This is a genomic window from Streptomyces sp. NPDC004629 (genome assembly GCF_042873595.1).
Classification (GTDB): Bacteria; Actinomycetota; Actinomycetes; order Streptomycetales; family Streptomycetaceae; genus Streptomyces.
On record NZ_JBIALO010000008.1, the window covers coordinates 228,004 to 343,346 of the forward strand.

At 71.3% G+C, this 115,343-nt stretch carries 93 protein-coding genes and 4 pseudogenes (2 of these 97 only partly in view); 44 read left to right on the forward strand and 53 right to left on the reverse strand.

Annotation, left to right across the window (positions count from 1 at the left end):
- Positions 1–443, reverse strand: partial view of an IclR family transcriptional regulator gene (locus ACFYTE_RS14765; protein WP_388709495.1) — the 5' portion only. The gene continues 295 nt to the left of window position 1, outside the view; 443 of the gene's 738 nt are visible here — the first part of the coding sequence; the start codon lies at positions 441–443; the stop codon falls past the left edge of the window.
- Positions 444–721: 278 nt separating this feature from the next.
- Here ACFYTE_RS14765 and ACFYTE_RS14770 point away from each other — a divergent pair, with 278 nt between their 5' ends.
- From ACFYTE_RS14770 to ACFYTE_RS14785, 4 genes are all read left to right on the forward strand, one after another.
- On the forward strand, positions 722–2,095 hold the full coding sequence (locus tag ACFYTE_RS14770) for an MFS transporter (protein ID WP_388709497.1): 1,374 nt from the start codon (positions 722–724) through the stop codon (positions 2,093–2,095).
- Between the two features lie 531 nt (positions 2,096–2,626).
- Positions 2,627–3,067, forward strand: a complete 441-nt coding sequence (locus ACFYTE_RS14775) for an Lrp/AsnC family transcriptional regulator (RefSeq protein ID WP_388709499.1) — start codon at positions 2,627–2,629, stop codon at positions 3,065–3,067.
- Between the two features lie 66 nt (positions 3,068–3,133).
- Positions 3,134–6,088, forward strand: coding sequence for an aminotransferase (locus tag ACFYTE_RS14780; RefSeq protein WP_388709501.1), 2,955 nt, complete (start codon positions 3,134–3,136; stop codon positions 6,086–6,088).
- Between the two features lie 256 nt (positions 6,089–6,344).
- Complete coding sequence (locus ACFYTE_RS14785) at positions 6,345–7,988, forward strand: amidohydrolase (RefSeq protein WP_388709677.1); 1,644 nt, start codon at positions 6,345–6,347, stop codon at positions 7,986–7,988.
- Positions 7,989–8,018: 30 nt separating this feature from the next.
- On the opposite strand, the pseudogene ACFYTE_RS14790 reads toward ACFYTE_RS14785, so the two are convergent.
- The 3 genes and pseudogenes from ACFYTE_RS14790 to ACFYTE_RS14800 form a co-directional block, all read right to left on the reverse strand.
- Positions 8,019–8,171, reverse strand: a pseudogene (locus ACFYTE_RS14790) (ATP-binding cassette domain-containing protein); the annotation flags it as partial.
- Between the two features lie 2 nt (positions 8,172–8,173).
- Positions 8,174–9,172, reverse strand: coding sequence for a LuxR C-terminal-related transcriptional regulator (locus ACFYTE_RS14795; RefSeq protein WP_388709502.1), 999 nt, complete (start codon positions 9,170–9,172; stop codon positions 8,174–8,176).
- Positions 9,173–9,326: 154 nt separating this feature from the next.
- Complete coding sequence (locus tag ACFYTE_RS14800) at positions 9,327–13,178, reverse strand: S8 family peptidase (RefSeq protein WP_388709504.1); 3,852 nt, start codon at positions 13,176–13,178, stop codon at positions 9,327–9,329.
- A 352-nt stretch (positions 13,179–13,530) separates the two neighbouring features.
- Here ACFYTE_RS14800 and ACFYTE_RS14805 point away from each other — a divergent pair, with 352 nt between their 5' ends.
- Positions 13,531–14,052 (forward strand): hypothetical protein, encoded by a 522-nt coding sequence (locus ACFYTE_RS14805; protein ID WP_388709506.1) that lies wholly within the window; start codon positions 13,531–13,533, stop codon positions 14,050–14,052.
- Here the strand turns inward: ACFYTE_RS14805 and ACFYTE_RS14810 are convergent.
- Complete coding sequence (locus ACFYTE_RS14810) at positions 14,003–14,476, reverse strand: Lrp/AsnC family transcriptional regulator (RefSeq protein ID WP_388709508.1); 474 nt, start codon at positions 14,474–14,476, stop codon at positions 14,003–14,005. The genes ACFYTE_RS14805 and ACFYTE_RS14810 overlap by 50 nt on opposite strands.
- 78 nt (positions 14,477–14,554) lie before the next feature.
- On the opposite strand from ACFYTE_RS14810, the gene ACFYTE_RS14815 reads away from it, so the two are divergent.
- From ACFYTE_RS14815 to ACFYTE_RS14825, 3 genes are all read left to right on the forward strand, one after another.
- Positions 14,555–15,613: a Glu/Leu/Phe/Val dehydrogenase dimerization domain-containing protein gene (locus ACFYTE_RS14815; protein ID WP_388709509.1), complete on the forward strand. Its 1,059-nt coding sequence runs from the start codon at positions 14,555–14,557 to the stop codon at positions 15,611–15,613.
- A gap of 343 nt (positions 15,614–15,956) precedes the next feature.
- Entirely contained in the window at positions 15,957–16,799 is an 843-nt protein-coding gene (locus ACFYTE_RS14820) for a phosphotransferase (protein ID WP_388709511.1), read from the forward strand.
- Positions 16,800–16,999: 200 nt separating this feature from the next.
- Positions 17,000–17,434 carry a VOC family protein gene (locus ACFYTE_RS14825; RefSeq protein WP_388709513.1) on the forward strand — a complete coding sequence of 145 codons (435 nt, stop codon included), beginning with the start codon at positions 17,000–17,002 and terminating at the stop codon, positions 17,432–17,434.
- Positions 17,435–17,523: 89 nt separating this feature from the next.
- Here ACFYTE_RS14825 and ACFYTE_RS14830 read toward each other — a convergent pair whose 3' ends face one another.
- Positions 17,524–17,964 (reverse strand): winged helix-turn-helix transcriptional regulator, encoded by a 441-nt coding sequence (locus ACFYTE_RS14830; RefSeq protein WP_388709514.1) that lies wholly within the window; start codon positions 17,962–17,964, stop codon positions 17,524–17,526.
- 134 nt (positions 17,965–18,098) lie between these two features.
- Between ACFYTE_RS14830 and ACFYTE_RS14835 the strand changes: the two genes are divergently transcribed.
- Positions 18,099–18,971: an aldo/keto reductase family oxidoreductase gene (locus ACFYTE_RS14835; RefSeq protein WP_388709516.1), complete on the forward strand. Its 873-nt coding sequence runs from the start codon at positions 18,099–18,101 to the stop codon at positions 18,969–18,971.
- A 169-nt stretch (positions 18,972–19,140) separates the two neighbouring features.
- On the opposite strand, the pseudogene ACFYTE_RS14840 reads toward ACFYTE_RS14835, so the two are convergent.
- Both ACFYTE_RS14840 and ACFYTE_RS14845 read right to left on the reverse strand, forming a co-directional pair.
- Positions 19,141–19,529: pseudogene (locus tag ACFYTE_RS14840) on the reverse strand (hypothetical protein).
- Entirely contained in the window at positions 19,454–19,792 is a 339-nt protein-coding gene (locus ACFYTE_RS14845; RefSeq protein WP_388709518.1) for a helix-turn-helix domain-containing protein, read from the reverse strand. Before ACFYTE_RS14845 ends, ACFYTE_RS14840 begins: the two are co-directional and overlap by 76 nt.
- 36 nt (positions 19,793–19,828) lie before the next feature.
- Between ACFYTE_RS14845 and ACFYTE_RS14850 the strand changes: the two are divergent.
- A pseudogene (locus ACFYTE_RS14850) lies at positions 19,829–20,260 on the forward strand (aldo/keto reductase); the annotation flags it as partial.
- A gap of 300 nt (positions 20,261–20,560) precedes the next feature.
- Here ACFYTE_RS14850 and ACFYTE_RS14855 read toward each other — a convergent pair.
- The gene (locus ACFYTE_RS14855) at positions 20,561–21,412 is read right to left on the reverse strand and encodes a helix-turn-helix transcriptional regulator (RefSeq protein ID WP_388709520.1); all 852 of its coding nucleotides are present in this window, start codon (positions 21,410–21,412) and stop codon (positions 20,561–20,563) included.
- 86 nt (positions 21,413–21,498) lie between these two features.
- Here ACFYTE_RS14855 and ACFYTE_RS14860 point away from each other — a divergent pair, with 86 nt between their 5' ends.
- Together ACFYTE_RS14860 and ACFYTE_RS14865 are read left to right on the forward strand one after the other, a co-directional pair.
- Complete coding sequence (locus tag ACFYTE_RS14860; RefSeq protein ID WP_388709522.1) at positions 21,499–22,281, forward strand: SDR family NAD(P)-dependent oxidoreductase; 783 nt, start codon at positions 21,499–21,501, stop codon at positions 22,279–22,281.
- A 250-nt stretch (positions 22,282–22,531) separates the two neighbouring features.
- Positions 22,532–23,542, forward strand: coding sequence for a questin oxidase family protein (locus tag ACFYTE_RS14865; RefSeq protein ID WP_388709524.1), 1,011 nt, complete (start codon positions 22,532–22,534; stop codon positions 23,540–23,542).
- A 46-nt stretch (positions 23,543–23,588) separates the two neighbouring features.
- On the opposite strand, the gene ACFYTE_RS14870 is transcribed toward ACFYTE_RS14865, so the two are convergent.
- On the reverse strand, positions 23,589–24,440 hold the full coding sequence (locus ACFYTE_RS14870) for an NmrA/HSCARG family protein (protein ID WP_388709526.1): 852 nt from the start codon (positions 24,438–24,440) through the stop codon (positions 23,589–23,591).
- A 206-nt stretch (positions 24,441–24,646) separates the two neighbouring features.
- On the opposite strand from ACFYTE_RS14870, the gene ACFYTE_RS14875 reads away from it, so the two are divergent.
- Together ACFYTE_RS14875 and ACFYTE_RS14880 are read left to right on the forward strand one after the other, a co-directional pair.
- Positions 24,647–25,744, forward strand: a complete 1,098-nt coding sequence (locus tag ACFYTE_RS14875; RefSeq protein WP_388709528.1) for an LLM class flavin-dependent oxidoreductase — start codon at positions 24,647–24,649, stop codon at positions 25,742–25,744.
- The gene (locus ACFYTE_RS14880) at positions 25,741–26,355 is read left to right on the forward strand and encodes an FMN reductase (protein WP_388709529.1); all 615 of its coding nucleotides are present in this window, start codon (positions 25,741–25,743) and stop codon (positions 26,353–26,355) included. The genes ACFYTE_RS14875 and ACFYTE_RS14880 overlap by 4 nt, the downstream gene beginning before the upstream one ends.
- 269 nt (positions 26,356–26,624) lie before the next feature.
- On the opposite strand, the gene ACFYTE_RS14885 is transcribed toward ACFYTE_RS14880, so the two are convergent.
- On the reverse strand, positions 26,625–27,068 hold the full coding sequence (locus ACFYTE_RS14885) for an SsgA family sporulation/cell division regulator (RefSeq protein ID WP_388709530.1): 444 nt from the start codon (positions 27,066–27,068) through the stop codon (positions 26,625–26,627).
- Positions 27,069–27,269: 201 nt separating this feature from the next.
- Here ACFYTE_RS14885 and ACFYTE_RS14890 point away from each other — a divergent pair, with 201 nt between their 5' ends.
- The 3 genes from ACFYTE_RS14890 (at position 27,270) to ACFYTE_RS14900 (ending at position 30,841) form a co-directional block, all read left to right on the forward strand.
- Positions 27,270–28,259, forward strand: coding sequence for a pirin family protein (locus ACFYTE_RS14890; RefSeq protein WP_388709531.1), 990 nt, complete (start codon positions 27,270–27,272; stop codon positions 28,257–28,259).
- Positions 28,260–29,103: 844 nt separating this feature from the next.
- Positions 29,104–30,075 (forward strand): alpha/beta hydrolase, encoded by a 972-nt coding sequence (locus tag ACFYTE_RS14895; protein WP_388709532.1) that lies wholly within the window; start codon positions 29,104–29,106, stop codon positions 30,073–30,075.
- 43 nt (positions 30,076–30,118) lie between these two features.
- A complete protein-coding gene (locus ACFYTE_RS14900; protein ID WP_388709533.1) occupies positions 30,119–30,841 on the forward strand; it encodes an alpha/beta fold hydrolase in 723 nt (240 codons plus the stop codon).
- A 188-nt stretch (positions 30,842–31,029) separates the two neighbouring features.
- On the opposite strand, the gene ACFYTE_RS14905 is transcribed toward ACFYTE_RS14900, so the two are convergent.
- The 6 genes from ACFYTE_RS14905 to ACFYTE_RS14930 all read right to left on the reverse strand — a co-directional run bounded on the left by ACFYTE_RS14905 (position 31,030) and on the right by ACFYTE_RS14930 (position 34,863).
- Positions 31,030–31,575 carry a TetR/AcrR family transcriptional regulator gene (locus ACFYTE_RS14905; RefSeq protein WP_388709534.1) on the reverse strand — a complete coding sequence of 182 codons (546 nt, stop codon included), beginning with the start codon at positions 31,573–31,575 and terminating at the stop codon, positions 31,030–31,032.
- A 13-nt stretch (positions 31,576–31,588) separates the two neighbouring features.
- The gene (locus tag ACFYTE_RS14910; RefSeq protein ID WP_388709535.1) at positions 31,589–32,170 is read right to left on the reverse strand and encodes a sugar O-acetyltransferase; all 582 of its coding nucleotides are present in this window, start codon (positions 32,168–32,170) and stop codon (positions 31,589–31,591) included.
- Between the two features lie 75 nt (positions 32,171–32,245).
- Complete coding sequence (locus tag ACFYTE_RS14915; protein WP_388709537.1) at positions 32,246–32,971, reverse strand: MBL fold metallo-hydrolase; 726 nt, start codon at positions 32,969–32,971, stop codon at positions 32,246–32,248.
- The gene (locus ACFYTE_RS14920; RefSeq protein WP_388709539.1) at positions 32,910–33,371 is read right to left on the reverse strand and encodes a hypothetical protein; all 462 of its coding nucleotides are present in this window, start codon (positions 33,369–33,371) and stop codon (positions 32,910–32,912) included. Before ACFYTE_RS14920 ends, ACFYTE_RS14915 begins: the two co-directional genes overlap by 62 nt.
- The gene (locus ACFYTE_RS14925; RefSeq protein ID WP_388709541.1) at positions 33,317–34,102 is read right to left on the reverse strand and encodes an MmgE/PrpD family protein; all 786 of its coding nucleotides are present in this window, start codon (positions 34,100–34,102) and stop codon (positions 33,317–33,319) included. Before ACFYTE_RS14925 ends, ACFYTE_RS14920 begins: the two co-directional genes overlap by 55 nt.
- On the reverse strand, positions 34,099–34,863 hold the full coding sequence (locus ACFYTE_RS14930; RefSeq protein WP_388709542.1) for an aldolase/citrate lyase family protein: 765 nt from the start codon (positions 34,861–34,863) through the stop codon (positions 34,099–34,101). The genes ACFYTE_RS14925 and ACFYTE_RS14930 overlap by 4 nt, the downstream gene beginning before the upstream one ends.
- A 241-nt stretch (positions 34,864–35,104) precedes the next feature.
- On the opposite strand from ACFYTE_RS14930, the gene ACFYTE_RS14935 reads away from it, so the two are divergent.
- Both ACFYTE_RS14935 and ACFYTE_RS14940 read left to right on the forward strand, forming a co-directional pair.
- Entirely contained in the window at positions 35,105–35,551 is a 447-nt protein-coding gene (locus tag ACFYTE_RS14935) for an SPW repeat protein (RefSeq protein ID WP_388709544.1), read from the forward strand.
- Between the two features lie 183 nt (positions 35,552–35,734).
- The gene (locus ACFYTE_RS14940) at positions 35,735–37,816 is read left to right on the forward strand and encodes an aconitate hydratase (RefSeq protein WP_388709546.1); all 2,082 of its coding nucleotides are present in this window, start codon (positions 35,735–35,737) and stop codon (positions 37,814–37,816) included.
- 89 nt (positions 37,817–37,905) lie between these two features.
- On the opposite strand, the gene ACFYTE_RS14945 is transcribed toward ACFYTE_RS14940, so the two are convergent.
- A complete protein-coding gene (locus ACFYTE_RS14945; protein ID WP_388709548.1) occupies positions 37,906–38,526 on the reverse strand; it encodes a TetR/AcrR family transcriptional regulator in 621 nt (206 codons plus the stop codon).
- Between the two features lie 111 nt (positions 38,527–38,637).
- Between ACFYTE_RS14945 and ACFYTE_RS14950 the strand changes: the two genes are divergently transcribed.
- From ACFYTE_RS14950 to ACFYTE_RS14975, 6 genes are all read left to right on the forward strand, one after another.
- The gene (locus tag ACFYTE_RS14950; RefSeq protein WP_388709550.1) at positions 38,638–39,438 is read left to right on the forward strand and encodes a siderophore-interacting protein; all 801 of its coding nucleotides are present in this window, start codon (positions 38,638–38,640) and stop codon (positions 39,436–39,438) included.
- An 11-nt stretch (positions 39,439–39,449) separates the two neighbouring features.
- Positions 39,450–40,640 (forward strand): pyridoxamine 5'-phosphate oxidase family protein, encoded by a 1,191-nt coding sequence (locus ACFYTE_RS14955; protein WP_388709552.1) that lies wholly within the window; start codon positions 39,450–39,452, stop codon positions 40,638–40,640.
- A gap of 118 nt (positions 40,641–40,758) precedes the next feature.
- Complete coding sequence (gene rpmF, locus ACFYTE_RS14960) at positions 40,759–40,929, forward strand: 50S ribosomal protein L32 (protein ID WP_388709554.1); 171 nt, start codon at positions 40,759–40,761, stop codon at positions 40,927–40,929.
- Positions 40,930–40,940: 11 nt separating this feature from the next.
- Positions 40,941–42,113, forward strand: a complete 1,173-nt coding sequence (locus tag ACFYTE_RS14965) for a GTP-binding protein (protein WP_388709556.1) — start codon at positions 40,941–40,943, stop codon at positions 42,111–42,113.
- Positions 42,114–42,296: 183 nt separating this feature from the next.
- Positions 42,297–42,521, forward strand: a complete 225-nt coding sequence (locus ACFYTE_RS14970; protein WP_388709558.1) for a hypothetical protein — start codon at positions 42,297–42,299, stop codon at positions 42,519–42,521.
- Positions 42,522–42,879: 358 nt separating this feature from the next.
- On the forward strand, positions 42,880–43,341 hold the full coding sequence (locus tag ACFYTE_RS14975; protein WP_388709559.1) for a hypothetical protein: 462 nt from the start codon (positions 42,880–42,882) through the stop codon (positions 43,339–43,341).
- On the opposite strand, the gene ACFYTE_RS14980 is transcribed toward ACFYTE_RS14975, so the two are convergent.
- The 3 genes from ACFYTE_RS14980 to ACFYTE_RS14990 form a co-directional block, all read right to left on the reverse strand.
- A complete protein-coding gene (locus tag ACFYTE_RS14980; protein ID WP_388709561.1) occupies positions 43,260–44,153 on the reverse strand; it encodes a nickel/cobalt transporter in 894 nt (297 codons plus the stop codon). The two genes, ACFYTE_RS14975 and ACFYTE_RS14980, sit on opposite strands and share 82 nt — an antisense overlap.
- Positions 44,150–44,962 carry a hypothetical protein gene (locus ACFYTE_RS14985; RefSeq protein ID WP_388709563.1) on the reverse strand — a complete coding sequence of 271 codons (813 nt, stop codon included), beginning with the start codon at positions 44,960–44,962 and terminating at the stop codon, positions 44,150–44,152. The genes ACFYTE_RS14980 and ACFYTE_RS14985 overlap by 4 nt, the downstream gene beginning before the upstream one ends.
- Before the next feature lie 243 nt (positions 44,963–45,205).
- Positions 45,206–46,657: an MFS transporter gene (locus ACFYTE_RS14990; RefSeq protein WP_388709679.1), complete on the reverse strand. Its 1,452-nt coding sequence runs from the start codon at positions 46,655–46,657 to the stop codon at positions 45,206–45,208.
- A 190-nt stretch (positions 46,658–46,847) separates the two neighbouring features.
- Between ACFYTE_RS14990 and ACFYTE_RS14995 the strand changes: the two genes are divergently transcribed.
- The 7 genes from ACFYTE_RS14995 to ACFYTE_RS15025 all read left to right on the forward strand — a co-directional run bounded on the left by ACFYTE_RS14995 (position 46,848) and on the right by ACFYTE_RS15025 (position 52,731).
- Positions 46,848–47,288 carry a MarR family winged helix-turn-helix transcriptional regulator gene (locus ACFYTE_RS14995; protein ID WP_388709681.1) on the forward strand — a complete coding sequence of 147 codons (441 nt, stop codon included), beginning with the start codon at positions 46,848–46,850 and terminating at the stop codon, positions 47,286–47,288.
- Positions 47,289–47,561: 273 nt separating this feature from the next.
- Positions 47,562–48,899, forward strand: a complete 1,338-nt coding sequence (locus ACFYTE_RS15000; RefSeq protein ID WP_388709565.1) for a tol-pal system YbgF family protein — start codon at positions 47,562–47,564, stop codon at positions 48,897–48,899.
- A gap of 216 nt (positions 48,900–49,115) precedes the next feature.
- Positions 49,116–50,642 (forward strand): YHS domain-containing protein, encoded by a 1,527-nt coding sequence (locus ACFYTE_RS15005; RefSeq protein WP_388709567.1) that lies wholly within the window; start codon positions 49,116–49,118, stop codon positions 50,640–50,642.
- A 93-nt stretch (positions 50,643–50,735) separates the two neighbouring features.
- Positions 50,736–50,972, forward strand: a complete 237-nt coding sequence (locus ACFYTE_RS15010; RefSeq protein WP_388709568.1) for a toluene-4-monooxygenase system B family protein — start codon at positions 50,736–50,738, stop codon at positions 50,970–50,972.
- Positions 50,969–51,319 (forward strand): Rieske 2Fe-2S domain-containing protein, encoded by a 351-nt coding sequence (locus ACFYTE_RS15015; RefSeq protein ID WP_388709570.1) that lies wholly within the window; start codon positions 50,969–50,971, stop codon positions 51,317–51,319. Before ACFYTE_RS15010 ends, ACFYTE_RS15015 begins: the two co-directional genes overlap by 4 nt.
- Before the next feature lie 10 nt (positions 51,320–51,329).
- Complete coding sequence (locus ACFYTE_RS15020; RefSeq protein WP_388709572.1) at positions 51,330–51,713, forward strand: MmoB/DmpM family protein; 384 nt, start codon at positions 51,330–51,332, stop codon at positions 51,711–51,713.
- Between the two features lie 37 nt (positions 51,714–51,750).
- Positions 51,751–52,731, forward strand: coding sequence for a toluene monooxygenase (locus tag ACFYTE_RS15025; RefSeq protein ID WP_388709574.1), 981 nt, complete (start codon positions 51,751–51,753; stop codon positions 52,729–52,731).
- Between the two features lie 61 nt (positions 52,732–52,792).
- On the opposite strand, the gene ACFYTE_RS15030 is transcribed toward ACFYTE_RS15025, so the two are convergent.
- From ACFYTE_RS15030 to ACFYTE_RS15045, 4 genes are read right to left on the reverse strand one after another with little or no spacing between them, the layout of a single operon-like run.
- A complete protein-coding gene (locus ACFYTE_RS15030; protein ID WP_388709576.1) occupies positions 52,793–54,307 on the reverse strand; it encodes a sensor histidine kinase in 1,515 nt (504 codons plus the stop codon).
- Positions 54,304–55,008, reverse strand: coding sequence for a response regulator transcription factor (locus ACFYTE_RS15035; protein WP_388709578.1), 705 nt, complete (start codon positions 55,006–55,008; stop codon positions 54,304–54,306). The genes ACFYTE_RS15030 and ACFYTE_RS15035 overlap by 4 nt, the downstream gene beginning before the upstream one ends.
- Before the next feature lie 49 nt (positions 55,009–55,057).
- On the reverse strand, positions 55,058–55,933 hold the full coding sequence (locus tag ACFYTE_RS15040) for an ABC transporter permease (protein WP_388709580.1): 876 nt from the start codon (positions 55,931–55,933) through the stop codon (positions 55,058–55,060).
- Complete coding sequence (locus ACFYTE_RS15045) at positions 55,930–56,844, reverse strand: ABC transporter ATP-binding protein (RefSeq protein WP_388709582.1); 915 nt, start codon at positions 56,842–56,844, stop codon at positions 55,930–55,932. Before ACFYTE_RS15045 ends, ACFYTE_RS15040 begins: the two co-directional genes overlap by 4 nt.
- Before the next feature lie 396 nt (positions 56,845–57,240).
- On the opposite strand from ACFYTE_RS15045, the gene ACFYTE_RS15050 reads away from it, so the two are divergent.
- Entirely contained in the window at positions 57,241–57,804 is a 564-nt protein-coding gene (locus ACFYTE_RS15050) for a TetR/AcrR family transcriptional regulator (RefSeq protein ID WP_388709584.1), read from the forward strand.
- 80 nt (positions 57,805–57,884) lie between these two features.
- On the opposite strand, the gene ACFYTE_RS15055 is transcribed toward ACFYTE_RS15050, so the two are convergent.
- The 7 genes from ACFYTE_RS15055 to ACFYTE_RS15085 form a co-directional block, all read right to left on the reverse strand.
- Positions 57,885–58,775: a hydroxymethylglutaryl-CoA lyase gene (locus ACFYTE_RS15055; RefSeq protein WP_388709586.1), complete on the reverse strand. Its 891-nt coding sequence runs from the start codon at positions 58,773–58,775 to the stop codon at positions 57,885–57,887.
- 183 nt (positions 58,776–58,958) lie between these two features.
- Positions 58,959–59,756, reverse strand: a complete 798-nt coding sequence (locus ACFYTE_RS15060) for an enoyl-CoA hydratase/isomerase family protein (protein WP_388709587.1) — start codon at positions 59,754–59,756, stop codon at positions 58,959–58,961.
- 1 nt (position 59,757) lies between these two features.
- Positions 59,758–61,020, reverse strand: a complete 1,263-nt coding sequence (locus ACFYTE_RS15065; RefSeq protein ID WP_388709589.1) for a CaiB/BaiF CoA transferase family protein — start codon at positions 61,018–61,020, stop codon at positions 59,758–59,760.
- A 35-nt stretch (positions 61,021–61,055) separates the two neighbouring features.
- The gene (locus tag ACFYTE_RS15070; protein ID WP_388709591.1) at positions 61,056–63,212 is read right to left on the reverse strand and encodes a hydantoinase B/oxoprolinase family protein; all 2,157 of its coding nucleotides are present in this window, start codon (positions 63,210–63,212) and stop codon (positions 61,056–61,058) included.
- Positions 63,213–63,252: 40 nt separating this feature from the next.
- Positions 63,253–65,313, reverse strand: coding sequence for a hydantoinase/oxoprolinase family protein (locus ACFYTE_RS15075; RefSeq protein WP_388709593.1), 2,061 nt, complete (start codon positions 65,311–65,313; stop codon positions 63,253–63,255).
- Positions 65,314–65,363: 50 nt separating this feature from the next.
- Positions 65,364–66,638 carry a hydroxymethylglutaryl-CoA reductase, degradative gene (locus ACFYTE_RS15080; protein WP_388709595.1) on the reverse strand — a complete coding sequence of 425 codons (1,275 nt, stop codon included), beginning with the start codon at positions 66,636–66,638 and terminating at the stop codon, positions 65,364–65,366.
- A gap of 350 nt (positions 66,639–66,988) precedes the next feature.
- Positions 66,989–67,492, reverse strand: a complete 504-nt coding sequence (locus ACFYTE_RS15085; protein ID WP_388709597.1) for an ATP-binding protein — start codon at positions 67,490–67,492, stop codon at positions 66,989–66,991.
- 223 nt (positions 67,493–67,715) lie between these two features.
- On the opposite strand from ACFYTE_RS15085, the gene ACFYTE_RS15090 reads away from it, so the two are divergent.
- Entirely contained in the window at positions 67,716–69,689 is a 1,974-nt protein-coding gene (locus ACFYTE_RS15090) for a helix-turn-helix domain-containing protein (protein WP_388709599.1), read from the forward strand.
- Between the two features lie 25 nt (positions 69,690–69,714).
- Here ACFYTE_RS15090 and ACFYTE_RS15095 read toward each other — a convergent pair whose 3' ends face one another.
- On the reverse strand, positions 69,715–70,125 hold the full coding sequence (locus ACFYTE_RS15095; RefSeq protein WP_388709601.1) for a cupin domain-containing protein: 411 nt from the start codon (positions 70,123–70,125) through the stop codon (positions 69,715–69,717).
- Positions 70,126–70,149: 24 nt separating this feature from the next.
- On the reverse strand, positions 70,150–71,166 hold the full coding sequence (locus tag ACFYTE_RS15100; RefSeq protein ID WP_388709603.1) for a zinc-dependent alcohol dehydrogenase family protein: 1,017 nt from the start codon (positions 71,164–71,166) through the stop codon (positions 70,150–70,152).
- Positions 71,167–71,432: 266 nt separating this feature from the next.
- On the opposite strand from ACFYTE_RS15100, the gene ACFYTE_RS15105 reads away from it, so the two are divergent.
- A complete protein-coding gene (locus ACFYTE_RS15105) occupies positions 71,433–72,320 on the forward strand; it encodes a helix-turn-helix transcriptional regulator (protein ID WP_388709605.1) in 888 nt (295 codons plus the stop codon).
- 47 nt (positions 72,321–72,367) lie between these two features.
- On the opposite strand, the gene ACFYTE_RS15110 is transcribed toward ACFYTE_RS15105, so the two are convergent.
- From ACFYTE_RS15110 to ACFYTE_RS15130, 5 genes are all read right to left on the reverse strand, one after another.
- On the reverse strand, positions 72,368–72,985 hold the full coding sequence (locus ACFYTE_RS15110; RefSeq protein WP_388709607.1) for a TOPRIM nucleotidyl transferase/hydrolase domain-containing protein: 618 nt from the start codon (positions 72,983–72,985) through the stop codon (positions 72,368–72,370).
- Positions 72,986–73,076: 91 nt separating this feature from the next.
- A complete protein-coding gene (locus ACFYTE_RS15115) occupies positions 73,077–74,297 on the reverse strand; it encodes an MAB_1171c family putative transporter (RefSeq protein WP_388709609.1) in 1,221 nt (406 codons plus the stop codon).
- Entirely contained in the window at positions 74,294–74,809 is a 516-nt protein-coding gene (locus ACFYTE_RS15120) for a ParH-like protein (RefSeq protein WP_388709611.1), read from the reverse strand. The genes ACFYTE_RS15115 and ACFYTE_RS15120 overlap by 4 nt, the downstream gene beginning before the upstream one ends.
- Before the next feature lie 97 nt (positions 74,810–74,906).
- Positions 74,907–75,347 carry an XRE family transcriptional regulator gene (locus tag ACFYTE_RS15125; RefSeq protein WP_388709613.1) on the reverse strand — a complete coding sequence of 147 codons (441 nt, stop codon included), beginning with the start codon at positions 75,345–75,347 and terminating at the stop codon, positions 74,907–74,909.
- Between the two features lie 99 nt (positions 75,348–75,446).
- A complete protein-coding gene (locus tag ACFYTE_RS15130; protein ID WP_388709615.1) occupies positions 75,447–77,270 on the reverse strand; it encodes a protein kinase in 1,824 nt (607 codons plus the stop codon).
- Positions 77,271–77,545: 275 nt separating this feature from the next.
- Here ACFYTE_RS15130 and ACFYTE_RS15135 point away from each other — a divergent pair, with 275 nt between their 5' ends.
- Positions 77,546–78,190 (forward strand): AAA family ATPase, encoded by a 645-nt coding sequence (locus tag ACFYTE_RS15135; protein ID WP_388709617.1) that lies wholly within the window; start codon positions 77,546–77,548, stop codon positions 78,188–78,190.
- A 40-nt stretch (positions 78,191–78,230) separates the two neighbouring features.
- Here ACFYTE_RS15135 and ACFYTE_RS15140 read toward each other — a convergent pair whose 3' ends face one another.
- Positions 78,231–78,821 (reverse strand): DUF6529 family protein, encoded by a 591-nt coding sequence (locus tag ACFYTE_RS15140; RefSeq protein ID WP_388709619.1) that lies wholly within the window; start codon positions 78,819–78,821, stop codon positions 78,231–78,233.
- A 332-nt stretch (positions 78,822–79,153) separates the two neighbouring features.
- Between ACFYTE_RS15140 and ACFYTE_RS15145 the strand changes: the two genes are divergently transcribed.
- Entirely contained in the window at positions 79,154–80,668 is a 1,515-nt protein-coding gene (locus ACFYTE_RS15145) for an amidohydrolase (protein ID WP_388709683.1), read from the forward strand.
- Positions 80,669–80,854: 186 nt separating this feature from the next.
- Positions 80,855–82,708 carry an isochorismatase family protein gene (locus ACFYTE_RS15150; protein ID WP_388709620.1) on the forward strand — a complete coding sequence of 618 codons (1,854 nt, stop codon included), beginning with the start codon at positions 80,855–80,857 and terminating at the stop codon, positions 82,706–82,708.
- 31 nt (positions 82,709–82,739) lie between these two features.
- On the opposite strand, the gene ACFYTE_RS15155 is transcribed toward ACFYTE_RS15150, so the two are convergent.
- The gene (locus tag ACFYTE_RS15155; protein ID WP_388709622.1) at positions 82,740–84,095 is read right to left on the reverse strand and encodes a lysine N(6)-hydroxylase/L-ornithine N(5)-oxygenase family protein; all 1,356 of its coding nucleotides are present in this window, start codon (positions 84,093–84,095) and stop codon (positions 82,740–82,742) included.
- Positions 84,096–84,148: 53 nt separating this feature from the next.
- Here ACFYTE_RS15155 and ACFYTE_RS15160 point away from each other — a divergent pair, with 53 nt between their 5' ends.
- A complete protein-coding gene (locus ACFYTE_RS15160; RefSeq protein ID WP_388709624.1) occupies positions 84,149–85,102 on the forward strand; it encodes a methionyl-tRNA formyltransferase in 954 nt (317 codons plus the stop codon).
- A gap of 140 nt (positions 85,103–85,242) precedes the next feature.
- Positions 85,243–86,259 carry an iron-siderophore ABC transporter substrate-binding protein gene (locus tag ACFYTE_RS15165; RefSeq protein WP_388709626.1) on the forward strand — a complete coding sequence of 339 codons (1,017 nt, stop codon included), beginning with the start codon at positions 85,243–85,245 and terminating at the stop codon, positions 86,257–86,259.
- A 56-nt stretch (positions 86,260–86,315) separates the two neighbouring features.
- Here the strand turns inward: ACFYTE_RS15165 and ACFYTE_RS15170 are convergent, their stop codons facing one another.
- The 9 genes from ACFYTE_RS15170 to ACFYTE_RS15210 are packed head-to-tail and all read right to left on the reverse strand — an operon-like array spanning position 86,316 to position 109,586.
- Positions 86,316–89,807, reverse strand: coding sequence for an amino acid adenylation domain-containing protein (locus ACFYTE_RS15170; RefSeq protein WP_388709628.1), 3,492 nt, complete (start codon positions 89,805–89,807; stop codon positions 86,316–86,318).
- 56 nt (positions 89,808–89,863) lie between these two features.
- A complete protein-coding gene (locus ACFYTE_RS15175) occupies positions 89,864–97,744 on the reverse strand; it encodes an amino acid adenylation domain-containing protein (RefSeq protein WP_388709630.1) in 7,881 nt (2,626 codons plus the stop codon).
- Positions 97,741–102,252: an amino acid adenylation domain-containing protein gene (locus tag ACFYTE_RS15180; RefSeq protein ID WP_388709632.1), complete on the reverse strand. Its 4,512-nt coding sequence runs from the start codon at positions 102,250–102,252 to the stop codon at positions 97,741–97,743. The genes ACFYTE_RS15175 and ACFYTE_RS15180 overlap by 4 nt, the downstream gene beginning before the upstream one ends.
- Positions 102,249–105,419 (reverse strand): amino acid adenylation domain-containing protein, encoded by a 3,171-nt coding sequence (locus tag ACFYTE_RS15185; RefSeq protein ID WP_388709634.1) that lies wholly within the window; start codon positions 105,417–105,419, stop codon positions 102,249–102,251. Before ACFYTE_RS15185 ends, ACFYTE_RS15180 begins: the two co-directional genes overlap by 4 nt.
- The gene (locus tag ACFYTE_RS15190; RefSeq protein WP_388709636.1) at positions 105,419–105,637 is read right to left on the reverse strand and encodes an MbtH family protein; all 219 of its coding nucleotides are present in this window, start codon (positions 105,635–105,637) and stop codon (positions 105,419–105,421) included. The genes ACFYTE_RS15185 and ACFYTE_RS15190 overlap by 1 nt, the downstream gene beginning before the upstream one ends.
- Before the next feature lie 3 nt (positions 105,638–105,640).
- Complete coding sequence (gene panD, locus ACFYTE_RS15195; RefSeq protein WP_388709638.1) at positions 105,641–106,129, reverse strand: aspartate 1-decarboxylase; 489 nt, start codon at positions 106,127–106,129, stop codon at positions 105,641–105,643.
- A gap of 41 nt (positions 106,130–106,170) precedes the next feature.
- Positions 106,171–106,983, reverse strand: a complete 813-nt coding sequence (locus tag ACFYTE_RS15200; protein ID WP_388709640.1) for an alpha/beta fold hydrolase — start codon at positions 106,981–106,983, stop codon at positions 106,171–106,173.
- A gap of 27 nt (positions 106,984–107,010) precedes the next feature.
- Positions 107,011–108,300: an enterobactin transporter EntS gene (gene entS, locus ACFYTE_RS15205; protein ID WP_388709642.1), complete on the reverse strand. Its 1,290-nt coding sequence runs from the start codon at positions 108,298–108,300 to the stop codon at positions 107,011–107,013.
- Between the two features lie 8 nt (positions 108,301–108,308).
- Complete coding sequence (locus ACFYTE_RS15210) at positions 108,309–109,586, reverse strand: salicylate synthase (RefSeq protein WP_388709644.1); 1,278 nt, start codon at positions 109,584–109,586, stop codon at positions 108,309–108,311.
- A 216-nt stretch (positions 109,587–109,802) separates the two neighbouring features.
- Between ACFYTE_RS15210 and ACFYTE_RS15215 the strand changes: the two genes are divergently transcribed.
- The 3 genes from ACFYTE_RS15215 to ACFYTE_RS15225 are packed head-to-tail and all read left to right on the forward strand — an operon-like array spanning position 109,803 to position 113,543.
- Positions 109,803–111,437 carry a (2,3-dihydroxybenzoyl)adenylate synthase gene (locus ACFYTE_RS15215; RefSeq protein ID WP_388709646.1) on the forward strand — a complete coding sequence of 545 codons (1,635 nt, stop codon included), beginning with the start codon at positions 109,803–109,805 and terminating at the stop codon, positions 111,435–111,437.
- Positions 111,427–112,485 (forward strand): FecCD family ABC transporter permease, encoded by a 1,059-nt coding sequence (locus ACFYTE_RS15220; protein ID WP_388709648.1) that lies wholly within the window; start codon positions 111,427–111,429, stop codon positions 112,483–112,485. Before ACFYTE_RS15215 ends, ACFYTE_RS15220 begins: the two co-directional genes overlap by 11 nt.
- Entirely contained in the window at positions 112,482–113,543 is a 1,062-nt protein-coding gene (locus tag ACFYTE_RS15225; RefSeq protein WP_388709650.1) for a FecCD family ABC transporter permease, read from the forward strand. The genes ACFYTE_RS15220 and ACFYTE_RS15225 overlap by 4 nt, the downstream gene beginning before the upstream one ends.
- Positions 113,544–113,615: 72 nt before the next feature.
- Here the strand turns inward: ACFYTE_RS15225 and ACFYTE_RS15230 are convergent, their stop codons facing one another.
- The 3 genes and pseudogenes from ACFYTE_RS15230 to ACFYTE_RS15240 form a co-directional block, all read right to left on the reverse strand.
- Positions 113,616–113,906, reverse strand: coding sequence for a hypothetical protein (locus tag ACFYTE_RS15230; protein WP_388709687.1), 291 nt, complete (start codon positions 113,904–113,906; stop codon positions 113,616–113,618).
- Positions 113,905–114,285, reverse strand: a pseudogene (locus ACFYTE_RS15235) (FAD-binding protein); the annotation flags it as partial. The pseudogene ACFYTE_RS15235 and the gene ACFYTE_RS15230, both read right to left, overlap by 2 nt.
- Positions 114,282–115,184, reverse strand: a complete 903-nt coding sequence (locus ACFYTE_RS15240) for an LLM class flavin-dependent oxidoreductase (RefSeq protein WP_388709652.1) — start codon at positions 115,182–115,184, stop codon at positions 114,282–114,284. The gene ACFYTE_RS15240 and the pseudogene ACFYTE_RS15235, both read right to left, overlap by 4 nt.
- A 92-nt stretch (positions 115,185–115,276) precedes the next feature.
- On the opposite strand from ACFYTE_RS15240, the gene ACFYTE_RS15245 reads away from it, so the two are divergent.
- Positions 115,277–115,343, forward strand: the beginning of a protein-coding gene (locus ACFYTE_RS15245; protein ID WP_388709654.1) for a winged helix-turn-helix transcriptional regulator. 314 nt of this gene lie beyond the right edge of the window; the window shows 67 of its 381 coding nt (coding positions 1–67); it begins with the start codon at positions 115,277–115,279; its stop codon lies beyond the right edge, outside the window.

The following is a 115,343-nucleotide window of genomic DNA, read 5'->3' on the forward strand; positions in this document are numbered from 1 at the left end:
TCGCCCGGGTCGGCCTGCGAGAGCAGCACATGACTGGCCGCACCGGACCACAGCGGCATGGCCTCCCCCACCCGCACCACGTGCCGCAGGCTGCGGGTTCCTTCGTGCCGGGCGATGCACATGCGGGCCTGCTGCTGTCGTACGTAGAGGTGGATCGCCTCGCCGCCGCTGGCCAGGGACAGGTCCTCGATGGCCTGCACCGCCTCCGGCGGCAGCCGCCAGACCGCCTGGGCCTGTCGGGCCCACCGCAGCAGCGTCGGGCCCGGCATGGTGCGGCCGTCTCCGCGTTGCCGGAGCAGTCCGCTCTCCTCCAGCGTCCGCACGAGCCGGACGACGGTTGTCTTCGCCAGTCCCGAGGCCTCGACCAGCTCGCGTACGGTCCGGCTCTCCTGCTCGTCGTCATGGAGACTGAGCAGTTCCACGGCCCGCAACACGCTGCGCACGCTTGCTTCTTCGGCCCCTGCCACGGCTCCTCCAGGCACACGACACCAAGGGCGCACACCGAGTTGGGCGCCGTTCCCTCATCAGACCATCGATCCATGCTGCGGCACAAGCGTGCCACCTGACGGTACGACCCATGGGCACATCGCCGACCCGCCCACCCGGCCCAGAAGTCGTGCGCCGACTATTGCCAGGACATGAACCCCTCCGTAACATCGCCGCACCATTCAGCGGAACACGAGTACCACCTAGCGGTACCCGACGTGGCGAAGGAGCCGCAGTGACGACATCCCCGCACCTCCGCGAGAGCCGACCCCTCGTACAACCCCGGGTCGCCCTGGCGGCGATCTTCGGCACCACTGTCGAGTGGTACGACTTCGCGCTCTACGGCATCGCCGCCAGCCTCGTCTTCAACAAGCTGTACTTCCCCGGCAGCAGCCCACTGGTCGGCACCATCCTCGCCTTCGGCACCTTCGCCATCGGCTTCCTCGCCCGTCCACTGGGCGGCGCCTTCTTCGGCGAGCGCGGAGACACCAGGGGACGCAAGAGTGTCCTTGTCGCCACGCTTCTGCTCATGGGTCTGGCCACCACCGGCATCGGTCTCCTGCCGACCTACGGTCACATCGGGATCGCCGCACCGATCCTGCTGACCGCGCTGCGGTTCGTGCAGGGCTTCGCCGCCGGCGGGGAGAAGACCGGGGCACTGATCATCCTCTTCGAGAACGCCCCGCCCAAGTGGCGCGGCCTGCTCACCTCGCTGCCCGCCATCGGGACCGGTACCGGCACCCTGCTGTCCACCGGTGCCTTCGCCCTCATCACCGGCCTGCTGTCCGAGGACGCCTTTCTCTCCTGGGGCTGGCGCATCCCCTTCCTGCTCAGTGCCGTCCTCACCTTCTTCGGCCTGTGGGTGCGCCGGAACCTGCCCGAGACCGCCGATTTCCAGCACGAAGACGCGCCCCAACCAGCCGCTCCCGCACGCCCGTTGGGCCGCCGGATCGCCGAGAGCCGCTGCGTGACGGCCTGGCGGCGCTACCCGAAGGAGATGCTCGTCGTCATCGGCGCGGGCGCGGCCGAGAACGCCGGCTACTACATCTTCGGCACCTTCTCCGTCACCTACGCCGACGACCGCGGACTCGCCACGGCCGGCCTGCTCAGCGGCATCACCGCGATCGCCGCCGTCAAGCTCGTCACCGTGCCCTTGTTCGGCGCCCTGTCGGACCGCATCGGTCGCCGCCCTGTCTCCATCCTGGGCGCCGCACTGCTGCTCGCCTCGGCCTGGCCGTTCTTCCAGATCATCGACACCGGTCAGACCTGGGCGATCTGGGCCGCGCTCTTCGTCACCCTCGGCATCGGCCAGTCCGCCGTCCTCGGCTCCCAGCCCGCCTTCTTCGCCGAACTCTTCGACACCAGCGTCCGGTTCAGCGCCGTCGGCATCGCCAACAACATCGGCACCGTCCTCACCGGCGGCCTCGCCCCCATGCTGTGCTCGGCGCTCCTGCTCTGGTTCGATCACAGCGTCACGGGCGTCGTCATCTTCATCGCCCTCATGAGCGCCCTGACCATCGTCACGGTCAGCCTGGCCCGGGAGACCCGGCACACCGGGGCGCCCGACACCGCACCGAAGATCTCTGCAGACCTGCAAGGGGCACGCTGACCGCGACGACGCCGGCACACAGGGAGCGCTTACCCAGCAGCGCCCGGGCCTGCTCGGCCCGGGCGCGATCTTGTATCTGTCGGTCGGGGGTCCGCTCGCCGTGCTCAGGCGGCGCCGGTTCGGCGGACGCCGCCGATACAGATCCCCGGCCTGCCTCGACTCTGTGGGGGCGAACGCACGGGTCATCGTCGCCGTCCCCGAGGACTCGTCGTGCAGACGCACGCGCTTGTCCGCACGATCAGGCCCCTCCACGACCGACACCCCGACGCCGGTCCCCGCCGCAACACTCCAGCCGGACGGGCGGCCCCGTCGTCTCCGTGTCGAAGCTCTGGTCGATCAGCGCCGGCTTGGGCACGGTGATGCCGCAGTAGAACGGCACCGCCGCCCACGACGACGAGGTCCTGCTCCTTCTCCGGACCCCCAAATTCGCTCGATTCCGTCGTCATCACACTTGATTCGAGCAAGACGATCCGTCATTGTGCTTGAAACGACTATATGACGTGCTGTTCACGCAGAAGAGGGAGGTCCTTCATGGACGACATCGACCGGGCCATCCTGCGGGAGCTGCAGGTCGACGGTCGCATCCCCTACGCCGAGCTGGGGCCGAAGGTGGGGCTGTCGCCCTCGGCCGCACGGCTCCGGCTGCAGCGATTGATCGACACCAAGGCGGTCCAGGTCGTCGGGGTGACCGACCCGATGACCATGGGCCAGCAGACGGTGGCGCTCCTCGGCCTGCGCGTCGAGGGCGACTCCCGCGCGGTGGCCGATGAACTCTCCCGGCACGAGGAAGTCGTGTACACGGTCCTGACCGCCGGCCGCTACGACCTGTTCGCCGAGGTCGTGCGCAGCAGCCCCAGTGATCTTCTGGACTTCATCAACGACGTCGTACGGACCGTCGAGGGCGTCACATCGGTGGAGACGTTCCCCTACTTCGCGATCCACACCCACCGCTTCCTGTGGGAAGTCGACTAGAGGCATCCACGCATCCGCGCCCGGCCCGCCCACACCACGCTCCACCCACCGTCCGAGGGATCCCGCATGCTGCACGACGAGTACCACACCATCGACTTCTTCGCCCAAGGTGCCCTTCCCGCACCACAGGTGACGCCGGATCAGGCGGCGCGCATGGGCGCCCAGCACCTCGGCGTCGACGTTCGTGCGGAGACGCTGGGCAGCCAGCAGGACGCCAACTTCCTGCTGCGCGACGATGACGGAACAGCCCTGGCCGTTCTGAAGATCGCCCACCCCGCCTTCAGCGCTGCGGAGATCGACGCCCAGGACATCGCCGCCGACCTGATCGCCGCGGCTCACCCGGAACTGCGCATCGCCACCGTGCTGCGCCGCCCCGACGGCTCCCCGCAGCGCACCACGGTGGACACCACGAGCGGACCGGCCATCGCGCGGCTGATGCGATACCTGCCCGGCGGTCCGCTCTCGGGACCCCGGCACCTGTCGCCGAGCGCGGTGGCGGCCATGGGCACGATCGGCGGAAAGATCAGCACCGCCCTGCGTGACTTCCGCCATCCGGGCCTCAAGCGCGTCCTCCAGTGGGATCTGCAGCACGCCGACCGCGTCGTCGCACAGCTCGCGGAACACATCGAGCCCGAGCGGCGCGCCGCCGTGCAGTCCGCGACCGCCGACGCCTGGGCGCAGGTCCACAAGCTCGCCGCCGAGCTGCCGTCGCAGGCCGTGCACCTCGACCTGACCGACGACAATCTGATCCGTTCTCCAGACGGTCACCTGCCCACACCCGACGGAGTCATCGACTTCGGTGACCTGACCACGAGCTGGGCGGTCGGCGAACTCGCCGTGACACTCTCCTCGATGCTCCACCACGACGGTGTCGAACCCCATCACGTGCTGCCCGCCGTCCGGGCCTTCCACGCCGTTCGGCAGCTCGCCGCGGCGGAGGCGGAGGCGTTGTGGCCGCTGGTGGTCCTGCGCGCCGCCGGCCTGGTCGCCAGCGGGCGCCACCAGGCCGCCGTCGACGAGGACAACGCCTACGCCAAGGCTGCACTCGACCGCGAGTGGCGCATGTTCGAGCAGGCCACCCGTCTGCCGCTTGCGGTGATGGCCCACCTCGTCAAGGACGCGACCGGCCTGGCGGACGTGCCTGCCCGCACCGATCCACCGGCGCACTTCGTGCTGCGCGGCCTCGGCGCCGACACCATCGACCTCCTCGACCTGTCCACGGGCGCCGATTCCATGGACCACGGAGCCTGGCTCGAAGCCGGCACCGTGGACCGGCTGTCGGCCTCCGCGCTCGCGGACGGAGCAACCGCGGTGGCCACCCGGTACGCGCAGCCACGACTCGCCGAGGCCCCGGCGCTGTCGGCCCTGTCTGCTGCCACGGTGCCGACCGGCATCGACCTCTGGCTCGGCCGGCCCGCCGTGGCGCAGGCCCCCGGCACGGGGAAGATCCTCACCGCGGCACCGGGCCGTGTGGAGATCGGCTACGGCCCGCAGGTGCTGACGTTGTCCTTTCCCGACACGGTCGACCCGGTGGTCTCCACCGGCTCGACGGTCCAGGCGGGCGGGGACCTCGTCCACCTCCACTCCGGAACCTCACTGCACCTGGCGCTGCGCTACGCCGACGGCCCTTCCGTCCCCGCCTTGGTGCGCCCCGAGCACGCCGCCGGCTGGCTCGCGCTCACCACGGACCCCGCCCCGCTCATCGGTCTCCCGGCCGCCGACCGTGCCGCGGACGGGGACCTGCTCGACCGACGTGACGCCGTGTTCGCGACCGTGCAGGAGCACTACTACGCCGAGCCTCCCCGCATCGAACGTGGCTGGCGCCACCATCTGCTCTCCACCGACGGCCGCTCCTACCTCGACATCGTCAACAACGTCACCCCGCTGGGCCACGCCCACCCCCGCGTCGAGCGGGCGGTCTCCCGGCAGTTGCGGCGGCTCAACACCAACTCGCGTTTCCACTACGCCTCGGTGGTGGAGTTCACCGAACGCCTCGCCGCCCTGCTGCCCGAGCCGCTGGACACGGTGTTCTTGGTCAACTCCGGTTCGGAGGCGGTGGATCTGGGCCTGCGGCTGGCCATCGGCGCCTCCGGACAGCACGACGTCGTCGCCCTCCGCGAGGCGTACCACGGCTGGACCTACGCCTCAGACGCGGTCTCCACCTCGCTCCAGGACAACCCGAACGCCCTGGCCACCCGCCCGAATTGGGTGCACACCGTGGACTCGCCCAATTCCTACCGCGGCCGGCACCGCGGGGCGGACGCGCTGCGCTACGGTCCCGAGGCCGTCGCGGTGATCGACGAGCTGGCCGCGTCCGGCCGCCCGGCAGGAGCCTTCATCGGCGAGACCTTCTATGGCAACGCCGGTGGGATCGCCCTGCCCGACGGCTATCTCGCCGACGTGTACGCGGCGGTCCGCCGGCACGGTGGCCTGGCCGTCGCCGATGAGGTCCAGGTGGGCTACGGCCGTCTGGGACACTGGTTCTGGGGCTTCGAGCAGCAGCAGGTCGTCCCGGACATCGTCTGTGTGGCCAAGGCCATGGGCAACGGCCACCCCCTCGGCGCCGTCATCACGTCCGCATCGATCGCCGACCGGTACCGCGACCAGGGCTACTTCTTCTCCTCCACCGGTGGCAGCCCCGTCTCCAGCGTCGTCGGCCTCACCGTCCTGGACACCCTGCGCGACGAGGACCTGCAAGGCAACGCGGTACGCGTCGGCGGCCGTCTGAAGAGCCGGCTTGAGGAACTGGCCATCCGCTACGGCATCATCGGCGCCGTCCACGGCTCGGGCCTCTACCTCGGCCTCGAACTCGTCCGGGACCGCATCACCCTGGAACCCGCCACGGAAGAGACCGCCGAACTCTGTGACCGCATGCTCGACCTCGGCGTGGTCGTACAGCCGACCGGCGACCACCTCAACATCCTGAAGATCAAACCGCCGTTGTGCATCGACGACACCGCGGTGGACTTCTTCGCCGACATGCTGGACCGCGCCCTCACCCAACTCGGCTATTCCCGCTGACTCCTCCTCGGAGTGCTGTCCGGTACGACGCGATGCTGCGGGCGGTACGTTCGCAGCATCGCGTCGCGCAGCCGGGCGCCGTCTCCATCGCCACCGCGGCCTATCCGCCACGTGCCTCGCCGTAAGAACGCCGGCCGGGGGCGACCGGTCGATGGTCGCCGTCCTCCCCGTGGCCGTACCCCTCCACTGCTGTTCCGCTGCTCCGCCGGCCTCCGGGCCGGACGGCGCGACGTCGAAGAAGAAGGACTTCTTGAGCATGCACGCCGACCTGATCATCACAGGCGCCAGAGTCCGCAGCGAAGCGAGGCGCTCCGCCGAGGCCGTCGCCGTACGGGGCGGACGGATCGCCGCCCTCGGCACCCAGGACGAGATCCGGGCCCTGGCAGGACCGCGCACCGAGCACATCCACGCACCCGGCGGCCTGGTGCTCCCCGGTTTCCAGGACGCACACGTGCACACACCCTTCGGCGGACGGAACCTGCTGCGGATCTGGCTGAACGACCTCGTCGGCCGCCAGGCCTACCTGGACGCGATCGCCGCCTACGCCAAGGCCCACCCCGACGAAGAGTGGATCACCGGCGGCGGCTGGGCCATGGAGTACTTCCCCGGCGGCACCCCCCGCAAGGAGGACCTGGACGCCATCTGCCCGGACCGCCCCGTCTTCCTCTTCAACCGGGACGTGCACGGCGCCTGGGTCAACTCCCGCGCGCTCAAGCTCGCCGGAATCACCAAGGACACCCCGGACCCCGCCGACGGCCGTATCGAACGCGACCCGGTCACCGGCGAGCCCACCGGGACCCTGCACGAGGGCGCGGCCTACGCCGTCAACGACCGGATCGTCCCGCTTCCCGGCCAGGAGGAATGGCAGGCGGCGATCCTGGCCGGCCAGGATCACCTGCACGCCCTCGGCATCACCGGGTGGCAGGACGCCTGGGTCACCCGCGACACCCAGCACGCCTACCAGGCCCTCGCCGCCGACGGCAGGCTCACCGGCCGCGTCGTCGGCGCCCTGTGGTGGGAGCGGCACCGCGGCCTGGAGCAGATCGACGACCTGGTCGCGCGACGCGAGTCCGGACGCGACGTCACCTCACCCCGTGCACATCTCGGTTCGGGCTTCTTCCCGACCTCCGTCAAGATCATGACGGACGGCATCCTGGAGAACCACACCGGCGCGCTGCTGGAACCCTACTGCGACGGCTGCGGCGGCGCCGGCGACAACCTCGGCCTCACCTACGTCGACCAGGAGACGCTGACAGCCGCGTTGGTCCAGTTGGACGCGCTCGGCTTCCAGGTGCACCAGCACGCCATCGGCGACCGCGCCGTCCGTAACGCGCTCGACGCCATCGCCGCGGCTCGGGCCGCCAACGGCCCCGGCGACCGCCGGCACCACATCGCCCATGTGCAAGTGATCCAGCCGAACGACATCAAGCGCTTCGCGGATCTCGACGTCATCGCCAACCTGCAGACCTACTGGGCGCAGAGCGAACCGCAGATGGACGAGTTGACCGTGCCCTTCCTCGGGCCGGAGCGCGCCGGCCTGCAATACCCCTTCGCGGACCTCTGGGCCGAGGGCACCCGCCTGGCCATGGGCAGCGACTGGGCGGTGACCACGGCGAACCCGCTGGAGCAGATCGAGGTCGCCGTCCGCCGCATCGACCCGGACAACCGTGGCAACGCGCCCTTCCTCCCTGATCAGCGCCTCGCGCTCGACACGGCCGTCGACGCGTTCACGGCAGGCTCGGCCTTTGTCAACCACGACGCCGAGGGCGGCGCCCTCCGGGTGGGCGCCCGTGCCGACCTCGTCCTGCTCGACGAGGACATCTTCCAGCCCGGCTGCCATGCCGCCGACGCCAGGGTCCGACTGACCGTCGCCTCGGGCGAGATAGTGCACCGCCTCTGACGACGCGGCCCTGGCCGGCCGCCCCCCATCCGACGACGTCTTGAGGAGCGTGGCGAGGATCCTCACGGTGGTCGTCCTGCCGGCCCCGTTGGAGCCGAGCAGGGCGAAGATGCTGCCCCGCGCCACATCGAAGCCCACACTGCGCAGCACTTCGAGAGGTGCCGGGCACCGGCCCGAGGGCAGGCTCAGAGCCAGTTCCGGCGGGCGGCCTGCCAGGCCAGTTGCATGCGGGTCTCGGCGCCGACGAGGGTCATCATGTGCTGGATGTGCCGTTGGATGGTGCGTCGGCTGAGTTTCATCTGGCTGGCGATGGCCTTGTCGGCGACGCCCGCCACGAGCAGCGACAGCAGCCGGCGGTCGGTTTCGCCCAGGGCGCCCGCGCCGTGGTCGTCGGTGCCGTCGACGGTGCCTGCCGCACCGACACGCAGCGGAACGGCGTCCTCCCAGTAGCGTTCGAAGAGAGCCGTCAGTGCGTCCAGGAGACTGCTGTCGCGCAGCAGTGCCGCCGTCGGTTCGCCGGGGTTGCCGTGTGCGCCGCCGGGGACCAGCGGGCAGATGGCGATGGCCCGGTCGGCTATGGCCAGGCGCAGCGGGAGGTGGGGGACCGAGCGGGCGATCTCACCGGCGCGCACGCCCTCGGCGACGTTGTCGATGGCTCCCTCGTCGTCGAAGAACGCCTGCTCGTACAGGACCCGGTAGCGCACACCGCGGGCGAGGGCGTCGTACTCCGCGCGGTTGCTGCCCGAGGGCATGGCCACGTACTGAGCCTTGCAGAACCAGAGCATCTCGTGGCGCGCGTTGTCCTGCATCCGCCGCAGGTGCTCGCGCAACGCCTCGGCCCCGGTGATCACTTCGATGAGCTGGCCCGCGTCCTGGCGGCGGCGTGCGCTGCGGTAGCTGTCCAGCAGGTCGCCGACCGCGGTGCGGGCCTTGTCGAGGGCGTCGGCGTGCCGCTGGATCCGGGGCAGCAGCGCCACGTCGGGCGGTGTCGCGGCGAAGTGCAGCGGATCGCGGTCGGTGGGGGTGGCGAGCCCCTTGCCGCGCAGGGACACCAGGGTCGACTCCACGGTGTCGGGCGGGAGTCCGGTCTGATCGGCGATCTCCTGGACCGACGCGGTTGCGGTGCCGACCAGAAGGCGGTAGACCGTTTCCTCACGCGCCGTCAAGCCTGCCGCCTCCAGCATCCCGCGCCCTTTCTCGTCTCCGCCCGATCCCGGGTGGAGCGGCCGGATGTCGTTGACGTTCGTACTGTAAGGCCCTTGAGGTGCAAGCGTTGACGGGCGCCGGGGCTCCTTCGCCCCGACGCCCGCCGGTATCAGCCGCTTCGCCGCTGCGTCATCACCGTCCCGCGGACGGGGCGCGGTGCAGGTAGGCACGGTCGATCGTCTGCCGGACGCCGTCGCCGGCGGCGTCGGTGGCGGTGACGCGCAGTGTCACGAACGCGTCCCGGTGCACCGAGTGGGGCCGCTCGACGGTGGCGGTGAAGTCCGTACCGCCACTGTGCCGGCTCGTGCGGGCCGTGGTCCAGGTCCGCCCGTCGTCATACGAGGTTTCCACCTTGAGCGACACCCCGCGCGGGGCGGCCAGGCCGTCCGGCATGCGCACGCGGAGACCCACGGTGTGCGAGCGCCGTGGGCCCACCGCGTTGCGGACGTCCACGGGCACCGCGTAGTCGACCTGGAGCAGGGGCAGCAGGGCGGTGGTCGCCGCGGTGTCCGAGGTGAACGTCCAGGAGGTCGTGGTGCCGGTGCCGAACCGCCAGTCGGGGGAGGTGCGGGCGGTGGTCAGGTCGAGCCGGTAACCGGCCTTGCCCGCGGGCACCTCGAAGTCGCCCCACGCGCCGTTGTCGGACTCCGCGACGCGCCGGCCGTTGCGGTACAGCTCCGCGCGCATCTCGTCGCCCGTGTCGGCCACCGCGGACGCTCCGGTGCCGATTCCGCCCAGCGCGGAGCGCTCCGCGAACGACCAGTGGCCGGCCTCGGAGTCGGTGAACTCCGGGATGTTCAACGACAGGGTGTCGCCGTTGCGCACCGAGGCGGGCCAGCCCGTCACACCGTGCGGGATCGACGGCCGCACCGGGGCCGCGAACCACCGCTCGGCGGCGCGCTGTCCGGGCTTGTAGGTGTGGGCCGCGTCGCGCATCCCGACGCCCAGTTCGATGTCGCGCTCCATGACGGTGTCGTGGTGCACGGTGTGGCTCCACCGAGTGTCACCGGCCGTCACATATTCCGTCCGTTCCCGGCCCGTCGGCACGTCGCGGGTGTACTGGTTCCAGGCCGTGTTCTGGTAGGGCCGCCATCCGAAGCGCTGCTCGCTCGCCCAGGAGGAGGCCCCGGTACGGGTGTAGGTGGCGCGCACCACCGCGCTGTTGCGGTCGGAGACGGTGTGCACCAGGTGTTCGGGGATGCGCTGCTGGGACACCTGCATCACGTCGTACAGATACGGGCTGCGCACCGTGCCGGAGAAGTTCACCGAGGTGGTGCGCTGTGCGGCGCGCTTGAGCAGGTCGGTGCCCTCCGCCGTGCCGGCCCGCATGATGGGCAGGGCCAGGCGGTCGCCTTCCGGGTGCCAGCGCGTCCAGGGGTAGGAGCCCTGCGGCATCACAAGCATCAGCGCCTTGGCCCCCGCGTCCGCGGCGGCCTGTGCCAGCGCCCGGTCGTCGCCGTAGTCGTAGCGGATGACGGCGAGTTTCCCGCGCACGCGGGCGGCCTTGAGGTCGGCGGCGGTGCCTGCGCCGGCGTCCACCGCGGTCAGACGGGCGCCGTTGTCGTCGAAGACCGGGGAGGCCGGCAGGTAGTACGGGGTGAAGGCCGAGGAGGTGCCGGACACCTTCGCCCGCAGCTGGGGCGCCGTCATCTGCCATCGGGAGGCGAACTCGAAGGTGCCGTCGGTGACCTGGGCCGTGGGGCTGACGTAGATCCGCTTGGCGATGTCGAAGTACATCACGCCCTGGAGCAGGCCGCGGCCGTCGATCTTGCGGTACGTCTGGTAACTGAGGATGCCCCGCTGCTCGGCCGGCTTGGGCGTGCGGATCCGCACCTCGGTGACCTTCGAGGCGTCGAGCGTCACCGTGGTGTCCTTGGCGACGGTCACCTGCGGGTTGATCACCTCGCGCAGTTCCTGGCCGTCGGCGGCGTTGTCCAGGGTGCCGTAGTCGACCTGGTACGTGCCCTCCTCGACGACGGCGACGGCGGGCTCGGCGCTGGTGTACGAGACGAAGCCGTCGGCGCCCCAGATGGTCGGCAGCCAGCCCGGCAGCACCTTGCCGTCGCGGTCGCGGACGACCACCGTGAGCCGGTGCAGCGGAGCGTGCACGACCAGGGAGAGCGTGGTGTGGGCGACCACCGTGCCGTCGGCGCGGCTCGCGGTGACGTAGCCGTAGTACGAGCCGCGCTTGGCGTTCTTGGCGTCGGTACTCAGCGGCACATCGGCGGAGGCGCCGGGGGCGAGGTGCACGGTGCCGGCGGCGGGCGTGACGACGCCGGACGGCAGGGCGATGCCGTCGGCGTTCGCCAGGGCGGCGGTCAGCTTGAGGTCGACGGGCCGGTCACCGGTGTTGGTGTAGTGCAGGACCGCCGCGTGCTGCTGCCCACCGGCGCCCGTCTGCAGGGCGGGCAGGGTCACGCTGCCGGTGGCCGTGACCGCTTCCATCGCCGCCGCGACGTCGATCCGGCCGCCACCCTGCTCGGTCACCCCGGTGCCGGTCACGGTGTGCGCCGTGCTGGTCAGGGCGTCCTTCAACTGCCGCCCCGTCCAGTCCGGATGCCGCTGAGCGAGCAACGCCGCCGCACCGGCGACATGCGGCGTCGCCATCGACGTACCGGACGCGGTCGTGTAGTTCGCATCGACCGGATCACCCATCGTCGTGCCCGTGGCTCTCGCAGCCACGACACCCACACCCGGAGCGGTCACATCCGGTTTGACGGCCTTGTCGCCCGGACGAGGGCCGCGGCTGGAGAACGAGGCGAGGGAGTCGTCGCGGTCGACCGCGCCCACGGTCAGCGCGGCATCCGCCGAACCCGGCGAGCCGATCGTCGACGGGCCGCTCTCGCCCGAGTTGCCGGCCGCGACCACGAAGAGGGTGTCGCCCGACGCGGAGAGCGTGTCGACGGCCTGGCTCATCGGATCGGTGCCGTCGGATGCCCCGTCCGAGCCCAGGCTCATGTTGACGACCTTGGCGTGCTCGGCCGCCGCCCACTCCATACCGTCGATGACCTGCGACTCCGAGCCGTAGCCGTCATCACCCAGCACCTTGCCGACCAGCAGCTCCGCTTTCGGCGCCACACCGCGCCGCGTCCCGGCCGACGCGGCGCCCGTTCCCCCCACGATCGACGCCACATGCGTACCGTGTCCGAAGTGATCCTCGGTGTTCGAACTGCCCGAGAAATCCTTGGACTTCGCGATCCGCCCCGCCAGATCCGGATGGCGCGCGTCCGCCCCGGTGTCCAGCACGGCCACCTTCACGCCCTGGCCCTCGAAGCCGCCCTGCCACGCCGTCGGCGCGTTGATCTGCGCCGTACTGCGGTCCAGTACCGGAGAAACCCTGCCGTCAAGCCACACCCGGGGAGTTGCCGCGGCACGGACCGCGCCGGATGCGTCGCCGGGGGTGAGCGCCTTCCAGAAGGCGCCGAGGTCGCCGCCCGCCACGCGCAGCGACCGCGCGTCGATGCTGTCCAGGCGGCGCACGGGAGTGGACGCCGTGTTGAACGCGGCGACTCGGTCCGCGACGGCGGCCGCGGCCTTCTCGCTCTTCTCCGTCGTGCGGACCACGCCGGGACGCGGGTCGGCGGAGACGATCAGCGGCAGCGCCGAGCCGTGCGTCTCGTCGTAGCCCTGGGCCATCAGGGTGGTGACGTTGAACAGGCGCCGGTCCAGCGTCCCGGCGGCGACCAGGTCCGCGGCGTCCGCCGGCAGCACCGTCAGGTCGCCGCCGTCCTCCTGGTACGTGCGGAACACAATACCCTCGCGTCCCGGCCCGGGTTCCACCGACGCGGTGTTCCGGCCGTCGACGCCGGGGGTCACCGTCACACGGTCGCCGGTCACCAGCCGCACGGTCGTGGGACGGGGCCCCGGTACGGCGGCGGATCCCGCCGCGCCCTCTTCGGATGTCTGCGCGGACACGGACTGCACACCCCCAGCGGTCAGGAGCAGTCCTGTCGATATCGCCGCCGTCAGACGGATCCATGCCATCAGCCGAGCACCTTTCGTTCAGCGTGTGGTCACGCGCCATCCGAAAGAATCTGCCGATGCCGGAGCGCATGTCACGACCCTCAGGTGTCACAGCTGCGACATGTCGCAACGGCGCCAGGGCATTGACCCGTTGACGTTTCACCCGGGTTACGGACCCTTTGCCGCGTCATTGAACCGGGAGCTGCACCACGGACGACGCCTCGCCTCGAAGCCGCAGTCGCGGCTCGCACGACCCACCGGGAACAGGCCGCGGCGTGCCCGGGTGCGCCACGGCCTCACTCCCGCACGGCGCCGGCCAGCCGCTCGGCGACCTCCTCCGGTGGCGTCATCTTGGCGATCTCCCCTGAACGGCTTGCGCGCGCTGCCGGTATCCGGTTTCGGCCAGCACCTCCACGACGGCCTCACGCAGTTGACCTGGCTTCAGCTCGCTCAAGTGCCCCGGCCGGATCGGCAGGCGACCGCGTACCGGTACTTCCCCGACCTCCCCTCACTGATCAGGGAGGCTCTGGCCGGCGTTTGGCCACCCCCACGCGTCGCCTTCGCCTGCGAATACCTGCTCCGCGGCATCCTGGCGCGCCAGGGCTCCGTGCGCGCGATGATCGCAGCCACCATCACCCGTCCCGAGATCGCCGCCACCCGGCCCGGCATCCGCTTCGGTCTCATCGACCACGCGCTCATGCCTGCACAGGACACGCTCGGCTCGACGGACCCGGATGCATTCGCCCAAGGGGGTCTGCTCCGGCGTGGGGATGAGGCCCGCACAGTCGAACGGCCACCGGCTGAGCTTTCCGTACCCGTTACCTCGGCCCAGCACAGCATTCCCGTCACACGTGCTCTGCCTCTGTGGGGAGCGGGTCGAGCACCGGGTTGGTGAGGTGCTGGTAGATGATCGAGGTGCGGAAGCTGATGATCTCCCGGCGGTTGGTGAACTGGTCCAGGAGGAAAGCGTGCAGGTGGTCGATGTCCGGGGCCGTGACGTGGACGAGGAAGTCGTCGCTGCCGGCCATCGTGTAGACGGAGATCACCTCGGGTAGCTGCGTCACCGACCGCTCGAAGGCGGCGACGACATCCCGGCGCAGAGGCCGGACCTGGGTGAAGACCATCGCTTGCACAGAGCGGTTGAGTGCCCGCAGGGAGACCTCGGCCCGGTAGCCCTGGATGACGCCGCGCTTGTGCAGCAACCTGGTGCGTTCGAGGCAGGTGGAGGGGGCGATACCGAGCTTCTCGGCGAGGGCCCGGTTGGACTGCCGACCATCGGCCTGCAGATGGTGCACGATCGCCGAATCAAGTTCATCCATGACTACCTCCTGGACCGCGACACCGAATTTGCTTCGGCGTCACGCCAACCGTTCCGTGCGTCAGCCTAGCTTCGGGGCATGAGCCGAGCGCTTGCACATGAAGACGTGATCATTCGATGTGGACGCCGTTCTGGGCTGCCGCTGATCGTGGCGGTCCACTCCCGGGCTCTCGGCCCGGCGGTCGGCGGCTGCCGGTTGCGCCGCTACGACACCTGGCAGCATGCGCTGGCTGACGCGCTGCGCCTTTCGGAGGCGATGACCTACAAGGCCGCGGTGGCCGGTCTGGGCTTCGGCGGTGGCAAGAGCGTGATCGCCCTCGACCATGACACGGTGCTCACCCCGCAGTTGCGTAAGTCGGCGCTGGAGGATCTGGGCGAGCTGATCGCGTCCTTCCAGGGCTCCTACCGCACCGGCCCCGACGTCGGCACCGGCCCCGAGGACATGGTGGTCCTGCGGCGTTTCTCGCCGTACGCGTACTGCGCGCCCGAGGAGCACGGCGGTACCGGAGATTCCGGGGGCCCGACCGCCACCGGAGTCCTGGCGGCCCTGCGCGCCGGTGCGCGGCATGTCTTCGGCGATGCCTCCTGCACCGGGCGGACCGTGGTGATCAGCGGCTTCGGGTCGGTCGGCAGCGGTATCGCCGCCGGCCTGGCCACTGAGGGAGCGCGGGTCGTCGTGTCGGACGTGGAAGCCTCCCGCAAGGAGGCGGCCCTGGCGAGCGGGTACGGATGGGTCGAGCCCGATCGGGCTCTGTCGGCGCCGGCCGACATCCTGGTCCCGGCTGCCGTCGGCGGTGTACTCGATGACGTGACCGTTCCGCAGATCACCGCGCGCCTGGTCGTCGGGCCGGCGAACAACCAGCTCACCGAGGAGCGCGTGGCCGATGTCCTCGCGGAGCGGGGCATCGTCTGGGTGCCCGACTATGTCGCCGGCGCCGGCGGTATCGTCTACACCCTGAGCCGGGAGTCGGCGAACCACAGCCACGAGGCCGCGCAGAAGCGGGTGGAGGGCATCGGCGACACCGTGACCCGCATCCTCGACCTGGCGCTCTCCACCGGCACCACCCCGCTGCGGACGGCCCGGCGGATCGCCGAGCGTCGGCTGGCGTCCTCGGCCTCGCAGGCCCAGGCCGTCTGATGCCCGGGGGCACCACCACATCACCACGGGCCACCGGGCATCAAGAAGCGGCAGGCCGGGTCGGCGCGGCCCTCGCCCTGCCAGCACAAGCACGCCGGCGGCCGAGGCCTCATGCTCCAGGCCGGCCCAAAGACGTTGCCGATGCTTGCCGAGTTGGAGAAGGATCTCTTGCTGAGGCGCAAGAGGGCCCAGGAGGAGCAATGGCTCGGCGCAATCGACGGAACCCACTTGACACTCGCCTTCCTCCGGATCGGGCAGGAAGAGGCCGCAACCAGGAAACCCGTGGCCAGACCGCCCAGTTGCCCCCAGACGTGTATGTGTACCCACCATGAGGGAGGACGATATGGAGCCATGGGAACTCCGCCGTGCAGTTGAGGCAGGACGGGTAACCGCTTCGGAGCTGGGCCTTCAGACCAACGATGCGGTCGTCATCCACAACTCGGACCGCGTCGCGCTGCGCCTGGTACCTTGCGATGTTCTGGCTCGGGTCGCGCCTTTGAGGCACCTGGCTGATTCCGAGTTCGAAGTAGAGGTCGCTCGCCATCTCGCCGGCGTCGACGCTCCCGTGGCAGAGCTGGATCCTCGGGTCGACCCCCGAGTCCATGTGCGTGATGCCTTCGCTGTCTCGCTCTGGACGTACTACGAACCTGTGGGATCAGTGATCGCGCCGGCCGACTACGCAGACGCGTTCATGCGGCACCATGCCGCCCTGCGCCAGATCGATCTGGGCGCACCGCATGTCACCGATCGAGTCGCCGTGGCCCTGAGAGAAGTGAACGACCGGGAGCACTCCCCCGAGCTGCCCGATTCCGACCGGCAGCTCCTCAGCGACACACTCAGCGGTCTGAGCGCCGCGATCAGCATCGACAAAGCCGACGACCAGCTGTTGCATGGCGAGCCGCATCCCGGCAATCTCCTCAACACAAGGAGAGGGCCGCTCTTCGTAGACCTCGCCACGTGCTGCCGTGGGCCGATCGAGTTTGACCTCGCCCATGCGCCCGAAGAAGTGGGAAAGCACTACGCGGGCGCTGACCACGACCTGATTCACCGGTGCCGCGCCCTGAACTGGGCGATGTTCTCGGTATGGCGCTGGCGCCGAGACGACCACATGCCTGACCGGGAGCACTGGAGAATGGCGGGGCTCGACCGGGTTCGTGCTGCACTTGATCGCTGCGGACCGGGCTGAACTCGTCAAGGCAGAGGGGCCGCTGGGCCGGCCCCGATCCGCGGCGCCGGTGACCGGACGTTCGAAGGACCGGTCGCTCTCACCGCGCGCCAGGCAGGTACACCTCGGCGCTGACCTGCGACTTGTCGGCCAGGATGGTTCGGGAAACGCGGCAAGGTCCCGGGGAGATGAGCAACACAGTCCCCTGCTATGGTGCGCCGATGTCATCGATCAAGCAGTTCCAAGTCACTTTCGACTGCGCAGAACCTGAGCGCGTCGCTCGCTTTTGGTGCGAGGTGCTGGGGTACGTCGTACCGCCGCCACCGGAGGGGTTCGCTACGTGGGACGATTTCGATCGCACTCTGCCGCCTGAGCAGCAGGGTGCAGCGTTCGCCTGCGGTGATCCCTCAGGTGTGGGCCCGCGGCTGTACTTCCAGCGCGTCCCCGAAGGCAAGGTCGTCAAGAATCGAGTGCATCTTGACGTGCGAGTCGGCACCGGGCTCGTGGGTGAAGAACGCCTCGCCACGCTCGAAGCCGAGTGCGCACGACTGGTCGAGCTGGGCGCGGTACGCGTACGACTGCTGCTTGCCGATGACCACAACGAGTCGTGCATCCACATGCAGGACGTCGAGGGCAACGAGTTCTGTCTCGACTGAGCATGGTCGTTGCGATTGCCGGTAACCGACCGGCCGGCGTCGATGACGTCCTGGTGGGGCGAGGTTGCAGGTCTGCAGCGCCTGCGGATTCAGTCGGTGCGGGTGTCGTATGTTGCGCGGTGGGTGAGCACTTCGTCCATATGTGTCTCGGCCCAGGTCTTGAGGCCGCGCATCATGTGGTGCAGGGAGAGACCGAGGTCGGTCAACTCGTAGGAGACCGTGACGGGGACGGTAGGGGTGGCGGTGCGGGTGACCAGACCGTCACGTTCAAGGGAACGCAGCGTCTGCGTGAGCATTTTCTGGCTCACGCCGACCAGCAGGCGCGACAGCTCTGAGTAGCGCATCGACCGGGGTTCACCGGCGGAGTCGGCGCCCGGCTGGTGCGAGCCGCCACTGCCCAGTGCGGCCAGGATCAGCGTGACCCATTTGCCGGAGATCCGTTCAAGCAGCTTACGGCTTGGACAGACCGCCAGGAAAGCGTCGTATTCCGCCTTGGCCCGCGCCCGTCTCTGGTCCGCCGTCACGGTCATCGACCGCTCCTCTCCCCCATGGGTGCCTTACGCACTTCTAGGTGCCTACTTCCCGTTGGGAAGTCACCTGCCCATACTGGCGTACGGAGCCGAAAGGCACCACCACCCAGCGCACCCCCATGAAAGACAGAGGCATGAGCACACCCTCCGTTTCCCTTCCCGGCGGCACCTGGACCCTGGGCGATCTGACCGTCACCCGCTTCGGCTACGGCGCCATGCAGCTCGCCGGCCCCGGCGTCATGGGTCCGCCCGCCGATCACGACGCCGCGCTCGCCGTCCTGCGGGAGGCCGCCGGCCTGGGGATCACCCATATCGACACCTCCGGCGCCTACGGGCCACGCGTCACCAATCAGCTGATCCGTGAAGCACTGCACCCCTATACCGATTCGCTGCACATCGTGACCAAGGTCGGTGCGGTCCGCGATCAGCAGGGCGGCTGGCCCCCGGCGCGGCAGCCCGAGGACCTGCGCCGCGCCGTCCAGGAGAACCTTGAGGACCTCGGCCTCGATTCGCTGGACGTGGTCAATCTCCGGCTCGGTGACGCCCAGGGCCCGCAGCCCGGCTCGCTCGCCGAGCCCTTCGAAACCCTCGCCGAACTCCAGCGGCAGGGCCTGATCCGGCATCTCGGTGTGAGCAACGCGACGGCGGAACAGGTCGCCGAGGCGCAGGAGATCACGCCGATCGTGTGCGTGCAGAACATGTACAACCTCGCCTACCGCCAGGACGACGAACTGATCGACGATCTCGCCGGCAAGGGCATCGCCTACGTGCCCTTCTTCCCGCTCGGCGGCTTCACCCCGCTGCAGTCCACGGCGCTCTCTGCCGTGGCCACCCGGCTGGGTGCGACGCCGATGTCGGTCGCCCTGGCCTGGCTGCTGCACCGGTCGCCGAATATCCTGCTCATTCCCGGCACCTCGTCGGTGGCGCACCTGCGCGAGAACGTCGTCGGCGCGGGACTCTCGCTCTCCGACGAGGAACGTGCCGAGTTGGACAGGATCGGCCGCTAGCAGGACGCAGTCGGCGGACGCCACGGCCCGGTTGCGGCGTTGGGTCGTGCACCCCGGCGCACGGGCTCGGCGCCTGGCCGGCCGGCCGGTGTGGATGCCTCACCGAGCCGCCCGCCTTGGAGGGCGCCACCGACGTCCTGGTCACCCACGAGCACTTCGGCCACAGACATCACCGTGTGCTCAACCGGTCCAATGCCGACTGGCTCTCAGCGTCCGCGGCGCGGAAGATCACCAACCGTTGATCCGGGTCCTGAAGCGGCATAAGGACGTCGAAATGCACCGCGATCACACCGACGTCAGAATGTCGCATCACCTTGTGTCCGCGGCCGTTGACCTTGATGTCCCGCTCGGCCCACAGTCGCGCGAATTCCTCGTCATGAGTGAGGAGTTCGGCAATGAGGTGGGTCAACGCCCGATCCTCCGGATCCCCTCCCGCACGACGCGTTCCCGGTCGACGTACAACTCGCGTATCTCTGGATGCATCAGGCACAGCCACATCGCATTGCGCCGCGCCGGCGGGAGGGTGTCGAAATCCAGGTCGGTGACCAGCCGGGCCAGCGGCGGCGCTGCGGTGGTGGCGGGCTCGTCGGCGTTGCGGGGACGCTGTTGGGCCAGGTCGAAGAGGTAGGCGCGTTCGACGGGGCCAGGCGCAGCGCCCTGGCCAGCGCCTCCACCACGTCCGCTGAGGGCCGCAGCCCGCGTCCCTGTTCCAGCCGCAGGATGTAGTCGACACTCACCCCGGCCAGTTGCCAGGAACTTTCTTCCCTTACCCCAGGCTCGCGGTGGTCACAGCCTTGTTCTCGACGACGGATCACAAGCACGGGAGGACACGATGTCGCTCACCCTCGACACCTACCGGCAGCTGGGCCGCTCCGGGCAACACCTACACCGACGGCAGCTCCGAGCGCCTGCTGGGCGAATGCGCCCGCGGCAAGCGCGAAAGCCTGGTGCCGGCAACGAAATACACGACGCTGCGCCGGCCCGGTGACCCCAGTTCCGGGGGCAGTCATCGCAAGAGCCTGTCCGCTTCGGTGGAAGCGAGTCTGCGACAGCTCGATACGGACTACATCGACCTGCTCTACCTGCACGTGTGGGATTTCACGACACCGGTCGAGGAGATCCTGCGCGGCTGGTCGCCGCTGGTCTCGCTGCAGATCGAATACAACTTGATCGAACGTACGGGGGAACGTGACCTGATCCCCATGGCCCGCGAGATGGGGCTGGGTGTGATCCCGTATTCGCCCCTGGCCGGCGGGGTGCTCACCGGCAAGTGCAGCCGCGGAGACCTTCGACGGCATCGCGTGCTGGTCGACAACGCCGGCATCGGACGGCCGCTCCGGAACGATCGGACCCTTCTCCCCCATCGGCGGCCTCCGGTCCTTCCCGACCGTCGACTTCTACAGCGCCACCGAGTTCGCCGTCGAAGGGCTGTGCGAGGCACCGGCGCGGGACTCGCCCGGCTGGGGAAATGTGCTGCTCGTCGAGCCGCACCCGTTCCGCGCCGAGTGAGCGGACCGCTCCGCCGACGAAGCCCTTCCGGAGTGTCGGAGCGTCGGCTGGGTGGCCGGTGCGGGTGCTCGGCTGCGGGGCTATCGGCGGTAATCACCGGCCTCGGCTCCGAGTACGTTCAGCAGTGCCAGTGCTTCGGCGCTCGGGGATCCTTGCGGGGCGCTGTAGAGGACGAGGTGCTGGTCGCGGTCCGTGAGCGTGAGCATGTCGCAGTCGACGGTGATCTCCCCGACGACCGGGTGGCGGAAGGTCTTCGTGAGCATCTGCGCGGCCTGCACGTCGTTCCGCTCCCAGAGCCGGGCGAAATCGGGGCTGGCGTCGCACAGCTCGTCGACGAGGCCGGTCACCGCGGGATCCGTCGGGTAGCGGGCGAGGGTGGCGCGGAGCTCCATGACCACATGGTGCCGGAACTCGGCGGCGTCGGAGATCCCGTACACCGTCGCACCGGCGCGCTCCGGTGCGAGGAATGCCCGGCGGGCGAGATTGCGGTCCTCGGGGGCGAGCCGGGCAAAGTCCTCCATGAGCGCGGCCGCGAGGTCGTTCCACGCGAGCACCTCGAACATGGGGGATATCACGAAGGCGGCCGTCTGCGGCAGCCGCTCGATGAGCGCGACGATGCTCGGGCGTACGTCGCGCCGGTGCAGCCGGGTACGGGTCGGCGCGGTACCCGCGAGGATGTGGAGGTGGTCGGACTCGGCGTCGGTGAGCCGCAGCGCGCCTGCGATCCCGGCGAGGACCTCGCCCGACGGTCGCGGCGCCCTGCCCTGTTCGAGCCGGATGTAGTACTCCGTGGAGATGTGCGCGAGCACCGCGGCCTCCTCGCGGCGCAGACCCGGTGTGCGGCGTCGCGGTCCCGAGGGGAGGCCGACGTCCTGCGGCCGAAGCCGCTCGCGACGGCTACGGAGAAACGCCCCCAGCGCCTGCTTGTCCATGCCCCAAGTCTGCACGCTGCCCGGCGACGGATCCTGGTACCGCCTGTGCCTGTATCCGCCCCGGAGTCCGGCCTGACACTGTCGTCATGACGAACCACAACGACATCGCACCCATCGGCCTGCTCACCGGCAAGGTCGTGTTCATCACCGGCGCCAGCCGCGGCATCGGGGCGGCCGCGGCCCGGCTCTTCGCCTCGGAGGGTGCCGCCGTCGTGCTCGCCGCCCGCAGCACCGACGCCCTCGACCGCATCGTCACCGAGATCCGCGCCGACGGCGGCGTCGCCGACGCCGTCACCCTGGACCTCGCCGACCGCGCGAGCATCCGCGCCGCGGTCGACCGCGTCGAGGAACTGCACGGACGGCTCGACGGCGCCTTCAACAACGGCGCGGCGATCCAGCAACCCGGCCCGCTCGACACCACGAGCGACGACGACATCGACGAACAGTTCGCCGTGAACTTCCGCTCGCACTGGACCGCCATGAACGCCGAGGCCGCACTCATGCGACGCAACGGCAGCGGGGCGATCGTCAACACCTCAAGCATCGGCAGCCGCCGCGCAAACCCCGCCCTGCCCGCATACGGCGCCATGAAGCGCGCACTCAACAGCATCACCGAGACCGCCGCCGCGACCTGGGGCCGTCAGGGCATCCGAGTGAACGGCATCACCCCCGGCGGCACCGCCACGGAGATGATCGACACGTGGGAGGCCGCATCCCCGGGCATCATCGAACGCAACACCGCGGCGACTCCGCTCGGCCGGATGGCCGAGCCCCGCGAGGTGGCCGAGGTGGCCGCGTGGCTGCTCAGCGACCGTGCCTCGATGGTGACCGGCGCGATCGTGCCGGTCGACGGCGGCGCCGGCGCCTGAAAAGGGGACAGCCTCGGGCAAGCCGTATCCCCGAGCCCATGCGGACCGCCGGACCCGGCGCCGCGCACCCCGGAGAACTCCTCTCCGGGAAAACGCCGGCCGGCAAGGGGAGCCACCACTGTCGGAAGGCGCGGGCGGAGAGGGCTCGGCCTCCTTCTGTGGTGTGAGTCGTGCACGTCGGCAGGTCCTAGGTCCGGCTTACGTCTGTGGCCCGTTACGCCGCCGTGGTGTCCTGCCTAGTGTCCATGCCATGGATACGACAGGGACTTTGGACGAGGCACTTGCGCGACTGCACCACTCGGGGCCCGAGCGGCTGGGGCGGCTCACCAATCACGCGCCGATGGCCGTCGAGGCCCTCGCCGCTCACGGGCAGGCACGTTCGGTGCACCGCTGGCTCGATCTGTACGCACGCAAGCTGGAGGAGTTCCCGCCTGGTGTCGAGCCGGTCACGGACGCCAATTGGTTCTCCGCGCTCGGTGATCCGCGGCGCGCGGCGGACTGGATCGGCTACTTCGCGCGCGAGGTCGCCGAGCGTCCCTGGCGCGAGGTGCTGGCTCAGTGGTGGCCCCGTCTTCTGCCCGGCCTGTACGGCGGCTCGACGCACCCGGTGATCCGGGTGGGCCACGCCGTGCGCACACTTTCGTCCGGAGAGGTCACCGAGCCTCGGCTGGCTGAACTTGCGCACGGCCTCGGCTACTGGGCCGCGCGCCACCGATCCGTCGCGGTTGTCGCCCCGCTGCCCGGCGCTGACAGCGCGGCTGCCGCTCTCGACACGGTACCGCCGATCACCGTGCGGGACGGTGGCTTTGCCGCCCGGCTCGACCGGGTCAGGGCCCTGCCGGTGTGGGCGGCCTCGGTGACGGAACCGAGCGACGCGTACCGCCGTCTCACCGAACTGGTGCGGGCGGCCACACACCGGTACGCCACCCACGGCCACGGCGAGGAAACGATGCTGGTCCACGCGGCCACGGCTCCCAACGCCGTCCTACGCGCCCTGCCCGCGCTCCCCCACGCCCTGTGGCTGCCGAGTCTGCGGGCAGCCTGGACGGCCTCCGCGGCGGTGACCGCGATGTACGCACCGGCCACGCCTGTCGCCTACACCTCGCCCGGGACCGTCACCGCCGAGGAGGTTTTTGAACGGGCCCTGGCGCACGGCGACGAACACGTCATCAAGCTGACGGACACAGCCCTTGACGTCGGCGATGAACCGGCCCTGGCGGCGGCTCTGCGATCCATGGAACTGAGCGCCCCATTGGCATGAGCACGTACCCACGGACTCGATCCAAAGACGTGGGTGGGCGGCCCTTTCAGTCGGCGCTGGTCCAGGTGTGCTCGACCCAGTCGGTGAACCGGGTCCAGTGGATCTGCGGGTGGGCGGCACGGAGTGCGGGGATGTCGACGCGGTAGCCGGGGCCGTTCAGGAACGCCCACATGGCGTACATGTCGGGGTTGCCGATGGCCGTCAGCGGTACCTGCTCGTGGCGGACGTCGCGTCCCAGCGCCGCGCCGAGTGCGGCGGCCATCTGCACCGGGGTGGGGGCGTCGCCGGCCAGTTCGATGCGCCGCCCGGTGTACGGGGCGGGGTCGAGGAGCACGTGCGCCGCGAACGCGCCGAGGTCGGGCCGGGCGAGCTGCTGCAACGGCCGGTCGGGCGGCAGCGGCAGATCGAGCACACCGTCCAGGATGCGGCGTGCTCCGCCGAGCGCATTGTCGAAGAAGTACGTGGGTCCCAGGATCGTGTGGGCGATATCGCCGGCGGTCAGTTCCGCCTCGATGCGTGCCTTGCTCTCGAAGTGCGGTACCCCGCTGTCCTGGTCGGCCCCGGCGACCGAGCTGAACACGAGGTGCGGGACACGTTCCTGGGCCGCGGCGGCGAGGATGGCCCGCCCCTGGGCCACCTCCGCCTCGATGCCGGCTTCGAAGGGAGTGGTGAACGCGAAGACACCGGCCACGTTCTTCATGGCCGCGGCGAGCGATCCGCGATCGCTCAGCGAACCCGCCACCACGTCGACACCCTGGCCCGCCAGTTCCCGTGCGGCACTGCGGCCGGGGTCGCGGACCATCGCCCTGACCCGCGCCCCGCGGGCCAGCAGCGCGTCGACCACGGCCCGGCCCTGTCCACCGGTCGCCGCAAGCACCAAGACCGGTTCATCGGCCATCGAAGAACTCCTTTCCCAGCAGCAGGGAGCATCGGCTCGGCAGCCGGCCCCGGCCGACATCATCCGTGCCACACGACGCCGAACCGTGCCGACATGCGGGAACAGGGCGCTGAAGGGCTCATTCCCGTGCACGCACAGTCATGACGAGGGTGCGACCGGCGCCTAGCATTCCCCATCTCACACGTTTGCCGGAAGAAGAGGGATCCATGCAGTTCGGCATCTTCACGGTCGGGGATGTGACGACCGATCCGACCACAGGCCGTACTCCACCGGAGCACGAACGCATCAAGGCGATGGTCGCCATCGCGCTCAAGGCGGAGGAGGTGGGTCTGGACGTCTTCGCCACCGGCGAGCACCACAACCCGCCGTTCGTGCCGTCGTCCCCGACCACGATGCTCGGCTATGTCGCCGCCCGCACCGAGAAGCTGATCCTGTCCACCGCGACGACGCTGATCACCACCAACGACCCGGTGAAGATCGCCGAGGACTTCGCGATGCTCCAGCACCTCGCGGACGGCCGGGTGGATGTGATGCTGGGGCGCGGAAACACCGGACCCGTCTACCCGTGGTTCGGGCAGGACATCCGGCAGGGCATTCCGCTCGCCCGGGAGAACTACGCGCTGTTGCACCGGCTGTGGCGCGAGGACGTGGTGGACTGGGAGGGGAAGTTCCGCACCCCCCTCCAGGGCTTCACCGCGACTCCCCGTCCGCTCGACGGCGTACCGCCGTTCGTCTGGCACGGTTCGATCCGCTCGCCGGAGATCGCCGACCAGGCGGCCTACTTCGGCGACGGCTTCTTCCACAACAACATCTTCTGGCCGGCCGAGCACACGAGGCGGATGGTCCAGCTGTACCGGCGGCGTTACGCCCACTACGGGCACGGCCGCCCCGAAGAGGCCGTCGTCGGTCTCGGCGGTCAGGTCTTCATGCGGAAGAACTCGCAGGACGCCGTACGGGAGTTCCGCCCCTACTTCGACAACGCCCCGGTGTACGGCCATGGCCCGTCCCTGGAGGACTTCACCGAGCAGACACCGCTGACCGTCGGCTCCCCGCAGCAGGTCATCGAGCGGACGCTGTCCTTCCGGGAGACCGTCGGCGACTACCAGCGGCAGCTGTTCCTGATGGACCACGCGGGCCTGCCCCTGAAGACCGTGCTGGAACAGCTCGACCTACTCGGCGAAGAGGTGGTGCCCGTCCTGCGCAAGGAGTTCGCGAACGGGCGTCCCACCGACGTGCCGGACGCGCCGACGCACGCGGCCCGGGTCGCCGCCGCGGCGGCCGCGAAGGAGGACGGCGCCGCATGAAGCTCGTCGCCGTGTCCGCGGGGCTGAGCACCCCGTCCTCCACCCGTCTGCTGGCGGACCGTCTGGCCGAGGCGGCCCACGGCGAGCTAGCCGGCCGGGGCCTGGACCTGGAGATTGAGGTCGTCGAACTGCGCGAACTGGCCGTCGCCGTCGCCAACAACCTCGTGACCGGGTTCCCACCGCCCCCGCTGGCCGCCGCGATCGACTCGGTGACGGGCGCCGCCGGTCTGATCGCGGTCACACCCGTCTTCACCGCCTCCTACAGCGGACTGTTCAAGTCCTTCTTCGACCTGATCGATCCGGAGGCCCTGACCGGCAAGCCGGTGCTGATCGCGGCGACCGGCGGGACGGCCCGCCACTCCCTGGTCCTGGAGCACGCGCTGCGCCCGCTGTTCACCTACCTGCGCGCGGCCGTCGTCCCCACCGCGGTGTACGCGGCGTCCGAGGACTGGGGCTCGGGTGGTGACGCGTACGCGGAGGGACTGCCCGGCCGTATCCGGCGGGCGGGCGGCGAACTGGCCGCCCTGATGGCCGCGCGTCCTGCCGAGCCGGCCCCCGAGGACGACGTCGCCGCGCTCGAACGGCAGCTTTCGGATCTGCGCTTCGACTGAGCCAGGCCCCGACGGGCGCCGCCGGACCGCCGCCGGTCCGGTCCGCGGTCAGGCCCAGGCCACCGACCGCGGTCGGTGGCCGGTCCGACAGGCCGCCCACAGCAGCAGGACCTCGGCCAGGCACGCTGGGCGCGCCGGCGTGCACGGCAGGCGCCGGCCGCCGGTCCGGTTCGTCGGGCCCTCGCGTGGTCCCGTGTGGTGACCTGGTCCGCCGGCGGCGGCACGGCGGGACTGTGGGCGGCGGGCAGGACCGTACGGTCGCGCGCGGGTCACTCGCTGCCGGCCGTGAGCTGTTCCACGACGCGGTCCAGGTCGATGTAGCGGTGCTCGGTGCCCGGTGGGACCAGGGCTTCGGCGCGGTGCAGAAAGGCCGTGACGGCGCGGGAGGCGACCTCAAGGACCGCTGCCCCGTGCCGTGTCCTGAGCAGGATGCGGACCATGTCCGGATGGCAGCGGTGCCGCGGGATCACCACCACGTCCCCGGACCCGGCGGGCCGGCTCAGACCCCGGGCAAGGAGCGACCGGGCGAAGACCCAGTCGACGGGAGGGGAGGAGGGGACGCCCAAGGACAGGCACACGGCGTAAGGGTCCGTCGCGTTGTAGCTCAGCCGGGCGGGCAGCGGTACCGGCGGATCGTCGGCCACGGTGACAAAGACAGTCGTCCTGCATACGATCGGGCCCTCGTCCGCGGCACCGGTGCGATGCTGTCTCATGCCGCCCCCCTGTCTGCGACTTCCTGTTGTGTTCCGTTCGTCCGCCGGCGGACCACGGTGCCGATGACCGTACGGCGGCTGAGCCGGGGAGAATTGCCGACGAGCGCACGGGGTGTTGCCGGTCGGGGAACCGTGCCTGCGGGCCCGGACCCACAGGATGGTTGAATATGGAACAATTACTTGGCTGAGAGGTGGTCCACCATGAGCAATGTCGAGACGAGGCCCGTCGAGGTGCCGTGCGGCGCGGCGGTGGACGGCGCGCGGCCGGACGGGGTGCCCCGAGTCGACGTGCTCACCCCGCGGGACGTGCCCCTCGGCGGCCCACGGGCCATGACCGTACGGCGCACGCTGCCCCAGCGTGCCCGGACCCTGATCGGGGCCTGGTGCTTCGCGGACCACTACGGTCCCGACGACGTCTCCGAAACCGGCGGCATGGATGTCGCCCCGCATCCGCACACCGGACTCCAGACCGTCAGCTGGCTGTTCAGCGGGGAGATCGAGCACCGGGACAGCCTGGGCAGCCACGCCTTCGTACGGCCCGGTGAGCTGAACCTCATGACCGGCGGACACGGCATCGCCCACTCGGAGGTCTCCACCCCGCGCACCACCGTCCTGCACGGCGTCCAGCTGTGGGTGGCGCTGCCCGAGGAGCACCGGCACACCGCACGCGACTTCCGGCACCACGTCCCCGATCCGGTACGCGTCGACGGGGCGGAGATCAGGGTCTTCCTGGGCTCGCTGGCCGGCGTCACCTCACCGGTGCCGACCTTCACTCCCCTGCTCGGCGCCGAGATCGTGCTCGCACCCCACGCGTCCGTCACGCTCGCCCTGGACCCCGGCTTCGAGCACGGTCTCCTGGTCGACCGGGGCGACGTCCGGCTGGCGGACGTCCTCCTGCGCTCCGCCGAACTGGGCTACGTCCCCCCGGGCCCCGGCACGCTGACCCTGACGAACGAGTCTGACGGGCCCGCACGGACGGTCCTGCTCGGCGGGACGCCGTTCGGGGAGGAGATCGTGATGTGGTGGAATTTCATCGGCCGGAGCCACGAGGACATCGTGAAAGCCCGCGAGGACTGGCAGAACTCAGCCGAACGCTTCGGCGCCGTCGAAGGCTATCCCGGGGATCGCCTTCCCGCACCGGCCCTGCCCCATGCGAGCATCAAGCCGCGCGGGAATCCCGCGGCTCGCTGACCCCGGCTGAAAGGCGCCCGCCGTCCCGGCCTTCCGCATTCCGGTCCGACCGACCCGTGGCGCCGCCGACCGTCCTGCGCGGGCAGCGCACCACTTCCGCTCGGCCACGGCATCGACAGCGCGACCCCCTCGAAGCCAACGGCCGCAGGTTCCTCGGGCTGACGCCCGCGGACGTGCCACGATCACGCCCGGAACCGGCAGCGGAGCGGAGAACTTCGTGCGCGACCTGATGCCCCGCCTGCTGGAACGGCAGGTCGCAGGAGCCCCCCACGCCCTCGCCGGCGTCGTCGCCGTCCGGGGCGGTGTCCCGCTGCGCCCCGGGGCGGCCCCGTGCGTCCACGCCGACGGCACGGCTCTCGATAGCCTGACCTGCGGAGGCGAGATCGGCATCTTCGTCCAGGCCGTGGACGACGCCACGGCGTGGACCCTGGCCGGGGCTGCAGGCCGCCCGGTCGTGGTGTGCCGGGTGATGGCCGGACCCGGCGGAGCCGTCGCCGTGTGGAAGGACGGACACCTGGGCAGCACCGTCCGACCCGACCTGGACCTCCTGGTCTCAGGGCACGCGATCCGGCAGCACGGGGCCCGACGGGGTGTCGAAGGTATGGGACGCTCCGGGCCCGGCCCCGGGGGCCGGCAGCTCACGGCCGTCGGCCAGCGGCGCGGCGCCCGCCGGACAGGCCGGGCAACTCTGTGCGCTGTGGGGACATCGGACGGGCGCTCGCGGAAAACTGCCGTGTGCGTGGGGGTTCTACCGTTGGGTGCGGCGGCGCTGGAGTGTCCCGGTACGACGGTTCGTGTCGTTCGCTGGGCGGCCGCCGGGCCCGATGAATCACAGGAGATGTGCATGTCTGATGCCCTCGCGCCGGTCGAGCCGGTGCTGGAACCCGCGGCAGCCGCGTTCGCGGAGGCGACCGCCAACCCGCCCTACCTCTTCGACCTGCCCCCCGCCGAGGGCCGCAAGGCCGTCGACGAGGTGCAGTCCGGCGAGATCGACAAGCCCGCGGTCGACGAGGAGTGGACCACCGTCACCGGCGGCCCGACGGGCTCCGTGCGCGTCCGCATCGTCCGGCCCGCCGGCGCCACCGGCACCCTCCCGGTCATCCTCTACATCCACGGCGCGGGCTGGGTCTTCGGCAACGCCCACACCCACGACCGCCTGGTCCGCGAACTCGCCGTCGGCGCGAGGGCCGCGGTCGTCTTCCCCGAGTACGACCTGTCGCCCGAGGCCCGCTACCCCGTCGCCATCGAGCAGAACTTCACCGTCGCACGGTGGATCGTGGAACAGGGCGCCGGCAAGGGCCTGGACGGCACACGGCTGGCCGTGGCGGGCGACTCGGTCGGCGGCAACATGACGGCCGCACTGACCCTGATGGCCAAGGAACGCGGCGGTATCCCGCTGGTCCAGCAGGTGCTGTTCTACCCGGTCACCGACGCGAACTTCGACACCGGCTCCTACCACCGGTTCGCCACCGGCTACTTCCTGCGCCGCGACGGCATGCAGTGGTTCTGGGACCAGTACACCACCGACGAGACCGAGCGGGCACAGATCACCGCGTCCCCGCTGCGCGCCACCACCGAACAACTGCAGGGCCTGCCCCCGGCCCTGGTCATCACCGGCGAGGCCGACGTCCTGCGCGACGAGGGAGAGGCCTACGCGAACAAGCTCCGCGAAGCGGGCGTACCCGTCACTGCCGTACGCTTCCAGGGCATCATCCACGACTTCGTGATGCTCAACGCCCTGCGCGAAACACACGCCGCCGAAACCGCCATCACCCTCGCCGTCCACACCCTCCACACGGCCCTGCACGCCGGCTGACCTGACAGCCCGCCCTGACCAGTAACAAAGGAGAAAGACACACATGGCCACCAAGCCGGCCCCGACGGTCGTCCTCGTGCACGGAGCCTTTGCCGACGCCGGCAGTTGGTCAGGGGTCATCGCGGAGTTGCAGGACCATGGCGTCGCCGTGGTGGCGCCGCCCAACCCGCTCCGCGGCCTGGCCTCCGACGCCGCGTACATCGCGTCCGTGGCGTCTCAGATCGACGGTCCGGTCGTCCTGGTAGGCCACTCCTACGGTGGTGCGCTCATCACCGTGGCCGGTACCACGGAGAACGTCGTCGGACTCGTCTACGTCGCTGCCTACGCCCTCGAAGAGGGCGAGAGCCTCGGTGAACTCCAGGGCCGCTTCCCGCTCTCGCCGCTCGTGAGCAACCTCAAGGAGGCGACATACCCGGTCGAGGGCGCTGAGCCCGCTGTCGAGGTCACCATCAAGGCCGAGGCGTTCCCGGCCGTCTTCGCCGCGGACGTCCCGGCCGACGTCACCAAGGTGCTCGCGGTGGCGCAACGCCCGCTGGCCGTCGGCGCGTTCGAGGAGACGGCACCGGTGGCCGCATGGAAGACCAAGCCCGCCTGGGCGCTCGTCGCCGGCGCGGACGAGGCGATCAACCCCGAGGTGGAACGCTTCGGTGCCCAGCGGGCCGGGGCGACGACCGTCGAGATCGACGGTGCCTCACACGCGGTCGCCGTATCCCAGCCCAAGGCCGTTGCACAGCTGATCCTCGACGCGGTGCGCGCCACGAGCTAGCTCATCCACTCAGCCGCGCGGACCGCGTCGATCAGTCCGCGCGGCTGACGCGTTCCCTCGTCGTGGACGGCAGACGCTCCCGTCCATGCCGGATTCCGGCGCCGATGCGATCGAGGACCGCAGGATGCGTGTGTGCCCGTGGGGCGCGGTGTCAGGTCCGCGCCCCACGGGCCGCTCGGGGATCGCTGTCAGGCGGTGGTGATGCGCAAGACCGCCCGGCTGGTCAGTGCGCGGCTGTGCGGTGCACCGTTGTCCAGGGCGCGGTGCAGCGCGAGTCCTTCGATGAGCGCGTCGAGTTGACGTGCGGTGTCGGGGTCGAAATGCCGTTCCAGCAACTGTCTGCTGCGGCGCATCCATGCCTGGGTCAGTTCCTGGTACTCCGGCCGCCGGGCGGCCAGGGTGTAGAGCTCCTGGGTCAGGATCAGGTCGCGGCGGGGGCCGTCGGAGAGCGTGTGCACCAGGTCGGTGACGGCCTCACGCGCCTGTTCGGGCCCCTCGGCGCGGCTCAGGTACTCCTCGAAGACGGCCACGATCTGATCGGCGAAGCGCGTGAAGGCTTGGCGCAGCAGGTCGTCCATGCCACTGAAGTGGTACGTCATCGAGCCGAGGGGGACGGCGGCGCGGGCGGCGATCTTACGGTGGGAGACACCGGCCACGCCTGCCTCCGCGATGTGGTCGAGCGTCGCGGCGAGGATGCGCTCGCGGCGCTGCGGGTCAGCGTGTCCGGTGGCCATCTGCGACGTACCCCTAGAGGGTCCGGATCGGGCGGGCGGGATTGCCGACGGCGACGACATCGGCGGGGATGTCCTTGGTGACCACTGCGCCCGCGCCGATGACGCTGTTGTCCCCGATGGTCACGCCGGGACAGACGATCACGCCGCCACCCAGCCACACGTTGTTGCCGATCGCGATGGGCAGCGCGGCCTCCAGCTTGTCGCGCCGGGGCTGCGGTTCCACGGGGTGGGTGGGCGTGAGGAGTTGGACGTTGGGCCCGATCTGACAGTCCTCGCCGATGGTGATCGCCGCGACGTCCAGCGCGGTGAGGTGGTAGTTGACAAAGCTGCGGGCGCCGATGGTGATGTTGCTGCCGTAGTCGACGTAGAGCGGCGGGCGCACCTCGACGTCCTCGCCGACCGAACCCAGCAGTTCCGCCAGGACCGGCCGGGCCTTGCCCGGATCCTCCAGGTGCGCGGCCTGGTAGCGGGCGGCGAGCTGCACGGCGCGCTGTTGCCTGCGCGCGATCTCGGGATCGTCGGCGATGTAGAGGTCACCCGCAAGCATGCGTTCCAGGTTGGTGCGCGGGTCGTCGGCAAAGTAATCGGTCGGCATGCGTACGATCGTACACTTCGGAGTGTACGATCGTACGCCCGGTCCCCCGGGAACCCGCCCCCGTGATCGGATCGCCTACACTGCGCGCTCCTCACCGTTCTTCATCACATGCCCCGCGATCCGGGCGTCGGCGAGCCGGTCGACGAATGCGTGCGGGTCCTGGTCCCGCCAATGCATGGGAATCACCGTGCGGGCCTGAAGGATCTGGGCGGCGCGCACCGCGTCGACCGGTTCCATGACCATCCTGCCGTCGATGGGAAGGAGAGCCACGTCGACGGGCGCGAACAGTGCCATGTCGCCGAACAGCGCGGTGTCGCCCGCATGGTAGATGGTCGTGCCATCGATATCGACGACGAATCCGCAGGGGGCGCCGAGTTCGACCCGCCAGTTCTCTCCGATGCCCAAGGGCGAGTCGTGGACGGCCGGCACGCACTTGATGCTCGCGCCGTCGAGGGTGAGACGTCCGCCCAGATGCAGGGGTTCTATCTTGAGCTTGGCCCCACCGGCGTTTGCCGCGATGACACCCTCGGTCAGAGCCGCCGCGAGGTCGGCGTCGCCGCTCGCGAGTGCCGCCGTGGCCTCGGCCGTACTCTTGATCTTCACCACTTCGACCTTGACCCGGTGCTTGGCGAAGATCCCCTGGTCGAGGCCGGCGGTGACCGCGAGAAACGAACTGCCTGTGATGCTCGACGCGAGCCTCACGGTGGCGCCGTCCTCATCGCTCTTGATGCCCGGGTTTTCAGCGCAGGCCGCGAGGCCCAGCGCGAGCGCGATTCTCGACGGTGGCGTACCAACGGTCATAGGCGGCCGGGCCGTACGGAGGAGCGGCCGACTCGAAGGTCCGCACGACGGACATCAGGCGCCGCACGGGTGCACGGGAGACCCGGTCGTCATTGAACGACTCCACCCCGAGGTGACCGTCGACGAGGGCGGCGGCGACCGTGTACTCCATGCTGAACCTGGCCTGGTCGGCGGTCTCCGGGTGGTGGTGGATCGGTCCGGTCAGTCCGCTCGGCTGCACGGTGACCGCGACATCGACGATGGTGTCGGGGTGGACGCCCGAGGCATGAATCTCGACGGCTGCTTCGCCGGCCGGGTGCACGGCGTAGCAGGCGGGGAATGCCTTGACGTTCAGTCCACGGGTCGTCAGGGTCCAGCGCTCGGCCAGAACCTTCGCGACGGCGCTGAGATCGGAGTCCACCCCGAAGAGCGCGAAGTAGCCGAGGGGCGCTTCGAGTTGGCCGGGATCGGCGTCGACTCCCTGGCGGCGAGCCGCGCCGCGAGGATTCCGTTGCCCGCCGCCATCCCCGCGTGCACGGGTTTGACACTGAAACCGCAGTTCTGGCGGCTTCCGGCGGCCATGGAGGCTGCGACGCCGAGTGCGTTGCGCAGTTCGGCGGTGGTGAGCTGGAGCAGCGTTCCGGCCGCGGCAGCCACCCCGAGTACCCCCACCGTCTCGGTTGCGTGCCAGCCGGCCGTCCAGTGTGCGCGGACCGGAAGGGCGGCCGACACAGCGCACATCACCTGATGACCGATGACATAGGCACGCAAGAGCTGATCGCCGGGAAGGTTCAGTTCTTCGCCGAGGGCGAGTATGGGCGGCACCAGTACCACGCTCGGATGACCGTTGACATCCGAGAGGTGGTCGTCGAAATCCATCGCGTGGCCGGCGGTGGCGTTCGCGATGGCGGCGCTGTGGGCACCGACCTTCTCACCGGTGCTGAGCGTGGTGGCCCCTCCACTGCCGTCGATGAGTCGCAGTGAAGTCTGCAGGGCGGTGACCACCGGTTCGTGAGCTCCCGCCACGGCGACGCCGATCGTGTCGATGAACGCGTTCACGGCTCGGTGTGTCACGGCCTCGTCGAGTGGGCCACGTTGTGCCTCGATGCAGAAGTCGGCGATCTGGCTGGTGACCGGCACATCGTGGTTCATCGGGTCACCTCCGCGGCGCCCTTGAGCACCGACGACAGCGCGTGGGACATGAGCCGTGCCTGGGAGACGAGGAGCACGCCGGCGCCTTGTTCGACGGCGGACAGGGCGTCGGCCCGGGAGCCGGCTGAGAGGCCGAGGGCGGCCTCACCGGCGCCGATCTCGGCTACGGCCGCTTCGATGAGCTGCCGCACTTCGGGGTGCGAAGGGTCACCGGGGTGGCCCGCCGACGCAGCGAGGTCATGGGCCCCGACGACGAGGGCCTTCACCCAGGGATGGGCGGCCAGTTGCTTGACGGCGGCCACCGCCTCGACCGTCTCGACATGGACGATGAGATCAATGCCGTCACGTCGCAGGGAGTCCACGAACGCCGGGTAGCCGCCGGGGTGGTGGCCGAACGAATTGGCTCGGGCCCGTCCGATGCCGCGCTGTCCGTCGGGCGCGAAGCCGGCCCACCCGACAACCTGGTCGACGTCGGCCGCGCTCGTCACCTGGGTCAGTTCAAGGACGGTGAGCCCGGCGTCCAGACACATCAGTACGGGCTCCTGGCGACACTGAGTGCGGCCGACGAGATCGACTCCGCCGACTGCGCAGGCCCGGACCAGGTTCGACAGGTCGGCTGCCGTCGGTGTGGCGTGCTCTATGTCAAGGGCAACCGCGTCACAGCCAAGGGTGCCCAGGAACTCCGCCACGTCCGGCGACGGGAAGTCCAGCGTGACGACGACGGCGGCCCTCCCGCTTGCGCCCACACTGTCCCCACGCATGTGTTTGGCCAACGGCCTGAGATGCATGTCGGGCCTGAGCAGTCGGGACGTCGCGGATCGGCTGGGCATCGGGTCTGCGCGGGGTACTGACGCCCGGCGCCTCTGAACAGGCGCGGGAAAGGTAATCCCCGATAGTGATGAATCTCACACTACATGCGTCACATATGATCGGTTAACCACCCTGAAGGCGGGAAGCCGCTCATACGTACAGAAATCTCCTCATGGAGAGGAGACGGCAGCAATGTCGTATCCACAGCACTCCACGGGCATGACGGGACACCCCGAGATTGCAGAGATGCGGGAGCGACTCGAACGCACGGCCTCCTCGGGCAGGGCGATCGCCCTTGAGGGACTGATCCTCCTGGCCGGTGTGTATGCCGCGATCTCGCCCTGGGTCGTCCACTTCTCGGCGCAGCCCGATATCACTGTGAACAACCTGATCGTCGGCATCACCGTCGCCCTGATCGGTTTCGGCCTGACGCTTGTTCCGGAGCGGATGTTCCGCCTGGTGTGGACCGTCGTGCCCCTCGGCGTCTGGCTTCTCATCTCCCCCTGGGTGGTCACCGCCACCCACGGCGCGCGGGCGGGCATCGTATGGAACAACTGCTGGCTCGGCGCTGTCACCCTTCTGCTGGGGCTGGCCGCCATGGGCCTCACCATCGGCACCACGCGGGGCACCCGTCGTTGAGAACATGAGCGTGTCGTGCTCCGCTCGCAGGTACGACACGCTCTTCCGTGACGGCGGGGTCCCGTACACCGCATCACACGCGAGGTGCGCCTCGGGAGGCCCGACGGTCAGCACTCCGCCACGGAGCGTGGCGTCCGTTTCTCCGGCTTGCCGGGCCCGGGGCGTGCGCGCAGCGTGGGCGTTGTGACGCTCTCCCACAGCACGCTGCCCCACGGCACGCTCTCCCACGGGACGCTGGCGCACCGGCTCATCGCCGATCACCTCGTCGACGGTGTGATGGAGCCGGGCCGGGAGATCGGGCTGCGGATCGACCAGACGCTCACCCAGGACGCGACCGGCACCCTGGTGATGCAGGAGCTGGAGGCCCTCGGCCTTGACCGGGTCCGCACCGAGGTCAGCGTCCAGTACGTCGACCACAATCTGCTCCAGGCGGACGAGCGCAACGCCGAGGACCACGTCTTCCTCCGCTCCGCCTGCCGCCGCTACGGCATCTGGTACTCCAAGCCCGGCAACGGCGTCTCCCACCCCACCCACATGCAACGTTTCGGCATCCCCGGCAAGACGCTCGCCGGGTCCGACTCGCACACCTGCGCGGCCGGCTCACTCGGCATGCTCGCCCTGGGCACCGGCGGTCTGGAGGTCGCGCTCGCCATGGCCGGGCGGCCCCTGCATGTGACCATGCCGGAGATCTGGGGCATCCGCCTGACCGGTCGACTGCCTGCCTGGGTGAGTGCCAAGGACGTGGTACTGGAGCTGCTGCGCCGCCACGGCGTCAAAGGTGCGGTCAACCGGATCCTGGAGTACCACGGTCCGGGCCTTTCGCACCTGACCGCGATGGACCGGCACGTCATCGCCAACATGGGCGCCGAGCTGGGCGCCACCACCTCCGTCTTTCCCGCCGACGACGCGGTGCGCGACTTCCTGCGCGCCGAGGACCGTGAGGCCGACTTCCGCGAGCTGGCCGCCGAGCCGGACGCCGTCTACGACCTGACCGAGGAAGTCCACCTCGCCACGCTCGAACCGCTCATCGCCCGGCCCACCTCGCCCGGCAACGTCGTACCGGTGAGCGAGGTCGCGGGCGAGCCGATCGGGCAGGCCGTCATCGGTTCCTCCGCCAACCCGGGGCTGCGTGACTTCGCCGTCGCCGCGGCCATCGTCGCCGGCCGCCAGACCGACCCGGCCGTCAGCTTCGACGTCAACCCCACATCGCGTGAGATCATCGCCGACCTCACCAAGGCGGGCGCCACCTTCGAGCTGATCGCTGCAGGGGCCCGTATCCACCAGGCCGGCTGCTTGGGATGCATCGGCATGGGGCAGGCCCCGGCACCCGGCCGGAACAGCCTGCGTACCTTCCCGCGCAACTTCCCCGGCCGTTCCGGCACCGAGCAGGACGCGGTGTGGCTGTGCTCCCCGGAGACGGCCGCCGTGTCCGCGCTCACCGGTACGATCACCGACCCGCGCGTGTGGGCGGCGGAGCAGGCAGTGCCGTACCCGGACCTCACGCTGCCCGAGCGCGCGTCGGTCAACCGCGCCATGCTGGAGCCGCCGCTGCCATCCGAGGAAGCCGCCCTGGTCGAGTTGGAACGCGGCCCCAACATCTCCGGGCTGCCCGGCTTCGACCCGTTGCCGGACGAACTGACGGGCCCGGCCCTCCTCAAGTGCGGCGACAACGTCTCCACCGACGAGATCTCCCCGGCCGGAGCGAAAGCGCTGCCGTACCGCTCGAACATCCCGAGGCTCGCCGAGTTCACCTTCACCCGGATCGACCCCGACTATCCCCGGCGCGCCGCCGACCTGGCCGCCGACGGCCGTCCCGGCACACACTTCGTCGTCGCAGGCGACAACTACGGCCAGGGCTCCTCCCGCGAGCACGCCGCCATCACCCCTCGCCACCTCGGGTTGCGCGCCGTCGTCGCCAAGTCCTACGCCCGCATCCACTGGCAGAACCTGACCAACTTCGGCGTCCTGCCACTGGAGTTCGACGAGCCGGGCGACTACGACCGCATCGACACCGGCGACCGGCTGCACCTGGGGAACCTCCGCACGGCCCTGGCCCCCGGTGCCGAGCCCCGCCTGCGACTGCACAACGTCACCAAGGACGAGACCTACCGGGTCCGTCACCGCCTCTCCGACGGCCGCAGGCGCACCGTACTCGCCGGAGGCACCATCGCCTCCCTCGCCCGCGAGGAGCGAGAAGAACCGGGAGGCACCGAGGACCGGATCACGCCGACTGATCCTGACGGCCTCGGCGGCAGCGGTGGCTGACCCCCATGCGGACGCGACCGGGCTCGCCCCTCGCGGCTCCCCTGCCGTGGGGGGCCTTGTTCAAGAGGTGCCGAGGACGGTGCGAGCGGCTACCGATCGCCGCGCAGATATCGGGTGATCATGTCGACGAGTTCGTTCTCGAACGTCTCGACCTGGATGGTTCGCGGGTCGGCCATGAGCTTGTGGGTGTTCATCTCCACGGTGCCGACGATCAGTTCGGCCGCGGTGTCGAGGTCGCCTACGCGGACGTCCGGGTGTCGGGAGAGGAGGTCGCGCACCTGGGCCACGCGCATCCTGCCATGGCGTTCGATCGTCTCGATCAGTTCCTGCGAGACCGGCGCCTCCTCGATCATGATCCGTAGCAGCTGCGGATCGTCGCGGTGGTTGTCGATCGCATCGCGGACCAGTGCCCGCACCGTCGCCTCCAGGCTCCCGGCGGACAGATCAAGCTGGTCGGCCTGCGTCCATGTGCCACGGTCGATGTGCCGCACCAGCAGCTCGGCGAGGATGGCGTCCTTGTTCGGGAAGTACTGGTACAGCGAGCCGATGGAGATGCGGGCGCGTTCGGCGATGCGGTTGGTGGTGCCGGCGGCGTAGCCGTACTCGGCGAAAACGTGAGCAGCGGCGGTGAGGATGCGCTCACGGGTGAGTTCGGCGCGCACCTGGCGAGGCTTGCGACGTGGCTGAAGACGGCGGTCGGCCGACGGCATCCGAGGATCCTCCAGGGGCGCGGAAAGCGAGTAGCCAAAGAGCTGAGTTATTACTCAGAATACTGTCATGAACTGCGGAAACAAGCTCATTCCCGGAGTGGGTGATGGGCCGTGATCCCCAAGGTGCAGCTGCCCGAGTCGCGCACGATGATCACGCTTGAGGTGCGGCGCCGTGAGTTCCTCACTCCGGGCTTCGCGAGCGTCACCCTCGGCGGCCCGGCCGTGCGGGACCTCACCGTCGTCGGCAACGACCAGGCGGTTCGCCTGTTCTTCCCCCGGGAGGGACAGACCACGTTACGGATGCCGACCGTGTCGAACGACGCCTGGATCGCCCAGCTGATGCTGCTGCCGAAGTCGGTCCGCCCGTGGGTGCGCAATCTGACGATCCGGCGCGCAAGGCCTGCGGATGACGAGATCGACATCGAGTTCGCCCTGCACGGCGACTCTCCCATGTCGTCCTGGGTGCGCCGGGTCGAGCCGGGCGACCCGGCGGGGATCTTCGACATCGGCACCATGTACCGGCTGCCGGAGCACGCCGAGGGGCAACTGCTGGTCGCAGACGAGACCGCGCTGCCCGCCGTCTTGTCGATCCTCGACGGAACACCGCCGTCGCTGGCCACGGAGGTCTACCTGGAGGTGGCGGCCGCCGCCGACATCCGGCCCGTCGAGGCGCCCGCCGGCGTCCGCGTCCACTGGTTCGGCCGCGACGACGAAGAACTGCGGCCCGGCACCCTGGCGCTGGACGCGGTACGCCGCGCGTCGCTGCCGTCCGGCCCCTTCTACACCTGGGTCGCGGGCGAGTCCCGGCTGGCCACGACGGTGCGGCGGCATCTGGTCAACGACCGTGGTGTGCCCAAGCGTGACATCTCGTTCTTCGGCTACTGGCGCCTGGGCCGGTCCGCCCCCGGCTGAGAGGACTCCCCGTGCAGCACGCAGACCCGTCGAACACCCCGCGCCGGCTGACGACGGCGCACGAGGTCGAGACAGCCGTCGGCCGCCCGGCGCCGATGATCAGGCTCAAACAGATCGGCGCCCTCGACGAGGGCTGCCGGGCCGTCCTCGCCCGGTGTCCCATCGCGGCCTTCGGCTACCGGGACGCCGACGGCGCCGGCAGGACGACCTTCATCGGCGGCACCCCGGGGTTCACACGCGTCCGCTCGGCCACGCGGATCTCGTTCTCCCTGCCCGAGTCCCGTGCCCCGCACGGTCCGGTCTCGTTCTTCTTCCTCCTGCCGGGCGTCCGGGAGATCCTGCGCGTCAACGGTTCGGTGGCCGCGCGGAAGGGCACTGAGACGACCGTCGACATCCAGGAGGTGTACGTGCACTGCGCACAGGCCGTCCTGCGCTCCCGTCTGTGGCAGCCGCCCGCCCCGGTCGGGCCTGCCGCCCAGATCGCGGGCGACGGGCCTTTGTGCCGGCCCGGCGTCGCCGCGTTCCTGGCCGCGGCGCCCTTCCTCGCGCTGTCCACCTGGGACTCCTCCGGCGGGAGCGACACCAGTCCGCGCGGAGACCGGCAGGCGGCGACGCGGATCCTGGACAGCCGCACGCTCGTCATCCCCGACCGCAAGGGCAACAAACGCGCCGACACGCTCCACAACCTGCTGGAGGACGACCGGCTCTCGTTCGCCGCGCTCGTTCCGGGACGCAGCGGCGTGCTGCACGTCCGCGGTCGCGGCACGATCACCGACGATGCCGCGCTGCTGGAGACGATGGCGCTGCGCGGGATGCCCCCGCACCTGGCACTGGTCATCGACGTCGAGCACGCCGAGGTGACCGTCAACGACGCCGTGGCGCGCTCACGGCTGTGGACCCCCGGCACGCACCTCGCTCGCGGCACCGCGCCGGACCTGATGGCGCTGGCGGGAGAACACCTCGCCGCGAACTCGGCGGGCTCCGGCGGCACTCCCGTCATGATTTCCGCGGTCCTGCTCAAAGCCCTCGGGGCCGTCCCCGGGATGAAACGGCTGCTGCGGCTGGTGATGAACCGTGCCTACCGTTCCGGGCTGCGCAAAGAGGGCTACGAGAACATCGGGCCCGGCGCGGGCGGTCGGCGCGGGGGCTCCCTGCGCCGACGCGGTGCCGACGACGGCGGAACGGCCAACTCCGTGCGGTAGGTGCGCATCGCCGAGGTGGCGGGCCGGTGCCTCCCGGGGCCGACCGATCAGATCTCGCAATTCGTCATGACATCCGTTTTCATGTAGCGTCTGCCGTGCTCACCCGAGAAGGAGAACCATGGCAGTCCCCAAGCGCAAGATGTCCCGCAGCAACACCCGTCACCGCCGCGCCCAGTGGAAGGCGGCCACGCCGACGCTGGTCCCGCTCACCATCGACGGCGTCCGGCACCTCGTACCGCAGCATCTGGTCAGGGCGTACGAGCGCGGGCTGCTCCGCCCCGAAGACTGAAGGGAACAGGCGTGATCCACGACCGGCTGCCGGTGACCGTACTGTCCGGCTTCCTCGGTGCCGGCAAGACCACTGTGCTCAACCATGTGCTCGGCAACCGCGAGGGACTGCGCGTCGCGGTCATCGTCAACGACATGAGCGAGGTCAACATCGATGCCGCGCTCGTGCGCGGCGGCGAGGCGGCGCTGTCACGGACCGAAGAGCGACTGGTCGAGATGACCAACGGATGCATCTGCTGCACCCTGCGCGACGATCTGCTGGTCGAGGTGGACCGCCTGGCCCGTGAAGGCCGGTTCGACTACCTCCTCATCGAGTCCAGCGGCATCTCCGAGCCCATGCCGGTCGCCGCCACCTTCGCCTTCGCCCGCGACGACGGCGCCACCCTCGCGGAGACCGCCCGCCTGGACACCATGGTCACGGTCGTCGACGCAGCCAATTTCCTTCCCGAACTGGAGAGCGGGGACGAGCTTGTCGAGCGGGGACTCGACCAGTACGAGGGCGACGAACGGACCGTCAGCGACCTGCTGTTGGACCAGATCGAGTTCGCCGACGTCATCGTGCTCAACAAGCTCGACCTGGTCGACAGCGCCACCGCCGACCGACTGCGTGCGACACTCACCCGCCTCAACCCGGCGGCCCGGGTGGTGTCGGCCAGCCACGGACGCGTGACCGTCAAGGACGTACTGGGCACCCGGCTCTTCGACCTCGAACGGGCCCAGCAGGCGCCGGGCTGGATCATGGAACTCAACGGCGACCATGTCCCGGAGACCGAGGAGTACGGCATCTCCTCCACCGTCTTCCGGTCTCCTCTGCCGTTCCATCCGAACCGGTTGTGGCGGTTCGTCACCGAGGAGATGGACAACGGCGCCTACGGGCAGATCCTGCGTTCCAAGGGTTTCTTCACCCTGGCCAGTCGTCCGCGTGTGACGGGGCTGTGGTCCCAGGCCGGCTCCATAGCCCGCTTCGAGCCCTCGGCCGCCCATGACGCCGACGGCCCGGCCGGCCAGGAGCTGGTCTTCATCGGCACACACCTGCACGCCGAAGCACTCCAGGCAGCACTCACCGACTGTCTGCTGGCCGACGGCGAGAGCCTGCCGACGGACGATCCCTTCCCTGCCTGGGACACCTACGGCATCGACGACACCTGCGACCACGAGCACCCCGACCTCGTGGTGCGGAGCTGAGGCCCCGGGCCGGCCGGTGGACGCGGCCACGGCACCGCCCGGCCCGGCGGAAGACACCCACTGCTGCTCCGGGGCGGCAATCTGACGGGGCGTCACTTCGGGCCGGGACTCCTGCAATGCGACCGCGTCCGTCCCGAACTTCGCGGCGGCCTGGGAGAGGGCGCCGAACACTATGCTGGGCTCATGGCTTTGGTGTTCGGTCGGGACGCCGTGCCGGAGCAGGCATGGACGTCGCTCACCGAAGGCGATCCCGTGCTTCTCGCAGGGCCGGCCGGGATGGGCAAGAGCGCCATCTGGCGTGCGTTGGCGGGCCGGGCACCACAAGCGGGCCGGCTGGTCCTGACGTGCGCGCCGGCGGAGTCGGAATCGTCGTTGGCGCCGGCGGCCCCGGCCGACGGCTGGACGTGACGCTCGGCCGCCCGTTGCTGGCACGTACAGCCCGGGACTTTGGCGGTAACCCGCTGCTGGCGATGGAGTTGGCCCGCGCGGTGCTGCGGTTGCCCCGGCTGCCCTCTCCCGGCGAGGACCTGCCGTTCCCCGCCACGATGACACGGGTGCTGGCCGACACCGTGCGCGCGCTGCCGTCGGCCGGCTTCGACGCGATCCGGCTGGCGGCTCTGCTGTCCGTGGCGAGTCTGCCGGACCTCCAGGCCGCCGGTGTGGACCCGCGTGCCTTCGACGCGGCGAAGGACGTCCGGTTGCTGACCGTTGCCGGGGCACGGTGCACCTTAAGGCCCCGCTCTATGCGGCGGCGGTCCGTGCGGACATGCCGACGGGACTGCGCCGCAGGCTGCATCGCCGGCCGGCTGACATCGTCGCCGATCCGGAGGAGCGGGCCCGCCAGCTCGCGCTGTGCGTGGTGGCGCCGGACGCCGCGGTCGCCGCCGAACTCGCGGCATCGGCGCAACGGCGGCGACGCCGGGGCGCCCCGCAGATCGCGGCCGGCCTCTACGAGCAGGCCGCGGGGCTGACACCCTCGCAGTTCACAGCGGATCAGGGCCGCCGCCCACTGGCGGCGGCCCGCTGTCACCATGACGGCGGCGACTACCGCGCGGCGGCGACAGCGGCGGCCCAGGTCGCCGAGGCGCGCGGCGGCGACCTGACGGCAGCCGCTTCACGCTCGGCCCCAGTCGGGCGAGCCGAGTGCTACGGCGGCGTCGCCGTGCTGGAGGACGGCACCAGGTCGTCCCCGTCGTCGGTCAGCGTGGACACCGCGGCAACGACGTAGAGACAGCCCGCCGTCACCACCGCGAGACCGGCCAGAAGCGGGGTCCAGGCCCTGAGCCTGGCGGTGGCCGTCCGGCCACGGACCCGTCTCTCCAGGACGGCGAAGCCGCGGATGGTGGCCACGCCGACTCCCGTGAGGGTCAGCGCCATCCCGATGCCGAATGTGATCACGATGGCCAGGGCGCCGAGCGCACGTCCCGTCAGCAGACCGCTGACGAAGATGAGGAACGCCGACGGCGATGGCAGCAGTCCGCCCGAAAGCGCCAGTGCCACAAGGCCCCGGCGGGACCATGGATTGACCAGCTGCTCCACGTGGTGGTGGGCGTGGGCGGTGGCCTCCTGTGCCGGGGTCTCGTGGCCATGGTGTTCGTGGGGGTGACCGTGCTCGTGGCCAGGCTCATGGGAGTGGCTGTGCTCATGGGAGTGGCTGTGCCCGTGGGAATGCCCACGGCGGCGCAGCTGCCGGTAGACCAGGCCCACGCCCACGCTCGCGACGACCGCTCCGGCCGCGGCCTGCATCCACGCGGTGGCGGTCTTCGTGCTGACCGCCGTGCTGCTCACCCCTACCCACAGCAGCGCGAGCACCAGCACCGAGAAGGTGTGCATCGTGGCAACGATCACGCCGAGGCGTACCGCGTCCTTGTGACGTCCCCGCGTTCCCACCAGGTATGCGGCTGTGATGCTCTTGCCATGGCCCGGGGCGACGGCATGAGCGGCGCCGACACCGAGCGCGACGATCAAGGCGATCCAGAAGAGCGCGTTCCCGTCGAAAAGGGCTATCAGGTGGTTGTCGAGGCTTCCGATGCCTGTCATGCGTTGCTCCTGGTACCTGAGCCGGTGTCGGCGGCCGTCACGGCTTCCGTGCCTGGGCCGCCCGGGGCTGCGGGGGACGCGGCGGGGAAGCCGGGTTTCGCGATGGCGGCGCCGCTGACGCCGGCCGCCGTCCTGCGGCGCGACCGCCGCAAGGCCCACCCGCCGATGGCCAGGGCGGCGACAGAGGTACCGATGGAGAAGAGCGCGACCGTCCTGCGGACGCTTCCGCCCGACGCCGTGAACCGTACGGGTGTGGTGGGCTCGGCGGAGGTGAACAGCGTCTGCTGCGGCTCGGCCGGTCCCTGTGCGGTGAGCATGGTCCGGTACGCCGGGTGAAGGTCCGTGAGGGCGCTGATCGTGACGTCCACTTCGGTCACCGGGGCCGGGCAGGCGAAGACCAGTTGAGCCCCCTGGGCCACGAAGTCCTCCATCGCCCCGGACACAGTCCCCCGGCAGGGCCGGCCGGCCTGACCGACCGCGATGTGCTTGAGCAGGTAGGCCCGCACAGCGGGCGACTGTTGCAGCCTCTGCTCGAACGACAGACCCGGGGAACTCCCGTCCCTGCCGTCGAAGACGCCGAGTGACCGACCGAGCAGCACCCAGTCCAGCTTGTCGGTGTTCCAGGCGAGCAGCAGCCGGGAGCCCTGGACGCTGACCTCGGCGGTGGACGGCGGACCGAACGGGTGCGCGTCCGCGGACGGGGCGGGCCCCACGAAGGCGGTGAGGACTGCCAGCGCAAGCCCTGCCGGCACGGTGCCCGGCGACAGCCGGACCAGTGCCCTGGAACGGGCAAGGATCTGCAGGGACACGGTGCGGTTCTTTCGTGCGGTCTGTGAACACCGGCGCTCGATGACGCGACGCCGGAACGGCACTTTGTCCGACCGGCCGGACCTTTGCCGGACGATCACATGGAGACCAGATGAACTTGCAGCCGCTGTCGAGCGGGCGGGTCTGCCGGGGTCGGCCGGCTGGAATGCGCGGGCGCGCCGGCATGGTCGCGCCGGGTGTGCACCGGTCCGGTCGGCGGTGCGCACCCGGCGCAGGGAATCGGCTCAGGCGCGGACCGGCGCCTGGGCGGCCGGTGCCTTCTCGTCGGCGGAGCCGTCGGCAGGCCCGCGCAGGGCGGGGATGAGGCAGGCGACGGCGGCCGACAACAGTGCGACGCCGCAGCCGATCAGCAGACCCGTGCGGAAGCCGCCCTCGGAGGCGAGCGTGTGGCCGCCCATGGTGATGGTCATCTGTGCCAGGACAACACCGATGACCGCGGAGCCGATGGTCGTGCCGAGCGAACGCATCAGGGCGTTGAAACCGTTGGCCGCCGCCGTCTCGGAGAGCGGTACAGCGCTCATGATCAGGGCGGGCATCGCGCCGTAGGCGAGGGCGACGCCGCTGTTGATCACGATGCCGACGACCATCAGGCCCCAGGCGGTCCCCATCAGCGGCAGCGCGATCCCGTACCCGGCCGCGATCACCACCGCGCCGCAGACCAGGGCGAACTTGGGGCCGCGTGCGTTGATCAGCTTTCCGCCCAGCGGAGAGACGATCATCATCATCACGCCGCCGGGCGCCATCCACAGGCCGGCCGCCAGCATCGACTGGCCCAGGCCGTAGCCGGTGGCCTCGGGGAACTGGAGCAGCTGCGGCGCGATCAGCATGAAGGCGTACATGCCGACACCGACGAGGATCGACGAAACGTTGGTGAGCAGCACCCGCGGGCGGGCCGTGGTACGCAGGTCCACCAAGGGTTCGCGGGTGCGCAGCTCGTAGATGCCCCATACGGCGAGCGCGGCGACCGCAAGCGCGAACAGACCGAGCGTGCTGCCCGAACCCCAGCCCCAGTCGCCGCCCTTGGAGATCGCCAGCAACAGCGACACCAGGCCGATGGCCAGCCCCACGGCGCCGGGTACATCAAAGCGCTGCCCCTTCGCACCGGCCGGCACATCCGGGACGATGAAGAAGATCAGCGCGCCGATCAGCAGGGCGAGACCGGCCGAGCCCCAGAACAGCACCCGCCAGTTCGCGTACTGGGCGACGGCCGCGGCCACGGGCAGGCCGATGGCGCCGCCGATGCCCATGGAGGCACTGACCAGGGCGATGGACCCGCTCAGTTTCTCCGCCGGTACGACATCGCGCAGCAGAGCGATGCCCAGCGGCACCATGCCCATGCCCATGCCCTGCAGGCCGCGTCCGACGATCATCGGCACGATCGAGGAGGCGAGCGCGCACACCACCGAGCCGACGACCAGCGGCACGGCACAGATCAGGAGCATGCGCCGCTTGCCGATCAGGTCGCCGAGGCGCCCGGAGACCGGCACACACACGCCCGCGACGAGCAGGGTGACGGTGACCACCCATGCCGCGTTGGAGGGGCTGGTGTCCAGGATCTGCGGCATCTCCGCGATCAGCGGGGTCACCAGCGTTTGCATGACCGCGGCGATGGTGCCGGCCAGCGCGAGCGTGGCGACGACAGCGCCTGAGCGGGTGGTCGGCTGGGGGCCGTCCATCATGGAGCTCCTCTGTGAAACGTCAATCGGAAGCGGCGAGCGCTCTGTGCATGATGCACATCAAGTGTGCCGACCATACCTCATGCATGATGCATATGATGGACGGCGAGGTGCACCCAGGGGCCCCGAGCAGAGGAGCGGGCACGTGAACAGGGCGGACAGGGCCACGGGCCGGGTCGAGTTCGAGCAGATGCTGCTGGGCCGCTACCTGCATCTGCACAAGGGCAGGGAGCGAAACCCCGGCAGTGTCCTGGACCGCAGCGCCTACATTCTCCTCAGCCGTGTCCGCAGGGAAGGCCCCATGTCGATCGGGCAGCTCGGCGAAGCGTTCGGCCTTGACGCGTCCACCCTGAACCGGCAGACGGCGGCCGCCGTGCGCGCCGGTCTCGTGGAGCGCATCCCCGATCCCGAGGGAGGGATGGCCCGCAAGTTCCGCATCACGGAGGAGGGCGCGCGGCAGCTCGAACGGGAACGCGCACGCATCATCGCCGGCCTGGACCGCGTCATGGCCGACTGGCCGGAGGCGGACATCGCGGCCTTCGCCGACTTTCTCCGGCGTTTCAACTCGGGTATCGAGCGCATCCACGGGCTGCCCTGGCCGCGTCCGCAGGCATCGATCCCGCCGGCCTGAGACGGGGCTTCCCGGGCCGGTGGCGCGACGGGGCCATGGGCGGCATCCTTCAGGGCAGGCACTCCGCCCGCCTGTGCCCCAGGCGTTTCCCCGGACCGCTCACAAGCGCGCAAGCTGGCACGGTGTGAGCCGTTCCGCAGCTCAGGAATTCTGTTGCCGGTGGTCTGGACATGGTGCAGTGAACGCGCCCGGGTATGCACTCCAGCGGTGTGCACCCTGCGGGCGGTCCCTCGGAAAGATCCGTAACGTCCAGTCACCTGACGGGGTGAGGATATGCCCAGGACTCCCAATGCCCGTCTGCAGGCGCTGATGGAGGAAGCCGGGCTGAGCCCGTCCCAACTCGCCCGCATGCTGCGCTCGGTCGCCGCCGAGCGCGGTGCCCCACTGGCCTGCGATCAAACCGCAGTGCGGCGCTGGCTGGCGGGCGCACACCCGAGGCCGCCTGCTCCCGCACTGTTGCTGGAATGCCTCTCGCGCAAGCTGGACAAGGCCGTCACCGCGCAGGACGCCGGCCTCACGCGCACTCCGGCAACCGTGATCAACTCGCCGGAGCAGGCCCCCGTCCGGACGCTCATCCAGCTCACCCAGGCCGAGTTCGACCCATCCCGCCGGGTCGTGCTGGGAGCGGGCGGCTTCAGTCTCGCCGCGCTCTCCCGAACCGGCCTGGCGATGTTCGATCACCCGATGGAGCAGCCGCCGGTCGCCCCAACCGCACCAACGCGCGCCGAGCAGGCCCACATTGACGAGATCAGTGCCATGGCGGCGCTGTTCCACGGCGCGGCCGAGCGGCACGGAGGTCAGTCGATACGGGCCGCGTTGGCCGCCTACCTCGCTGACCGTGTCGCTCCCCTGCTACGCGTCTCGACCCCCGACCCCGTGCACCGCCAACTGCTGTCCGCCATCGCCCGGCTGACCTTGCTGCTGGGCATCGCATCGGCCGACAGCGGACACCACGGCATCGGCCAGCACTACCACCGATCCGCCGCCCGGCTCGCCACCGACGCCAAAGATTCCGTCACGTTCGCCATCGCCTTGCGCGTCATGGCAACTCAGGCCCACGACCTGGGCCACCACAGCCCGGCGGTACTGAATCTCGCGGAACAGGCCGTTGCGCACGCCAGGCACGCCCCACCCGCCGTGCTCGCCTACGCCCTGGCCCACCTGGCGGTGGTGCAGGCCCATGACGACCGCCGTGCCGCCCTGGCGTCGCTCGCTCGCGCCGAGCACGTCCACGCGCGCGCCGACGCCGCGCCCGGCCCCTTCACCGGCTACCCGGCGGGCGCTCTGCATTACCAGCGCGCCCAGACCCTGGCAGAGCTGGGAGACCTCAACGGGGCCCGCGCGGCGCTGACGGTTTCGCTGCGATTGCGCACCGCCGCCGAACCTCGCGCCACCGCTCTCACCCGTGCGTATCTCGCCGAAACCCATCTGCGCATCGGCCACCTCGACGAGGCGCTCTCCCAGTGGCGGACCTTCCTCGCCGCCTACCCCACACTTCACTCGGCCCGCGCAGCCCGCCGTCTGCAGACCATGACCAGAGGGCTGCAGCCCCACCGGCGGCATCCTGCCGTCCGGCAGTTCCTCGCCGAGGCAGCCGCCCTCACCCCCTGACGCCGCATCGAGCCACGCGTGCGGTCACGCCGTCCGGACGGGGCCCCCGTGGCCGCCGGTCCGCCTTTTCACAAATGCACAATGTCGCCAAGTTCGCCCGTGTTCACCGCCCTTGAACGGCTGGGCACCGTTCACCTCGGGCGGTCTACTGGGTTGGTCACAGCGGGTTTGACCAACACCAGGTGTTGGGCTCACCGAGCCATGGAAGGAGAGAACATGCCTCGTCTTGCCCGATCGGACTGGTACGACCTTGCGCGGGACATGAACTGGACGCTGTCGTACGTGGAGGAAGCTGAGGCCTTCCCTGACACGATGTGCGCCAAGTTCGGCATCCCCGCCGAGAGCTGGTGGTCCTGGGACGAGCCCTACAAGATCAGCTATCGCGAGTATGTGCACAACCAGACGGCCAAGGAGGCGTCTGTCTACGCGGTGAACTCCGTGATCAGCCGTACGACGACCTACGAACAGCTCGATCCCGGCTGGAAGTCGGCCGCGCTGATCCACTTCAGTGCCGCGCCGTTCACGGAGTACATGGCGGGGTTCGGCGAGCTGCGGATGGCCCGGTTCGGGCGCGCGGCCGCATGGCGCAACCAGGCGGTGTACGGGTTCCTGGACGAGATCCGTCATGCCCAGATCCACCTCTACTTCTCGTACCAGCTGCTGGCCAAGGAACCCCGGATCGACTGGGCGAACAGGGAGCAGCACACCAACAATTGGGGCGCGATCGCGAACCGTTCCGAGATCGAAGACCTGGCCGTGGCCGCCGACGCCGTCTCGATCGGGGTGCAGCTGCCGTTCTCCTTGGAGACCGGCTTCACCAACCTGCACTTCATGAGTCTGGCCGCGGACGCGCTCAGCGTGGGAGACATCGACTTCGCGTCGTTGGTCGCCTCGGTCCAGACCGACGAGGCACGTCACGCCCAGCAGGGCGGGGCAACCATCGCGGTGCTGATGGCCAACGGCCGCAAGGACGTGGCCCAGCGCCTGGTCGACATCTCGTTCTGGCGGGGGTGGCGGCTGTTCTCGCTGCTCACCGGCGTCTCGACGGACTACTACTCGCCGCTTGAACATCGCGCGCGCTCGTTCAAAGAGTTCATGAACGAATGGATCGTCAAGCAGTTCCTCGACCAGATCCGCGAGGTCGGGCTGGAGAAGCCCTGGTACTGGGACGATCATTTCCTGCCGGAACTGGAGTGGATCCACCACGCCTACCATCTGGGCCTGTGGTACCTGCGGCCCACCCTGTGGTGGGATCCGGACGCGGGAATGTCCGCCGCCGAACGGGACTGGCTTGAGCAGAAGTACCCCGGCTGGAACGAGAGCTTCGGCAAGCCCTGGGACGTGATCACGCAGAACGTCCGGGAAGGCGCCGCCGAACGCACCGTGTCGGAGACGCTGCCCGTGATGTGCAACCTCTGCGACCTGGCGGTCCTCACCCCGATCGGCCACCTCGCCGGGCACCTGGAATCTCCGGCTCCGCTGACGGTCGAGCACAACGGCCGCAAGTACAGTTTCTGCTCCGCACCCTGCAAGTGGATCTTCGAGCAGGACCCGGAGCGCTACGCCGGACACCTCTCGCTGTCCGACCGCTTCGCGGCCGGCCAGATCCAGCCCGCGACCCTGGAGGGTGTGCTGGCCTACATGGGCATCAGCCCTGCCGAGAGCGGAAAGGACGCCACCGGCTACGCCTGGGCCGAGCCCGACCCGGCGACGGCACCCGCGGCTCTCCCCTTGCGCGTGTAGAACGCGGTGAACCGCGTTCCGTTCCCTTGAAATCCCTTGCAATCCCTTGCGTCCCCTCGGACGTACGAGCAGAGCGGAGGCACTGTGGCAGTCATGTTCGTCCGTGCGGTATTCGACGGTGACCTGATGGCCCGGCTGATCCCGGTCGACGAGGCCGACTCCCTGGCGGTCGTGGCCCGGACAGTGGCCGACCAGGCGATCGGAGTCACGGTTCCTCCCCGGGACCGGCCCATCGGCGTCTGGCACAACGACAACCTGCTGGACCAGCAGAACACCGTCCGGTCAGCGGGCATCACCCCGATGGACGTCGTGCGGGTGGCCTACGTATGAGCGATGACGTCCGCTGGGTGACGGTGCTGGCCGACAAGGAACTGCTTGAAGGCGACCTCCTGGACGTGGAGATCGACGGCCAGGCGGTACTGCTGCTGCGTCTGATCGGCGGTACCGTCAAGGCATTCCAGGCCACTTGTCCGCATCAGGGATCCCTACTGGCCGACGGCGACTGGGACACGGACAGCAACGTCCTGACCTGTCCCAGCCACCTGTGGGAATTCGATGTGCGAGACGGTCGGGGGGTCAATCCCCAGAACTGCAGACTCCGTGAATACCTCGTCCGCCTGAACGGGGACCGGCTGGACATCGCCGTTCCGGCCGGGACAGGCACGACGAGGCGCTGACGCCGCGGCCGTGGCCGCCGCCGGTGCGACCGTGGATGAGTACACGAACCAAGGGGCCGAAGTGCTGGACAACGAGCCGCATCCTGCGGCCAAGATGGTCGGACCGATCATTCGTGGGACGGATTCCGAACTCACTGATGCGATCATCGCCGCCATCGAGACAGACAACAACGACAAGAACATCCAAGTGATCGACAGGGGCGGCTACATAAGAATTCAGGCCGCATGGGAGTGCCGGCTCACCCGGGCCAGTCTCGAATACGAACTGGGCGCTCCCTACCCGCTGTCGCAGATCGAAAACGTCCTGACCGCATTCGCCGGCCGGATGAGGACCACCGATGACCAACTGACCTGGTATCTGGAGAGGCGGGAGACCGGCAGTGCACATCCGTAAGCGCCCAAAGCCGAAAGCCTGGAGCACGCTCGGTGACGTGAAGAGGAAACCGAGTGAGTACGAGGTGGTGAACGCCAGGTTCCTGCACAGCTTCCGACGTGATCCCGCCCCGTTCGAGATCTCTCCCGCCGCACCGGTGAACCAGTGGTATCTCAAATACCGGGAAGGGTCACCGTTTCAGGTGGAGGACTGGGAATCCTTCCATGACCCGCACCGCCTGACCTACCGGAAGTACGTACTCCAACAGCACGGCCGTGAGACCTACGTCGACGCGCTCATCGACGACCACGAATCCGCGGCCTCGGTGGAGAACCTTCAGCCGGAGTGGGTCCGCACCCTGGGGCAGCTAGCGGTGCCCATGCGGTTTCCGCTGCACGTACTCCAGATGACCAGCATGTACGTGTCGCAAATGGCACCCACCGCCTTCCTCGTCAACTGCGCCGGCTTCCAGGCCGGCGACGAGCTGCGCCGCGTTCAGTGGCTCGCCTACTGGACGAAGTCCCTGTCACTGGCCCACGGCGACGACCTCGCCGCCACCGCGACCACACGGGACACATGGGAGAACGATCCCGCGTGGCAGCCACTGCGACGAGCCCTGGAACAGCTCCTCACCGTCCGGGACTGGGGGGAGGCGTTCACCGCCTTGAACCTCGCCGTCAAGCCCGCCCTCGACACCATCCTCAACGGCAGCATGGCCTTGCTGGCCAAGCAGAACGGTGATGCGCTGCTCGCCGCCCTGCTCAAGGAGTTCGGGCAGGACAGCCGCCGCAGCCGGGACTGGAGCACAGCCCTGGCCCGGTACGCCATCGAGCAGCGACCGGAGTTGCGGCAGACCCTGAGTTCCTGGACGTCTGTCTGGCAACGCACCGCGACCGACGCGGTGACGGCACTGAGCGATTGCTTCGCCAAGGCACCCGTTCCCCTGTCGCACGAGGACGTCGCCGGCCATGTGTCCGCACAGCTCGACGCCGTCACGCAGGAATGCGGACTCGACACGGACGGCGGTTCGTCGGCGTGACCTCCACACGGCTCACCGCGTGCCGCGGTGGGCCGGCCCGGAGCGTGTCTGGAACAAGGGGTCAGTACCGGGTGCCGGGGCGGTCCGGGTGCACAGGGAGCAGGACGCGGAAGGCGGCGCCCTGTCCGGGTGCGGTGCGGACCTCCACATGGCCGTGGTGGGCTGTCACCAGGGAATGGACGATGGCGAGGCCGAGCCCGGCACCTCCTCCGTGCGTTCGGCCGCGGGCGTTGTCCGCGCGGTAGAAGCGGTCGAACGCGCGGGCGGCCTGATCGGGTGTCATGCCCGGCCCCTCGTCGCTCAGCTCAAGAACCGCCCGCCCGCCCCGGGTGCCGACACCGATGCGTACCGCAGTACCGGGCGGAGTGTGGGCGATGGTGTTGCCGACGAGGTTGGAGGTCACTTGGCGCAGGCGTGCCTCGTCGCCGAGGACGGGGGCGCCGCCGGGCGGGCCGCCGCCGGGGCCGGTCAGGGTCACGGGGCGCCGGGGATCGAGGGCACGCAGGTCGTGCAGGGCGTCGGCGGCCAGGGTGCGCAGGTCCATGGGGGTACGACGCAGTGGCAGGTGTGTGCCGCCGTCCGCGGCGTCCTCGTCGAGCCGTGCGAGCAGCAGCAGGTCCTCGACCAGGCGGACGAGGCGGGCCGCCTCGTGTTCGATGCGGTTCATCGCGGTGTCGACGTCGGTGCGCTCGGGCATGCCGCCCATGCGGTACAGCTCGGTGAAGCCTTTGATGCCGAACAGTGGGGTGCGCAGTTCATGGCTCGCGTCCGCGAGGAACGTGCGCATGCGCTCGTTGGTGGCGGCGCGTGCGGCGTCTCCTGCTTCGATCCGGTCCAGCATGCCGTTGAGCGCGGTGGACAGGCGGCCCAGTTCGGTGCGGGTGGAAGCCGGTCGGGGGACACGGCTGGACAGGTCGCCGTCCGCGATGGCCGCCGCGGTCGTCTCGATACGGCGCAAGGGACGCAGCCCGGCACGCACGGCGAACCATCCGATGCCTCCGAGGAGGGCGAGCACCACGAAGTCGACCACCAGCATCACCGTGCCGAGGTGCCGGATCGTCGAGCTGACCTGCGCCAGGGAACCGGCCACGACGACGCTGCCGTCCGGTGTGTGCCGGGTGGCAGCGAGGGGTTCGGCGATCACACGCCAGTCACCGCCGCCGTGCCCGGCCGTGGTCCGGAAGGGACGACCACCGTGGGCGGCGACGGCCGCCGCGGTGAGGACCGGCAGCCGCGGGGCGCTGCCGGTGGACGTGCGCAAGGTGTGCCGGACGCGGCCGTCGGCGTGCAGGTAGGCGACGTAGGTGTCGCCGGTCATCTCGCGCTGCACGGCGTCGCGTACCTGCGACGGCGCCGTGCCGCCCGGCGCCTGCGGCAGGTCGGGCAGGCGCGCCGCCACCGTGGCGGCGGTGTGCAGTCGGTTGTCCAGCTGGTGCACCAGCTGACGCTGGAGCAGGGTGACGAGCAGGGCGTTGCTGGCGAGCAGGGCGGCGACGAGCAGCAGCAGGCAGCTGGCCAGCAGACGCCCGCGCAGCGACAGCCCCCTGAGCGGGCCGCGGGTGGTTGCCGCGGTCACGGGCGGGGCCTGCGCAGTACGTAGCCGGTGCCGCGCACCGTGTGGATCAGCTTAGGCTCACCGGTGTCGATCTTGCGGCGCAGATAGCTGATGTAGGAGGCGACGATGGAGTCGTCGCCGCCGAAGTCGTAGTGCCAGACACGTTCGAGGAGCTGGACCCTGGGCAGGACCTGCCCGGCGTTCTCCATCAGCACCCGCAGCAGGCTGAACTCGGTCGGGGACAGCTGCACCGGCTGTCCGCTCCGGGTCACTTGGTGGCTGTCGGGGTCCAGCTCCAGCTCCCCCACGACCAGGCGGCCGTCCTGTCGGCGGCCGCTGGTGCGGCGCAGCACCGCCTGGATGCGCAGGATGAGTTCTTCGAGGTTGAACGGCTTGGTGACATAGTCGTCCCCGCCGGCCCTCAGGCCGCTGATGCGGTCCTCGGTCGCGTCGCGTGCGGTGAGGAACAGGATCGGCGGGTGGCCGGTTCCCCGGCCGGCATGCCGCTCGCGCACCTGACGGGCCACCTCGAAACCGTCGATGTCGGGCAGCATCACGTCCAGGACGATCAGGTCGGGGCGCCGGTCTCGGACCGCGTCCAGTGCCTGGGTGCCGGACTCGGCCGGGACCACATCGAATCCGGCCAGCCGCAGGCTCGCCGACAGCAGTTCGCGCAGGGTGGGTTCGTCCTCCACCAGCAGCAGTCGTTGTGTCGTCGTCATGCCACCTGTCCCCGACCGTCGATCGTCCGCTTCTCGGTGTCCGGGCCTGCTAGGCGTCGCGCCTGCGGAAGACGACGAACGCCGCCGCCATCAGAACGGCCACACAGCCCGCCATCACGCCGAGACCGGCCCAGGGGCCCAGCAGCGCGGGATCGTGGTAGCCGGTGATGATCTGTCCGCCGGCGATCGGCGGCCAGTACGTCGACACCCAGTCGCCGACCGCGCCGGGCAGGGCCGGTGCGAACGCCTGGACGATCAGCATCACTGCGAACAGCGTCGTCACCGTGGCCGTCGTACTGCGGATCACGGTGCCCAGAGCCAGTCCGAAGAGCCCGGCCAGCGCCAGATACAGGCCACCGCCGAAGACGCCGCGCAGCGCCGTGCCGTCGAAGAGCGAGAGGTGCGGAGCGCCCGCCCCGGCCAGCGCCCCCTGCCCGACCAGGAACCCGGCCAGCGACACCACGATGCCGGCCGGCAGCCCCACGCCCGTCAGGACCACGGCCTTGCACGCCAGAACCCGGGCCCGGTGCGGGACGGACGTCAGCGTGCTGACGATCGTGCGCGCGCCGTACTCGGAGGAGATGACCAGGCCGCCCAGCAGACCCAGGGCGATCTGCGCGAGCAGATAGCCGCGCAGGCTGGTGGCCAGAGGGTCGAACGTGGCCTGGTCGGCAGGTGTCATGCTCGCGTAGTCGGTGCCTGCGGACGAGCCGTTCAACGCGGCGAGGCCCGTGCAGAACGCCAGGGTGCCGAGGATCACATACAGCGTCGACCGCATCGTACGGATCTTGATCCATTCGGCGTGCAGGCAATGCACGAAGGTCGCCTTGCCCGCTGTCGTCTGCGGCTTCGGCGGCTTCGGCGACCTCGCGGTCTTCGGCGTCTTCGGCGTCTTCGGTCGAAGCAGTGTGGGGATGCGGCTCATCGGCTCGTCTCCTTCTCGGCCTGGTACTCCACCGCATCGCGGGTCAGATCCATGAATGCCTGCTCCAGCGAGACCTGGCGCGGTGACAACTCGTGCAGTTCGACACCGCCTGCCGCCGCCAGGGCCCCGATCTCGGCGGTTTCCAGACCGGTCACCACCAGGGTGTCGCCGCCCTCCGTGCGCACGTCCACGGCCGTGGCCAGCATCCGGCGCAACGCCTCGACCTGCGGGGTGCGCACCAGAACCGCGCGTTCGGAGTGCGCTTCGATGAAATCCTTCATCGTCGTGTCGGCGATCAGCTTTCCGCGGCCCACGACGATGAGGTGGTCGGCGGTCAGCTCCATCTCGCTCATCAGATGGCTGGACATCAGCACGGCGCGGCCCTCGGCGGCCATCCTCCGCATGAGCGTGCGGATCCACACGATGCCCTCCGGATCCAGTCCGTTGAGGGGTTCGTCGAAGACCAGCACCGGTGGATCACCCAGCAGCGCGTCCGCGATACCGAGCCGCTGGCGCATACCGAGGGAGAACGTTCCCGCCCTGCGCCGGCTCACCTTCTCCAGGCCCACCTCGGCCAGCGCCTCGTCCACCCGGCCGCGTGGGATCCCGTTGCCGGCCGCGAGCGCCAGCAGGTGGTGGTACGCGGTGCGGCTGGGCAGCACCGCGCCGGGGTCCAGCAGCGCCCCGACGGCCCTCAAAGGTGCGGGCTGCGCGGAATACGGCCGTCCGCACACGGTCGCGGTGCCCGAGCCGGCGGCGTCCAGGCCCAGGATCAGGCGCAGCGTCGTCGACTTGCCGGCGCCGTTGGGCCCCAGGAATCCGGTCACCTCCCCGGGACGGACCGCGAAGGTCAGATCGTCCACGGCGAGGACCTCGCCGTAGCGCTTGGTCAGGCCACGAACTTCGATCATCGAACTCTCCAGAACAGATGGTGGAACCGTGCGCGCGACTGCCGCGGGCACCGCTTCACCTTCGACCGCGGACGTGAGCCACATGTGCACGAACATGAATGCCGCATGGGAACGGCAAGGCCCTGACGTGCAAAAACCGCGTTGAACACGCCTCGTCCGCCCTGTGGCTCACATGAAACTCACACGCAGCGGCTGTTGCCGGGGCAAGGTGGCCCTCCCAGTGATCAGCCGGGTTGAATCCCATGTCACTCCCTCCCTGCGGCGGCCTGCCTCAAAAACTACACTAATCAGTGTGGTTTTGGGCTCCGCCGTTATGCTGGGCCCATGTCAAGGGGTGTTGCCGCAGTTCAGACCCCCGGACGCCGACGGCGGTCCGAGGGCAAGAGAGCCGCGATCTTGGACGCGGCCGAGGCGCTGTTTCTCGCCGAGGGCTACGAGCGGGCGAGCGTCGACGCCATCGCGGCACGGGCGCAGGTCTCGAAGCGGACCGTCTATGACCACTTCGGTGAGAAGGCGGCGCTCTTCCTGCGCGTGGTCGAGCGCGTCAACGACGCGTTGGTGCGTTCCGTTCGCGCCGCGATCGAGGAGGAGCTGACACCGGGCCGTGATCTGCGCGATGCCTTGACGGCGTTCGGGCGGCGGGTGGTCACACAGACCTTTCCGTCCTCGGACTACATCACCTTTCGGCGGCTGACCGCGCAGCAGTGGTCTGCTCCGCGGCTGGCCGAGGCCGTGCGCGACCAGCCCGAGCGGATGCTGGAGGAGCGTTTCGCCGTGCTGGCCGCGGACGGCGAGATCCGGGCCCCCGATCCGGTCCTCGCGGCGCGGCACTTCACCGCTTTGACGATCAGCCTCGCGCTGGACGCGCTCGATGACCGGCGCGACGTCGAGGCAGAAGAGCCGGAGACACTGACGATCATCACCGACGGGGTCGACGCCTTCCTGCGCGCCTACCGTTGAAGCGGACGCTCTGGACTCCCTCGACGGCGGCAGACTCGCGGATCGGTCGTTCGCCCGACCCGCTCGCCCTGGGCGGAGTGTCAGGCAAGGGCGGTGACGACGCGGGAAGGGCTCGGGCGGCCGAGGTGTCCGGCCATCCACCGGCTGGTGGCCGCCAGCGCGTTCAGGTCGACCCCGGTGTGGATGCCGAGTCCGCGCAGCATCCACACCAGGTCTTCCGTGGCGAGGTTGCCAGTGGCACTGCGGGCGTAGGGGCAGCCTCCGATGCCGCCGGCGGAGCTGTCGAACTCGGTGATGCCCGCCGTCAGGGCGGCGTGCACGTTGGCGAGGGCCTGGCCGTAGGTGTCGTGGAAGTGAAGGGCGGTCCGCTCCAGGGGGATGCCCGCCCCCCGTACGGTGTCGAGGAGTTCCAGGACGTGGCCGGGCGTTCCGGTACCGTTGGTGTCTCCCAGTGACAGGGATGTGCAGCCCATGTCGAGGAGCCTGCGGGCGACCGAGGCGACCGTGCGGGGCTCCACATCGCCTTCCCAGGGGTCGCCGAAGCACATCGACACATAGCCGCGTACCGGCAGGCCCACGGAACGGGCCCGGCGCACGACGGGTTCGAACATCGCCAGCACCCCCGCCATGTCCCGGGCCAGGTTGTTCTTCGCGAAGGACTCGGTCGCGCTGGCGAAGACGGCGATCTCCCGGGCGCCGGCGGACAGTGCCCGCTGAAGTCCCCGGTCGTTGGGAACGAGCACCGGGAGGCGGATGCCGTCGAGGGGTCCCACGGCGGTGAGTACGTCGTGCGCGTCGTCGAGTTGGGGTATCCACCGGGGCGAGACGAAGCTGGTGGCCTCGATGGTGGTGAGACCCGCGTCGACGAGCCGCCGGACGAACTCCACCTTGACGGCCGTGGGGACGCGGACGGCTTCGGCCTGCAGGCCGTCGCGGGGGCCGACCTCGTAGATGCGGACCCGTTCGGGCATGCCCTGTTGGGGGGCCGTGCGGGGCAATACACCGGTGGACGAAGGGATGTTGCTGTTCTCGGATGTCATGGCGTCCCCGTCAGACGGTGGGAAGGGCGAAGCGTGCGGCCACGCGGAACGCCGCGGGTTGCGCCGGGCGCCTCGCGACGGCGGACCGAAGGGCGGCGGTCCCGCGTGGATCCGTCATGCGGGAGGCTTCTCGGCGTTCCGGCGGGAGGGGAAGTCGGGCGGACGGCGCTCGGCGAACGCGGCCAGTCCTTCCCGGGCGTCCGGCGCGGTGAACGCCCGCTGCCCGTACAGTGCCTCGGAGTGGAAGGCCTGGTCCTGCGGGAGGTCCCCGAGACGCAGCACCGACTCCTTGATCGTCTCCAGGGCGGTGCCGCTGCGGGCGGTGAGCCGGTGCGCCCGGTCCATCGCCGCCTCAAGCAGCCGGTCGGCGGGCACCACGGCGTTGAGCAGGCCGTACCGCAGGGCGGTGTCGGCGGTGATCCGGTCGCCGAGCAGCATCAGCTCCATGGCCCAGACGTAGGGGATCTGGCGGGTCAGCCGGGTCAGCGTGCCGCCGGCCGGGACGACTCCGACGCCGCTTTCGGGAAGCCCGAACTCGGCCGTGTCGGCGGCGATCCGCAGGTCCGTGGAGAGCATGATCTCGAAGCCGCCCCCGAGGCAGAGCCCGTTGACCGCCGCGATGACCGGCTTGAACAAGGTGGTGTGCTTCTGGTGAGCCCTGTCCCACCGGGAGATGTCGAACCGCCCCTCGGCGAGCGCGGGGATCGATTCGGTGAGGTCGGCGCCGACGCAGAAGGCACGGTGGCCCGCGCCCGTGAGGACCGCGACGCCGACCGACTCGTCGTCGCGGACCTCGTCGAAGGCCGCCCCCAGCTCCTCGTACATCGCCAGGGTCAGCGAGTTCAGCTTCGCCGGCCGGTCGAACCGGATGAGCGCGACCGGTCCTTCACGGTCGAGGGTGATGCCACTCATCTCAGACCACCCCCGCCTCGTGCAGGGCGCGGATCTGTTCCTCGGACAGGTCCGCGAAGGCGCGCAGCAACTGGTCGGTGTGCTCGCCGACCCGGGGAGCCAGCCCCCGGGGCTGGGCCGGGGTGACGTCGAGTTTGACCGGCGAGCCGACCATGCGCAGCGGGCCGAAGCCAGGGTATTCGACGTCGACGACCATGTCCCTGGCCTGGATCTGAGGATCCGCGATGACCTCCCCGATGTCCTTGATCGCGCTGAGCGGCACGAGGTCGCCGGCGAGTTCTTCCAGTTCGAGCTTGGTCCGATCGGCGAACCACCTGTGCAGCAGCGGCCGTATCCGGCGCTCGTAGACCTCCGGTGTGAACCGCTTGGCCATCGTGTCGGTCTCTGGGTCGGCCGCCAGTTCGGGTTCGCCGAACATCTCGCAGGTGAGCCGCCAGAACTTGTCGGTGTAGCCACCGAAGAAGACGAAGCCGTCCTTGCACGGATACAGCTCGTAGGGTTTGACGAACGGATGCTCGTTGCCGAGGGGAGCCGGTGTCTTGCCCTCGACGGTGTGCGAGACGACGGCGTTCTCGGTGAGGCTGAGCACCGAGTCCTGCTGGGAGATGTCCACCAGCTGCCCCTCACCGGTGCGCTCGGCATGCCGCAGCGCGGCCAGGGTGCCGATCACGGCGTAGAGCGTGGCCGACAGGTCGCCGATGATGGTGCCGACCCGGACCGGCGGGCGGTCGGGGAAGCCGTTCATCGACCACAGACCGCCGGTGGCCTGCGCGCTGTTGTCGTACGCGGGCTTGCGCCGGTACGGGCCGGTCTGGCCGTAGCCGGAGATCGCGGTGTAGACCAGACGCGGATTGACCTTCCGCAGCTCGCGGTAGCCGACGCCCAACTTGTCCATGGTCCCGCCGCGGAAGTTCTCGACCAGGACGTCCGCGCGCCCGACGAGCGTGCGCAGCAGTTCCTTGCCCTCGGGCCGGGACAGGTCCAGGGTCATGCCGAGCTTGTTCCGGTTGTACTGGGCGAAGAACCCGCTGAACGCCTCGCCCTCGGACGACGTCAGCAGCGGGGGGAACGCGCGCGCATAGTCCGGGTCCTTCGGGTTCTCGATCTTGATGACCGTCGCTCCGAGATCCGCGAGCATCATCGAGCAGAACGGCCCGGCGACCACCCGTGTGATGTCGAGGACCACGACGCCGCGCAGCGCCCCGTGTGCGGGACCGCCCGGCAGGACGTCACCGAGGTCGAACGCACCGTTGAACTCCGTCACGCGACAACACCTCCTTCTTCGAGTACTGCGTGGAATCAGCCGGCCGTGGCGGCTTCGACCCGGATGCGTGCGTCGAGCAGGGTGCCGCAGCGCGGGCTGTAGAACTCGTCGAGGAGGACACGCTGCCCGCTGTCCCGGGGGCGTACACGGACGCCGTACTCGCCCAGTCGGTCGGCGGCCACCCGCGTGGTGATGATCGCGTCCTGCCGCCAGTCGTCCTTGGTGCTGACGAGGGCGCCGCTGGCCGGGCAGTACCAGCCGTCCGCGGCACGGCGGGGCGCGGACGCGCCGGCGGTGGCGTCGGCGGCGACCGCCGCGGCCGGCTCCCCGCCGATCCGGGCGGCGCGCATCGCCTCGCGTGCGCGCGCCGTCGCGGCGGCGTCCACGGCGCCGTCGGCGAGCACCACCCCGTAGACGGCGGAGGCCGTGCGGTCGGTGATGTACGCGTCCCGGACGTCCTTGGCGACGAGCCCCGCATCACGCAGGAGGGGGTCTCCGTACCCGCCGCCACCGGCGATCCACTGCACGAAGACGTCGCCGGCCGCCACCCGCACCGAGGACTGGTTGATGGCCAGCAGGTCCCGCACGTCGCACACGATGCTGTCGTCGGTGGGCACCGTACCCGCGGCGAGCAGGTCGGCGATGTTGGACCGGCGCAGGATCTCGTGGCCGCTGCCGCCGCCGGGAAGCCCGCCGCCGTATCCGTCGGCGACCACCTGGGCGCTGGGGGCGAACACGGTCTGGACGGCATCGGGCGCACCGTGCAGCGTCCAGGCGAACTCCAGGCCGAGTCCGCCGCGGTGGGCACCGTGCCCGGCGCTGGCGGTGTTGAGCCGCTTCCACAGGTAGAGGACGGGATAGAGCATCTCGTTCATCTCGACGTCCGGGAGCATGTTGTTGACCTGCGTCATCATCCCGGCGCAGTCCAGACCGTCGGAGTCCGGCTGGGCTCCCGCCCCCATCCCTCCGCCGTCCATGTTGAACAGCACGAAGTACTCGCCGTCGTCCGATGTGCCGGCCGAGATGCCGCCGGTCCACGAGTCGGCCCACACGCCCTGGGTGCGGCCGCGGACGGTCTCGTCGGCGCTGCCCCGGCAGGCGTCGTTCATCAGCTTGGTGACCAGCCGGCTGACGCGGGCGCCGGTCGTCAGGTGTCCGTTGCTGATCGGAGCAGGGGGCGTGGGGTTCACGATGGAGCCCGGCTCGGCGATGACCTCGAAGGCGGTCATCACGCCCTCGTTGAACGGCACGTCCCAGGCGAGGATGGGCACGACCGCCGTGGCGACGCTTCCGACGAGCGCTCCGTAGCTGCAGTTGACGAAGCCGTCGGTCTGCTCGCTGGATCCGGTGAAGTCGAACGTGATCTGCTCGCCCCGCTTGGTCATGGTGCAGGCGACCCGGTACAGCTCGTCGACGTGGCCGTTGTGCTCGGTCCACTCCTCGGCCGCGTAGGTTCCGTCGGGGATCTTCGCGACACGGTCTCGGACCACCTGCTCGGCCAGCTCGAAGCTGAGCCGGGTGTACTCGCGGAAGTCGTCGAGCCCGAACTCCTCGATCGTGGCGAGAAGCCGTTGGATCCCGGTGTTGTTGCTGGCCACCAGGCTGCGTACGTCGTTCCAGAACAGCGCGGGGACCCTGACGTTGTTCAGCAGGATGCGTCGCACCCATGCGACGGGCTCGCCCTTCTCGAAGATCTTCACTCCCGGCGGGAGCCGAAGTGCCTCGCTGTAGCAGTCGTAGGCCCCGGGGGCGAAGCCGCCCGGCGTCATGCCGCCGACGTCGACGAGGTGGGCCTGAGACTGCGCCCAGCCGATCAGCTCGTCACCGTGGAAGATCGGCGAGATCACATTGGTGTCCGGGGGGTGGCTCGCGCCGGCGGTGTGCGGATCGTTGCAGATGAAGGCGTCGCCGGGGGCAAGCGGCTCGCCCGCGATCTCCCTGACCAGATTCTGCACGGCGACGCTGCCGGAGCCGATATGGAACTGGACGTAGTCGGAGTAGGCGTAGATGCGGCCGGTCGGGTCGAACAGCGCGGTGTTGAAGTCGCCGGCCTCGGTGATCACCGGTGAGCCGGACGAGCGGATCATCGCGATGCCCATCTCCTCCACGATGGAGTCCAGACGCATACGGATGACTTCGAGGGTGACGGGGTCGAACCCGGCGGGAAGCCGGCCGGTGGCTGATTCGGTCATGTGGGTCTCCTGGATGAGGCCGTGGCGTTCAGACGGGGGTTCAGACGGTCGACTCAAGTCGGATGAGGAAGTGACCGGCGTCGGTCAGCTCCACCGTCGCGCCGGTGGGCACATAGACGGTGGTGTCGGGCTCCTCCAGCAGGCACGGTCCCTTCGCCCGCGCCAACGCGGCGAAGCCCCGGTGCACATCCACCTCGGTCCGTGCCCCGGTCGCCGGTTCGAGGACGGTGCGGCGCAGCAGTGCGTGGCTTTCCCCATCGGCGTCCGCGACCTGCCGTACCTGCTGGACGTCGCTGCGGCCGATCGCCCGCACCCGGGAGTTGACCAGCAGGATGTCGGTCTCGGTCCAGGCCGTCCCGGCCCCGAACTCGCTCTCGTAGTCGGCGATGAACCGCGCGCGCAGTTCGTCCTTGTCCGCCTCGGTGAAGGTTCCGCCCTTGAGCCGCGTGGTGACCTCGAAGATCTGGCCGACGAACTTCATGTCGGCCTCCCGGTACAGCTCCCGCCGGTCCTCGGGGATGCCCTCGGTCTCGAACCACGCCCGCGCGCGCCGTTCCAGGGCCTGGAACTCGCGGTCCAGGTCGGCGGCCGGCTGCTGCATCGTCCAGGGGCTGGTCTGCACGGCGGAGAAGACGGAATCGGCGTGCATGAGTCCGTAGGCCGAGAACACGGCGGCGTTGCGGGGGATGACGAGTTCGGTCACACCGATCTCGGCGGCGATGCTCGCGGCGAACAGCCCGCAGGCGCCGCCGAAGCCGACGAGGGTGAACTCCCGCGGGTCATGGCCGCGGTTGACGGTGATCTTGCGCAGCGCGTTCGCCATCTGGGAGGTGGCGAGGCGGTACACGCCCTCGGCCGCGGCGTCCTCGGTCAGCCCGAGGGGCTCGGCGACGTGTTCGCGCAGCGCCTCGCGAGCCAGGTCCTCGTACAGTTCGACGGTCCCGCCGAGGTAGTAGCCGGGGTTGATCAGGCCGAGCACGAGCGCGGCATCGGTGACGGCCGGGCGGGTTCCGCCCTTGCCGTAGCAGGCGGGACCGGGGGTGGAGCCCGTGCTGTGCGGACCGACCCGGAGCAGGCCACGGCCGTCCACCCAGGCGGCGCTGCCACCGCCGGCGCCGATCGTCTCGATGTCCACGACGGTCAGACTCGTCGGCAGGCCGCCGATCTCGGCCCGCGAGAGCAGCCGGAACTCGTCGTCCATGATGGCGGCGGCATCCAGGCTGGTGCCCCCCATGTCGGCGGTCAGCACCCGGCGCCTGCCCAGTTGCTGCCCGAGCAGACGGGCGCCGGTGACACCGCCGACCGGCCCGGAGTTGAACATGGAGATCGGCGCCTTGCTCGTCTCCTCGACCGACAGGAACCCGCCGTGGACCTGCATGATCTGTACACGGGCACGCAGGCCCCGGGCGCGCAGCTCCTCGGCGAGGTGGTCGAAGTGCGAGGCGACGAGTGGTTTGACCGCGGCGTCGAGCGCCGTGGTGACCATGCGCTCGTACTCGCGGTAGACCGGTGTCAGGCTGCTGGAAAGGGTGAAGGGAACATCCGGGTGGTTCTCCCGCAGGTACCGGCCGATGGCCTGCTCGTGGGCGGGGTTGCGGAACGACCACAGCAGACACACGGCGATGGCCTGCGCACCCGTGGCGAGCGCGGCGTCCACCGCGGCGGCGACGGCCTCCGCCCGCAGCGGTACGAGGACGTCACCGTGTGCATCGACGCGTTCGGCGACCTCGATGACGCGGCTGCGCTCCACGATGCCGGGCGGTGGCAGCATCTTGTGCGGGTCGCGCTCGTCGGTCCGCGCCGACCGGGCGATCCGCATCGTGTCGCGGAACCCCTGCGTCGTCAGGAGCGCCACGGTGGCGTACTTCTGCTCGTCGACCGCGTTGGTGACGATCGTGTTGCCGAGCACGAACCGGTCGACGGCCCGGTAGAACTCCGCCTCGGACAGGCCCGCGCGTTCCTGCAGCACGGACAGCGCACCCAGGATGCCGGTGGTGACGTCCTTCGTGGAGAACGCCTTCCCGCGCACCGTGCGGTCGTCGAGGACCGCGACCGCGTCGGTGAAGGTGCCACCGACATCGATACCCACATGTAGTGCCATGTTTCAGTGTCTCCCTTGGCTGAGGAAAGTGCGGGCGGCGAGGCGCGACGTCAGTGTTCGCCGCGCAGCTCGGCGAGGACTTTTTCGGCGTGGTCGGCGCGCACGACCCGGTCGGTGATCAGCCGGGCGACCACGAGCGGCAGTTCCTCGGGGGTGGCGCCGGCGGTGACGGCGATGTTGCGGGCGTGCAGCGACATGTGACCGCGCTGGATGCCCTCGGTGGCCAGGGCCCGTACCGCGGCGAGGTTCTGGGCCAGGCCGACGGCGGTGATGACTTCGCCCAGCTCACGGGCCGTGGTGACGCCGAGCAGGGCCACGGCGGCCCGTGCGACCGGGTGCACCTTGGTGGCCCCGCCGACCAGGCCGACCGCCATCGGCAGTTCCAGGGCCCCGACCAGATTGCCGTCGGAGTCCTTCTCGAAGTGCGACAGGGACGTGTATCTGCCGTACCGGCCGATCGCGTGCGAGTGGGCACCGGCTTCGACGGCGCGGGTGTCGTTGCCGGTGGCCAGCACGACCGCGCTGACACCGTTCATGATCCCCTTGTTGTGGGTGGCGGCCCGGTACGGGTCTGCCTCGGCCAGGGCGGCGGCGTGCACGATGTCGTCGACCACCTCCGGCCCGCCGAGCGTGTCGGCGTCGAACACGGCACGGGCCCGGCACAGCCGCAGGTCGGCCTTGTTGCTGAGGATCCGCAGCAGCGTGCGCCCCTGGGCGATCTCCCCGACCCGCCCGGCGATCGCCTCGGCCATGGTGTTGACGGCGTTGGCGCCCATCGCGTCGCGTACGTCCACGATCAGGTGCAGCACCACGTAGGTGTCTTCAGGAGCGTCGACCAGGTGCACGTCCACGTCGCGGACGCCGCCGCCGAACCGCAGCAGCTGAGGGTCCTGTGCGTCAGCGAGCGCGATGAGCTCGTCCCGTGCTTCGAGCAGCCGTAGCCGGGCGGTGTGCGGATCGGCGACGTCCAGGATCTGGATCTGCGCCCGCATGAGCGGTTGCGTGGTCGAGGTGGCGAATCCGCCGGTGACGCGGGCGATGCGGGCGGCGTTGGCGGCCGCGGCGATCACGGATGGCTCCTCGGTGGCCATGGGGATCAGATAGTCGCGGCCGTTGACGGTGAAGTTGGTGGCCACGCCCAGCGGGACGCCGAGGACACCGATGGCGTTCTCGACCATGTGGTCGGCCTGCTCCAGGGTGAGGCCGTGCTCGGGGTCGAGCACCTTCAGGCTCTCCGGGTCGGTCGCGGCGCTCTGCGCGATGCGGGCGCGGCGCTCGCTGATCGACAGGTCCTTCATGCCGGAAAGCCTGCTGTTGACTGCCATGGGTCCTCCTGTTTTCAGTTACGAGCCTCAAGGGGAGACAGGCCCGGCAAAAGGGGCGAGCGGCGGCATGGCGCCCGGGGCTCGGCGGTCGAGAGGCCGCCGGGTGTCGCGGCCGTGGCTCATCCGGCGGCCGGGCAGAAGCGTTCCGGCCGGCGGGAGAGCACCGGTGCCCGGCCCGGGGCGGCGGTGACGGTGCTGCCGGGCGTGGCGAGGGCGGCCCCGCATCGGCTCGTCGGTCGTCGTGGCTCCGTCCGGCGCGCGGGCGTGTCCCGGCGCCGGCGCGCCGAGCGGGCGCCGGGATCGCCGGGGTGTCCGGCGGGGTTGTCCCTGGGTGATCCGGCCGGGCCGTGTCATCCCCCGGTCGGCGACCGGCGACCGGGCAGGTCCCAGGGGCGTCCTCGCGGAGCGGGAAGCGGAATCCGCAGCTCGGCGCGGACGGCCGTGCCCTGCGGGCTCCGCTGCACCCGGCATGTCGTGGAGAATGCGTGGACCAGGCGCAGCCCCCGCCCGTCCACCATCTGGTCGGGCATCCCCACGCCACGGCACCGTTCCCGCCACCTGCCGATGTCCTTGACCTCGACGGCCGCCGTGGCGTCGGCGACCGTCACCAGCAGGCTCACTTCGGAGCTTCCGCTGTGCAGCACGCTGTTGGTGACCAGCTCCGTGGCGATCACACGCAGTGCGTCGACGGTCTCCGCGGGTGCCCCCCACTGTGTCGCCATGTCGCGGGCGAAGGCCCGCATAGCGGGGACCGCCCGGGTCTCCACGGCCATGGCGCACACGGCGGAGCGCTGCTGGGGCACGGTCCCGCCGCTTCGGCGGCGGAGGGCGGACTGGAGTGGCTGTTCATCCATCGTGATCATGTCCTGCGGTGAAGGGTCTGTCGGAACGCCGGAAGAGTCGCGCTGCGGCCGAGGGGGGAACCGGGCACTGAGGCACGGCTTCGTGACCAGCAGGTGTTCATGGGATGACGTCGCTGTCACACCTCAGACTCTAGGTACGCCATGTGAGGGCGACCATGTACCGTGAGCACACAGGGCAGAGTTCTCAGTGGATGATTCACACAGGATGGTGCGTGTGGGAGTACCCCGGAACACCGAACCGGCACCGCAGGACGGAGTCTCGGTGGCCGCTGTCCTGGACCTGCTCGATCTCGCCGCGAAGGGCCGCCCGGACGAGCCCGACGCCGTGACGGACCTGCTGCTGACCGAGCGTCTCGACACCGCCACGGCCACCCAGGTGGGCCGCCGGGTCCGTGAACTCCAGGGCGCGATGGCCCGGTTGCACCGGCGCGGGCAGGAGCTGGCCGCTCTGTTCTCCAGCGCACGCGAACTCGCCGAACTGCACGACGTGGATCTGCTGATCACCCGGCTGGTGCGGCGCGCCCACGACCTGGCCGGCACCGATGTCACCTACCTGTCCGAGTTCGACGAGACCACCTGCGAGCTGCGGGTGCGTTCCACCGCCGGGGCGGTGGCCCCCTCCTTCCAGAAATTGCGGGTGCCGCCCCATATCGGCCTGGCCAGCAAGGTCGTCGAGTCCCGCGCTCCGCAGTGGACCGCACGCTACGAACAGATGCGCGACGTGCCCCATGTCGACAGTATCGACCGCGCCGTCCGCGCCGAGGGCCTCGTCTCCATCCTGGGCGTCCCGCTGATCGCCGGCGGCCGGGTCCTCGGAGTGCTGTTCGCCGCCAATCGCAGCGAGCACGCCTTCTCCCCGGAAGAGGTCTCGCTGCTGTCGGCCTTCGCCGACAACGTCGCCGTCGTGCTGCAATCGGCTCGTCTGCTCACCCAGGCCCGCGACGCGGCCGCCGAGACACAACGCGCCTACGACGCGCTCGCCGACCACGTCGAGGCGATGGAACGCGCCAGCCGGGTGCACGAGGAACTGACCGCCGCGGTGCTGCGCGGAGGCGGCGCCGCGGATGTCGCGCGCACTCTGGGAGCGGCGCTGGAGAGGCCGGTGGTCATCCTCGACGAGACCTACGCCGTGCTCGCCGCATCCGACGACCGAAGCACGGCCTCGGCGATCGACCCGCCCGCCGTCCGGTCGGCGATCACGGACAGCCTGCGCTCCGGGCGCTGCACCGCGCTGAACCCGCCGACCGGCGGGTTCCATGCCGCGGTCGCCGTACTCGCCGGAGACATGATGCTCGGCGGCCTCCTCATCGGTGACGGCACGGTCGAACTCGGCGCGGTGGAGCAGCGGACCATCGAGCGCGCCGCACAGATCACCGCGCTCCTCACCCTGAAACAGGATGCGGTGCTCTACGCCGAGGACCATGTGCGCGGTGAACTTCTCGGCGACCTGGTCAGTCCCGACGTCCGGCGCCACGCGAGCCTGCCCGCCCGGCTGCGCGCCCGCAGACTGCGCCCGGACGACCTGCGCACCGTCGTCATCACCGTGGTGACACCCGAACAGCGCCGTGCGGCACTGCGGGCCGCGCAGACGGTGGCGGCGCCGTCCGGCCTGGCGGGCGAAGTGGACGGCGTGGTCACGCTCGTCGTACCGGAGAGCGACCCGCAACGTGCCGCGACCGCCGTCCGCGACCGGGTGTGTGCCGGTACGGGTGTGCGCGAGGTGCTGACCGTGGCCGCGCCCTGCACGGAGAGCCTGGACGAACTGAGTGCCCGTTTCTCGGCGGCTCGGGACTGCAGCCGGGTGCTGACCGCCCTCGGCATCGAGGCGGCGGCGGTGGCGGCCGACGCCTATCTGCCGTACACGACCCTGTTCGCCCACGACCCCAGCAGCGTACGGGAGTTCATCGATCGCACCATCGGCCCCGTCCGGCGCTGGGACGCCGAACGGGGAACCGACCTGCTCGCCACCCTGCACAGCTTCGTGGACTGCAACGCGAGCCCTGCCCGCACCGCGCGCCTGATGGGCGTGCACAGCAATACCGTGCTGCAGCGGCTCGACAGGGTCACCCAACTGCTCGGCGACACATGGCGGGAGCCGGAGACGTTCTTCCGTATCTCGGTGGCGGTGCGGCTGCACACCCTCTCGGAAGCCCTTCTGGGCACCTCACACCCACTGCGCCGGCCCTGACGGGACCTGGGTGTGCGGACCGGTGTCAGTCGGTGGGCGGGGCGGCGGCGTACTCCTCGTCGGTGACGGGGGTCAGCCAGTGCACGACGTCGTGGCCGGCGTCGCTCTCGTTGATGGCGAGGTGGACCATCAGCCGGTTCGGCGCGGCGCCGTGCCAGTGCTCCTCGTCGGCCTCGAACAGGACGCGGTCGCCGGGCCGGATGACCTCGATCGGTCCGCCCCGGCGCCGGCACAGGCCGATCCCTTCGGTGACGAACACGGTCTGGCTCAGCGGGTGGCGGTGCCAGTGGGTGCGCGCGCCAGGCATGAAGTGCACCAGATTGGCGCTGAGCCGGGACGGCGCGGGTGCGGCGGCGACGGCGTCGATATAGACGTCACCGGTGAACCAGTCGAGGGGGCCCTTGACGGTGTTGATCGAGCTTCGGGTGATCTGCACGTTCGTTCCTTGTCCGGCGGGTGTTCAGGGCTTGAGGAGGGTCTTGATGGCGCGGCGCTCGTCCATGGCCCGGTAGCCCTCGGCGACCTTCTCCAGGGGCAGGGTGAGGTCGAAGACCTTGCCCGGGTTGATCCGGCCGGTCAGGACGCGGTCGATCAGGTCGGGCAGGTAGCGGCGTACGGGAGCCGGTCCGCCGCGCAGGCCGACATGGGAGAAGAACAGTTCCTGCCCGTCGATCGCCACCTCGTGGGGCACGCCGACGAAGCCGACGTTGCCACCGGGCCGCGCCGCCCGCAGGGCCTGCCGCATGGCCTGGGCGGTGCCGACGCACTCCAGCACCGCGTCGGCACCGATCCCGTCGGTGAGGTCCTTGATCCGGGCGACGCCCGCATCGCCGCGCTCGGTGACGATGTCCGTGGCGCCGAACTCCCGGGCGAGCCTCTGGCGGCTCTCGTGGCGGCTCATCGCGATGATCCGTTCCGCTCCCATCTCCTTGGCCGCGATCACCGCGCACAGCCCGACCGCTCCGTCGCCGACCACCACGGCGGTGGCGCCGGGCCTGACCTCGGCGGCGTCGGCGGCGTACCAGCCCGTGCCCATCACGTCGGAGACGGCCAGCAGGCCGGGCCAGAACTCCTCGGCCGGCACCTCGTCGGTGGCGACCAGGGTGCCCTGGGCGTTCGGGATGCGCACGTACTCGGCCTGGCAGGTGCTCAGGAACTCACGGTTCAGACAGTTGGACTGGAAGCCGTTGCGACAGTTGGCGCAGGTGTTGTCCGAGGTGGCGAAGGAGCCGACGACGAACTGGCCCGGCTTGACCGCGGTGACCTCGCTGCCGACCTCCTCCACGAAGCCGACGTACTCATGGCCCATCGGGTGCGCCCCGTCGGTCGCGTCCAGGCCGCGCCAGGGCCACAGGTCGGAGCCGCACACACAGGTGACGGCCGTGCGGATGACGGCATCGGTCGACTTGACGATCTCGGGGTCGTCACGTGTCTCGAAGCGCACATCGCCGGGGGCGTGGATCACTGCTCCGCGCATGAGGGACGTCCTTACATGGTCGAGGTGGGCCTCGGACGGTCGGTGGGACCGCCGCGGCCGGGTGCGGGTTCGGGCCGCGGTGCGTGTCAGGGGCGCCGTCGCCCTCGACGCACCGCCCGGTCGGGCACCCTCCGCGGGGCGGCTGCGCCGCTCGGGGAGTACCTGTTCCCCAGGTAACCGGCTCTTGCGGCGGTCAGCGAGTTACCGGTGAAGGGTGTACTGCCGGTACATGGCTCCCGCGTCCCGCACGCCGTACGGTCGGGGGTATGGACAACCGTGAGGAGGTCCGCGAGTTCCTGACCTCGCGGCGAGCGAAGATCACCCCGGAGCGGGCCGGGCTGCCCGCCGGGTCCCGGCGCCGCGTACCGGGGCTGCGCAGGAGCGAGGTCGCCGCGCTGGCCGACATGAGCGTGGAATACTACGCGAAGCTGGAGCGGGGCAGCCTCGCCGGTGTCTCCCCGGCCGTCCTCGAAGCCGTCGCCCGCGCTCTCCAGCTGGACGACGCCGAACGCGCCCACCTCCTTCACCTGGCCCAGGCCGCCGACGGCTTCGACGCCCTCACCCGCCCCCGGCGCCGCGCCAACCGGCCGTGGACCCCGCACCGCAGCCTGCAGTGGACCCTGGACGCGATCACAGCGGGGCCTGCGGTCGTGTGCAACGGACGGATGGACATCCTCGCCGCCAACCCACTCGCCCGCGCCTTCTACACCGACCTCTTCGCCGGCGCCGACAACCAGGGCAACCTTGCCCGCTTCACCTTCCTCGACCCGGCCGCCCGCCGGTTCTACCCCGACTGGGAGCTGTTCGGTGACATGGCGGTGGCCATCCTGCGCCGCGAGGCCGGCCGCGACCCCTACGACAAGGACCTGCACGATCTCATCGGGGAGCTGTCCACCCGCAGCAAGGACTTCCGCTCCCGCTGGGGCGCCCACAACGTCCGCCGGCACGGGACCGGCACCAAGCGGTTCTGCCATCCGGCGGTCGGCAGCCTCACTCTCGCCTACGAGTCCCTGGACCTGGCCGCCGAACCCGGACTCAACATGACCATCTACACCGCCGAGCCCGGCTCACCCAGCGAAGAAGGACTGCGGCTGCTCGCCTCCCTGGCCGCCACCGAGGCGACCGGCCCGGCCACGCACCACTCCACCGCCTGAACCCGGGCCGGCGACCCGAGGCTCTGGTCTCCGGCGTCGCCCAGCGGTCAGAGGGTGGTGAGCAGGGCGTCGAGTGGAGCCGGGACGCGGTCGGGATCGAGGGCCTCGACGAGCACACGGCCGTAGTGGATCTTGCGTCCCTTCTTCGTTCCGAGGAAGCGCCTGAACTGCTGCTGCGGGGCGCGGCCCTGCTGTGCGGGCTGACGCAGAAAGGTCCGCAGGGCACGCAGGTCGCCCTCCTCCCGGACCAGCTCCTCCACCCGTCTCACGCCCAGCGCGCGGATGAGTTCGTCCTCCAGGTCCGCCGCGCAGACGAAGAAGCCGTGCTGTGCCGCACCGGCCCGTTCGAAGCCGCGGGCGTAGTAGGGGCGCTCCGCCTCGTCGCACAGTCCCGTCAGGCGCAGGCCCAGGCCGGGAGGACCGAGCAGCGGGGCATAGCGCCCGACGCTCATCGCACCGCCGATCGGCAGGACGCAGACCCCTTCGGCCGCCAGGTTCCGGCCGCGGCTCGCTGCCAGCGCGTCGACCGCCGCGACATCGCTCGGCCCTTCGAGCAGGACCGTCGCCCGGACGGTGAGCCGCGCGGCCAGCTCGTGCGCGGTATCGCCGGGACCACCCGCCGCCCACGCGGTGACCGCGTCCCGGAACGCCCCCATGTCAGCCATGAGACGAGTCTGTGCCGGTTGCGGCCACGGCGCGAGGGAATTTCCGCCGGTACGTCGATCGGCGGTGAGCGGTCGTCTTGCGGGGGCCGGTTCAGCCCGTCGTGACCTGGGTCCGGATTCGGTCGCGGACGTCGTCGACGATCCCGGAACGGGTGAAGGCGCGGGTGACGCGGACCAGCCAGGCCGCCTCGTCCTCGACGGTCTCCAGGACCACCGTGGGTGTCAGGCCCCCCTGGTCCGGCGTGCCGGTGGGCGGTGTCCCGGCCCGCTTGCTCTCCAGCGCAGCGGCGATCAGCGCGGCCTCGAAGACGGCTTGCCGGTCGGGGCCCGCGAGTGCCGAACGACTCAGCGCCTCCGTGGCCCAGTTGACCGCCTCGGGGCGCTGGTAGGGGCGCAGGGCCAGATTGCCGTCCCGGATCTCGATGACCCTGCGGTACAGGGCGAAGTCCGCCCGGCGCAGACCGGGACGCCGGGCGGCAGCGTCCGGGTCCAGCGCGATTTCCGGCACCTCGGCATAGAGCGCCGACCACAGAGGAGCGAGCCTTTGGTGGGTGCGGCGGGCGCGCAGCCGGCGGAGCGGGGCGGCGATCCGGTCGCCCCACAGGGTGGCGGTGGCGCCTGCGGCGGCGAGGACCGCGGTGACCATCCCGAGCGTCGTGGACATGAGGTCCTCGTCCAGGCCCTGCCGCCCGCGGGTGACGTTCTCCGCGACGTCGTCCAGGGCCCACAACGCCCATACGGCGGCGATGACCGTGGCCAGCGTGGCCAGTCTCAGGCCCGTACGCAGCGAGCCGGGCGGGGTGCGTCGGGACTGACGGATCAGAGCGCGTTCGAGGACGTACAGACACCAGCAGAGGTAGGCGGTGAACAGCACGTTGTACGCGGCGAGGGCCCAGCCCCGGCCGGGCGCGGCCACGGCCGCCGTGCCGGACTCGGTGATGCCCGCACCGAGGAACAGGCCGAGCGCCGTGAGCTGGACGAGCACGGCGGCGCGGATCCGACGCCGTCGCGGTGCCGACACCGGTCTGGGCCCCTGTGGATCGAGGGCCTGCGCCACCAGGGAGAGAAATGCCGCGGCGGCGGCCTTCAGCTGGTTGGCGACCAGTAGTTCGCCGTCGGGCGAGGGGAGGACGCGGTCCAGAACGCTCAGCACCGCCGGGGCGTTGAGCAGCATCGCCGTGCCCGCGCACAGCGCGAATCCGGCCACGTCACGCTGGGCGGGATCCGTTCTCCCCCGGCGGCTGATGGCGAGTCGGTGGACCGCGAACACCAGAAAGACCAGGGCGGCGAGACACGCGGTCAGGTCCGTCACATGCGCCGCCGGCGGGCCGGCCGGTCCCCGTCCCGGTGCTCCGGGGAGCCGAACAGGGAGCGGAGCCGGACCTCTTCCGGACCGGCCGGCGACGGCAGGGCCGTGCCCGTGCGAACGCGCTGTGCGGCGCGGTTCAGGATGAGGGATGCCACAAGCTCGGCTTCTTCCTCCTGCGGCTCGGTGTAGACGGTGCGCCCGAGGACGCGCTGGACCAGCGAGGCGGGCAGGTGCGGCAGCAGGACCTGAGCGGCGGAGGCAGCCGCGGGGGATGTCTCGCGGTGACCGCACAGGAGGTGCGCGACCTCGTGCAGCTGTATGTGCCGCTGGTGCAGGGGCGTGGTGTCCGCGGGGTAGAGAATGCGGTCGGCACGGTCGGTCGTGACGAGCAGCCCGCACGGAAGGTGCGGGCGGGCCGCAACCGGTACGAGTTCGATCGGCCGGCCGCGGGTGCGTGCCAGTATGCCGATGAACTCGGCCGTGTCGAACGGGGTCGGCAGGTCGAGGCCGTCCACCAGTCGCCGACATCGTTGTAGCAGACGCTTGTTGCTCCCACCGCTGCGCACCGGCTGTTCCTCTTCCCCGTGGTCGCTGTGTGGCCGCCGGTCCAGGTCAGCGGTCGGTCTGGTCGCCGCCTGCGGCACCCTCCCGCCGGGCGAGGACATCGATCATGTCGCTGATCGTGTTCACACCCTCCGGAGAGAGGTTGACCGCGCGCAGCGCGACGCTCCGGACCCCGGCGTCCCGCAGGGCCCCCAGCAGTTCCAGTTCCTTGGCGATGGCCGCCCCCTGGTCGTCGTCGAAGAAGTAGGCGACCGGCACGTCGAAGAACTGGGCGAGGGCTTCGAGGTGCCGCTTGGTGGGGTTGTCCCGACGGCCCGTCCGCAACTGCCACACATAGGTGGCGGAGAAGCTCTCCCCGGTCGCCTCCCGGCACGCGCGGGCGACCTCCTCATGGCTGAACTGCTCGCGGTTGGGGCGTCGTACTATGCGGAACAACGCGTCGATCTTGTCCGCGAGAGTCGTCGGCGAGGACCGATCGGCATCGGTCACGTTCAGCCTCCTCTCTGCACGTCGGACCAGCCCACATGGAGCGGGGCCCGGTCAGTTCTTCACCCTAGCTGATGCCGGGGGGTGGGGGTCAGCCCGGTGTCAGGACGAGCGGGTCAGCCGGGAGGGGGCTCCCGCCGCCTGGCCGCCCTCGTCCCCCAGGGTCAGGGTGTCGGCGCCGGTCTTCGTCAGGGTGTAGACGTTGCCCCGCACACACAGCACTCCCGCCGACGGATCCGTGGGAGTGCTCGTGGCCGCTTCGAAGACCATCGTCGTCGCGTGCGTCTCCGTCAGGCGCAGCGTCTCGGTGCACCCGATGTCCCGGCCGCTGCCGGCGTCGGTGATGTGGCTGACCTGTCTGCCCGCGATGTCCCCCCGGCGTGCGGTGTGCAGCGACAGGGTCACCGACACCTGGGTCGTGCGGGAGTTGACCACGCCGTCACCGGAGCTGCTGCCGGGACCGGCGCCCTTCCAGGTGCCGATCCAGGACGCGGGCAGGGCGTCCGTCGCGGTGTGGCGGGACGGAGACGGAGAGGGTGAGGTGTCACGTGTGCCGTCGGTGTCGTCGCTGGTGCCGAAGCCGCCCGGCCACATGAGTGCGACGACGGCGGCCACGACCGCGACGACGCCTGTGACCGCGACCACCGTGCCGCGCCGCACCCGGCGCCGGCCGGGCACCGGGCCGGTGGGCGCGGGACGCGGATCGGTCGGGGCCGGTGGCCCCGGATGGGAGGCGTACGCGGTCGACGGCCGATGCGAGAGGGGCGTCCCGTACGGAGTCGGCGCTTCGGCTTCGCCGAAACCGGTCGGGGGCCCGAACCCGGCCGGGGACCCGGACCCGGTCGGAGACCCGAAACCGGTCGGAGACCCGAAACCGGTCGGAGACCCGGACCCGGTCGGAGACCCGAAACCGGCCGGGGACCCGGACCCGGTCGGGGGGCCGAACCCGTTCGGGGGCCCGAAACCGTTCGTCGGCCCGAACCCGGCCGTCGGCGCCGGGTGCTCCGGCACGGGGGCGGGAACCGGCCCTTCCAACAGGTGCCGCAGCTCGGCCTCCCGTGCGGCGATCTCCGCGGCGAGGCCCGCCGGCAATGCGGTGGTCCAGCTGTCCCGCCCCGCGCCCAGCCGCTCCAGCAGCGCCTGCGCGGTGGGCCGGGCCGCCGGCGACTTGTGCAGGCAAGCGGTCAGCAGCGGCACGAGGGCCGACGGCACACCGTCCAGCACCGGCTGCTCGTACACGATCCGGTACAGCAACTGTGCCGCCGACGGGTCCTCACCCGGTCGCAGGAAGGGCCCCGATCCGGTGGCCGCGTACACCAGCACCGCCCCCAGCGCGAAGATGTCGCCGGGCCCGGCCGAGGCCTCTCCGGCCGCCTGCTCCGGGGCCATGAATCCGGGCGAGCCGATGACTCCGCCGGTCCGGGTGTGCCTGGTGTCGTCGGCGGCCCGGGCGATGCCGAAATCGATGAGCAGCGGGTTTCGGTGGGCGAGCAGCACGTTGGACGGCTTCACGTCGCGATGGGCGAGGCCCGCCCGGTGCACCGCCCGCAGTCCCTCGGCGAGTTCCGCCGCCAGGGCCCGGACGACGGGCTCGGGCAGTGGACCGTGCCGCTCCACCCATTCGGCGAGGGAAGGCGCGGCTATGTACTCCGTGGCCAGCCACTGTGGCCGCCGGCCCGCGGGGCTGTAGTCGACGACCGCCACCGTCCACGGCGAACGCACCTGGTCGCTGCTGGCTATCTCGCGGGCGAACCGCTCCTCGAAGGCCGGGTCCACGCCGAACTCGGCCCGCACGGTCTTCAGCGCGAGCGGCCGTCCGGACGCCGTACGGGAAAGGAACACCTGCCCCATGCCGCCGGCTCCGAGCCTCGCCAGCAGCGGGTAGCCGCCGATGGCCGGCGGATCCTCAGGGTCCAGACTCTTCATGGACTTCTCCGGGCGGTACTCGGGGGCACGGCAGGGCGGACCACTGCGCCCAAGCACACCTGACACCCCGCAAGTTCGCCTCAGCTTACCCCACCATGTGACTCATTCATATCAGTTCATATCCCGGGGGGGGTGGGCGACCGGCGGGCCGGAGCACCCCGCACACAAGGCGCACCGCGAGGCCGGCCCGGCGGGCATGGGTCGGCGCCGCCACCTCGCCGTCCCGCGCGGCCTCCGGTTCGCGCAGAACACCGCGCCTCCTCCATCCTGGAGCAATGGGACAACGCCACGTACGGGAAACCACCCACGCCGCGCTGCGGGAACACTCGATGAGCAGGCCGACCTTGGTGGTCGTGAGCGGCAGTCCCGGAACGGGGAAGACCACGCTCGCCCGCGAACTCGCCCGCACCCTCGGATGTCCCGCGATCATCCGTGACGAGATCAAGCAAGGCATGGTCCTGTCCACCCCCGGCTACCGCAGCGGCGGCGACGATCCCCTCAACCACCCCACTCTCGAAGCGTTCTTCGGCGTGCTGAAGGTGCTCCTGGAGGCCGGGGTCACGCTCGTCGCCGAAGCGGCCTTCCAGGACCGGCTGTGGCGGCCGAACCTGGAACCGCTCACCGCCCTCGCCGACGTCCGCGTCGTTCTCTGCACCGCCGCGGCCCCCGTCGCCCACGACCGCATCGTCCAGCGCGTCAAGGAGGACCCGCACCGGGCCGCCCACGCCGACCACGAACTGCTCGCAGCGATCGCCGCCGGAGCACGCTCCCCCGATTCCTTCGTGCCGATCTCCCTGGACGTCCCCACGCTGACCGTGGACACCTCGGACGGCTGTCGGCCGGGCCTGCCGGACATCGCCGGCTTCGTCCGGGCGTCCACTCGCGACGGATCATGCCCCGGGCCGACGGCGGGCGGTTAGCCGCCGGGCCGGGCTGCCTTGCCCCTGCCGTCGCTCGATGTCACAGGCCGGGGGCCCAAAAGCCGTTCAGGTACCAGAAGGCGGCGGCGTACCAGAGCAGGGCGATCGCGGTGACGAGGACGCCGCCGGCCAGCGGAAGCGCCCAGCCGGGCCAGCCGCGGTGGCGGACCACGATGACTTTGGCGACGAAGGCCCCGTAGAGGAAGCAGCCGGTGAGCGAGTGCACTGCCACGCGGGTGCTGGTCAGCCGGACGCCGTAGGCGGTGATGCAGTGCCAGGCGATCGGGAGGGAGAGGAGGAAGGCGGTCAGGCCGATGGCGCGGTGCGTGGTGTGCACCCGGTGTGATGCGGTGCGCAGTGCGGGCAGGATGCCGTACATCCACAGAGCGAGCAGCAGCTGAATCAGCGCCAGGCACAGGAGCGCCGAGCCGAGTCGGGCTTTGAGCCCTCTGGCACCGTTGCCGCGCTGCCCGAAGAGACTGCTGTGGTAGTCGGGGATGTGTGCCCGGCCGAACCAGTACAGGCCGGCCGTCACCGCCACCGGCAGGAGCAGCCACAGGAGGCCGTGGAGCCGTCGGTGGGTGGCAGGGGGAGCGGCGCCGTCCATGTGATCAGCGGTCCCGGCGCTCAAGTCCGCCGCCCTGGAGGCGGACGGCACACCAGGGGGCGCAGGTCGATCGGGACGGTCGCGAGGCGAGGGTTTCCAACGGGCGCTCCAGTCGTTGCGGGCAGACTTCGCCACTACGTACGAAGCGTCCCCGCGGGCTCCAGTCGGCGCGCCTGCATGTACCCGGACGGGGAGAGCGGTTGGACCGGACGGCTCATGGCGGCGGCACGGTCCCGTACGCCGAGGGGATCAGCCACACTGGCGAGCAACGGGGCGCTCTCCCGCAGCGGTTCACGCATCTCGCGCTGATGGGCACCGCCTCGCACCAGGGCCATGACCTCACGACTGGAGTCGCGATGACGAGCCTCGACGAACTGTCCCCCGGCACGGACCCCTCCGATTGCGCCGACCCCGGTCTGACGCTGACCGGTGTGCGGCTGGGGCCGCGCGGCCCGGTGTGTGCGCTGCGGATCGCCGACGGCCGGATCGTCGCCGTCTCGGCGGCGGACGACCTCGGCGGCCCGGCGCTCGACCTGGACGGACGGACAGTGCTCCCGGGGCTGTGGGACGCACATGTGCATATGGCCCAGTGGGCCGGCAACCGGCGGCGCGTGGACCTGTCCGGCCTGGAGTCGGCGCGGGCGGCGGCCGAAGCGTTGCGGCCGTACGCCGCAGACCTGTCCTCGGGCGAGGTGCTGACGGGGCAGGGGTTCCGGGACGGGCTGTGGCCGGACGTGCCCGACAAGGCGCTGCTGGACGCGGTCTGCCCGGACCGGCCGGTGGCACTGCTCAGCGCCGATCTGCATGCGGCCTGGCTGAACTCGGCGGGTCTCGCACTGGTCGGACGGGGTGACCATCCGACGGGCGTGCTGCGTGAGCACGAGTGCTTCGAGGCGATGCGCGCGCTTCCCGAGGTGCCCGCCGACGTCCTCGACCGCTGGGTCGCACAGGCCTGCCGGGACGCGGCGGCGCGCGGGGTCACCGGGATCATCGACTTCCACTTCTCCGACAACGTCGCCGACTGGAGCCGCCGCGCCGCACACGCGCCGCTCGATGTGCGGGTGCGGGCGGCCGTGTATCCGCGGCACCTGGAGGCGGTCGTGTCGCGCGGGTTGCGCACGGGCCACCGACTGCCCGGGACCGGCGGGCTGGTGCGGGTCGGACCGCTCAAGCTGTTCACGGACGGCTCCCTCAACACCCGTACCGCCCTGTGCTGCGACCCGTACCCCGGCCTGGAGGGCAGCGCGGAGGCGTACGGCATCGAGCAGACGTCGTACGAGGAACTGGTGCGGCTGATGCGGTGGTCCTCCGCGCACGGCATCGAGCCCGCGGTGCACGCGATCGGCGACCGCGCCAACACGCTCGCGCTGGACGCGTTCGCGGCGGTGCGCTGCCGGGGCCGGATCGAGCACGCGCAGTTGCTGACGGCCACCGACGTACCCCGGTTCGCGGAGCTGGGCGTCACGGTGGGGGTACAGCCGGCGCACGCGACCGACGACCGCGATGTGGCGGACCGCCACTGGGCGGGACGCACCGGGCGCGCCTACCCCTACGCCGATCTGCTGGCGGCCGGAGCCGCCCTGGAGTTCGGCTCGGACGCGCCCGTCTCGCCGCTCGACCCATGGACGGGCATCGCGGCGGCGGTGCACCGTACCGACGACGGCCGGCCGGCGTGGCATCCGGAGCAGCGGGTGCCGGTGCGGGCGGCGCTCGCCGCGTCGGCACTCGGCCGTTCCCTGATCCGGGTCGGCGATCCGGCGGATCTGGTCGTCGTCGACGTGGACCCGATCGACGCCGATGCGCGCACGCTCCGCACGATGCCGGTGCACGCCACACTGCTGGGCGGGCGCTGGACCCACGGGCCGGTCTGACGGCACGTCCGGTATCGCGACACCCCGCGTTCCGTTTCCACAGAGGGCGACAGGAATACTTAGGTGAGGCTACCCTAAGTATCACGCCCGGCCGGGAAGCCGTGCCGTGGAGGAGTCGGGCCACTCGCCATCCCCTCGCCACCGGCCCCCGCGCTCCCCGGGCCATGACCGCGAGGGGACCGACCAGTGAGCACCGACGCATCCAGGCACACCACACTCGATGACCTGTTCCGCGCGCGGGCGGAACGACATCCCGAACGGATGGCGCTCGTCGATGCCGACGACAGCGGCGCGCGGTGGACCTACGGGGAACTGGACGAACGTGTCGAGCACCGCACGGCCGCCCTAGCGGCCCGAGGCGTCCGCGCCGGCGGCCGGGTCGTGCTGCGACTCCCCGGCTCACCACGGCTGTTCGAGGAGGTCCTGGCCCTGTTCCGGCTCGGCGCGGTGCCTGTGGTGGTGCCGCCGGCGGTGCCCGAGCCGATGGCCCGGTCCGTGCGCCGCTTCGCCGGGGCCGACGTGTCGTACGAGGTTGACGGCCCCGCCCTGCTCCAGTTCGCCGGCGACGAGGTCGGCGTCCCCCGGCTGGCACCGCTCGACGACGCCGAAGTCGTCCGCACCGTGTCGCAGCGGGCCGCCGTCCTGGACCTCGACGAGGACACCGTCCATCTCGTGACCCATCCCGAACTTCCGGTCGGGGTACCGGGGTTGCTGGACTGGCTGGCCGTGCTGTGCGCCGGGGGCCGGGTGGTGCTCGGCGCGCGGGCCGACCCGGACAGCGCCTTCCGGGTGGTCGCCGCCGAGCGTGTGACGCACACCGTGCTGTCCGCGCCACTCGCCGGCCGGTGGGCCGCGACGGCGGCCGTCACCGCCTACGACCTGAGCAGCCTGCGGACGCTGGTGGTGAACGGCGGTGGTTTCGACGAGCGGGTGGCGCGGCGGGTGCTGCCCGCGCTCGGCTGCGCGCTGCGGCAGGTCTTCGGCACGGCGGAGGGGCTGGTCGCCGCGACCCGCCCGCAGGACGGCACGGAGGCGGCCGTGACCGGTCGGATGGGCGCCGTCTGCCCCGAGCACGAACTGCGGGTCGTCGACCACCGGGACCGGGAGGTTCCGGCCGGTACCGAGGGGTGGCTGCTCAGCCGGGGTCCCGGCACGATCCGCCGCTACTGGCGCTCCCCCGGGCACGACGCCCGCCACTTCACGACCGACGGCTTCCATCGCACCGGGGCGACCGCCCGGGCGACGGAGGCGGGCCTGCTGGTCGTCGTACGGGGTCCGGCGGCGCCGGCCGGCCAGGACACGACAACTCGCGTCGGCCGCCGGAACCCCGCCCCGCACAGCCGGAAAACCCGTCCGCACGCTCCAGAAGGGCAGACCGAGATGACACCCCCGACGCTCCCCTACGTCATGCCCACCCCCGCGATGCTGCCCGCCGATCGGACGGGCTGGACCCTGGAGGCCGCCCGGTCCGCGCTGGTGGTGCTCAATCTCCGGACCCGGTTCGTGCACCCGCTGGAGCAGCGGGCCGCGCCGGTCGCCGAACTCCTCGCCAACGCCGGCCGGCTGATCGACGCAGCGCGGGCGGCCGGGGTGCCGGTCATCCACGCGGTGCCGGCCACCGCACGCAGGACCACCGGACGCGGTCCGCTGCCCTACGCGCGGCTGACCGGACCCGCGGCGGGCGCGGCGACCGATGCCTTCGTCACCCGGGTGGAGCCGCAGACCGGGGACACCGTGCTCACCGCCCGTACCCACAGCGCGTTCGCCGGGACCCGGCTGGACAGCAGGTTAAGGGAACAGGAGCGGGACCAGGTGGTGGTCCTCGGTCTCTACGCCCGGACCGACGTCCTGCTGACGGCCGCCGACGCCCGGGCGCGGGACCTGGAGGCTTTCGTGGTCGCCGACGCGGTGGCCGATGTGTCCGCGGGCAACCACGCGTTCGCGCTGGAGTGGGTGGCGGACACCTGCGGGGCGGTGACCGCCGCGGACCGGGTGTCGGCGGTGTTCGACGCCGGCCAGGCGGAGGCCGAAGCCGTCTGAGCCGGCGCCACCCGGTGCGCGGGGCGCGTGGTCAGCGAGCGGCCACGCGCCGGGCCACCAGCGACCGGTGGATCTCGCCCGCGCGGACCGCCGTCGTCGACAGCAGTGTCGAGGTGAGCCCATGGGTGTGCTCGGTACTGCCCTGGAGGTAGATCCCGGCGGTGACGTCGGGTGCGGTCTCCACCCGGTGGTCGCGGTCGACGCGCAGCGCGTCCCCGTCGTCCCGCAGACACACCTTGGCCGCCTCGCCGAGCAGCGGCCCGAGGTCACGTGGCCGGTAGCCGGTGGCGTTCACCAGCACGTCGGCCTCCAGCACCTGTTGCTCTCCGGTCGGCAGAAACTCGACACGGATGTCGAGCGTTCCCTCGGGGCGGGTGCGGATGTCGCGGATCCGCGAGACGTTGAGGAAGCGCAGCCGCTCGCGGCCGGCCACCTTCTCCTGATACGCGGTGGCATACAGGGCCTCGATGAGCTCCATGTCGACGACGGAGTAATTGGTGGAGCGGTGGTAGTCGAGGAGGGACTGTTTCACCTCGGAGGGCGCCTCGAAGTAGACGTCCACCGCCTCCGGGTCGAAGATCCGGTTGGCGAACGGGCTGTCGTCGGCGGGGGTGTAGCCGTATTTGGCGAACACCGCGCACACCTCCGCCTCCGGGAAGGAGCGGTGCAGGTAGTCGACGGTCTCGGCCGCGCTCTGTCCGGCGCCCAGGACCACCGCCCGGCGCACCGGCGGGCCGGCGGCGGTGAGTTCGGCTACCCGTGGCAGTAACTGGCTGTTGTGCCAGACCCGTTCGGTCAGTTCGACGCCGGGTGGCAGATGGGGTTCCAGGCCGATCGCGACGCTGATGTCGCGGGCGCGGTAGCTGAGCGTGCGGCCGGGCCGGCCGGGATCCCGGCAGACGACGTCGAAGCAGGTGACCGCGCCGGAGTCGTCGCGCACCGGCCGGACGGCGGTCACCACATGGTCGTAGGCCACCAGGTGACCGAGGCGTTCGGCCGCCCACTCGAAGTACTCGTGGAACTCGGCGCGCAGCGGGAACAGCGTCTTCTGGTTCAGGAAGTCGGTCAGCCGGCCGCGTTCGCGCAGGAAGTACAGGAAGCTGAAGTCGCTGGACGGATCGCGCAGCGTGACAAGGTCCTTCAGGAAGGACACCTGCATCGTGGCGTCGCCGATCAGCATGCCCCGGTGCCAGCCGAAGCTCGGCTGGCGTTCGAGGAAGAGGGCATTGAGTCGTCCGTCCGGTGGAAGCCGCGCGTTGTGTTCCTCAACTGCTATGGCCAGCGCCAGATTTGACGGCCCGAAACCGATTCCGAGGACGTCATAGGTGGTGTCAGTTCCCTTGAGCGGTGACTTCACCGTGGCATCGCCTCCCTCAGGCAGCCACATGTTAGATAAGGTTAGCCTAACCTTGCAACGGAGCCGCCGGAGGGGAGAACCGCATGCGCGTCGCCATGTTCGGCTATCAGACCTGGGGTCATCGCACGCTCCAGGCCTTGCTGGACTCGGACCACGAGGTCGTCCTCGTGGTCACGCACCCCAAGAGCGACCACGCCTACGAGAAGATCTGGGACGACGACGTCGCCGAACTCGCCGAGAAGAACGACGTCCCGGTCCTGCTGCGCAACCGCCCCGACGACCCCGAACTCCTCGCCGTCCTGCGGGAGTCCGCGCCGGACATCATCGTCGCCAACAACTGGCGGACCTGGCTGCCGCCCAAGCTGTTCGATCTGCCCCCGCACGGCACGCTCAACATCCACGACTCGCTGCTGCCCTCCTACGCCGGCTTCTCGCCGATCATCTGGGCGCTCATCAACGGCGAGCCACGTGTCGGCGTCACCGCGCACCGCATGAACGGCGAACTCGACGCAGGGGACATCCTGGTGCAGCGCTCGGTGGCGGTCGGCCCCACGGACACCGCGACCGACCTGTTCCACCGGACCGTCGACCTGATCGCCCCGATCGTGCGCGAGTCGCTCGACCTGATCGCCTCCGGCAAGGACGCCGGACACTGGCAGCCCCAGGACCGCAGCCGGGCGAGCTTCTTCCACAAGCGGTCCCTGGAGGACAGCCGGATCGACTGGACCTGGCCGGCCGAGCGCCTGGAACGCCTCGTCCGGGCCCAGTCGGACCCGTATCCGAACGCGTACACGTTCCACCGGGGCGAGCGCCTGAGGATCGTGCAGGCCGAAGTCTCCGAGGGGCACTACGGCGGCACACCGGGCCGGATCTTCATCCGCGAGGGCGACGGCGTGGTCGTCGTGGCGGGCGCCGACGCCCACACCGGACGCCGCCGCGGCCTGCTCGTCAAGCGCGTGCGCACCGAGGACGGGACAGAACTGCCCGCGACGGAGCACTTCCGCACGATGGGCGGCTATCTCACATCCCACCCCTAGGCATGCCGTGACACCGGGCACCGGGCGCCCCTCCCGAGGGGCGCCCAACCACCGGAACACATTGCTAAGGTAAGCCTAACCTTGCTTTACTGTCGCCGAGGCGACTCCTGCCCACCCCTGGCGAAATGGGATGCACTGTCATGCCGAGACCCCTCCGTACGACCCTTCTCACCGCGACCCTGGTCGCCGGGCTGGCCGCCTGCGGCTCCGTCAAGGACGACTCGAACAACGATGCGCCGGCGGACGCCGCCGAGGCCGGGAAGTCCTCCGCCTTCCCCGTCACCGTCACGCACAAGTTCGGTGACACGAAGATCGCTTCGGCCCCGAAGCGGATCGTGGTGATCGGCAACGGCGGCACCGACGACATCGATGCGCTCTACGCCCTCGGCGTCACCCCGCTCGCCGTGTCCAAGGACTCCCTCAGCTCCGACGGGGTCTACCCGTGGCTGAAGGACGAGATCGACACCGAGAAGACGAAGCTCCTCGACACGCTCAACGGCGTCGACTACGAGGAGATCGCCTCCCTGCAGCCCGATCTGATCCTCGCCACCTCGGACTTCACCCTGGACAAGGACTACGAGAAACTGTCCGCGGTGGCCCCGACGATCGGCTACGCCACCGCCTGGGGGCAGCAGTCCTGGCAGGAGCACGTCCAGGTGGTCGGCAAAGCCGTCGGCAAGGAGGAGCAGGCCGAGAAGGTCATCGAGGAGACCGAGGACGGCATTGCCGCGGTCAAGGCGAAGCACCCCGCCCTGGACGGCAGGACCTACAGTCTGTCCATCGGCAACACGCCGGCGAAGATCTACACCATCGCGTCCGAGACAGACTTCGCCGCCAAGCTGATGAGCGAACTCGGCCTCGGCCTGACCCCGTCCGTCAAGAACATCAAGACGGTCAACGGCAGCCCCACCGGCGAGCTGTCCTTCGAGCAGCTGGACAAGCTGGACGCCGACCTCGCGATCATCGCGTTCACCACCAAGGACCTCCAGAAGGCCTTCGAGTCCAGTGCGCTGGTGAAGAACATGTCCGCGGTGAAGGACGACCACTACTTCGTCACCGACGCCCAGACCATCAGCCAGCTCAGAAGCCCGTCCGTGCTGGGCATCCCCTGGGCGCTGGACAACCTGGAGCCCGGGTTCGCCAAACTCGGCAAGTAACCGGACAGCACAAAGCGGCGGGGCGTGCCAGGCGCCCCGCCGCTTCCGTGTCCGCGTCACCCCTCGCGCAGCGCCGCATCCACCTCCTGGGCCGACATTCCCTCGATCTCCAGCTGGATCGCCGCGACCTGTTCGAGCCGGCCGGGCGTCTCCTCGTCCGCGGACAGCCGCTTGGCCATGCCGCCGGCCGTCAGGGTGGCGAACAGGGCGCGCACCGACACCTCGGAGCTGTCCAGTGCCTCGCGCAGCCGGCTGACGATCACCGTGGCGAGCACGGAGTCACCGCCCAGGGCGAAGAACCCGTCGTCGGGTCCGACGCGGTCGACGCCGAGCACCTGAGCCCAGATCCGGGCCACGACCGTCTCCAACGCGCCGCCCGCGGCCCGCTGTTCGCTGTGCGCCGGTGCCTGAGCCTGAGCCTGAGCCTGCCACAGTCTCCCGACCGCCCGCCGGTCCAGCTTGCCGTTGGAGGTGAGCGGCAGCTCGCGCACGACGGCGACCCGGTACGGCACCATGTGCGGCGGCAGCACGGACCGTGACCACTCCCGCAGCTCGTCCTCGCCGACCCCCTCGGCGGCCACCGTGACCACGAGCTGGACGCCCTGCGCCCGGGCGAGTCCGGCCACGGCACGCCGTACCGCCGGATGCCCGGCGAGCGCCGCCTCCACCTCCCCCAGCTCGATCCGGAATCCGCGCAGTTTGACCTGGTGGTCGCGGCGGCCCAGGAACTCCAGGGTGCCGTCGGACCAGTACCGGGCCAGGTCGCCGGTGCGGTACCAGCGCACACCGTCCGCCTCGGTGAACTTCTCGGCCGTGCGCGCCGGATCGCCCCGGTAGCCGAGCGCCACCCCGTCCCCGCCGATCCACAGCTCGCCCGGCACCCAGTCGGGGCAGTCCCGGCCGTGGCTGTCCACGACCCGGCAGCGGACGTTGCGCAACGGGGTTCCATAGGGCACCGCCCGCCAGTGGGCGGGGACCTGAGCGTCCGTCACCTCGCACACCGTGGAGTGGATCGCGGTCTCCGTGGTGCCGCCCAGACCGATGAACCGGCAGCCGGGAGCCCGCTCGGCGAGCCGCCCCGGCAGATCGGTGCCCACCCAGTCGCCGCCGAGCAACACCACGCGCAGACCGGTGAGTTCACCCGGACCGGTGGCCAGCAGCAGAATGTCGAACAGCGGCGGCGCGCAGTTGAGGAGGGTGACGCGGTGGGTGCGGACCAGGTCGGCCCAGCGGCGGGCCTCGCGCCGGTCCGCCTCGTCGACCAGTACCACCGCGCCGCCCGCACTCAGCAGCCCGAACACGTCGTACACGGACAGGTCGAAGTCGAGGGCGGACACCGCGAGGCAGCGGTCGTCCGCGCCCACGCCGAAACGCTCGTTGAGGTCGTCGACGGTGTTCATGGCGGCCCGGTGGGGCACCTCGACGCCCTTGGGCTCACCGGTGGAGCCGGAGGTGAACAGCACATAGGCGGGCTGCTCCTCGTCCACCGCCACCGGCTCGGGCAGCGGCTTGGCGAGGACGGCGTCGGCGACCGGAAGCGTCTCGATCCCGTCGAGCCGCCGCCCGTCGGTCAGCGCCAGGCGGAAACCGGCGGTGGCACGGATGCGTTCGCGGCGGGCGGCCGGCTGCTCGACACCGACAGGAACATAGGCGGCGCCTGCCGCCAGCACACCCAGCACGGCCACGATCTGGTCGGGGCCCTTGGGCAGGCTGACCGCCACCGTGTCACCCGGCCGGACACCGCGGGCGGCGAGCGCCCCGGCCGTCCGCAGCACCCGGTCCGCCAACTCCGCGTAGGACAGGGAGCCTTCGCCACCCCACAGGAGGGCGGGGGCGTCCGGCCGTTCGGCCGCGCGGGCGAAGAAACCCTCGTGCACAAGACGGTGGCTGCGCGGCGCGTCGGTCGCGTTGGCGTTCGCCCGCACGGCCGTCTGCGTCCCGGGCAGCAGGGCGGGCACGGGGCGTTCCCACACCGTGTCGTCGGTGCCGAGCCGGGTGACCAGTGCGTGGAAGGCGGCGAACATCGCGTCGATCAGCCCGTCGGGGAACGCGTCCTCGCGAACGTCCCAGTTGACGAGCAGCCCGCCGTCCACCTCGGTCACCTGGGCGTCGAGGAGCACCTGCGGGCCCTGCGAGATGATCCAGGCCGGCTTGCCGAAGGACCGGGTGACGCCCGCGTCGAACAGCTCCCCGAGGTTGAGGGCGCTGGTGAACACCACGGGTGCGAGGACCTGTTCGCCGTTGTGCCGGGTCAGGTCCCGCAGCACCTCCACGCCCGAGTAGTCGGCGTGGGCGGCGTCGGTGTGCATCCGGTCCTGCAGGCGCAGGGCGTGCTCGGTGAACGTCGCCGGCTCGGTCAGGTCGACGTCGAGCAGTACGGAGCTGGTGAAGTCGCCGACCAGCAGGTCGACATCGGGGTGGGAGCCTCTGCGGTCGAACATCGGGACGTTCAGCAGGAACCGGGGCTGTCCGCTCCATGCGGCCAGCACCTCGCTGAAGGCGGTGGCCACGGCCATGGCGGGGGTGAGCCCGTGCTGGTGGGCGCGGGTCGCCAGGCGCCGTCTGTCCTCCGGCGGCAGCCAGTGATGGCGCCGGGTGACCCGGCTGGGGTCGGTGCGCTCGGCCTCGGGGACCAGCGGGAGTTCGGGGGCGCTGGGCAGTTCGGGCACCCGGCTGCCCCACCACGCGCGGGACTGCTCCCGGCTCAGCCGGCGCATCTCGCGCCGCTCGGCCAGGTACTCCGGATAGCTGGTGCCGATCGGCGGCAGGGGCGTGTCGGGGTGCTGGTAGAGCGCGGCGAGATCGCAGAGCAGCACCCGGTAGCTGAGCGCGTCGGCGGCGAGCATGTCGACGTCGACGTGCAGCCGGGTGCGTCCCTGCGGCAGCAAGGACAGCTGTACGGAGTACACCTCGCCGGCGGCGACGTCGAGCCGGGCGTGCGAGGAGCGGTGCCGGATGTCCTCAAGACGGGCCGCGGCGCTCTCCTCGTCCAGGTCCCGCAGATCGTGGACGACCATGGCGGGGCGGACCGGTTCGGGCAGGATCTGCTGCCGTCCGTCGTCGGTGAAACGGGCGCGGAGCATGCCGTGCCGGGCGACGACGGCGCGGACGGCCCGGTCGAGGCGGCCGGCGTCGACGTCCTCGCCGTCGAACTCGACGTAGAGGTGTGCGGCCACGGAGCCGAGCGTGGTGTCGTCGCCGCGGCCGATCCAGTACGCGTGCTGCATCACCGCGAGCGGGAACGGTTCGTCCGGGTCGGCGACGGGTTGCGGCGGCGCGGGGGGTGCCGGGGGCGCGGGCCGGGCGTCCGCCAGGAGTGACCGCCAGGCGCGCAGGGTGGGCTCCTTGGCGAGTTCGGCGAAGCTGACGCGGACGCCCTGCTTGCGCCAGCCTCCCGCAATCCTCATCAGGGTGATCGAGTCGAGTCCCCAGGCGATGAGGCTGTCGTCCTCGCCCGGCTGGGTCTCGTCCGGGCGCAGGGCGTCGGTGACCGCTCGCAGGAGCTTGTCCGGGGCCGGGGGGTGCTGCGTCGAGGGGTGGTGCGTCACCGGTTCCTCCGCTGCCAGGGGTGGGGGGCCGTCACGGGTGTCATCTCGGGTGTCCCTCACAGGTCGTCGTTCTCGAAGTCGTCGATGTCCTCCTGGGTCAGTTCGACCAGGGGGAGGTCGGAGGGGGTGAGCCCGCCGGACGGCGCGCTCTCGGCGTGCCGGGCGAGTCCGTGCAGGGCGCGTTCCCACAGGGCGAGCAGTGCGCCGGCCTCGGCAGGCGCAAGGAATGCCTCGGGCCAGGCGGCGCCGATGTGCAGCCGGACGGCGCCGGCCTCCTCGACGGCGACCGCGTTGATCTCCAGGCCGAAGCGGGCGGGCCGGTCGCGGTCCCGCGGGACGCGCAGCACCGGGGCCTCGGGGGCCAGTGCCCACGGCTCGTCGGTAAAGGCGGACGCGGCGAACCGGCCCAGGTAGTTGAAGGCGATCTGGGGTTGGGGCAGTTTCGCCAGGGCGGGCGCGGTGTCGGGGTTGAGGTGGCGCAGCAGACCGTAGCCGAGGCCGTGGTCCGGTACGGCGCGCAGTTGCTCCTTGACCCGCTTGAGGCCCAGCCCGGCGGCGGGCCCGCCGGACAGCGCCTCGTCCAGGTCGAGCGGGCCGGGGTCGATGCCGACCGGGTGGAACGTCGTGAACCAGCCGACCGTGGCGGACAGGTCCACCCCGTCGGCGATCTCCTCCACGCGCCCGTGTCCCTCGACGCCCACGAGCAGCGACCGGCCGGACCCGCCCCGCTGCTCTCGCCAGGCGGCGGTCGCGAACGCGAGCGCGGTGAGCAGCACCTCGGGCGCGGCGGCCCGGTAGGCGGCGGGCACGGTGGTGAGCAGGGCGGCGGTGATGTCCTCGGGCAGGACCAGGGTGTGTTCGCGTATCGCCCGCGCGGTGCCGAGCGGGCGTTCCAGGAGCGGTCGCGCCCGCTCCAACACCTGGGTCCACCAGGGCAGTTCGCGCACGCGGCCGGGCTGGACGGCCGCCTCGGCGAGCAGCCCGCTCCAGGTGCGGAAGGAGGTGCCGGAGCGCTGCGGCCGGGGGGTCCGTCCGTCCCGTACCGCTTGCCATGCCTCGGCCAGTTCGGCGCCGATGATCCGCCACGACACACCGTCGACGACGAGGTGGTGGGCGACGAGCAGCAGCCGCCCGGGGCGGCCGTCGGGAGGCTCGGACCAGACGGCCTGGAGCATGCGTCCGGCTCGCGGGTCGAGCCGGGCGACGGCCGCACCGAGCCGTTCGTCCAGGTCACCTTCGCTCACGCGGGTGAGCAGCCCTTCGGCCGGCACGCTGCCCTCGGCGGGCACCTCCAGGCGTCCCCCGTCGGTGAGCCGGGCGCGCAGCATGTCGTGGCGGTCGACGACGGCCTGGAGTACGGCGGCCAGCTGCCTCTGGGTGAGACCGGGCGGGGTGACCAGCAGGACCGCCTGGGCGAGAGCGCCGTAGGAGCCGTCGGGGTCCGCCATCCAGCGCATGACGGGGGTGAGGTCCAGCTCGCCGGTCGGCGCGTCGGCGCGTCCGGGCGCGGGGCGGGCCGGGACGGCCGCGGCGGCGAGTCCCGCCGGGGTCGGCGTCTGGAAGACCTGGCGGGGGCTGACCGCTAGGCCCGCCTTGCGCGCCAGCGTGACCAGCCGGATGGAGACGATGCTGTCGCCGCCGAGTGCGAAGAAGTTGTCGTCGACGTGGACGGCGCTCAGGCCGAGGACGGTCGCGAACAGGTCGGTCAGCAGCCGTTCGCGGTCGTTCGCGGGCGCCCGGGACGGGCCGGCGGCCGTGGTCTCGGGGGCGGGCAGGCTCGCGCGGTCGACCTTGCCTGACGGCAGCAGCGGGAACGCGTCGAGCGGGGTCAGCGTGCGCGGGACCATGTGTTCGGGCAGCCGTTCCTGGAGCCAGCCGCGGATCTCGGCCGGGGGCACGGGGTCGCCGGCGGCCAGGAGATACCCGGCGAGCTGCTTGACGCCCGGCGCGTCCTCCCGGATCACCACCACGCCACGGCGCACGCCCGGGTGCTGTTCGAGGACGGCCTCGATCTCCTCCAGCTCGACCCGCATACCGCGGATCTTGACCTGGTGGTCGGCGCGGCCGAGGAATTCCAGGGTGCCGTCGCGCTGTCGGCGGACCAGGTCGCCGGTGCGGTAGAGACGCTCGCCGGGCGGGCCGAAGGGGTCGGCTATCCAGTGGTCGGCGGTGCGGCGGGGGTCGTTCACATAGCCGCGGCCGAGGTAGACGCCGCCCGCGTACAGCTCGCCGGGGACCCCGACGGGGGTCGGCCTGAGGCGTTCGTCGAGGACGTGGAGGCGGGTGTTGGAGTTGGGGCCGCCGATGGACACCGCGCTGCGGATGGCGCCCGTGCGGTAGACGACGTGACTGACGCCGATGGTGGCCTCGGCGGGGCCGTAGCCGTGGTACATCACCGCCGGGCTCGCGGCGCGGAAGCGGGCGAACAGCTCGGGTGTCAGGACCTCGCCGCCGCACCACACATGCCGCAGGGAGGCGGCCCGGTGGGCGAACCCGTCCTGTTCGAGGAGCAGGTCGAGCATGGAGGAGACCAGATAGGCGAAGGTCACCCGGTGGCGTTCGACGGTGTCGAGGAGGTCGTCCACGTCGCGTTCGCCGCCGGGCTCGGCGATCACCAGCCGGCCGCCGTGCACGAGCGGCAGGAAGATCTCGTTGATGGAGATGTCGAAGCCGAGCGGCGCCTTGAACAGGGCGGCGTCGTCCGTGCCGAAGCCGAGCAGGCTCCGTTGCCACAGCAGCCGGTGCGCGATGGCCCGGTGCCGGATCATGGCACCCTTGGGCACACCGGTGGAACCGGAGGTGTAGATGACGTAGGCGAGGCCTTCGGGGTCCACGGGCACGTCCAGGTTCCCGGCATGCGGCACCGGGCCTGCGAGGTCCACGGCGACGACCGGCGGGGCGTCTGCGCCCAGCGGGTGCTCGTCGCCGGATCGGCCGAGTACGGCGGTGAGGGCGGCGCTGCGGCACACCTCGGCGATCCGGCGGGCGGGCCAGGACGGCTCCAGCGGGACGAAGGCGCCGCCCGCCTTGAGGACGGCGAGCAGGGCGACGACCATCTCCACGGACCGTTCGAGGTGGATGCCGACGCACCGCTCGGGGCCCACGCCGAGTGATGTCAGGGTGCGGGCCAGGGCGTTGGCGCGGGCGTTCAGTTCGGCGTAGGTCAGCGAGCGGCCGTCCGCGGCGCCGTACTCGACGGCGGTGAGCCTGGGTGTCATCGCGGCCTGTTCCTCGAACAGCGCGGTGAGGGTGGTGACCGGCATGGGGTGCGCCGTGTCGTTCCACTCCCCCAACAGCAGCGACCGTTCACCCGGGGTGAGGACGTCGGCCTCGGTCACCGGGCGGTCGGGGTGCCGGGCCAGGCCGGTGACCACCCGGACATACCGATCGGCCAGGTCGCGTGCGGTGTCCGGGTCGTAGAGGTCGCAGCTGTAGACCAGCGCGCCGCTGATCCCGCCGGCCTTTGCCCGTTCGAAGAGGTGGAAGGCGAGGTCGGTCTTGGCGGTGTAGAAGTCGACGCGTGTCTCGCGCAGGCCGAGACCGGCGAACTCCCGTGTCCCGGGCGGGGCCTGCTGGTGGGCGATCATCACCTGGAACAGCGGGTGGCGGCCCATCGAGCGGGTCGGGGCGAGCGCGTCCACCAACTCCTCGAAGGGCAGATCCTGGTGGGCATAGGCGCCCAGGTCGGCCTCGCGCACCCGGGCGAGCAGCTCACGGAAGGTGGGGGCGCCCAAGACGTCGGTGCGCAGCACCAGCGTGTTGACGAACAGGCCCACCAGGTCGTCGAGTCGGCGGTCCCCGCGACCGGCGACGGGCGTCCCGAGGGGAATGTCGTCCCCGGCGCCGAGCCGCCCGAGCAGCACGGCGAGCGCGGACTGGAGCGCCATGAAAACGGTCCCGCCGGCCTCCGTTGCCAAGCCCGCGAGCGCCGCGTGGACGTCCGCGTCGAGCGTGAAGTCGACCGCGTCGGCCCGGTAGCCGGCAACGGCCGGTCGGGGCCGGTCGGCGGGCAGCTGAAGCTCTTCCGGCAGCCCGTCCAGCACACGTGTCCAGTACGCCAGTTGATCGTCACGGTCGACCAGCGCCCGCTGCTGCCAGACCGTGTAGTCGGCGTACTGCACCGGGAGCGGCGGCCAGTCGGGCGCGCCGTGGTTCAGCCGGGCCGAGTAGGCCGTCTCCAGGTCGGCCAGCAGGGGTTCGGCGGACCAGCCGTCGGTGGCGATGTGGTGAACGAGGAGCAGCAGGACGTGCTCCTGCGGCGCGAGGGCGATCAGGGTGGCGCGGACGGGGATCTCGGCGTCCAGCGCGAAGGGGCGGGCGGCGGCCTCGGCGAGCAGGCCGTCGATGTCCTCCGGTCGGGCGGCCTGCACCGTGAAGGGCACGGCCGCCTCCCGCGCGGGCAGGACGTGCTGCCGCGGGGTGCCGTCGTCGTCCGGGAAGACGGTGCGCAGCGCCTCGTGCCGGCCCACCACGTCGTCGAGGGCCGCGCGCAGCGCCGCGTGGTCGAGCGGGCCGGTGAGCCGGACGGCGGTGGGAATGTTGTACGTCGGTGTCGGGCCCTCAAGCCGGTACAGGAACCAGAGCCTGGCCTGCGCGGACGACAGGGGCAGCGGATCGGGGCGGTCGGCCCGGGTGAGGGCGGGCCGATGGTCGCCCGGGGTGTTCAGGAGCGGGGCGAGCGCCGCCGCGGTCGGGGTGTCGAACACGGCCCGCAGCGGGATCTCCGCCCCGAGTTCGGCGCGGACGCGGCCGACGAGCCGGGTGGCCAGGACGGAGTGGCCGCCGAGCGCGAAGAAATCGTCGTGGATGCCGACGGACGGCAGGCCGAGCAGGTCGGCGATGAGCGCGCACAGGCGTGCCTCGGCATCGGTGCGAGGCGCGGTCGCGGTGGTGAGGCAGGAGAGGTCGGGGGCGGGCAGGGCGGCGCGGTCGAGCTTGCCGTTCGGGGTGAGCGGCAGGGCGTCCAGGACGACCACGGCGGCCGGTAGGAGCTGGTCGGGCAGCGTGGCCCGGAGGTCCTGGCGCACCTGGAGGGGGTCGAGGGCGGCGCCCGGCATGGGGACGACGTACGCCACCAACCCGGGCTCGCCGGACTCCTCTTGACGTACCGTCACCGCCGCCTGGGAGACGTCGGGCAGGGCCGCCGCGGCGGCCTCGGCCTCGGCGGGCTCGACGCGGAAGCCGCGGATCTTGACCTGGTCGTCGGTGCGGCCCAGGAACTCCAGGATGCCGTGCGGGGTCCAGCGGACGAGGTCACCGGTGCGGTAGAGGCGGCTGCCGGGCGGGCCGTAGGGGTCGGCGACGAAGCGGGCGGCGGTCAGGGCGGGGCGGGCCAGGTAGCCGCGGGCCAGTTGGCTGCCGGCCAGGTGCAGCTCGCCGGGTACGCCCGGTGGGACGGGGCGCAACCACGCGTCGAGGACCAGGGTGCGGGTGTTCCACACCGGGCGTCCGATGGGGACGGAGCCGCCCGCCGACCTGGTGCCCTCGCCGCAGGGCCAGGCGGTGACGTCCACCGCGGCCTCGGTCGGCCCGTACAGGTTGTGCAGGGCGGTGCCCGGCAGCAGGGCGAGGCAGCGGTCGGCGAGGTCGGTGGGCAGGGCCTCGCCGCTGCACACCACCCGGCGCAGCACGCCCCGGGCCGTCCCGGCGGCCGGCTCGTCGAGGAAGACGCGCAGCATGGAGGGCACGAAGTGCGCGGTGGTGACACGCTGTTCGCGGATCAGTCCGGCGAGGTAGCCGGGGTCGCGGTGTCCGCCGGGGCGGGCGAGCACCAGGGCGGCACCGGTGATCAGCGGCCAGAAGAACTCCCAGACGGAGACGTCGAAACCGGCCGGTGTCTTTTGCAGCACCCGGTCGTCCGGGCCGAGTCCGTAGGCGTCCTGCATCCACAGCAGGCGGTTGACGATCGCCTGGTGCGCGACGACGGTGCCCTTGGGGCGGCCGGTGGAGCCCGAGGTGTAGATGACGTACGCGGGATGCTCCGGGAGCAGGGGGTGGAGCCGTTCCCCGTCGGTGAGTTCGGCCGTCTCCAAGGCGGCGATCCGGTCGTGTACCCGCGGATCGTCGAGCAGGAGCGTCGACGCGTCATGGGCGGGCAGGGCGCCGGAGGCCGTGACGACGAGCGCGGGGGCGGCGTCCTCGATCATGAACGCCAGCCGCTCGGCGGGATATCCGGTGTCCAGCGGCAGATAGGCGGCGCCCGTCTTGAGCACCGCGAGGAGCGCCACCACCAGGTCGGGGCCGCGGTCCAGGGCGACGCCCACCAGGCGTTCGGGCCCGGCCCCGTGGGCGATCAGATGGCGGGCGAGCCGGTTGGCGCGGGCGTGGAGTTCGCCGTGGTCGAGTCGGACGGTCCCGAAGACCAGGGCCGGGGCGTCGGGGGTGCGGCGCGCCTGGCGGTCGAGGAGCCCGGTGAGGGTGGTGCGCGGGACGGGGTACGCGGTGTCGTTCCAGTCCTCAAGGACCCGCCGCTCCTCGGTTTCGGCCGCCAACGGCAGCCGGGAGATGGCGAGTTCCGGGTCGGCGAGGGCGGTGGCGAGCAGTGTCTCCAGTCGCTGGAGCAGGCCGTCGACGGTGTCCGGGACGAACAGCTCGCTGCGGTAGGTGGCCTCGATGCGCAGCCGCCCGTCGGTGAGGAAGGCCTCCAGGGAGAGATCGAACTGGGTGGTGTCGTTGTGGACGGTCTCCCACCGCGCCGTCACCCCGGGCAGCCGCGGCCCTTCGAGCCCGTGGGTGAGGAAGAGCAGCATGACGTCGAAGTAGACGGAGCGGCCGGGGTGCCGGTCCGGCCTCAGCCGCTCCACCAGCAGGTCGAACGGCATGTCCTGGTGGGCGTAGCCGTCGGTGCACACCTGGCGTACCCGCTCGACGAGTTCACCGAATCCGGGGTCGCCGTCGAGGTCGGTGCGCAGGACGAGCGTGTTGCCGAAGTTGCCGATCAGTCGGTCCAGGCCGGGCAGGTCGCGGCTCATGACGGCCGAGCCGACCGGGATGTCGGTGGCGCCGGTGGTGCGGTGGAGCAGGGCGGTGAGGCCGGCGAGGAGCACCATGAAAGGGGTCGCGCCGGTGGCACGGGCGAAGGCGGTGAACCGCTCGGTGACCTCGGGCGCGAAGGTGAAAAAGCGCCGGTCGCCGCGCGCGGTGGGCATCGCGCTGCGCGGCGCGTCGGTGGGCAGGGCCGGCGGCCGGGGCGGCGGGACGAGCGCCGCGCGCCAGTGGTCGAGGTGGTCGGCGAGCCGTTCCTCGGTCCAGGTGGTGCGCTGCCAGTGGGCGAAGTCGGCGTACTGGAGGGGCAATGGTTCGAGCACGGGGCTCTCGCCCGGCGTCGCGGCGCGGTAGAGGGCGCTCAGGTCGTGCGAGAGGGCGTTGAACGTGCCGCCGTCCCAGGCGATGTGATGGACCGTGAGGACGAAAGTGTGGTCCTGGTCCGTCCTGCGGATCAGCAGGGCGCGCAGCGGGTGGTCGCCCGCGAGGTCGAACGGCGTCGCGGACGCTGTCCGGGCGAGCGCGTCGGCCCTGCGGTCCTGTTCGGCCTCGGGCAGTGCGCCCAGGTCGGCCGCGGCGAACTCCAGGTCGGCGGCGGCGTCGACGACCTGCTCGGGGGTGCCGTCGGGCGCGACGGGGAAGCGGGTGCGCAGCGCCTCGTGCCGGTCGAGCAGCCCTTGCAGGGCGGTGCGCAGGCCGGTCGGGTCCAGCGGTCCGCGCAGCCGGATGGCCAGGCAGACGTTGTAGGCGGGGCTGTCCGGGTCGAGTCGCTGGAGCAGCCACATCCGTGCCTGGGCGTAGGACAGCGGCAGCCGTCCGGCGCCGGCGGGCCGGGGCGGGATCCGCTCGGAGCGGTCCGGCGCGTCGGCCAGTCCGGCGCTCGCCAGCCTGCGGCGCAGCAGCTCACGCCTGCGGGACGCGAGGTCGCCCGGGGCGGCATGGGTCTCCGTCACAGTGCTCCGCCTTTCAGCAGCAGTTCGAGGGCGTGCGACCAGAGGGCGGCCAGGTGCCGGATCTCCGCCTCGGTGAAGAGCCGCTGCGGCCACTGCCAGCAGACGCTCAGCTCCCGACCGGTGATCACCGCGTCGACGACCAGGGGGTACGGTGCCGGCGTCCCCGGGTCGGCCCCGCTGCCCATCGCCCCGGTCTCGGGAGCACTGGTGAACACCGCGCTGTCGCCGCGCTCGCCCAGGGTCATGCGGCCGAGGTAGTTGAACTCGATCTGAGGTTCGGGCAGTTCGGCGAGTACGGCCGCCGTGTCCGGGTTGAGGTACCGGAGCAGTCCGTGGCCGATCCCCTTGTCGGGCAGCGCGGCCAGCTGGTCGCCGATCCGGCGCACCCGGTCGTCACCGGGTCCGCTGCCGGGGTCGAGGCGGACCGGGAAGAGGCTGGTGAACCAGCCGAGGGTGGCGGACAGGTCGGCGCCGGGCAGCAGGTGTTCCTCGCGGCCGTGTCCTTCGAGGGCGATCAGCACGGATGTGTCGCCGTCGGGTCCGGGCCGGCCGAGGGCGCGGCGCCATTCAGCAACGGCGAGCGCCAGCGCGGTCAGCAAAGTCTCCTGCACCGGGCCGGTGAGCTGGGTGTCGAGGGTCGTGTAGTGCCGGCGGACGGTGGCGCGGGTGTCGACGGCGGGGTCGAGGCGGTCGGCGCCCAGCGTCGGCTCGGGGCGGTCCAGTACACCCTGCCAGAAGGGCAGTTCGGCAGCGCGGCGCGCCGAGCGGGCCTCGTCCCGCAGCCCCTCGGCCCACTCCTTGAAGGAGGTGCCGGCCGGTGACAGGGGCGTTGCCGCCCAGGCCGCCGCGAGGTCGGCCACCAGCACGCCCCAGGAAGCGGCGTCGGTGACGAGATGGTGCAGCACCACCAGCAGCCGCCCCTCGCTCCCGGGTCCGGCGTCGTACCACAGGAATCGCGCCATGGCCCCGGTCTCCGGGTCCAGTTCGGTCACCAGCTCGTCGAAGGCCTCCGGCACCAGCGCGCCGACGGACGTGTGGTCGAGCCGTTCGGTGTCGATCCGCCGTACGCAGTCCGCGGCGCGTGCCGTGCCGACGGGCGCGACCCGAAGGCGCCAGGTGCCGTCGCCGTCCTGCGCGAACGCGGACCGCAGCAGGTCGTGCCGGTCCAGGACGGCCTGCACGGTGCGGTGCAGCCCGTCGAGGTCGAGACCCGCGGGCGTCCTGAGGAACCGCGCCTGGCTGAGCCCCCGGAAGGGCCCGCCCCGCTCGGTGAGCCAGGCGAGCATCGGGGTCAGCGGGATCACGCCGGTCCCGGCGTCGGGATCGGCGCTCCGCGGTGCCGCGACGGTGCGGGCGCGCGCGGCGAGTCCGGCGACCGTCGGGTACTCGAAGACGTCCCTCGGAAAGATCACCACTCCGGCCGCGCGGGCCTGGCTGACCAGCCGCATGGAGACGATGCTGTCGCCGCCGAGGGCGAAGAAGCTGTCGTGCACGCCGATGGAGTCCACTCCGAGCACCTGTGCGAAAAGGGTGGCGAGCCGTTCCTCTTCGGGGTTGCGCGGGGGCTGTGCGGCGGATCCGGCGGTGCGGGAGGGGGCCGGGAGCGCGCCGGTGTCCAGCTTGCCGTTGAGGGTGAGCGGGAAGCCGTCGACCGTGACGAACGCGGAGGGCACCATGTAGTCGGGCAGTACGGCGGCCATGTCGCTGCGCAGCATGCGGGCCGTCTCCGCCTCGTCCGGCGCCGAGGGTGCCGTCACCACGTAGGCGACCAGCCGCCGTACTCCGGGCGTGTCCTCACGGACGACGACGGCGGCCCGTTCGACCAGGGCGTGGTCCAGCAGGGCCGCCTCGATCTCGCCCGGTTCGATGCGGTAGCCGCGGATCTTCACCTGATCGTCGGTCCGGCCCAGGCACTCCACGAGCCCGTCCTCGGTCCACCGGGCGATGTCGCCGGTGCGGTACATGCGGGCGCCGGGGTGTTCGGCGAACGGGTCGGCGACGAACCGGCCGGCGGTGGTGCCGGGCCGGCCGAGGTAGCCGCGGGCCAGGCCCGCGCCCGCGATGTACAGCTCGCCGTCGACGCCGATCGGTACGGGGTTGAGGTGGCCGTCGAGGATGTAGAGGGTGCCGCCGGCGACCGGGCGGCCGATCGTGGGGCGCTCGCTGAGCGCGAGGTCGCAGTCGGCCGAGTCGACGGTGCACTCGGTGGGCCCGTACAGGTTGTGCGCGGCGAGTCCGTCGGTGGCGCGCAGGATGCGCCACAGATCGGGCGGTACGGCCTCGCCGCCGACGCCCAGCACCTTCAACTCGGCGCGCCAGTCGCCTCCTTGGGCGACGAGTTCGGCGAGCAGGGAGGGTGACAGCTCGATGAACTCGATGCCGTGCTCGGCGAGGAAGGCGCGCAGGGCGTCGGGGTCGCGGCGCGCCTCCTCGGGCACCAGGTGCAGTTCGTGCCCGGCGAACATCCACAGCATCGGCTGCCAGGAGGCGTCGAAGGCGGTCGGCCAGGCGTGCCCGATGCGCAGCGGCCGTCCGCCGACGGCGCAGGTGGCGGGGGTGTGCAGGGCCGCGTGGTGGGCTGCGTAGAGGTTGACGATGGCCCGCTGCGGGACGAGGACGGCCTTGGGGCGTCCGGTGGAGCCGGAGGTGTAGATGACGTAGGCCGGGTGTTCGGGGTGGACGGGGGCGAGCCGGTCGGCGTCGGTGAGGTCGGTGGTGTCGGCGGCGGCGAGGCGCTGCCGGACCGCGGGGTCGTCGAGGCGCAGCAGCGGGACACCGGCCAGGGTGTCCTCGTCCGGGGCGGTGTCCGCGACGGCGAGCAGGGCGACCGGGCCGGCGTCCGCGAGCATCCCGGCGATCCGCTCGCCGGGCCAGGCGGGGTCGAGCGGCAGATAGGCCGCGCCCGCCTTCTGTACGGCGATCAGGGCGGTGACGGTGTCCGGGGTCGGCGGCAGGCAGAGGGCGACGATCCGTTCGGGACCGGCCCCGAGGCCGACGAGCAGCCGGGCGAGCCGGTTGGCCCGGGAGTTCAGCTCGGCGAAGGTGAGCCGCTGCCCGGCACCGACGACGGCGACCGCCTCCGGGGTGGCTTCGGTCTGCGTCTGAAGCACCTCGGGCAGCGTGCGGTGGGCGACCGGCAGCCGCTCGCCGGTGCCCAGCTCCAGCAGTCCTGCCCGCTCTCCGGGCGCGAGGACGTCGAGGGCGGCCAGCGGCAGCCCGGGGTCCGCGACGACGGCCCGCAGCAGCCGCTCGAAGCGCTCGGCGATCTCCTCCACCCGGGTGCGGTCGTAGCAGTCGGGCCGGTACTCGAAGACCACGCCGAGCCGCCGCTCGGCGAGCACGGCCAGGGTCAGCGGGTAGTGGGTGGCCCCGGATCCGCTGACGCCGGCGATCCGCAGCCCGGCCCGCCGTTCGGCCGCCGCGAGGGACGCCTCGTCGATCGGGTAGTTCTCGAAGACGAGCAGGGTGTCGAAGAGGTCGCCCGCACCGGCCAGCCGCTGGATCTCGGTGAGGCCGAGATGCTGATGGTCCATCAGCCGGGCCTGCTCGTCCTGAAGCCGGCGCAGATAGGTGCCGACCGGTTCGCCGGGCGGCACAAAGACCCGCACCGGTACGGTGTTGATGAAGAGGCCGATCATGGCCTCGGCCCCGGCGAGTTCGGCGGGCCGTCCGGCGACGGTGGCGCCGAAGACCACGTCGTCCCGGCCGGTGAGCCGGGCCAGCAGCAGCGCCCACAGGCCCTGCACCACGGTGTTGGTGGTGACACCCCTGTGCCGGCTCATCTCGCGCACGGCGTCCGTGAGGTCCTCGGACAGGCGCAGTGTGTGCAGTTCGGGCGGCACCGGTACGACTCCCGCGGCCACGGGCGCGAGCAGGGTCGGTGCGGCCCCGGCCAGCGCCTCGCGCCAGGCCCGCGCCGAGCTGTCCCGGTCCCGGGAGGCGAGCCAGGCGAGGAAGTCACGGTAGGGGCGGACCGCGGGCGGCGGCGCGACGGCGCCCGGCTCACGTCGGGCCGCGTAGAGCTGGAGCAGTTCACGCACGAGCAGCGGGACGGACCAGCCGTCGAGCACAAGGTGGTGGTTGGTGAGGATCAGCAGGTGCCGGTCGCCGCCCCGGTCGACGAGGGTGAAGCGGAGCAGCGGTGGGTCGGTGAGGTCGAAGCGGGCCGCGGCGTCGGCGTCGGCCAGGGCGGCCGCCTCGGCGGCATCGCCGGCCTTGGTCTCCTTCCAGTCGACGGGGACCTGTTTCAGGACCGCCTGGACCGGTTCGTCGAGGTCCTCGTGGAGGAAGGCGCCGCGGAGGTTGGCGTGCCGGGCGAACAGTTCCTCGGCGGCGGTGCGCAGTTCCTCGGGGCGCAGGCGTCCCTCGATCTCCACCAGGGTCTGCATGGTGTAGACGTCCTGGGCGCCCTCGTCGAACAGGGCGTGGAACAGCAGGCCCTGCTGGAGCGGGGACAGCGGCAGCACGTCCTCGACCAGGGAACCGTCGTCCGCGGGGTCCTCGCTCATCGGCTCCTCCACCTCGCCTTGACGTTGTCGAGTTGCGCGGCGCTCAGCGACACGAGCGGTGCGGCCGTCGCGGTGTGCTCCTCGGCGGCGGGGCCGGGTTCGTCCGGTGCGGCCGCCGCGAGGCCCGCGGGGGTGCGCCGGGTGAACACGTCCCGGGGGGTGAGGGCGAGTCCCGCTCTGCGGGCCCGGTCGGCCAGCCGGACGGAGACGATGCTGTCCCCGCCGAGTTCGAAGAAGTCGTCGTCGACGCCCACCTGTTCCAGGCCCAGCACTTCGGCGAAGAGCCCGCACAGCACCTTCTCCGGTGCGGTGCGCGGCGGTGCGTGACGGCTCTCCCGGGCGAGGTCGGGGGCGGGCAGGGCGTTTCGGTCCAGCTTGCCGCTCGGGGTGAGCGGCAGCGCGTCCAGGAGGACGACGGCGGAGGGTACGAGGTGGCCGGGCAGCCGCTCGGCGAGCGCCCGGCGCAGGGCGAGGGTGTCGGGCGCGGCGGGCGGTTCCGGTACGACGTAGGCGACGAGCCGGCGCGGTCCGGGACCGTCCGCGCGGGCCACGACCGCCGCCCGTGCCACGCCCGGCAGGGCGCGGGCCGCCGCCTCGATCTCGCCGGGTTCCACCCGGACGCCCCTGATCTTGACCTGGTCGTCGGCCCGGCCAAGGAACTCCACGGTGCCGTCGGCCCGCGTCCTGGCCAGGTCGCCGGTGCGGTACAGCCGGCTGCCGGGCGGGCCGAACGGGTCGGCGACGAAGCGTTCGGCGGTGCGGGCGGGCCGGCCGAGGTAGCCGCGGGCGAGTCCGTCCCCGGCGAGATACAGCTCGCCGCGCGCGCCGACGGGGGCGGGGCGCAGGAACGGGTCGAGGACGTGGACGCGGGTGCCGGCGACGGGCCGCCCGAGGGGGACGTCGCCCGCGGCGCCGTCGTACCTGTGCACGAGGCTGTCGCCGGCGGCCTCGGAGCAGCCGTACAGGTTGACGAGCCGGGCGGCGGGCCAGCGGCGGGTGAGCGCCCCGGCGAGTGAGGCGGGCAGCGGTTCGCCGCTGGAGATCCAGGTGCGGACCGTGCCGAAGGTGTCCGGCGGGGCCGCTTCGAGGAGGGCGGCGTAGAGGCTGGGGACCGCGGTGACGACGGTGGCCCGGTGTGTGTCGGCGACGGCGGCGAGAGCGACCGGGTCGCCGTTCGCCGCGTCGTCGGCGAGGGCCAGGGTGTCGCCGTTGACCAGGGCGCCGAGGATTTCGACGAGCCCGTCGATGAAACTGACCGGGCTCTTGGCAAGGCGGACGCCGGGCGCGTCGCCGCCCTGGAGTTCCCGCCCCCACAGCAGCCGGTTGGCGAGGGCGCGCTGCGTGCCGAGGACGCCCTTGGGGCGGCCGGTGGAACCGGAGGTGAAGATCAGGTAGGCCGGGTTGTCGGGCGACAGGGGCGGCCGCGGTCCGCGCAGGTCGGCGGTCGCGTCCGGCGGGCAGACCGAGTCCGGGTCGATGTTCAGCCGCCGTGCCGTGTCGGGCTCGCAGAGGACCAGGCGGGGCTCCGCTTCGCCGAGCATCAGGGCGATGCGCTCGACGGGGTGGGCGGGGTCGACGGGCATGCATGCGGCGCCCGTTTTGAGCACCGCGAGCAGCGCGATCACCAGGTGCGGGCCCTTCGGCAGCGCGACGGCCACGACGGACTCGGGTGCTGCGCCGCGTGCGGTGACGGCCGCGGCCAACCGCTCGGCACGGGCGTTGAGTTCGGCGTAGGTGAGGGTCGCGTCGCCGTGGCGGACGGCCGGGGCGTCGGGGGTGCGGGCGACCTGTGCCTCGATGAGGGCGCGGACCGCGGGGTGGCAGGTCGGCGGGTCGGCGGGCGGGCGGTCGGGCCCGGAACCGGTGAGCTGGGCCACGGGGCGCTCGGGACGGTGGACGAAGTCCGCGATCAGCAGGCGCAGTTGCTCGGCCATGCCGGTGACCGCCGACTGGTCGAGGACGGCCGGCTGGTGGCTGAAGGTGAGGGTGAGACGGGGGCCCGGCAGGGCGGTGAGGGCCAGCGGGTAGTGGGTGGCGTCCCGGACCGCGACGTCCGTCATGCGCAGCCCGTCGAGGGCGCGGGCGATGCCGTCGTCGTCGATCGGGTAGCTCTCGAAGACGAGCAGGGTGTCGAAGAGGACGCCGTGTCCGGTGGCGCGCTGCACGTCGGCGAGGCCCAGGTGCCGGTGGTCCAGCAGGGCGGACTGCTCGGTCTGGACCCGGACGAGCAGGTCGGCGAGCGGTTCGTCGGCCCGCAACCGCACCCTGATGGGCAGGGTGTTGATGAACAGGCCGATCATCGACTCGATGCCGGGCACATCGGCGTCGCGGCCGGAGACGGTGGCGCCGAGGACGACGTCCGTGCGGCCGGTGTGCCGGGCGAGCAGGATCGCCCACAGGCCCTGGAGCACGCTGCTCACGGTCAGTTGGTGGGTGCGGGCGGCGCGGGTCAGCGCGGCGGTCTCGCCCTCGGGGAGTTCCACGACGAGCCGTTCGGGTGGGGCCGCCGGGTGCTCGGGGGCACCGGGCGCGATCAATGACGGTTCGTCAAGCCCCTTGAAGGCGGCGGACCATGCGCGGGCGGCTGCCTCGCGGTCCTGGCGGGCGAGCCAGGCGACGTAGTCGCGGTAGGGCCGGACCCGGGGCAGCACGGACGGGTCGCCGCCGGCGGTGTACAGCTGGAACAGCTCCCGCACCAGGAGGGGCGCCGACCAGCCGTCCCACAGCAGATGGTGGGAGGAGAGCACCAGCCGGTGGTCGCGGGCACCGAACCTCACCAGCTGGAACCGCAGCAGGGGCGGGCGGGCCGGCTCGAACCGCCGTTCCCGGTCCTCGGCGAGCAGCCGCTCGAAGGCCGCCTCGCGCTGCTGTTCCGGTAACCCGGTGAGGTCGGTGGTCTGCCAGGGTGTGCGGACCTCGGTGCGGATGACCTGGACCGGGCGGCCGGAGCGCTGGGTGCGGAACGCGGCGCGCAGGTTGGCGTGCCGGGCCACCAGCGCCTCGGCGGCGGCCCGCATCCGGTCGGGGTCGAGGGGGCCGTCGAGGCGGGCGGTGAGCTGCCCGGTGTAGAGGTCCGGGGCGTGATCGTCGTAGAGCGCGTGGAAGACCATGCCCTCCTGCATCGGTGACAGGGGCAGCACGTCCGCCACGCCGGTGCGGGCCGGCATCAGGCCCCGGTCCTGCGCATGGCCTCGGCGAGGCTGCGGGGACGCATGTCCGTCCAGTGCCGGTCGATGTGGTCCAGGCAGGCGGCCCGGGTGTCGGGGCCGTGGACGCTCGACCAGCCGGCCGGGACGGGCGCGAAGTTGGGCCACAGCGAGTACTGGCCCTCGTCGTTGACCAGGACGCGGAAGACACCGTTCTCGTCGTCGAACGGGTTGGCCATGGGTCAGTTCCTCTCCTGGTTCTGCCGGGTGGCGGTCTCGTCATGACGCGGCTCGGTGAGAGCCATGGCCCGGTGCGGCTCGCTGACGGCTCCCGGGAGCTGGTCCGGCGCCCCGGGCACCGGCTCCGCAGGATCCACGCCGAGGGCGACGACCCGGTTGGTCTTGTCGACGTGCACGACCCGGGGCCGGTGGGCGGCCCGTTCGGACTCGTCGAGCGCTGCGAAGGACATGATGATCACCAGGTGTCCGGGGTGGACGAGGTGGGCGGCGGCGCCGTTGATGCCGATGACGCCGCTGCCGCGTGCGCCGGTGATGGCGTAGGTGCTCAGCCGGGTGCCGTTGTCGATGTCGACGACCTGGACCATCTCGCCCTCGACGATGTCGGCGGCCTCCATGAGGTCCTGATCGATCGTCAGAGATCCCACGTAGTGCAAGTCGGCCTGGGTCACGGTGGCTCGGTGGATCTTGCCGTTGAGCAGGGTGCGCTGCACCAGTACCCCCTGAGTAGATACTTAGGTGAGCCTAACCTAATTTATCGCGGTCGGGTGTGGAAGAACTCCAGAAGTACGCGGTTCACTTCATCCGGACGTTCCAGGTAGCCGTAGTGGCCGCAGTCCTTGATCTCCCGGTAGGCGGCGGCCGGGATCGCCTCGGCCACCTCACGGGACAGATGCGGCGGCAGGGTCACGTCGTCGGCGAAGCCGATCACCAGACAGGGCGTCCTGATCCCCGCGTAGGCCGCCAGTCTCCCCTCCGGCACCACCAGTTCGAGCTGGGCTCGCACACCGGGTCCGGCCGGCAGCGGGGCGAACTCGAAGAGCTCCAGCCAGTTCTGGACGGCCTCTTCGTCGTTGCGGGTGGCCGGTGACAGGTTCGCCAGCGCCCGCACCCAGGCCGCGTAGCCGGCCGGCAGCACGACCCCGCCGTCCAGCAGGGCGCGTTCGGCGGCGGACACGGCCGCGCGCAGCGGGTCGGTGCGGCCCCGGGTGGCCATCAGGACGCCCTGGAGGACCAGTTCGGGCCGGGCCAGCATCAACTCCTGGACGACGTACGCGCCCATGGAGACACCGACGAACCGGCACGGCGCGATGCCGAGGTGCTCGACGAGCCCGGCGGTGTCGGCGACCAGATCGTCGATCGTGAACCCGCCGGGGCACTCGTCGGTGGGCGGGATGCCCCGGTTGTCGAAGGTGACCACCCGGTGTCCGGCCGCCACCAGCGCCGGTACCTGATGCAGGTGCCAGGCCCGGCCGGTGGCGCCCTGGCCCATCACGAGGACCACGGGGTCGCCCCGACCCGCCACGTCGTAGTGCAGCCGGATTCCGTTGACCAGCGCGCTCGGCACCGGCGTCTCCTTTCCGGGTCGGTGCGCTCAGTCCGCCGCCCGGGTGGGCCCGGCGGGCAGTTCGGCGTCCTGCCCGGCCGGCGGGCCGTGCAGGGTGGCGCGGCGCAGTCCGGGCACGGCCAGCGCGACCGTGGCGACCCCGGCCAGGCAGACCAGACCGCCGACGGCCGCGGCACCGGCCGAGGAGCCGAGCGCGCGGGCGACCAGACCGGCCTCCAGATTGCCCACGGAGGGACCGGCGGTGGCCTGGGCGAGCCACAGGCTGCCGACCCGGCCCTGGAGCCGGTCCGGTGTGTAGTGCTGGAGCAGCGCCCGGCGCAGGATCTCCGACGCCGTGTCACCGAGGCCCGCGAGCCCCAGGAAGACCAGCGCGGTCCACAGGTTGGGACTCAGCCCGAAGCAGGTGATCGCCACGCCCCACACCGCGACCGCGCCGATCAGCGCCCGCCCGGTGTGATGCACCCGGCCGGTCCAGCCGCTCGCCAGCGCTCCGCAGAACGAGCCGACGGCGGGCGCGGTGTAGAGCAGGCCGACGGTGGACGGGCCGCCGCCGAAATGCTCCGTGCCCAGTTCCGGGAAGAGCGCGTAGGGCATCGCGAAGACCACCGCACACACATCGATCAGCAGCAGCCCGGCCACCACCTGGTTCCCGCGCAGGAACGCCAGCCCCTCCGCCATGGCCTTGAGCGGGTGCTGCGCCCCCGCCGAGCCGTCCGGCGCCAGCTTCGGCAGCGGCGCGAGCAGCGCGAGGCCGACGACGTAGATGGCCGCGTCGATCGCGAAGCACCAGGCGAGCCCGGGACCCGCCGCGATCACTCCGGCGAGCGACGGGCCCACCATGCCGCCCAGTTGGGCGGTGAGGGTGGTCAGTGCGCCCGCGGCAGCCAGCTGGCCGGGGGCCACCAGGGCGGGGGTGGCGGCCATCAGCGCGGGGCCGCCGAGCCCGCTGGTGCCGCCCGCCAGGACGGCCGCCACGAACACGAACCACTCCCGCGGGTTCGGCAGGGCCGCGTTCACCGCGAGCCCGGTGACCACCACCGCGGTCACGGCCCGGGTGACGAGCACGATGCGGCGCCGGTCCACCCGGTCGGCGAGCACCCCGCCCGTGACCAGGCCGACCAGCAGGGACATGCCGAGGACCAGGCTCATCAGACCGACCTGGACCGAGGATCCGGTCAGCTCGTAGATCTGCAGACTGGCCGCCACCGAGGTGAGATGGGTGCCCAGCATGGAGATCGACTGAGTGGCGAACACCAGCCGGAAGTCCCTGCTCGACCGCAGCGGCGCGACATCGACGACCACTTCTCCCAGACGCACGCGGCCCCCTAGCCCCGCGCAGCCGGCTGGGCCGGGACGACGTACGGGGCGACGCTGCGCAGTTTCTCGCAGGTCTCCTCCAGCTCCCGGGCCGGGGTGGAGCCGGCGAGGATGCCCGCGCCCGCCCGCAGCCAGGTGCGGCCGTCCTCCTCGAAGACACTGCGCAGCACCAGAGCCGCGTCCAGCGATCCGTCACTGGACGCCTGGAGGACCGCGCCGCTGTAGACGCCGCGGTGACCGCCCTCCAGCCGGGTGATGCGCTCGTAGGCGGGGAGTTTGGGGATGCCGGAGGCGGTGACCGCCGGGAAGACGGCGCGCAGCACGTCCCAGGCGGTGGCGCCGTCGGCCAGCAGCCCGTGCACGCTGGAGCCCAGGTGCTGGACGCTGCCGCGCCTGCGCACGCTGAGCAGGTCGCGCACCGAGACGGTGCCCGGCCGGCACACGGTGCCCATCTCCTCCTCGGCGAGTTTCACGGACAGCACGTGCTCGGAGATCTCCTTGGGATCGGCGAGGAGTTCGGCGCGCAGCCGCTCGTCCTCCGCGCCGCCGAAGCCGCGGGCGCGGGTTCCGGCGAGCGGCTGGGTGACGACCTCTCCGTCCGCGCTCACCTCGGCGACGGTCTCCGGGCTGAACCCGGCGACCCGCCGCCCGCCGAGGTGCAACAGGAAGGACCGGGCCGGGGTGTTGTGCGTACGGCCGTGGACGTACGTGGCGACGAAGTCGACGGGGAACGGCACCGGGACGGACCGGGAGAGGATGACCTTCTGCAGGTCGGTGCCGCTCCTGATCTCCTCGATGGCCCGGGCCACGATCTCCGGGTAGCGGCCGGAGACATCCGCGATCTCGATCGGCCGGGGGGCGAGGGGGGTACGGCTGACGGGTTCGGCGAGCAGTGCCAGCACCGCGTCCAGCGTCTCCCGGTCCGCTCCGCGCACCTCGGCATGCTCCTGACGGAACCGCACCTCGGTGTGCGGGACGGCGAGATGAAGCAGGTCGGCGTCGCCCGCCCGGTCGGGCCGGTCGCTGTACAGATGGGAGAACTCGAACGCCATCCAGCCGTGGGCCGTCCAGCCCTCGGCGTCCGTCTGCGCCAGTTCCTCCCCGACCTGGCGCAGAGGGTGCGGGCCGAGGGGGTGCACGATCTCCTCGGAGAGCCATCTGCGCCGGATCCCGGAGCGGCCGACGACGATCTCGCCCAGCGCGCCTCCGGCGAAGCAGTAGTCACCTTCGCGTTCGTAGACGACGTACTGGTCGAATAATCCCGACTCCGCCAGTTTCGCGACCAACAGGAGGGGATCTCCGTCTGCCGGCAGTTCCGTCTCCGCGCTCCGATAACGCAGCAACGAGCTACCTCCCTGAACTTAGGTTACCCTAACCTAATCGCCATAGAACCTAGCTGCCGGGACCAAGGTCCGTCCAGGGCCACTCCGGATCAGCTCGGCGCACTTGACCGTGATCGCAATTTAGGTAAGCCTCTCCTAAACAGCAGGTGGGAGTTGAGCATGCTCGACGGGTGGGTGCCCTGGCCGGATTCATTCGCACGGCGGTATCGCGCCGCCGGGTACTGGGAAGGCCGGCCCCTTGACCGGCTCCTGCGTGAGCGGGCGGCGGCCGATCCGGACCGGATCGCGCTCGTCGGCGCCGCCGGTGACCGCTGGACATACGCCGAACTCGACCGGCGCGCGGACCGCCAGGCCGCCGGTCTGCGGCGGCTCGGCATCGGCGCCGGCGACCGCGTGGTCGTCCAACTCCCCAACACCGACGCCTTCGTGGTGCTGTTCTTCGCACTGCTCCGGGCGGGCGCGGTGCCGGTCCTGACGCTGCCGGCCCACCGGGAGAGCGAGATCGTGCACGTGGCCGAGACGGCCGGCGCCACGGCCTATGCGATCCCGGATGGCCTCGACGGCTTCGATCACCGCGCGCTCGCCCGAGCCGCGCGCAAGGCGGTGCCGTCCATCGAGCATGTCCTGGTGGCCGGCGAGGCCGCCGAGTTCACCCCACTCGCCGATGTCGACGCCGAACCGGTGCCGCTCGCCGAGCCGGACCCCGGTGACGTGGCGCTGCTCCTGCTGTCCGGCGGCACCACCGGCAAGCCGAAACTGATCCCCCGCACCCACGACGACTACACCTACAACGTCCGTGCCAGCGCCGAGCTCTGCGGCTTCGACAGCGACACCGTCTACCTGGTCGTGCTGCCCACCGCGCACAACTTCGCGCTCGCCTGCCCCGGCCTGCTGGGCACCTTGATGGTGGGCGGCACGGTGGTCCTCTCCCCCACGCCCAGCCCGGAGGACGCCTTCGGGCTGATCGAGCGCGAGAAGGTCACCGCGACCGCCGTGGTCCCGCCCGTCGCCCTGCTGTGGCTGGACGCGGTCGAGTGGGAGGAAGCCGACCTGTCCTCGCTGCGCCTGCTCCAGGTCGGCGGCTCCAAGCTGGGCGCCGAACCGGCCGCCCGGGTCCGGCCCGCGCTCGGCTGCACCCTCCAGCAGGTCTTCGGCATGGCGGAGGGCCTCCTCAACTACACGCGCCTGGACGACCCTTCCGACCTGGTGATCCAGACCCAGGGCCGGCCCCTCTGCCCCGACGACGAGATCCGCGTGGTCGACGAGGACGGCCAGGACGTCGCCCCTGGCGCTACGGGCGAACTGCTCACCCGCGGCCCCTACACGCTGCGCGGCTACTACCGGGCGCCCGAGCACAATGCCCGCACCTTCAGCGACGACGGCTTCTACCGCACCGGCGACCTGGTGCGTGTCCTGCCCTTAGGCCATCTGGTCGTCGAGGGGCGGGCCAAGGACCAGATCAACCGGGGCGGCGACAAGATCTCCGCCGAGGAACTGGAGAACCACATCATGGCCCACCCCGGCGTGCACGACGCCGCCGTGGTCGGCATGCCCGATGCGACGCTGGGCGAACGCACCTGCGCCTGCCTCGTCCCGCGCGCCGGCCGGCCGGCCCCCGCTCAGCGGGAGTTGGCCGCCTTCCTGACCGACCGCGGGCTCGCCGCGTACAAACTCCCCGACCGGGTCGAAGTGATGGACGCGTTCCCCCGCACCTCGGTCGGCAAGACCGACAAGAAGGAACTCGGCCGCAGGATCGCCGGACAACAGCGCACGGAGGACGGCGGTGTCCACTGACATCGCCACGACGGCACTCGACCCGGCCAGGACGGGCCGGAGCCAGAGGCGCCGGACGTCGACGCGCTCCCTTGCCGTGCTCGGCGCCCTGCTCCTGCTGCTCGCGGCCGTCGCGCTGAGCCTGGCGATCGGGTCCCGCTCGCTCGCGCTGTCCACGGTCGTGCACGCCCTGCTGCACGACGACGGGTCCACGGCGAGTTCGGTGATCTGGGACGTCCGGGTGCCCCGTACCCTCGCCGGCATCGCCGCCGGCGCCGCGCTCGGCGCCGCGGGCGCGCTGATCCAGGCACTCACCCGCAACCCGCTGGCCGACCCCGGGCTGCTCGGCATCAACGCGGGCGCCGCCGCGGGCGTGGTCCTGTCCATCACCGTACTGGGGCTGACCAGCCTGTGGGTCTCGGTGTGGTTCGCGATGGCCGGCGCGGTGATCGCCGGCCTGCTCGCCTACTCGCTGGCCTCCGGCGGACGCAGCGGTGCCACCCCGGAGCGGCTGGCGCTGAGCGGCGCGGTGATCGCCGCTGTCTTCACCGGCGCCGGCCAGACCCTCATGCTGCTCGACGCCCAGGTCCTGGACCAGTTGCGGTTCTGGAGCGTGGGCTCGCTGGCCCGCGCCGACGGCGCGACACTCACCGCCATCGCGCCGTTCATCGGGGTCGGTCTGCTGCTGGCCCTCGCGCTGGTCCGCCCGCTCAACGCCCTCGCCCTGGGCGACGAAGCCGCCCGCGCGCTCGGCGCCCACCTGGACCGCACCCGCTTCCTGGGGCTGCTCGCGGTGACGCTGCTGTGCGGTGCGGCGACCGCCGCCGTGGGCCCGCTGGTCTTCGTGGGCCTCGCCGTCCCGCACATGGCCCGGCTGATCGTCGGAGCCGACCAGCGCTGGACGCTCCCGCTGTCCATGCTGCTCGCCCCGGCGCTGCTGCTCTTCGCGGACGTCCTGGGCCGGGCCGTCGTCCGCCCCGACGAACTCGACGCGGGCGTGGTGACGGCCGTCGTCGGCGCGCCCGTGTTCATCGCGCTGGTCCGCCACCGCAGGACGGTGTCGGCATGACCGGCCCCGTGACCGCCTCCCCCCGCGTCCATGTGGTGCGCAGCCGCTCTCAGCGGCTGTCGCTGCGGGTGGACGTCCGTACCCTGACGGTGTGTCTGCTGGTCCTCGCGGCCACCGTAGGGGTGGGCGTACTCGCCCTCGGCACCGGCGAGTACGCCATCTCCCCCGCCGACGTGGTGCGCACCCTGCTCGGCAACGGCAGCCCCCGCACGGACTTCGTCGTCAACGAACTGCGGCTGCCCCGGCTGCTCACCGGCATCCTGGTCGGCGCCGCCCTGGGCCTGAGCGGGGCGCTGTTCCAGAGCCTGTCCCGCAATCCGCTGGGCAGCCCCGACATCGTGGGCTTCACCTACGGCTCCGCCACCGGCGGCCTGCTGGTGGTGCTGGTCGCGGGCGGCACCGGCGGACAGATCGCCTTCGGCGCGGTGGGCGGCGGCCTGGCCACCGCCTTCCTCGTCTACGTCCTGGCGTGGCGCCACGGCGTCCACGGCTACCGTCTGGTCCTGGTCGGCATCGGTGTCAGCGCGCTACTCCAGGGCGTCAACGCCTATCTGCTCGCCAAGGCCCGCTTCACGCAGGCCGCGCAGGCCATGGTGTGGCTCAACGGCAGTCTGAACGGCCGGGACTGGGGCGATGTCCGCCCGGCCGCCGTCGGGCTGGCCGTGATGCTGCCCCTGGTGGCGCTGGTCGCGGGCCGGCTGAGGATGCTGGAGATGGGCGACGATGTGGCGGGCGGGCTCGGGGTGCCCGTGCAGCGCACCCGTCTGGCGATCCTCGTTCTGGCCACGGCCGCGTGCGCGGTGGCGACGGCCGCTGCGGGCCCGGTCCCGTTCGTGGCGCTCATCGCGCCCCAGCTGGCACGCCGCCTCACCCGCGCCCCCGGCCCGAACCTCGCGGCGGCCACGTGCACCGGCGCCCTGGTGGTGGTGATCGCCGACTTCGCCTCCCAACGCATCCATGAGACGGCCCAGTTGCCGGTGGGCGTGGTGACGGCGGTGGTCGGCGGGGTCTACCTGGGGCTGCTGCTGCGCCGGCAGCGCCGGACGGGCCGGATCTGAGCGCACCCGGGTCGGCCGTCCTCTGTGTGACGGGGGGGAAGGCCCGGCACGGAGCCGAGCGAAAGGCGGGGGTCAGAAGTGCTCCCAGGACGAGTCCTCCCCCGCCGTGCACGGTCCGCCGTCGTGGCACCGCAGCCGTCCGTTCGCCAGGTCGAGGCTGACCGTCAGCAGAGTCCGCCACTGCTGGTGGGACGGCAGTCCCGGCTGCGGATGGCAGCACACGGGGGCGCCGTCGCTGTCGTGTGCGTTCAGCAGTTCGGTCCAGCGGGCCGGATCGGGGCAGGCGAGCAGTTCCCTGCGGGCCGAGCCATCCGATGCCGCCGGCGGTGGCCAGGCCCCCGACCCCGACGTTGCCGTGGTCACCGGAGCTGATGGCCAGTCCGTGCGGGGCGAGCGCCTGGGCGACCTGGGCCCAGCGCGCACCCGCCTCCACCCGGACCAGGCGCGCGTCCCGATCGAGGACATCGACACGGGTCAGCCCGCTCAGGTCGATGACGAGGCCGCCGTCGTTCGTGCCGCTGCCGGACAGACCGTGTCCCCCGCTGCGGACCGCGATCCGCAGATGCCGCTCGCGGGCCAGCAGCAGCGCCGCGGCGATGTCGTCGGCCGATGCCGCAAGGACGATCGCCGCCGGACGGTCCGTGGTGGTGTATGTGGAGCGGAGCAGCGCGAAGCGGCGGTCGTCCGGGGTGACGATCTTGCCGGCCAGGCCCGTCGGCACCGCGCCGAGACCGGTCGTCATCGCTCCTTCCGCACGGCCTCGACGCGCTCGCGCACCGCCGGCGCGACCTCGGTGGCGAAAATGGCGACCTGATGCTCGGGGTCGACCACGGGCCAGAACACGAACGTGTCAAACCCGAGGACGACCGCCCACTCGGTGAGCGTGTCCACCCAGCGGCGTACGTCACCGACGAGCCCGTGGTCGTCCTGTCCGCCGGCCCCGATGACGCCGAGCACGTTGTAGACGCGGCGGACGGACTGCGGGGTGCGTCCGGCGGCGGTGGCCGCCTCATCGATGATCTGTTGTCGGGCCGGTACCTCGTGCGGCGGGACGTAGATGTTCAACGGGGAGATCCAGCCGTCCGCCGAACGGCCCGTCACCGCCAGCATCTTGCGCTTCTGGGCACCGAGCCACAGCTCGACGGGCCTGGGGGGCACGGGGCCGGCGTGGTAGCCGGCCACCGAGTGGTGCGGACTGTGCAGCCGTACGGTGGCCCCGGCAAGGGCCTGACGCATGAGCCCGAGGGACTCCTCGGTGAAGGCGACCATCTGTTCGCCGCGCCGTGGTGTCCCGCCCATCGAGGCGATGGCCTCGGTGAAGGCGCCGCCGCCGACGCCGAGTTGGATACGGCCGTCGGTGAGCACGCTCAGCGAGGCGGCGGCCTTGGCGAGCATCGTCGGCGGGCGCAGTTGCAGGTCCGCCACGTCGGTGAGGAACGAGATGCGCTGCGTGTCCGCGGAGAGGCTGCTGATCAGGGTCCAGGTGTCCAGGTGGGCCGGTTGGTATGGATGGTCCTGGACGGCGAGGTGGTCAAGGCCGCCGTCCTCGGCCAGGCGCGTGAGACGCCGGGTCCGCTCCAGTGACCCGGCCGTGGGATCCAGGCTCAGTCCGAAGGAGAGCGGGCGTCCGTAGTCGGTCATGGGACCACGGTCCTGTGGACCGGCCCGCCCGGCAAAAAGGCAGTAAGGTGCTAATCTTTAGTAAGTACATAGGATCAAGGAGTAGTGCGGAAGTGATCACCACCCGGCCCCGGCCCGTGCGTCTGGAGCGCGGCTCCATCCATGACGAAGCATGCCCGA

Coding starts and splice junctions, on each gene's coding strand:
- ACFYTE_RS14775 (WP_388709499.1), top strand. CDS start 2,627: ATGGACGACATCGACCGGGCCATCCTGCGGGAGCTGCAGGTCGACGGT.
- ACFYTE_RS14780 (WP_388709501.1), top strand. CDS start 3,134: ATGCTGCACGACGAGTACCACACCATCGACTTCTTCGCCCAAGGTGCC.
- ACFYTE_RS14785 (WP_388709677.1), top strand. CDS start 6,345: ATGCACGCCGACCTGATCATCACAGGCGCCAGAGTCCGCAGCGAAGCG.
- ACFYTE_RS14795 (WP_388709502.1), bottom strand. CDS start 9,172: ATGCTGGAGGCGGCAGGCTTGACGGCGCGTGAGGAAACGGTCTACCGC.
- ACFYTE_RS14800 (WP_388709504.1), bottom strand. CDS start 13,178: ATGGCATGGATCCGTCTGACGGCGGCGATATCGACAGGACTGCTCCTG.
- ACFYTE_RS14810 (WP_388709508.1), bottom strand. CDS start 14,476: ATGGATGAACTTGATTCGGCGATCGTGCACCATCTGCAGGCCGATGGT.
- ACFYTE_RS14815 (WP_388709509.1), top strand. CDS start 14,555: ATGAGCCGAGCGCTTGCACATGAAGACGTGATCATTCGATGTGGACGC.
- ACFYTE_RS14820 (WP_388709511.1), top strand. CDS start 15,957: ATGGAGCCATGGGAACTCCGCCGTGCAGTTGAGGCAGGACGGGTAACC.
- ACFYTE_RS14825 (WP_388709513.1), top strand. CDS start 17,000: ATGTCATCGATCAAGCAGTTCCAAGTCACTTTCGACTGCGCAGAACCT.
- ACFYTE_RS14830 (WP_388709514.1), bottom strand. CDS start 17,964: ATGACCGTGACGGCGGACCAGAGACGGGCGCGGGCCAAGGCGGAATAC.
- ACFYTE_RS14835 (WP_388709516.1), top strand. CDS start 18,099: ATGAGCACACCCTCCGTTTCCCTTCCCGGCGGCACCTGGACCCTGGGC.
- ACFYTE_RS14855 (WP_388709520.1), bottom strand. CDS start 21,412: ATGGACAAGCAGGCGCTGGGGGCGTTTCTCCGTAGCCGTCGCGAGCGG.
- ACFYTE_RS14860 (WP_388709522.1), top strand. CDS start 21,499: ATGACGAACCACAACGACATCGCACCCATCGGCCTGCTCACCGGCAAG.
- ACFYTE_RS14865 (WP_388709524.1), top strand. CDS start 22,532: ATGGATACGACAGGGACTTTGGACGAGGCACTTGCGCGACTGCACCAC.
- ACFYTE_RS14870 (WP_388709526.1), bottom strand. CDS start 24,440: ATGGCCGATGAACCGGTCTTGGTGCTTGCGGCGACCGGTGGACAGGGC.
- ACFYTE_RS14875 (WP_388709528.1), top strand. CDS start 24,647: ATGCAGTTCGGCATCTTCACGGTCGGGGATGTGACGACCGATCCGACC.
- ACFYTE_RS14880 (WP_388709529.1), top strand. CDS start 25,741: ATGAAGCTCGTCGCCGTGTCCGCGGGGCTGAGCACCCCGTCCTCCACC.
- ACFYTE_RS14885 (WP_388709530.1), bottom strand. CDS start 27,068: ATGAGACAGCATCGCACCGGTGCCGCGGACGAGGGCCCGATCGTATGC.
- ACFYTE_RS14890 (WP_388709531.1), top strand. CDS start 27,270: ATGAGCAATGTCGAGACGAGGCCCGTCGAGGTGCCGTGCGGCGCGGCG.
- ACFYTE_RS14895 (WP_388709532.1), top strand. CDS start 29,104: ATGTCTGATGCCCTCGCGCCGGTCGAGCCGGTGCTGGAACCCGCGGCA.
- ACFYTE_RS14900 (WP_388709533.1), top strand. CDS start 30,119: ATGGCCACCAAGCCGGCCCCGACGGTCGTCCTCGTGCACGGAGCCTTT.
- ACFYTE_RS14905 (WP_388709534.1), bottom strand. CDS start 31,575: ATGGCCACCGGACACGCTGACCCGCAGCGCCGCGAGCGCATCCTCGCC.
- ACFYTE_RS14910 (WP_388709535.1), bottom strand. CDS start 32,170: ATGCCGACCGATTACTTTGCCGACGACCCGCGCACCAACCTGGAACGC.
- ACFYTE_RS14915 (WP_388709537.1), bottom strand. CDS start 32,971: ATGACCGTTGGTACGCCACCGTCGAGAATCGCGCTCGCGCTGGGCCTC.
- ACFYTE_RS14925 (WP_388709541.1), bottom strand. CDS start 34,102: ATGAACCACGATGTGCCGGTCACCAGCCAGATCGCCGACTTCTGCATC.
- ACFYTE_RS14930 (WP_388709542.1), bottom strand. CDS start 34,863: ATGCGTGGGGACAGTGTGGGCGCAAGCGGGAGGGCCGCCGTCGTCGTC.
- ACFYTE_RS14935 (WP_388709544.1), top strand. CDS start 35,105: ATGTCGTATCCACAGCACTCCACGGGCATGACGGGACACCCCGAGATT.
- ACFYTE_RS14945 (WP_388709548.1), bottom strand. CDS start 38,526: ATGCCGTCGGCCGACCGCCGTCTTCAGCCACGTCGCAAGCCTCGCCAG.
- rpmF (WP_388709554.1), top strand. CDS start 40,759: ATGGCAGTCCCCAAGCGCAAGATGTCCCGCAGCAACACCCGTCACCGC.
- ACFYTE_RS14970 (WP_388709558.1), top strand. CDS start 42,297: ATGGCTTTGGTGTTCGGTCGGGACGCCGTGCCGGAGCAGGCATGGACG.
- ACFYTE_RS14975 (WP_388709559.1), top strand. CDS start 42,880: ATGCCGACGGGACTGCGCCGCAGGCTGCATCGCCGGCCGGCTGACATC.
- ACFYTE_RS14980 (WP_388709561.1), bottom strand. CDS start 44,153: ATGACAGGCATCGGAAGCCTCGACAACCACCTGATAGCCCTTTTCGAC.
- ACFYTE_RS14990 (WP_388709679.1), bottom strand. CDS start 46,657: ATGGACGGCCCCCAGCCGACCACCCGCTCAGGCGCTGTCGTCGCCACG.
- ACFYTE_RS14995 (WP_388709681.1), top strand. CDS start 46,848: ATGCTGCTGGGCCGCTACCTGCATCTGCACAAGGGCAGGGAGCGAAAC.
- ACFYTE_RS15000 (WP_388709565.1), top strand. CDS start 47,562: ATGCCCAGGACTCCCAATGCCCGTCTGCAGGCGCTGATGGAGGAAGCC.
- ACFYTE_RS15005 (WP_388709567.1), top strand. CDS start 49,116: ATGCCTCGTCTTGCCCGATCGGACTGGTACGACCTTGCGCGGGACATG.
- ACFYTE_RS15010 (WP_388709568.1), top strand. CDS start 50,736: ATGTTCGTCCGTGCGGTATTCGACGGTGACCTGATGGCCCGGCTGATC.
- ACFYTE_RS15015 (WP_388709570.1), top strand. CDS start 50,969: ATGAGCGATGACGTCCGCTGGGTGACGGTGCTGGCCGACAAGGAACTG.
- ACFYTE_RS15035 (WP_388709578.1), bottom strand. CDS start 55,008: ATGACGACGACACAACGACTGCTGCTGGTGGAGGACGAACCCACCCTG.
- ACFYTE_RS15040 (WP_388709580.1), bottom strand. CDS start 55,933: ATGAGCCGCATCCCCACACTGCTTCGACCGAAGACGCCGAAGACGCCG.
- ACFYTE_RS15045 (WP_388709582.1), bottom strand. CDS start 56,844: ATGATCGAAGTTCGTGGCCTGACCAAGCGCTACGGCGAGGTCCTCGCC.
- ACFYTE_RS15055 (WP_388709586.1), bottom strand. CDS start 58,775: ATGCCCGAACGGGTCCGCATCTACGAGGTCGGCCCCCGCGACGGCCTG.
- ACFYTE_RS15060 (WP_388709587.1), bottom strand. CDS start 59,756: ATGAGTGGCATCACCCTCGACCGTGAAGGACCGGTCGCGCTCATCCGG.
- ACFYTE_RS15070 (WP_388709591.1), bottom strand. CDS start 63,212: ATGACCGAATCAGCCACCGGCCGGCTTCCCGCCGGGTTCGACCCCGTC.
- ACFYTE_RS15075 (WP_388709593.1), bottom strand. CDS start 65,313: ATGGCACTACATGTGGGTATCGATGTCGGTGGCACCTTCACCGACGCG.
- ACFYTE_RS15080 (WP_388709595.1), bottom strand. CDS start 66,638: ATGGCAGTCAACAGCAGGCTTTCCGGCATGAAGGACCTGTCGATCAGC.
- ACFYTE_RS15085 (WP_388709597.1), bottom strand. CDS start 67,492: ATGGATGAACAGCCACTCCAGTCCGCCCTCCGCCGCCGAAGCGGCGGG.
- ACFYTE_RS15100 (WP_388709603.1), bottom strand. CDS start 71,166: ATGCGCGGAGCAGTGATCCACGCCCCCGGCGATGTGCGCTTCGAGACA.
- ACFYTE_RS15105 (WP_388709605.1), top strand. CDS start 71,433: ATGGACAACCGTGAGGAGGTCCGCGAGTTCCTGACCTCGCGGCGAGCG.
- ACFYTE_RS15110 (WP_388709607.1), bottom strand. CDS start 72,985: ATGGCTGACATGGGGGCGTTCCGGGACGCGGTCACCGCGTGGGCGGCG.
- ACFYTE_RS15130 (WP_388709615.1), bottom strand. CDS start 77,270: ATGAAGAGTCTGGACCCTGAGGATCCGCCGGCCATCGGCGGCTACCCG.
- ACFYTE_RS15135 (WP_388709617.1), top strand. CDS start 77,546: ATGGGACAACGCCACGTACGGGAAACCACCCACGCCGCGCTGCGGGAA.
- ACFYTE_RS15145 (WP_388709683.1), top strand. CDS start 79,154: ATGACGAGCCTCGACGAACTGTCCCCCGGCACGGACCCCTCCGATTGC.
- ACFYTE_RS15155 (WP_388709622.1), bottom strand. CDS start 84,095: ATGTGGCTGCCTGAGGGAGGCGATGCCACGGTGAAGTCACCGCTCAAG.
- ACFYTE_RS15160 (WP_388709624.1), top strand. CDS start 84,149: ATGCGCGTCGCCATGTTCGGCTATCAGACCTGGGGTCATCGCACGCTC.
- ACFYTE_RS15165 (WP_388709626.1), top strand. CDS start 85,243: ATGCCGAGACCCCTCCGTACGACCCTTCTCACCGCGACCCTGGTCGCC.
- ACFYTE_RS15180 (WP_388709632.1), bottom strand. CDS start 102,252: ATGAGCGAGGACCCCGCGGACGACGGTTCCCTGGTCGAGGACGTGCTG.
- ACFYTE_RS15185 (WP_388709634.1), bottom strand. CDS start 105,419: ATGCCGGCCCGCACCGGCGTGGCGGACGTGCTGCCCCTGTCACCGATG.
- ACFYTE_RS15190 (WP_388709636.1), bottom strand. CDS start 105,637: ATGGCCAACCCGTTCGACGACGAGAACGGTGTCTTCCGCGTCCTGGTC.
- ACFYTE_RS15215 (WP_388709646.1), top strand. CDS start 109,803: ATGCTCGACGGGTGGGTGCCCTGGCCGGATTCATTCGCACGGCGGTAT.
- ACFYTE_RS15225 (WP_388709650.1), top strand. CDS start 112,482: ATGACCGGCCCCGTGACCGCCTCCCCCCGCGTCCATGTGGTGCGCAGC.
- ACFYTE_RS15240 (WP_388709652.1), bottom strand. CDS start 115,184: ATGACCGACTACGGACGCCCGCTCTCCTTCGGACTGAGCCTGGATCCC.